This window comes from Pseudomonas rustica (assembly GCF_018336155.1).
GTDB classification, from domain to species: domain Bacteria; phylum Pseudomonadota; class Gammaproteobacteria; order Pseudomonadales; family Pseudomonadaceae; genus Aquipseudomonas; species Aquipseudomonas rustica.
This window is the reverse complement of the sequence record NZ_JAGYHF010000008.1, coordinates 57,672-173,014: the sequence shown is the minus strand read 5'-3', so window position 1 is coordinate 173,014 and position 115,343 is coordinate 57,672. Positions and strand designations below refer to the sequence as shown.

At 57.6% G+C, this 115,343-nt stretch carries 90 protein-coding genes and 2 pseudogenes (2 of these 92 cut by a window edge); 50 read left to right on the top strand and 42 right to left on the bottom strand.

From position 1 onward, the window contains the following. From KFS80_RS17215 to rloA3, 4 genes are all read left to right on the top strand, one after another. Window positions 1-1,657, top strand: the 3' portion of a protein-coding gene (locus KFS80_RS17215; protein ID WP_158830574.1) for a heavy metal translocating P-type ATPase. It extends 437 nt beyond the left edge of the window; 1,657 of the gene's 2,094 nt are visible here — the last part of the coding sequence; the start codon falls outside the window, past its left edge; its stop codon occupies window positions 1,655-1,657. A 177-nt stretch (window positions 1,658-1,834) separates the two neighbouring features. After that, a complete protein-coding gene (locus tag KFS80_RS17210; protein ID WP_208101337.1) occupies window positions 1,835-2,212 on the top strand; it encodes a TFIIB-type zinc ribbon-containing protein in 378 nt (125 codons plus the stop codon). A 136-nt stretch (window positions 2,213-2,348) separates the two neighbouring features. Further along, a complete protein-coding gene (locus KFS80_RS17205) occupies window positions 2,349-3,263 on the top strand; it encodes a cation diffusion facilitator family transporter (protein WP_042561907.1) in 915 nt (304 codons plus the stop codon). Window positions 3,264-3,324: 61 nt separating this feature from the next. Further along, the gene (gene rloA3 / locus KFS80_RS17200; RefSeq protein ID WP_155401179.1) at window positions 3,325-3,840 is read left to right on the top strand and encodes a retropepsin-like aspartic peptidase RloA3; all 516 of its coding nucleotides are present in this window, start codon (window positions 3,325-3,327) and stop codon (window positions 3,838-3,840) included. 239 nt (window positions 3,841-4,079) lie between these two features. Here the strand turns inward: rloA3 and KFS80_RS17195 are convergent, their stop codons facing one another. After that, window positions 4,080-5,765, bottom strand: coding sequence for a phosphoethanolamine transferase (locus KFS80_RS17195; protein ID WP_158830538.1), 1,686 nt, complete (start codon window positions 5,763-5,765; stop codon window positions 4,080-4,082). Between the two features lie 1,152 nt (window positions 5,766-6,917). Between KFS80_RS17195 and KFS80_RS17190 the strand changes: the two genes are divergently transcribed. After that, window positions 6,918-7,595, top strand: coding sequence for a heavy metal response regulator transcription factor (locus KFS80_RS17190; RefSeq protein ID WP_047297377.1), 678 nt, complete (start codon window positions 6,918-6,920; stop codon window positions 7,593-7,595). Between the two features lie 596 nt (window positions 7,596-8,191). Here the strand turns inward: KFS80_RS17190 and KFS80_RS17185 are convergent. After that, the gene (locus KFS80_RS17185) at window positions 8,192-9,631 is read right to left on the bottom strand and encodes a heavy metal sensor histidine kinase (RefSeq protein ID WP_042561904.1); all 1,440 of its coding nucleotides are present in this window, start codon (window positions 9,629-9,631) and stop codon (window positions 8,192-8,194) included. Continuing rightward, window positions 9,628-10,302, bottom strand: coding sequence for a heavy metal response regulator transcription factor (locus KFS80_RS17180; RefSeq protein ID WP_080896080.1), 675 nt, complete (start codon window positions 10,300-10,302; stop codon window positions 9,628-9,630). The genes KFS80_RS17185 and KFS80_RS17180 overlap by 4 nt, the downstream gene beginning before the upstream one ends. Before the next feature lie 352 nt (window positions 10,303-10,654). Between KFS80_RS17180 and KFS80_RS17175 the strand changes: the two genes are divergently transcribed. The 5 genes from KFS80_RS17175 to KFS80_RS17155 all read left to right on the top strand — a co-directional run bounded on the left by KFS80_RS17175 (window position 10,655) and on the right by KFS80_RS17155 (window position 17,271). Continuing rightward, window positions 10,655-11,941 carry a TolC family protein gene (locus KFS80_RS17175; protein WP_140396034.1) on the top strand — a complete coding sequence of 429 codons (1,287 nt, stop codon included), beginning with the start codon at window positions 10,655-10,657 and terminating at the stop codon, window positions 11,939-11,941. Between the two features lie 88 nt (window positions 11,942-12,029). Continuing rightward, a complete protein-coding gene (locus tag KFS80_RS17170) occupies window positions 12,030-13,253 on the top strand; it encodes an efflux RND transporter periplasmic adaptor subunit (protein WP_042561903.1) in 1,224 nt (407 codons plus the stop codon). A gap of 26 nt (window positions 13,254-13,279) precedes the next feature. After that, a complete protein-coding gene (locus KFS80_RS17165; protein WP_158830539.1) occupies window positions 13,280-16,447 on the top strand; it encodes a CusA/CzcA family heavy metal efflux RND transporter in 3,168 nt (1,055 codons plus the stop codon). Between the two features lie 142 nt (window positions 16,448-16,589). Next, the gene (locus KFS80_RS17160) at window positions 16,590-16,787 is read left to right on the top strand and encodes a co-regulatory protein PtrA N-terminal domain-containing protein (protein WP_042561901.1); all 198 of its coding nucleotides are present in this window, start codon (window positions 16,590-16,592) and stop codon (window positions 16,785-16,787) included. Window positions 16,788-16,938: 151 nt separating this feature from the next. After that, window positions 16,939-17,271 carry a DUF2790 domain-containing protein gene (locus KFS80_RS17155; protein WP_042561900.1) on the top strand — a complete coding sequence of 111 codons (333 nt, stop codon included), beginning with the start codon at window positions 16,939-16,941 and terminating at the stop codon, window positions 17,269-17,271. 373 nt (window positions 17,272-17,644) lie between these two features. On the opposite strand, the gene KFS80_RS17150 is transcribed toward KFS80_RS17155, so the two are convergent. Further along, entirely contained in the window at window positions 17,645-18,970 is a 1,326-nt protein-coding gene (locus KFS80_RS17150) for an OprD family porin (protein WP_042561899.1), read from the bottom strand. Between the two features lie 327 nt (window positions 18,971-19,297). Between KFS80_RS17150 and KFS80_RS17145 the strand changes: the two genes are divergently transcribed. From KFS80_RS17145 to KFS80_RS17120, 6 genes and pseudogenes are all read left to right on the top strand, one after another. Beyond that, window positions 19,298-19,471 carry a hypothetical protein gene (locus KFS80_RS17145; protein ID WP_230679402.1) on the top strand — a complete coding sequence of 58 codons (174 nt, stop codon included), beginning with the start codon at window positions 19,298-19,300 and terminating at the stop codon, window positions 19,469-19,471. Between the two features lie 141 nt (window positions 19,472-19,612). Further along, window positions 19,613-20,172 (top strand): annotated as a pseudogene (locus tag KFS80_RS17140) (arsinothricin resistance N-acetyltransferase ArsN1 family B). A 107-nt stretch (window positions 20,173-20,279) separates the two neighbouring features. Further along, window positions 20,280-20,672, top strand: a complete 393-nt coding sequence (locus tag KFS80_RS17135; protein ID WP_140396033.1) for a DUF6957 family protein — start codon at window positions 20,280-20,282, stop codon at window positions 20,670-20,672. A 304-nt stretch (window positions 20,673-20,976) separates the two neighbouring features. Continuing rightward, window positions 20,977-21,903 (top strand): LysR family transcriptional regulator, encoded by a 927-nt coding sequence (locus tag KFS80_RS17130; RefSeq protein WP_212545422.1) that lies wholly within the window; start codon window positions 20,977-20,979, stop codon window positions 21,901-21,903. Window positions 21,904-22,007: 104 nt separating this feature from the next. After that, window positions 22,008-22,634 carry a glutathione S-transferase family protein gene (locus KFS80_RS17125; RefSeq protein WP_212545421.1) on the top strand — a complete coding sequence of 209 codons (627 nt, stop codon included), beginning with the start codon at window positions 22,008-22,010 and terminating at the stop codon, window positions 22,632-22,634. A gap of 45 nt (window positions 22,635-22,679) precedes the next feature. After that, entirely contained in the window at window positions 22,680-24,710 is a 2,031-nt protein-coding gene (locus tag KFS80_RS17120) for a pyridoxamine 5'-phosphate oxidase family protein (protein ID WP_212545420.1), read from the top strand. 137 nt (window positions 24,711-24,847) lie between these two features. Here KFS80_RS17120 and KFS80_RS17115 read toward each other — a convergent pair whose 3' ends face one another. From KFS80_RS17115 to KFS80_RS17080, 8 genes are read right to left on the bottom strand one after another with little or no spacing between them, the layout of a single operon-like run. Then, the gene (locus KFS80_RS17115; protein WP_212545419.1) at window positions 24,848-25,978 is read right to left on the bottom strand and encodes a glycosyltransferase family 4 protein; all 1,131 of its coding nucleotides are present in this window, start codon (window positions 25,976-25,978) and stop codon (window positions 24,848-24,850) included. A 1-nt stretch (window position 25,979) separates the two neighbouring features. Further along, on the bottom strand, window positions 25,980-27,110 hold the full coding sequence (locus KFS80_RS17110; RefSeq protein ID WP_212545418.1) for a glycosyltransferase family 4 protein: 1,131 nt from the start codon (window positions 27,108-27,110) through the stop codon (window positions 25,980-25,982). Then, entirely contained in the window at window positions 27,094-28,470 is a 1,377-nt protein-coding gene (locus KFS80_RS17105) for a glycosyltransferase family 4 protein (RefSeq protein ID WP_212545417.1), read from the bottom strand. Before KFS80_RS17105 ends, KFS80_RS17110 begins: the two co-directional genes overlap by 17 nt. Then, a complete protein-coding gene (locus tag KFS80_RS17100; protein ID WP_053125265.1) occupies window positions 28,467-29,732 on the bottom strand; it encodes an ABC transporter ATP-binding protein in 1,266 nt (421 codons plus the stop codon). Before KFS80_RS17100 ends, KFS80_RS17105 begins: the two co-directional genes overlap by 4 nt. After that, window positions 29,732-30,529, bottom strand: coding sequence for an ABC transporter permease (locus tag KFS80_RS17095; protein ID WP_053125263.1), 798 nt, complete (start codon window positions 30,527-30,529; stop codon window positions 29,732-29,734). Before KFS80_RS17095 ends, KFS80_RS17100 begins: the two co-directional genes overlap by 1 nt. After that, window positions 30,530-31,972, bottom strand: a complete 1,443-nt coding sequence (locus KFS80_RS17090) for a mannose-1-phosphate guanylyltransferase/mannose-6-phosphate isomerase (RefSeq protein WP_212545416.1) — start codon at window positions 31,970-31,972, stop codon at window positions 30,530-30,532. It abuts the gene before it with no gap. Window positions 31,973-31,975: 3 nt separating this feature from the next. Then, window positions 31,976-32,947, bottom strand: a complete 972-nt coding sequence (gmd, locus tag KFS80_RS17085) for a GDP-mannose 4,6-dehydratase (RefSeq protein WP_011336673.1) — start codon at window positions 32,945-32,947, stop codon at window positions 31,976-31,978. Next, window positions 32,944-33,858, bottom strand: a complete 915-nt coding sequence (locus KFS80_RS17080; protein ID WP_212545415.1) for a GDP-mannose 4,6-dehydratase — start codon at window positions 33,856-33,858, stop codon at window positions 32,944-32,946. Before KFS80_RS17080 ends, gmd begins: the two co-directional genes overlap by 4 nt. Before the next feature lie 427 nt (window positions 33,859-34,285). Between KFS80_RS17080 and KFS80_RS17075 the strand changes: the two genes are divergently transcribed. The 6 genes from KFS80_RS17075 to KFS80_RS17050 all read left to right on the top strand — a co-directional run bounded on the left by KFS80_RS17075 (window position 34,286) and on the right by KFS80_RS17050 (window position 42,495). Then, a complete protein-coding gene (locus KFS80_RS17075; protein ID WP_212545414.1) occupies window positions 34,286-35,920 on the top strand; it encodes a glycosyltransferase in 1,635 nt (544 codons plus the stop codon). Further along, the gene (locus tag KFS80_RS17070) at window positions 35,914-37,218 is read left to right on the top strand and encodes a glycosyltransferase family protein (protein ID WP_212545413.1); all 1,305 of its coding nucleotides are present in this window, start codon (window positions 35,914-35,916) and stop codon (window positions 37,216-37,218) included. Before KFS80_RS17075 ends, KFS80_RS17070 begins: the two co-directional genes overlap by 7 nt. Then, window positions 37,215-38,090 carry a class I SAM-dependent methyltransferase gene (locus KFS80_RS17065; RefSeq protein WP_212545412.1) on the top strand — a complete coding sequence of 292 codons (876 nt, stop codon included), beginning with the start codon at window positions 37,215-37,217 and terminating at the stop codon, window positions 38,088-38,090. The genes KFS80_RS17070 and KFS80_RS17065 overlap by 4 nt, the downstream gene beginning before the upstream one ends. Window positions 38,091-38,208: 118 nt before the next feature. Further along, window positions 38,209-39,048 carry a class I SAM-dependent methyltransferase gene (locus KFS80_RS17060; RefSeq protein WP_053125253.1) on the top strand — a complete coding sequence of 280 codons (840 nt, stop codon included), beginning with the start codon at window positions 38,209-38,211 and terminating at the stop codon, window positions 39,046-39,048. A gap of 137 nt (window positions 39,049-39,185) precedes the next feature. After that, window positions 39,186-40,370, top strand: a complete 1,185-nt coding sequence (locus tag KFS80_RS17055) for a DUF3142 domain-containing protein (RefSeq protein ID WP_212545411.1) — start codon at window positions 39,186-39,188, stop codon at window positions 40,368-40,370. After that, window positions 40,357-42,495: a hypothetical protein gene (locus tag KFS80_RS17050; RefSeq protein WP_212545410.1), complete on the top strand. Its 2,139-nt coding sequence runs from the start codon at window positions 40,357-40,359 to the stop codon at window positions 42,493-42,495. The genes KFS80_RS17055 and KFS80_RS17050 overlap by 14 nt, the downstream gene beginning before the upstream one ends. Here the strand turns inward: KFS80_RS17050 and KFS80_RS17045 are convergent. Beyond that, a complete protein-coding gene (locus KFS80_RS17045; RefSeq protein ID WP_212545409.1) occupies window positions 42,492-43,121 on the bottom strand; it encodes a LysE family translocator in 630 nt (209 codons plus the stop codon). The two genes, KFS80_RS17050 and KFS80_RS17045, sit on opposite strands and share 4 nt — an antisense overlap. Before the next feature lie 144 nt (window positions 43,122-43,265). On the opposite strand from KFS80_RS17045, the gene KFS80_RS17040 reads away from it, so the two are divergent. Then, complete coding sequence (locus tag KFS80_RS17040) at window positions 43,266-43,739, top strand: Lrp/AsnC family transcriptional regulator (RefSeq protein ID WP_053125245.1); 474 nt, start codon at window positions 43,266-43,268, stop codon at window positions 43,737-43,739. Window positions 43,740-43,823: 84 nt separating this feature from the next. Here KFS80_RS17040 and lpdA read toward each other — a convergent pair whose 3' ends face one another. Then, a complete protein-coding gene (gene lpdA, locus KFS80_RS17035; RefSeq protein WP_212545408.1) occupies window positions 43,824-45,224 on the bottom strand; it encodes a dihydrolipoyl dehydrogenase in 1,401 nt (466 codons plus the stop codon). A gap of 211 nt (window positions 45,225-45,435) precedes the next feature. Between lpdA and hflK (KFS80_RS17030) the strand changes: the two genes are divergently transcribed. The 8 genes from hflK (KFS80_RS17030) to cfaB all read left to right on the top strand — a co-directional run bounded on the left by hflK (KFS80_RS17030) (window position 45,436) and on the right by cfaB (window position 54,704). Then, the gene (gene hflK, locus KFS80_RS17030; RefSeq protein WP_212545407.1) at window positions 45,436-47,397 is read left to right on the top strand and encodes a protease modulator HflK; all 1,962 of its coding nucleotides are present in this window, start codon (window positions 45,436-45,438) and stop codon (window positions 47,395-47,397) included. Further along, on the top strand, window positions 47,394-48,434 hold the full coding sequence (gene hflC / locus KFS80_RS17025; protein ID WP_212545406.1) for a protease modulator HflC: 1,041 nt from the start codon (window positions 47,394-47,396) through the stop codon (window positions 48,432-48,434). Before hflK (KFS80_RS17030) ends, hflC begins: the two co-directional genes overlap by 4 nt. After that, window positions 48,431-49,480, top strand: a complete 1,050-nt coding sequence (hflK, locus tag KFS80_RS17020; RefSeq protein ID WP_212545405.1) for a protease modulator HflK — start codon at window positions 48,431-48,433, stop codon at window positions 49,478-49,480. Before hflC ends, hflK (KFS80_RS17020) begins: the two co-directional genes overlap by 4 nt. After that, window positions 49,477-51,384 (top strand): heavy metal translocating P-type ATPase, encoded by a 1,908-nt coding sequence (locus KFS80_RS17015; protein ID WP_212545404.1) that lies wholly within the window; start codon window positions 49,477-49,479, stop codon window positions 51,382-51,384. The genes hflK (KFS80_RS17020) and KFS80_RS17015 overlap by 4 nt, the downstream gene beginning before the upstream one ends. Window positions 51,385-51,495: 111 nt before the next feature. Then, a complete protein-coding gene (gene bufA2, locus KFS80_RS17010; protein ID WP_053125233.1) occupies window positions 51,496-51,747 on the top strand; it encodes a BufA2 family periplasmic bufferin-type metallophore in 252 nt (83 codons plus the stop codon). Window positions 51,748-51,809: 62 nt separating this feature from the next. Continuing rightward, window positions 51,810-52,655, top strand: coding sequence for an MNIO family bufferin maturase (gene bufB, locus KFS80_RS17005; RefSeq protein WP_212545403.1), 846 nt, complete (start codon window positions 51,810-51,812; stop codon window positions 52,653-52,655). Continuing rightward, on the top strand, window positions 52,646-53,431 hold the full coding sequence (locus KFS80_RS17000) for an HvfC/BufC N-terminal domain-containing protein (RefSeq protein ID WP_212545402.1): 786 nt from the start codon (window positions 52,646-52,648) through the stop codon (window positions 53,429-53,431). The genes bufB and KFS80_RS17000 overlap by 10 nt, the downstream gene beginning before the upstream one ends. 85 nt (window positions 53,432-53,516) lie before the next feature. Continuing rightward, entirely contained in the window at window positions 53,517-54,704 is a 1,188-nt protein-coding gene (gene cfaB / locus KFS80_RS16995; RefSeq protein WP_159813225.1) for a C17 cyclopropane fatty acid synthase CfaB, read from the top strand. A 32-nt stretch (window positions 54,705-54,736) separates the two neighbouring features. On the opposite strand, the gene cls is transcribed toward cfaB, so the two are convergent. Next, entirely contained in the window at window positions 54,737-56,176 is a 1,440-nt protein-coding gene (cls, locus tag KFS80_RS16990) for a cardiolipin synthase (protein WP_053125224.1), read from the bottom strand. Window positions 56,177-56,307: 131 nt separating this feature from the next. On the opposite strand from cls, the gene KFS80_RS16985 reads away from it, so the two are divergent. Then, the gene (locus KFS80_RS16985) at window positions 56,308-56,826 is read left to right on the top strand and encodes a DUF3617 domain-containing protein (protein WP_034152149.1); all 519 of its coding nucleotides are present in this window, start codon (window positions 56,308-56,310) and stop codon (window positions 56,824-56,826) included. An 82-nt stretch (window positions 56,827-56,908) separates the two neighbouring features. Here the strand turns inward: KFS80_RS16985 and KFS80_RS16980 are convergent, their stop codons facing one another. From KFS80_RS16980 to folE2, 6 genes and pseudogenes are all read right to left on the bottom strand, one after another. Next, window positions 56,909-58,240 carry a dihydroorotase gene (locus KFS80_RS16980; protein ID WP_212545401.1) on the bottom strand — a complete coding sequence of 444 codons (1,332 nt, stop codon included), beginning with the start codon at window positions 58,238-58,240 and terminating at the stop codon, window positions 56,909-56,911. Window positions 58,241-58,243: 3 nt separating this feature from the next. Further along, window positions 58,244-58,804 carry a gamma carbonic anhydrase family protein gene (locus KFS80_RS16975; RefSeq protein WP_212545400.1) on the bottom strand — a complete coding sequence of 187 codons (561 nt, stop codon included), beginning with the start codon at window positions 58,802-58,804 and terminating at the stop codon, window positions 58,244-58,246. Next, window positions 58,801-59,676 carry a metal ABC transporter substrate-binding protein gene (locus KFS80_RS16970; RefSeq protein WP_212545399.1) on the bottom strand — a complete coding sequence of 292 codons (876 nt, stop codon included), beginning with the start codon at window positions 59,674-59,676 and terminating at the stop codon, window positions 58,801-58,803. Before KFS80_RS16970 ends, KFS80_RS16975 begins: the two co-directional genes overlap by 4 nt. Before the next feature lie 11 nt (window positions 59,677-59,687). Beyond that, on the bottom strand, window positions 59,688-60,554 hold the full coding sequence (locus KFS80_RS16965) for a metal ABC transporter permease (RefSeq protein ID WP_159813217.1): 867 nt from the start codon (window positions 60,552-60,554) through the stop codon (window positions 59,688-59,690). Further along, on the bottom strand, window positions 60,554-61,222 hold the full coding sequence (locus KFS80_RS16960; protein WP_212545398.1) for a metal ABC transporter ATP-binding protein: 669 nt from the start codon (window positions 61,220-61,222) through the stop codon (window positions 60,554-60,556). Before KFS80_RS16960 ends, KFS80_RS16965 begins: the two co-directional genes overlap by 1 nt. Continuing rightward, window positions 61,219-62,115, bottom strand: a pseudogene (gene folE2 / locus KFS80_RS16955) (GTP cyclohydrolase FolE2). Before folE2 ends, KFS80_RS16960 begins: the two are co-directional and overlap by 4 nt. Before the next feature lie 84 nt (window positions 62,116-62,199). On the opposite strand from folE2, the gene KFS80_RS16950 reads away from it, so the two are divergent. Next, the gene (locus KFS80_RS16950) at window positions 62,200-63,402 is read left to right on the top strand and encodes an N-acetylmuramoyl-L-alanine amidase (protein WP_212545397.1); all 1,203 of its coding nucleotides are present in this window, start codon (window positions 62,200-62,202) and stop codon (window positions 63,400-63,402) included. Here the strand turns inward: KFS80_RS16950 and KFS80_RS16945 are convergent. Continuing rightward, window positions 63,399-63,776 (bottom strand): glutamine synthetase, encoded by a 378-nt coding sequence (locus KFS80_RS16945; RefSeq protein ID WP_212545396.1) that lies wholly within the window; start codon window positions 63,774-63,776, stop codon window positions 63,399-63,401. The two genes, KFS80_RS16950 and KFS80_RS16945, sit on opposite strands and share 4 nt — an antisense overlap. A 222-nt stretch (window positions 63,777-63,998) precedes the next feature. On the opposite strand from KFS80_RS16945, the gene zigA reads away from it, so the two are divergent. Then, window positions 63,999-65,204 (top strand): zinc metallochaperone GTPase ZigA, encoded by a 1,206-nt coding sequence (zigA, locus tag KFS80_RS16940; RefSeq protein ID WP_212545395.1) that lies wholly within the window; start codon window positions 63,999-64,001, stop codon window positions 65,202-65,204. Continuing rightward, window positions 65,204-65,848, top strand: coding sequence for a DUF1826 domain-containing protein (locus KFS80_RS16935; RefSeq protein WP_212545394.1), 645 nt, complete (start codon window positions 65,204-65,206; stop codon window positions 65,846-65,848). The genes zigA and KFS80_RS16935 overlap by 1 nt, the downstream gene beginning before the upstream one ends. Here KFS80_RS16935 and KFS80_RS16930 read toward each other — a convergent pair. Next, window positions 65,845-66,201: an NADH:ubiquinone oxidoreductase gene (locus KFS80_RS16930; RefSeq protein ID WP_212545393.1), complete on the bottom strand. Its 357-nt coding sequence runs from the start codon at window positions 66,199-66,201 to the stop codon at window positions 65,845-65,847. The two genes, KFS80_RS16935 and KFS80_RS16930, sit on opposite strands and share 4 nt — an antisense overlap. A 29-nt stretch (window positions 66,202-66,230) precedes the next feature. Here KFS80_RS16930 and KFS80_RS16925 point away from each other — a divergent pair, with 29 nt between their 5' ends. Continuing rightward, complete coding sequence (locus tag KFS80_RS16925; protein WP_212545392.1) at window positions 66,231-67,196, top strand: CobW family GTP-binding protein; 966 nt, start codon at window positions 66,231-66,233, stop codon at window positions 67,194-67,196. 86 nt (window positions 67,197-67,282) lie between these two features. On the opposite strand, the gene KFS80_RS16920 is transcribed toward KFS80_RS16925, so the two are convergent. After that, window positions 67,283-67,696, bottom strand: coding sequence for a DUF3301 domain-containing protein (locus KFS80_RS16920; protein ID WP_159813311.1), 414 nt, complete (start codon window positions 67,694-67,696; stop codon window positions 67,283-67,285). Between the two features lie 117 nt (window positions 67,697-67,813). On the opposite strand from KFS80_RS16920, the gene pdxY reads away from it, so the two are divergent. Beyond that, window positions 67,814-68,686 (top strand): pyridoxal kinase PdxY, encoded by an 873-nt coding sequence (gene pdxY, locus KFS80_RS16915; RefSeq protein WP_053125194.1) that lies wholly within the window; start codon window positions 67,814-67,816, stop codon window positions 68,684-68,686. A gap of 126 nt (window positions 68,687-68,812) precedes the next feature. Here pdxY and KFS80_RS16910 read toward each other — a convergent pair whose 3' ends face one another. Further along, window positions 68,813-69,295, bottom strand: coding sequence for an acyl-CoA thioesterase (locus tag KFS80_RS16910; protein ID WP_003229693.1), 483 nt, complete (start codon window positions 69,293-69,295; stop codon window positions 68,813-68,815). Window positions 69,296-69,574: 279 nt separating this feature from the next. On the opposite strand from KFS80_RS16910, the gene KFS80_RS16905 reads away from it, so the two are divergent. Continuing rightward, on the top strand, window positions 69,575-71,338 hold the full coding sequence (locus tag KFS80_RS16905) for a cation:proton antiporter (RefSeq protein WP_053125192.1): 1,764 nt from the start codon (window positions 69,575-69,577) through the stop codon (window positions 71,336-71,338). A 21-nt stretch (window positions 71,339-71,359) separates the two neighbouring features. Here the strand turns inward: KFS80_RS16905 and KFS80_RS16900 are convergent, their stop codons facing one another. The 3 genes from KFS80_RS16900 to uvrD all read right to left on the bottom strand — a co-directional run bounded on the left by KFS80_RS16900 (window position 71,360) and on the right by uvrD (window position 75,275). Next, on the bottom strand, window positions 71,360-71,767 hold the full coding sequence (locus KFS80_RS16900) for an SMI1/KNR4 family protein (RefSeq protein ID WP_008078852.1): 408 nt from the start codon (window positions 71,765-71,767) through the stop codon (window positions 71,360-71,362). A gap of 139 nt (window positions 71,768-71,906) precedes the next feature. Further along, the gene (locus KFS80_RS16895) at window positions 71,907-72,782 is read right to left on the bottom strand and encodes a Tim44 domain-containing protein (RefSeq protein WP_159813197.1); all 876 of its coding nucleotides are present in this window, start codon (window positions 72,780-72,782) and stop codon (window positions 71,907-71,909) included. A 309-nt stretch (window positions 72,783-73,091) separates the two neighbouring features. Continuing rightward, window positions 73,092-75,275 carry a DNA helicase II gene (gene uvrD / locus KFS80_RS16890; RefSeq protein WP_053125187.1) on the bottom strand — a complete coding sequence of 728 codons (2,184 nt, stop codon included), beginning with the start codon at window positions 75,273-75,275 and terminating at the stop codon, window positions 73,092-73,094. A gap of 257 nt (window positions 75,276-75,532) precedes the next feature. Here uvrD and KFS80_RS16885 point away from each other — a divergent pair, with 257 nt between their 5' ends. From KFS80_RS16885 to KFS80_RS16875, 3 genes are all read left to right on the top strand, one after another. Continuing rightward, on the top strand, window positions 75,533-78,403 hold the full coding sequence (locus KFS80_RS16885) for a putative bifunctional diguanylate cyclase/phosphodiesterase (RefSeq protein ID WP_212545391.1): 2,871 nt from the start codon (window positions 75,533-75,535) through the stop codon (window positions 78,401-78,403). Window positions 78,404-78,530: 127 nt separating this feature from the next. Further along, entirely contained in the window at window positions 78,531-79,397 is an 867-nt protein-coding gene (gene hexR / locus KFS80_RS16880) for a transcriptional regulator HexR (protein WP_053125183.1), read from the top strand. A 153-nt stretch (window positions 79,398-79,550) separates the two neighbouring features. Next, window positions 79,551-79,754 carry a PA3496 family putative envelope integrity protein gene (locus KFS80_RS16875; protein ID WP_082341506.1) on the top strand — a complete coding sequence of 68 codons (204 nt, stop codon included), beginning with the start codon at window positions 79,551-79,553 and terminating at the stop codon, window positions 79,752-79,754. On the opposite strand, the gene KFS80_RS16870 is transcribed toward KFS80_RS16875, so the two are convergent. Further along, window positions 79,696-80,658: a LysR family transcriptional regulator gene (locus KFS80_RS16870; protein ID WP_159813193.1), complete on the bottom strand. Its 963-nt coding sequence runs from the start codon at window positions 80,656-80,658 to the stop codon at window positions 79,696-79,698. The genes KFS80_RS16875 and KFS80_RS16870 overlap by 59 nt on opposite strands. A 190-nt stretch (window positions 80,659-80,848) precedes the next feature. Here KFS80_RS16870 and KFS80_RS16865 point away from each other — a divergent pair, with 190 nt between their 5' ends. Together KFS80_RS16865 and oadA are read left to right on the top strand one after the other, a co-directional pair. Next, the gene (locus KFS80_RS16865) at window positions 80,849-82,264 is read left to right on the top strand and encodes an acetyl-CoA carboxylase biotin carboxylase subunit (RefSeq protein WP_053125176.1); all 1,416 of its coding nucleotides are present in this window, start codon (window positions 80,849-80,851) and stop codon (window positions 82,262-82,264) included. Window positions 82,265-82,275: 11 nt separating this feature from the next. Further along, entirely contained in the window at window positions 82,276-84,084 is a 1,809-nt protein-coding gene (gene oadA / locus KFS80_RS16860) for a sodium-extruding oxaloacetate decarboxylase subunit alpha (RefSeq protein WP_212545390.1), read from the top strand. Between the two features lie 316 nt (window positions 84,085-84,400). On the opposite strand, the gene KFS80_RS16855 is transcribed toward oadA, so the two are convergent. Together KFS80_RS16855 and KFS80_RS16850 are read right to left on the bottom strand one after the other, a co-directional pair. Beyond that, complete coding sequence (locus KFS80_RS16855; RefSeq protein ID WP_212545389.1) at window positions 84,401-86,866, bottom strand: autotransporter domain-containing protein; 2,466 nt, start codon at window positions 86,864-86,866, stop codon at window positions 84,401-84,403. 198 nt (window positions 86,867-87,064) lie between these two features. After that, complete coding sequence (locus tag KFS80_RS16850) at window positions 87,065-90,022, bottom strand: autotransporter outer membrane beta-barrel domain-containing protein (RefSeq protein WP_212545388.1); 2,958 nt, start codon at window positions 90,020-90,022, stop codon at window positions 87,065-87,067. A gap of 255 nt (window positions 90,023-90,277) precedes the next feature. On the opposite strand from KFS80_RS16850, the gene KFS80_RS16845 reads away from it, so the two are divergent. Beyond that, the gene (locus KFS80_RS16845; RefSeq protein WP_212545387.1) at window positions 90,278-90,556 is read left to right on the top strand and encodes a helix-turn-helix domain-containing protein; all 279 of its coding nucleotides are present in this window, start codon (window positions 90,278-90,280) and stop codon (window positions 90,554-90,556) included. Window positions 90,557-90,639: 83 nt separating this feature from the next. Here the strand turns inward: KFS80_RS16845 and KFS80_RS16840 are convergent, their stop codons facing one another. Genes KFS80_RS16840 through KFS80_RS16830 form a run of 3 tightly spaced genes read right to left on the bottom strand, consistent with a single transcriptional unit; the run spans window position 90,640 to window position 92,404 of the window. Beyond that, window positions 90,640-91,311, bottom strand: a complete 672-nt coding sequence (locus KFS80_RS16840; protein WP_212545386.1) for a GNAT family N-acetyltransferase — start codon at window positions 91,309-91,311, stop codon at window positions 90,640-90,642. Window positions 91,312-91,323: 12 nt separating this feature from the next. After that, window positions 91,324-91,770 (bottom strand): GNAT family N-acetyltransferase, encoded by a 447-nt coding sequence (locus KFS80_RS16835; RefSeq protein WP_212545385.1) that lies wholly within the window; start codon window positions 91,768-91,770, stop codon window positions 91,324-91,326. A gap of 10 nt (window positions 91,771-91,780) precedes the next feature. After that, window positions 91,781-92,404, bottom strand: coding sequence for an FMN-binding negative transcriptional regulator (locus KFS80_RS16830; RefSeq protein ID WP_212545384.1), 624 nt, complete (start codon window positions 92,402-92,404; stop codon window positions 91,781-91,783). Window positions 92,405-92,496: 92 nt separating this feature from the next. On the opposite strand from KFS80_RS16830, the gene pdxR reads away from it, so the two are divergent. Beyond that, the gene (gene pdxR / locus KFS80_RS16825) at window positions 92,497-94,050 is read left to right on the top strand and encodes a MocR-like pyridoxine biosynthesis transcription factor PdxR (protein WP_212545383.1); all 1,554 of its coding nucleotides are present in this window, start codon (window positions 92,497-92,499) and stop codon (window positions 94,048-94,050) included. A gap of 2 nt (window positions 94,051-94,052) precedes the next feature. Here pdxR and KFS80_RS16820 read toward each other — a convergent pair whose 3' ends face one another. The 7 genes from KFS80_RS16820 to KFS80_RS16790 all read right to left on the bottom strand — a co-directional run bounded on the left by KFS80_RS16820 (window position 94,053) and on the right by KFS80_RS16790 (window position 110,538). Then, a complete protein-coding gene (locus tag KFS80_RS16820; protein WP_212545382.1) occupies window positions 94,053-98,615 on the bottom strand; it encodes a dermonecrotic toxin domain-containing protein in 4,563 nt (1,520 codons plus the stop codon). Beyond that, entirely contained in the window at window positions 98,612-103,201 is a 4,590-nt protein-coding gene (locus KFS80_RS16815) for a coiled-coil domain-containing protein (protein WP_212545381.1), read from the bottom strand. Before KFS80_RS16815 ends, KFS80_RS16820 begins: the two co-directional genes overlap by 4 nt. A gap of 150 nt (window positions 103,202-103,351) precedes the next feature. After that, window positions 103,352-104,377, bottom strand: coding sequence for a histone deacetylase family protein (locus KFS80_RS16810; RefSeq protein ID WP_212545380.1), 1,026 nt, complete (start codon window positions 104,375-104,377; stop codon window positions 103,352-103,354). Window positions 104,378-104,634: 257 nt separating this feature from the next. After that, on the bottom strand, window positions 104,635-105,630 hold the full coding sequence (locus KFS80_RS16805) for an AraC family transcriptional regulator (RefSeq protein ID WP_159814484.1): 996 nt from the start codon (window positions 105,628-105,630) through the stop codon (window positions 104,635-104,637). A gap of 248 nt (window positions 105,631-105,878) precedes the next feature. Beyond that, the gene (locus KFS80_RS16800) at window positions 105,879-106,883 is read right to left on the bottom strand and encodes an asparaginase (RefSeq protein ID WP_212545379.1); all 1,005 of its coding nucleotides are present in this window, start codon (window positions 106,881-106,883) and stop codon (window positions 105,879-105,881) included. Between the two features lie 170 nt (window positions 106,884-107,053). Next, window positions 107,054-108,502, bottom strand: coding sequence for an alanine/glycine:cation symporter family protein (locus tag KFS80_RS16795; RefSeq protein WP_053125151.1), 1,449 nt, complete (start codon window positions 108,500-108,502; stop codon window positions 107,054-107,056). Between the two features lie 611 nt (window positions 108,503-109,113). Continuing rightward, a complete protein-coding gene (locus KFS80_RS16790; RefSeq protein ID WP_159814480.1) occupies window positions 109,114-110,538 on the bottom strand; it encodes an aspartate ammonia-lyase in 1,425 nt (474 codons plus the stop codon). 180 nt (window positions 110,539-110,718) lie between these two features. On the opposite strand from KFS80_RS16790, the gene KFS80_RS16785 reads away from it, so the two are divergent. Further along, entirely contained in the window at window positions 110,719-111,627 is a 909-nt protein-coding gene (locus tag KFS80_RS16785) for a LysR substrate-binding domain-containing protein (protein WP_159814478.1), read from the top strand. Between the two features lie 35 nt (window positions 111,628-111,662). On the opposite strand, the gene KFS80_RS16780 is transcribed toward KFS80_RS16785, so the two are convergent. Beyond that, window positions 111,663-112,313: a hypothetical protein gene (locus KFS80_RS16780; protein ID WP_212545378.1), complete on the bottom strand. Its 651-nt coding sequence runs from the start codon at window positions 112,311-112,313 to the stop codon at window positions 111,663-111,665. A 506-nt stretch (window positions 112,314-112,819) separates the two neighbouring features. Here KFS80_RS16780 and purE point away from each other — a divergent pair. From purE to KFS80_RS16760, 4 genes are all read left to right on the top strand, one after another. Next, window positions 112,820-113,311, top strand: a complete 492-nt coding sequence (gene purE / locus KFS80_RS16775) for a 5-(carboxyamino)imidazole ribonucleotide mutase (RefSeq protein ID WP_007920220.1) — start codon at window positions 112,820-112,822, stop codon at window positions 113,309-113,311. Window positions 113,312-113,321: 10 nt separating this feature from the next. Beyond that, window positions 113,322-114,404, top strand: coding sequence for a 5-(carboxyamino)imidazole ribonucleotide synthase (locus KFS80_RS16770; protein ID WP_212545377.1), 1,083 nt, complete (start codon window positions 113,322-113,324; stop codon window positions 114,402-114,404). Window positions 114,405-114,513: 109 nt separating this feature from the next. Continuing rightward, window positions 114,514-114,759, top strand: a complete 246-nt coding sequence (locus KFS80_RS16765) for a GlsB/YeaQ/YmgE family stress response membrane protein (RefSeq protein ID WP_016772475.1) — start codon at window positions 114,514-114,516, stop codon at window positions 114,757-114,759. Between the two features lie 93 nt (window positions 114,760-114,852). Further along, window positions 114,853-115,343, top strand: partial view of a DUF3299 domain-containing protein gene (locus tag KFS80_RS16760; RefSeq protein WP_007920225.1) — the 5' portion only. 46 nt of this gene lie beyond the right edge of the window; the window shows 491 of its 537 coding nt (coding positions 1-491); its start codon is at window positions 114,853-114,855; its stop codon lies beyond the right edge, outside the window.

Here is a 115,343-nt window from a genome sequence, read left to right as displayed (position 1 = left end):
CGCGGTTACCGGAGCGGTGTTGATCGGACAGTGGCCAGAAGCCGCGATGGTCATGTTTCTCTTCACCGTTGCGGAAATGGTCGAAGCGAAATCGCTGGATCGTGCGCGCAATGCGATCAAGGGGCTGATGGACTTGACCCCTGAACGAGCTACCGTGCGCCAACCCAACGGTAGTTGGCTGGAAGTCGATGTAAAAACGGTCGAGATTGGGGCCTTGGTTCGTGTCCGCCCCGGCGAACGAATTGGCCTGGATGGTAAAGTCTCTTCTGGTAACTCTACTGTTAACCAAGCGCCCATCACGGGCGAGAGCTTGCCCATCGAAAAAGATGTCGATGATCCTGTCTATGCCGGCTCCATTAACGAATCCGGCTCCTTCGAGTATCGAGTGACAGCTGAGGCCAACAATACGACCCTTGCTCGAATCATTCACGCGGTTGAAGAAGCCCAAAGTTCGCGAGCTCCAACCCAGCGGTTCGTTGATAAGTTTGCCAAAATTTATACGCCAGGGGTGTTCTTTTTCGCCGTCGCGATTGCGGTATTCCCACCACTGTTTATGGGCGGATTGTGGACTGACTGGATCTATCGTGCACTGGTGCTTCTGGTGGTTGCTTGCCCTTGTGCGCTGGTCATTTCCACTCCGGTGTCCATCGTCAGTGGTCTGGCGGCAGCGGCTCGCAAAGGCATTTTGGTTAAAGGCGGCATCTACCTGGAAATAGGCGCCAAGCTGAGTTTCGTCGCGCTCGATAAAACCGGCACCATTACCCATGGGAAACCGGTTCAGACAGACTACATTCCGGTAGCCGAAGACTCAGAGGTACATCCTCAGATTGTTGCCGCCAGCCTCAGTGCACGCTCGGATCACCCCGTATCACAGGCAATTGCCAAGTACGAAGGCTCGGACGCATCAACGTTCCTGCAAGTGGAGAGTTTTGAGGCCCTTCCCGGTCGCGGGGTAAAGGGGATGATTGAAGGCCAGCTCTTCTACCTGGGCAATCACCGACTGATCCAGGAGTTGGGGCTCGGTACTTCGCAGTTGGACGAATCTCTGACTAGCCTGGAGCGCCAAGGCAAAACAGTCGTAGCCTTGACCAGCGCCAGTCAGGTTTTTGCGTTGTTTGCTGTAGCCGATACCGTAAAGGACTCAAGCCAGACAGCGATCAAGGAGCTGCATGCATTGGGTATCAAGACCATGATGCTTACAGGCGACAATTCGTACACGGCTGATGCGATTGCCAAACGAGTTGGGATAGATGAGGCGCGGGGAAACTTGTTGCCCAGCGACAAGCTTTCAGTAATTGATCAATTGAAGGGCCGTAAGCACGTGGTGGGGATGGTCGGTGATGGGATAAACGATGCACCTGCATTGGCCAAGTCTCAGATCGGATTCGCCATGGCCGCGGCTGGCACGGGAACCGCTATTGAAACGGCTGACGTTGCTTTAATGGATGATGATCTGCGCAAGATTCCGGCCTTCGTCCGCCTGTCACGCGAGACAGCTGTGATTCTTAAGCAAAACATTTTGTTCGCCTTAGGTATTAAGGCCATTTTCCTTGTGTTCATCCTCATGGGTTTGGCCACCATGTGGATGGCTGTTTTTGCAGACGTTGGAGTGAGCATACTTGTCGTGCTCAATGGACTTCGATTGCTAAAGAAGTAGATCGCGAGGTGAGGATGAAAGATAAAAGCGTCTTCGCCCGGCCAAGCAACTTTGTGGATGGCTCTTTTCGCCGATATGGGGACGAGCCCGCTTGTGGTATTCAATGGACCACAACTATTGCGGTATTGATTCGAAAGCTACATTGTCAAAATTGATTACTCACATAAGGAATTAAATATGCAATGTCCTATCTGCAAAGATATAGCTTTAGTAATGACTGAGCGCCAGAGCATAGAAATTGACTATTGCCGCAATGCCGCGGTGTCTGGCTTGACCGAGGTGAACTCGACAAGATTATTGAGCGTAGTCAGCGACAAGAGACCGTTAGATTGCTTCCACAGAACCTCACATCACCTGTCCAAAGTTCGACGCCAGCAGAACAACCTGGTTACAACCAGTACGGGAATAAGCATGGTCATGGAGATCGAGGGAGCCACAGCGGTGGATGGAAAGAAGGTGGCCATCAAAGTCAAAGTGGGCATCAGGGACAACCGAGTCGCAAAAAATCGTTTTTGCAGGAACTATTTGATTAAGATGGCGATTTCTCGCTTATGATCTGAATACTACATCAAACCAGTATCCACCTTTGAATGATTGGTTTGATGATATGGAACGGTTTGGGTGCTAGTAGGTCTTTATATTCTACAGTCCACTCGTTGGATCTTCATTAGGCTACATTTGGGGAAAAATCATGAGTTCAGGGCACAGTCACGGTCAAGTACGTGCGGGTCATGAAAAGATGTTATGGATCGCACTCGCCCTGACGACAAGTTTTATGATTGCTGAGGTCATCGGAGCCTTTGTCACGGGCAGCCTAGCCTTACTGTCGGATGCTGCGCATATGCTGACAGACGTTGTGGCTTTGGCAATATCCTTGCTGGCTATTCATATTGCCAAACGCTCTGCTGACAGGAAGCGCACGTTCGGGTATGCACGATTCGAAATACTTGCAGCCACATTCAATGCTGTCTTGTTGTTTTTAGTCGCTATATACATTGTCTATGAAGCGTATCTTCGACTTAACGCCCCCGCAGAAATTCAGTCGACGGGCATGTTAGTAATTGCAGTGATGGGACTGATAGTTAACCTCATTTCAATGCGTCTGTTGAGTGCCGCTAGTGGGGAAAGTCTCAATGTGAAGGGCGCTTATTTAGAGGTTTGGAGCGATATGGTGGGGTCTATTGGCGTCATCATTGCAGCGCTTGTAATCCGCTTCACCGGTTGGAGTTGGGTTGATTCACTTGTTGCAGCAGGTATCGGATTCTGGGTGCTGCCTAGGACTTGGTCACTGCTCAAGGAAAGCATGAATATATTACTGCAGGGCGTTCCAGAGGGCATCGATATTCAAAAGGTGGAGGCGAAAATATACGGAATCGTAGGAGTAAAAAATGTGCACGATTTGCATATATGGGCTTTAACCAGTGGTAAGAGTGTAATGAGCGTTCACCTGGTCGCTGACTATACCTCCCGCAGTGAACAAGATATTTTAACTGAAGTCACGTCGCTTATGAGTGAAGAGTTTCAGATCAGTCATACTACTGTACAAATGGAAAAAGCAGATTTCCATAGCCAATTAGTTGACGATTATGAAGGCAAGGTCCACTAATTGAGTTCCATTTTTAAGACAAGTTGTTATTTCGGGGATCCACCCCAGAGGGCTAGTTAAAATGAAAAAAATTATTTTAAATTGTGCTCTGCTGATAATGCTTTTGTCTCTAACAGTAGAGCCGGTTTTGTCGAGCCCGGCTAGACCAGAAAAGGTATTCGGGTGGATTGAAGAAGGGATACTTTTACCAGAAAATATCGCCGTGAAAATAAAGTTGGATACTGGGGCTCTTACGTCATCCATGGATGCGAAGGACTTAAAAAGATTCCAAAAAGATGGAGAAGAATGGATTCGGTTTAACGTTAAAGTCAAAGACACCAAAACTAAGAAGGTGAGTAGCGCACTCTTCGAACGACGGATTGAACGAAATGTAAAAGTTAGAGGTGCCGGCGGCGCTGAACATCGTCCAGTCGTCATGATGACGATGTGCATAGGAGATAAAATTTATAAAGAGGAATTTTCTCTGAAAGATCGAGGCGAGATGAACTATCCCGTACTGATAGGACGCCGAACATTGGAAGCTTTGGGAGCGGTCGATGTTTCGCGCAAATTCACCGAGGAACCCCACTGCAGTTAATTTTAAATATATTTATATTATAGTTTTAGAGTTACTTTATTTGCAAAGCACCTGGAAGGCATACTCGTATTGAGTGTTGCAAAGGCCGACTGAATCGTCAAATAAAAAGACGGACAGTCGGTCGCAGTTTTTTTAGATGCTTGAAAACTTACCATTCTAATATGAATGGCTCTGAGTGGAGTGTGCGTTAATTTTAATGATGATCTTTAGACTTCATTCTTGCCACTAGTTGGCTGCTATTACTGCTGCTGGCCAGTCATTGAAGTAAGTTTTAATGAGGCCAAGGCTTTGGATTGACATGCGCTAAACAGATCAAGCTCAGGTCGATATGCCGAAGTTTGGATATTCATCAATCCTAATATCGAATGGAATAAGTTGTCATGGGATAGTGATGCGCCTCGCTGTTCCCTCAAGCATTGAACGTCTAGTTTTTGACGAGATTGCATGTTTTTGGAGATCCAGAGAACCATGGGAATGCTAGTCTGCTCTTTGGGCGCCATAGCATAAGGCAGTCCGTGCAAGTATATCCCGTTCTCGCCGAGAGACTCACCGTGATCAGAGACGTAAAGCATAGCCGTATCAAAGCGCTCAGCGTTGCGCTTTAGCAAGTCAATCGTTTGTCCAAGTACATAGTCTGTATAGACGATACTGTTATCATAGGCACTGACTATGCTCTCGCGCGTACATCGCTCTAGTTGGTTATTATCACAAACGGGACCAAATCGCTCGAATTCGCGTGGGTAGCGCTTGTAGTAGGATGGGCCGTGACTACCTTTCATGTGGAGAACCACGACTGAATCACCCTGTTGTTGATCCAAGTAAGCTTGCAGGTCTTGCAATAAGACTTCGTCGTAACACTCGCCTGCTCTGCATAATCCTGATGTTTTCTGATTGTTCAATTTCTCATTTTTTACTCGGTCACAAATACCTTTACAACCCGAATTGTTATCTCTCCAAAGTACCGATACTCCGGCCCGCTGCAACACGTCTAATAAGCCTTCTCTCCGTAACGCCATACCGTCTTTATAGCCTTGTTTACCCGCATCCAAGAACATGCAAGGTAAGGAGATTGCCGTAGCTGTTCCACATGAACTGACATTGGCAAAACTTAAGACACCACGCCGAGTCAATTCCGGATTGGTATCGCGTGTGTAGCCATTAAGCGAGAAGTTCGCGGACCTAGCGGTTTCACCCACAATTAACAACGTCAGGCGTGATTTTTTTACACTCGCAGTAGTTTCTCCTTGGCGGGCATCAGCACCAATGATTTTTAGTTCTGTGGGCTGTGCTAGCTGGCGACGCATATACCCATGGATTGCCGAAACCACATTCGAAGGAACTAACATCAATCTGAGTTCGCGATGGTTACGTACGAGCGATGCATAAGATTGGTAAAGCGTAAATACGATGATTGCCAAACAGGTAAGTGCTACCGCCAGCCCCATCAATCGATGAGCAAGCGCGCGGGTGCGCGATCGTTGTATCAAACGGACTCGGGTGATAAGCAGCACCGGTAGAACACCAAAACCCAGCATCCATCGCAGTAACTCCCAGTTCAGCAGGTCCGTGGTCTCAGAGATGTCTGTTTGAATAACATTCGTTAGCATGCTGTAGTCAATTACAATGCCGTAGCTATTCATAAAGTAACTCGCTGCTGCCGCAACCAACAGAACAATGGCTAGCACAGGCTTTATGAAGCGTCCCCAAGCCATCGCGCTGAGTAACACGTACAGCCACATCAACACGAACCAAGGCAGGCTAAGCACAAATAAGATGCTTCCGTCTTGTAGGCCTCCCACGCTTTTCCAAACAACTCGCCAAAATGGCCAGTTACTGAACAACAGAAGCCAAGTTGAAACTGCAATAATTAATTGATTGCTACTGAGTATAATTTTCGTACTCAGAATTGGTATTTTTTTATTCATGGGTATCTCGGAATATCTCGACATGATCGTGCGCGCAAACTGTCACTGGACTGCCGCTACGTTTTAGGGAAGAAAAAATCAGCAACAGAGCGATGTAATTCATGGATGCACCAGTGACCCTCAACGCTTTCCTCGGTTGGTTGAAGCTCCACGATTAGCCAAACCGCCAAAACGCCAAAACCGATGAGGATTTTTTTCATGAGATGCCCCCCAAGTAAGTGTTGTACTGATAGATCCGCTCGACTTGACTTAAAAAACAATTTTTTTTGGAGCGAAATGATGGTGGTTGGGTCGCGGGGGTATGGTTTTCTTGCTGACGTTGCGCATCTGTCTTAGTATCGAAGGCATAGGTGATGACGTTGTTTAGATCACTATTCTGATAGGCGCGACTAGTTGTCTAAAAAGGAATTCTAGTTGCGGATGAGAGACCAAAGCGGTCTTGATGCGCTTACCAAGTTCACCACTTTCGAATGCCGATAATCCTCATTGCGCGAAACATCGCCGTACTCGCATAACGCACACTCCTCGGAGTCAGGCGACGCCTTGCAGTTGATTTCAAATATTCGTTGAAAGCTTTGGCAGCCGTTTTTAGTACGGCATCGGGGTTCAAACTCTGTTAAAGCCTGGCTGCGCTATTCTGTATTTCCCGCTCGGCGTCTGCGAGTCTTGGCTCATTTGATAATACGGGTTGGTGACTGTTCCTCGTCTTACATTGGCTGGCTCATGCGCGGTCGTCATCAATGATTCCCGAGGCAGGGAATCAGCCGACCACAACATTTTTCTAATGCGAGATGGCATCACAAAATTTTCGCCCCCAAGGCGCGCCGTTTTCATCGTTTAACAGTAGGGACATCTGCAGCGTCTAGAGTGTTTAGATATATTGCATGCTCAATGTACTGCATAAGAGTTATCGCGAGGGTGACTGAAGAATTACAAATTTGTAATAAGACCATCTATCGTCATCAAGTAGTCTAAAATCTATTTGCCGTATGGTCGTGTGTCTCAATTCACTCATTTAACAGAAACTGAAAAAATGCGCGATATTCTGTAATGGCTTAACTCATCCAGTTGAGATGCTAAAGTGAACCGGTGAGTAAAGTTGCCTAAATGAGTGTGGTGGTATTTTCAATTAGTATCGAGACTTTATAATAAATGCGTATCTTGATAATAGAAGACGATCCGAAAACCGCTCATTATTTGCGCCAGGGTCTGACTGAAAGCGGCTTTATCGTTGATTGCATACAAAACGGAATCGATGGCATAAACTTAGTCTCCCAACAGGCTTATGACCTTGTAGTACTAGACGTAAACCCCCCGCAAAGTGACGACTGGGATCTACTTGTAAGTATTCGCGAGGTAATTATTACCCCGATCATGATGCTTACCGAGAAAGGTAGTGTTGAGGATAAAGTCTTGGGTTTTGATCTAGGCGCTGACGATTACATGGTCAAACCAATTGAGTTTCCTGAGTTGTTAGCTAGAGTCCGTACTTTAATGCGTCGAACTGGGTCGTCGGCATCGCTAAATGTGCTTCGCGTTGGCGATTTGGAGCTCGATCTGGGTAGGCACAGGACCTTTCGCGCTAACCAGCGAATTGACCTGACTAACAAGGAGTTCGCCTTGCTACACTTTTTGATGTGTCAATCAGGCACGACGCTATCGCGCACGCAGATTAAGTCTTCTGTCTGGGGTCTGAGTAGTGATTGCGACACGAACGTTGTTCAAGTAGCAATGAGGAGGCTTCGAGCTAAAATTGATGATCCTTTTGACGACAAGCTTATCCATACATTGCGAGGTGCTGGATATGTCCTTGAGTCGCGTGCCCATTAACCCCGTTTAGCCATTCTTATTTTGATATTGTGCGAAATAATTGGATTGCACTAAATTAAACGCGCTGAAAATATTGATTATAGAAAGGCAGTTATGTAATCTCTAAAATTGTCTCAGGAGGCGGAATGGTTCTGCAGTAGGGATTTAATTTTGCACCAAGCGCTTAAGATAACGTTAAAATCTAGATTGCACGAAAGTCTATACGATTTGCAGTTTAGAATAAACATGCTGAATTTAGCTTAATTCCGAAGTAGGGGGTTGCGACGCTATATCTGCAAGACCACACACTCTCGAGTGATTATCCATGAAGGCATGATCAACCTGCGTAATAGGTGGGTGTCACAAAGATCGGTACCAATAGATGTTCACGTTGGATTGCTCTTGGGCACTAGTAATGTATCTTGACGAAGGTTATATTTTGCACAGGGCTATTAAATCTTCACTATCCATTGGTGAGTCATCGGTTTCATCTCTGGCTGAGCAAAAAGAGTAATGTTGTCTTTGGATTTTTAAGCATCGATCCCCACTCATATATTACCTAGTGATCTGACTCGTGCAGCCAAGCTGTTTTATATTGCTTTTGATTAAATTAAATCCTAACTAAAAACCTCCCCTGGTCTTTGAGAGTTTAAGTTACTAGTTGAAATGTTCTTCGGGAATGTAATTCTGAAGGTTGTCGGATGCCCTGGTATACTAAAGACATCTGCTGTTCCATGATGGAGGCTCATGATAGATCGGACAATAGCCAATCCTAATCCAGTGCCACCTTCAGCTCGTGAGCGACTATTATCCACTCGATAGAAACGATCGAAGATATTAAGCAAGTGATGGCGTTCAATTCCCACTCCGGGATTGCTTATTGAAAGGGAGACTTCTTCGGTTCGCGTTTCAATGGAAATAACAACCGACTCTTCTATCGGGCAGTGACGAATGGCGTTTGATAAAAGATTCGAAATGGCGCGCTGAATCATGAGTCGATCGCCTGAAACTTTGCCCTGACCACTGACGGTTATGCCGACGCACTTTTCTTCAGCCGAAAGAGAAAAAAGATCAATTACTTTTAAAGCTTCGTCTTCCAGCAAAATGTTTTCGAATGGTACAAGTGCGGCTGGGTGACTTACTTGGGCTAAAAAAAGCATATCAGATATAATTCTAGTGACTCGCCCCAACTCTTCGGTGCAAGACTCTAGTACAGACTTATACTCCTTTACTGAGCGATCACGAGAAAGAGTTACCTGTGCTTTCCCCATAAGGTTCGTAATCGGTGACCGCAACTCATGCGCCAAATCATCTGAAAACTGAGTGAGTTGTTGGACTCCGCTATCAAGTCGGTGAAGCATGAAATTTATGCCATGAGCTAGCTCACTGATCTCTTGGGGCATATTGACAACGGAGAGTCGGTGACTGAGATCTTGGGTTGATACCATTCCCGCAACTTCACAGAATTCCCGGAGTGGGGACAATCCGCGTTGCACTATCGCCCAAGCACTGATACCAATAAGGATCAACAACAGCGGAACCGCTACGATGGTTGAACTCAAATAAGAGCTTAACAGTGATTCATCATTCGAGCGGTCCATAGTCAGCAAGACTGATACGAATTCACCATCTTTTAGCCTCATGAGTTTCGCTGCTGTGAGGATGTGATTTTCGCTTTCCTGTGCCGAGGAGTAGTAAGAAATCTTAGTGCTATCGGTTGCTCCGATTTTGCTCCTAGAAACTACGGTTATATCTGCTCCAAAACTCAGGACAGGGACACTCAGATTTTCATCATCAAAAATAGTGAGATTAAGATTGTCATGCCCTAGCACTTGATCTAATAGTGCGTGTGGCTTTAGGCTCATGTTGCTAGTACTGATATCCATCAGTAAACTGTGCTCAATTTGATTCATTTTCTTTTCTAAGCTGTTTTTTGCACGCAAATCAAGCTCGTGGGTAAGCGCTAAATAGGCCAGAATCGCTAAAGAAACTACTAGTACTGCTCCCATTATACTTACTGTCAAACCCAATCGCATTGACAGGCTGACTTGCTTCATTTTCTCTCCTCCAGTACATAACCTACGCCGCGGAGCGTATGGATTAATTTAGTTTCAAATGGGTCATCTATTTTAGCTCTGAGCCTACGTATCGAAACTTCGACAACATTGGTGTCGCAATCAAAATTCATGTCCCAAACCAATGAAATGATCTGAGTACGAGATAACACCTCTCCAGATTGACGCATTAATAGATGGAGCAGTGCGAATTCTTTCGTCGTCAAATCTATGCGTTGTTTTCCGCGAAATGCGCGATGCCTTCCTTGATCAAGTTCAAGATCAGCAACTTTTAACACTTCTTGAATTGGTATGTGTTCGCTACGACGCATTAGAGTGCGTACTCTTGCCAGCAACTCTGGAAATTCAAATGGCTTGACAAGATAGTCATCAGCCCCCAGATCCAATCCTCTAATTTTATCTTCTAAGCGTCCTCTTGCAGTAAGCATCATTACCCTAGTACTGCTAGACCGCCGAATATTTTCAAGAACGTCCCATCCGTGCATTTCAGGAAGATTTACGTCAAGTAATACCAGATCATAAGCTTGCTGCCGTGCCAGATGGAGTCCATCAGCTCCTGTCGATGCGCAATCTACAATATAGCCACTTTCAGTTAGACCCTGATGTAAGTATTCAGCAGTCTTTGGCTCGTCCTCTATCACAAGAATACGCATAGGAATTAACCCTTCTTAAAGTGGTTCGTAATGGCTCTTTTCGTTGAATCTGTTTAAAGTTAACCATCTGTTTAAATGTTGGATTCTGGTTGCATTTTTAATTTTCTGGGATCATAGAGTTTAAAACTAACAAGGTTTCGTGCGACCCTCGTCACCTTGTAGTACAAGAGCCGCCTCCCGTTTTTGTCTAGGGATGTCGCTTGGTGCGAGCACTTATTGCCCTAATCCTAATGCATTAAGTGAGGCTTATTCGTTAGATAACGTATTTGTAATTCTTCAGTCACCTTGTTGATAGGTGTGCGGAATTATATTTGCCTCATGGGAAATTCTTTTTGTATAAAGGTTTTGGGGAATGATGGAATTACTTCGGTTTAGAAAGTTTATTGCTCACCCAATCACGCATAAAACCATGCTACAAGCAGGTCTTATTTCGATCCTTGCTCTTTTGAATGCTCCTTTGTTAGCCGCAAACGCTCAAATGCTCACAATGGATCAAGCGCTTGAAACTGCATTTTCCAACAACCCAGACCTAGCGGCCGCTCAATGGGAGACAGGTATTGCTCAGGGAGAGCGACAGCAGGCTGGATTGATTCCAAACCCTGAGGTTTCCTGGGAGGCTGAAGATACTCGGCGAAACTCGCGCACCACGACGGTAATGATCAGCCAGCCGATAGAGCTTGGCGGTAAGCGTGGAGCTAGGATTGAAGTGGCCAATAGAGCTCAGGACGCAGCGGGGATTGAGTTGGAGCGCAAGCGTAACGTTCTGCGTGCCGATGTCATTCAGGCTTTTTATAGTTCCTCAACGGCTCAGCAAAGACTGCTGCTGTCACGTCAATCACTTGAGCTCGCCGAGCGCGGTTTGCGTGCAGCGCAAGGTCGCATCAAGAGTGGCAAATCCTCACCCGTTGAAGGTACGCGCGCAGAGGTTCAGCTATCAGAAGTGCGCCTAGAGTTGAGGCGGGCTGAGCGGGATGAGGCCAGTGCCTACCAGAGACTCGCTCAGGTCATGGGGGCGCCTTTGCCTGCATTTGTGTCCGTGGGTGATCCAAATCGGTCGATGCCAACCGTGCCCGATTCGTCGCTGCTGTTTAGCCGAATTGGTGAAACTGCAGAGCTACGATTAGCAAAACTGCAAATAGATCAGCGGGAAGCCTCTCTTGGTCTTGAGAAGGCTCGTCGAATTCCGGACCTGACCGTGAGTATCGGGAGTCAATACGACGAGCGTGAGCGCGAGCGGGTGAATGTCGTAGGGCTATCTATGCCCATCCCGTTGTTTAACCGTAACCAAGGCAACGTACTGGCCGCAGCCCGCCGTGCCGATCAATCTCGCGACCTTCGGAATGCCAGTGAGTTACGACTGCGCACAGAGATCCAAACCACCTTAGATCAGTGGCTGACTGCTAACACTGAAGTGGCGTCGTTCAATCAAACCATCCTGCCTGCAGCGCAAAGTGCCGTCGATACCGCTACCCGAGGTTTCGAAATGGGTAAGTTTAACTTTCTCGACGTGCTCGATGCTCAGCGCACATTGATTAGCGCTCGCACGCAATACATCCAAGCCATCGCCGAGGCGACAGACGCCTGGGTGCGTATCGAGCGAATTTTCGGTGATGTTGCCATTCTCACTCGTACCCCGTGAATTTCATATAACGCTTTTTTTACCGCTGCTCAGTATCGCAATACCACGTTAATCCGTGAATGCCGACTGGGTTGCGCAGGGAGTCTCCATGGATAAAAAACTAATCCTCGTCTCGGCACTAACCTTGGCAATAGGTATAGGCATCGGTTCGTTTTGGATGACAAGCCCATCGGTGCCTTCAGCTGAAGCTCAGACTCAGGAGGGCAAAGGCTATGACGATCACGGCGATGAAACTGCTGACGGAAAACCGGCCGAGGGCGAACACGCAGAAGGCGAAGCTGAAGAGGGTCATTTGACTCTGAGCGAAGAGCAGATCAGCTCTGCCGGCATCCAACTGGTTGAAGCGAAAGCGCAGAGCATCAGCCTTTCATTGCCCTTTCCTGGAGAAATCCGTTTTGATGAAGACCGCACTGCGCACGTGGTGCCCCGCGTACCTGGTGTCGTTGAGTCGGTTCATGCCAATCTTGGTCAACCAGTGAAAAAAGGTCAGTTGCTGGCCGTAATCGCTAGCCAACAAATTTCTGATCAGCGCAGTGAACAAGCCGCTGCGCAACGTCGTCTTGAGTTGGCGCGTACTACCTACGAGCGAGAGCGACAGTTATGGCAGGACAAAATCTCTGCAGAACAGGACTTCCTGCAAGCCCGCCAGGCTTTGCAAGAAGCTGAAATTGCTCTCAGCAATGCTCGGCAAAAAATTAGCGTACTGAGTGGTAGCTCGGTCGCCAGCGGGGGTAATCGATATGAATTGCGTGCGCCGTTTGACGGGGTTGTAGTCGAGAAACATTTGGCCCTCGGTGAAGTTGTCAGCGAAACCACCAATGCCTTTACGCTCTCCGACTTGTCGCGTGTGTGGGTGACCTTTGGAGTCTCACCAAAGGATTTGAACAAGGTACTCGTAGGCAAATCGGTCAAGGTCAGTGCGCCGGAGTTGAATGCTGAAGTCACTGGAACCGTGGCCTATGTCGGCAGTTTGTTGGGCGAGCAAACCCGTACAGCCACGGTCCGCGTGACATTGGAAAATCCACAAGGTGCATGGCGTCCGGGGCTATTTGTGACCGTGCAGGTTGACACCGGTACTCGGCAGACAAAGGTCGCTGTACCTGAGGCGGCTCTTCAGACGGTCGAGGACAAGCAAACTGTTTTCGTTCGAACGGAGGACGGGTTTAGAGCTCAGCCAGTGGAGACAGGTGGTCGTTCGGCGGGTCTGGTCGAGATCAAGGAAGGCCTGGAGCCCGGAGCTCAAATCGCCGCCGCCGGTAGTTTCATTTTGAAATCAGAATTGGGTAAAGCCTCGGCTGAACACGCCCACTGATCCGCCATTTCCACGAGAAGGTTCTCATGTTCGAACGCCTGATCCAATTTGCCATCGAGCAGCGCATTATCGTACTGCTCGCGGTTTTCCTCATGGCCGGCCTCGGTATAGCAAGCTATCAGAAGCTGCCGATCGACGCGGTTCCCGATATCACCAACGTCCAGGTGCAAATCAACACGGGGGCAGCAGGTTTTTCACCACTGGAAACCGAACAACGCATCACGTTCCCCATCGAAACAGCAATGGCTGGTTTACCGGCTCTAGAACAAACTCGTTCGCTGTCACGCTCGGGTTTGTCGCAAGTTACTGTTATTTTCAAAGAGGGCACGGACCTCTTCTTCGCTCGGCAATTGGTCAACGAACGATTACAGGTGGCCAAAGAGCAACTGCCAGAAGGTGTGGAAGCTGTCATGGGACCGATCTCAACCGGTCTTGGTGAGATTTTCCTGTGGACGGTCGAGGCTGAAGAGGGGGCTGTCAAGGAGGACGGCAGTCCCTATACGCCGACCGACCTGAGGGTGATTCAAGACTGGATCATCAAGCCTCAACTGCGCAATGTTCCTGGGGTCGCCGAAATCAATACCATTGGCGGGTTTGCCAAGGAGTATCAGATTGCGCCCGATCCAAAACGCTTGGCCGCTTACAAGCTCACGCTGACTGACCTTGTTACAGCGCTGGAGCGCAACAACGCTAACGTCGGTGCCGGTTACATCGAGCACAGCGGCGAACAGTTACTGATTCGTGCACCTGGTCAAGTAGCAACCACCGACGATATCGCCAATATCGTCATGGCCAATGTCGACGGTACGCCAATACGTGTGAAGAATGTTGCAACCGTGGATATCGGCCGTGAATTGCGCACGGGAGCAGCGACCGAAAACGGTCGTGAAGTGGTGCTCGGCACAGTGTTCATGCTAATCGGCGAGAACAGCCGCACCGTGGCGCAGGCCGTTGCCAACAAGCTTGAGCAAATCAACCGTTCACTGCCAAAAGGGGTTGTAGCAGTCACTGTCTATGACCGTACCAATCTTGTGGACAAGGCGATTGCCACGGTAAAAAAGAACCTGATCGAAGGTGCAATCCTAGTGATTGCGATTCTATTCCTGTTCTTGGGAAATATACGTGCAGCGCTGATCACTGCCATGGTTATCCCGCTCGCTATGTTGTTCACATTCACCGGCATGTTTACCAATAAAGTTAGCGCCAACCTGATGAGCCTTGGGGCTTTGGACTTTGGCATCATCGTCGACGGTGCGGTGGTAATTGTTGAAAACGCCATCAGGCGTTTGGCCCATGCGCAGCAACACCACGGGCGCATCCTCACTCGCTCTGAACGTTTTCACGAAGTATTCGCTGCTGCCAAGGAAGCACGCCGACCATTAATTTTCGGTCAGTTGATCATTATGGTCGTGTACCTACCGATTTTTGCGCTTACTGGCGTCGAAGGAAAAATGTTCCACCCGATGGCCTTCACCGTAGTGATCGCCTTACTGGGGGCGATGTTGTTGTCAGTAACTTTTGTCCCTGCTGCGATTGCGATGTTCGTGACCGGCAAGGTCAAGGAAGAAGAAAACGTCATCATGCGTGGCGCCCGCCGGATGTATGCTCCAGCTTTGGACTGGGTCATGGGCCATCGATCGTTGGCATTCGCCATGGCATTAGGCGTGATCACAATATGCGGTGTGGTCGCAAGTCGGATGGGTAGTGAGTTTGTGCCGAGTCTCAGCGAAGGCGATTTCGCGTTGCAAGCATTGCGTGTCCCAGGTACCAGCCTGACGCAATCGGTAGAGATGCAGCAACGCCTGGAAACCCTGGTATTGGCAAAAGTACCGGAGGTCAAACGGATGTTTGGTCGTACAGGTACTGCCGAAATTGCCTCCGATCCAATGCCTCCAAACATTTCTGACAGCTATGTGATGCTCAAGCCGAAGAGTCAATGGCCTGATCCGAATAAATCAAGGGAGGCATTGATAGACGATATTCAAAAAGCTGCAGCTGCGATGCCCGGAAGCAACTATGAGCTTTCTCAGCCTATTCAACTGCGTTTCAACGAGTTGATTTCAGGCGTACGTAGTGATGTGGCGGTCAAGGTATTCGGTGATGACATGGCGGTGCTCAACGGCACCGCTGCAAAAATCGCCGCATCAATGCAGAAGATCAATGGTGCCTCCGAGGTCAAAGTTGAGCAAACGTCGGGACTGCCGGTACTGACCATCAACATCGACCGCGACAAAGCCGCCCGTTACGGACTCAACGTAGGCGACGTGCAAGACACCATTGCGGTGGCAGTTGGCGGTCGACAAGCCGGTACGATGTATGAGGGAGACCGCCGATTTGACATGGTGGTGCGTTTATCCGACGCGATGCGTAAGGATCTCGAGGGATTGTCCACATTGCTAATCCCGGTACCGGCGTTGCTCAACACCAATGCTGACCAGATCGGATTCATAGCTCTTTCAGAGGTGGCGACCCTCGATCTAGTGTTGGGACCTAACCAGGTCAGCCGAGAAAACGGCAAGCGTCTGGTGATCGTCAGCGCCAACGTGCGTGGGCGTGATATCGGCTCTTTTGTACAGGAGGCCAGTAGCGCCATTGATAAGGAAGTGCAAATCCCATCCGGTTACTGGACCACTTGGGGAGGGCAGTTCGAGCAGCTCCAATCCGCTGCCAAGCGACTACAGATTGTAGTGCCGGTTGCCCTGCTTCTGGTGTTCGCACTCTTGTTCATGATGTTCAACAACCTCAAGGATGGCCTACTGGTGTTTACTGGTATTCCGTTCGCATTGACAGGGGGTGTCATGGCTTTATGGCTGAGAGACATCCCGCTATCGATCTCGGCAGGTGTTGGTTTCATCGCGTTGTCGGGAGTGGCGGTGCTAAACGGTCTGGTGATGATCGCTTTCATACGTAATCTACGCGAGGAAGGACATTCTTTAAGTTCCGCAATTAATGAAGGGGCTCTCACACGTTTACGTCCGGTGTTGATGACAGCTCTCGTGGCCTCTCTTGGGTTTATTCCGATGGCACTGGCAACCGGAACGGGGGCAGAGGTTCAAAGACCTCTAGCTACCGTAGTAATCGGGGGAATCCTATCCTCAACTGTGTTGACTCTGCTGATACTGCCTGCTCTTTATCAATGGGTGCACCGCCGAGACGAGGAAGAAACCAAAGACGACAAAATAGCATCCATATAATTTAGTTTTCTCAAAGCCTCCTATCGAGATTCGATGGGGGGCTTTTTTATGTGCGCAACATAACGAATCTGTAATCTAGGCGCCACCGTGTTGATAGGTTCGAATTGATACCCTAAGAGTGTCAACTAGATGAGGTGTCAGTATGAAAATTGCTCAAATTTTTGCTCTTGCGAGTGCTTTAGTCCTTTCTTCAGTTGCTTTAGCCGAAGGTGGCGGAGACAGAACCTTTGAGAAAATGATGGTCGCAAATGATCTAGCAATGGAGAAGTACGTGGCTAAAGAAGGAAAAATCGAGCCAGTAGTGTCAAGTGATGCTAAAGATGAGACTGATGAAATGTAAATGTAGCAGTACGCTGAATAAAAAAAACCGCTTCCGGTTTCCGGTTGCGGTTTTTTTTGGATGGCAGATTGGACATCGGTAATCCTGGCGCCACACCTACGCAATGTTCTAGTTGATATTCTGGTAACTGTTAATATATGAGGTACTCAATATGAAATTCATGAGCATTATTACTCTCGCTGGAACTCTGGCGTTATCCTCTCTTGTCTCTGCTGAAGGGGGAGGAGACAAAACCTTTGAGAAAATGATGGCGGCTAATGCTAAAGCTATGGAGCAGTATGCTATTAGCCAAGGGAAAAGCGCACCTGTAGCGAAACAATACGAGTACGGAATGAAGATGGATGTTGTGAAAGTGATCAGTGTGGTGCGGCCTGCAAAAGTCTGCGCGGTGGTGCCAGCCGCCATGACTTATGAAGATTCAAATGGGCAGCTAAATACGATTAGGTACACTGTGGCTGGAGAGTGTCGCAAACGTGGTGGCTAGTAGCTATCCTACTATCTGAACAATCTATAACGCTCGACTGATATGAAAAATAGGAATCGGGCGTTTTTTAGATTCGCTTCGAACAGGTATAAAAAAGACGTCCCGAGGGACGTCTTAAAAATTCACCCTTTTCCGAAGGAGCTTCTAAAGGTGAAATTGTAGCTTTAACTGAACAACAATGAGTTTCCAGATTTTCACAGGCTTGCTACTTGTCTGTAGAGATCTAACCAGATGCGCTAGCTAGATTCCTAATAACTCCCACTCACTATAAGCAATCCTAGTTAACGTGGAGATGATTGAAAAATTACAATTTTGAAATTTTCAATCAAAAATGGGACAATTTAGAAGAACCGAGAATTTTCCCGTTTAGGTATTACAGAATGGCGAGTGGGTACTCAACAATCACACGGACCTCATCCAGATCCGATTCAAAAGCGGTTGCGCGAGTATTCGCTTGCCGCAAGCGGAAAGACATATCTTTCAAGGAACCTGTCTGAACGACGTACTTCACCTCAATGTCGCGCTCCCAACGTTTCTGATCTGTCAACGGGTTCCCGTCTGCATCGCGCCTCATGTATGTTGCGTTAGCGTTGGAATAGTCAGCGTCGGTGCCGCGACCATAACGTGTCATAAACGACAGGCCTGGTACGCCGTACGAGCTCATGTCGAGGTCGTAGCGAACCATCCACGAACGTTCTTTTGGCGAGTTAAAATCGCTGTATTGGATCGAGTTGTCGAGAAAGATAGAGTCCGACTGACGCAGATAGTCGAAGTCGTCATTACCATTATTTCGCTGGTGAGAAAGTGCAAGTGAGTGCGCACCATACTTCACGCCAACTTTAGCGCTCCAAATATTGTTGTCGAATTCTCCCAGCAGTTTCTTTCCTTCATCAACGGCCTTGTAGTAATTCACGCCACCGAATACAGAAAGCTGATCAGACAGTGAGTAATTCAATCCCGTGCCCGCATAGTATTGATTCCAAGCGTCTTTGAGGCGACTGGAATAGAGACTAACGATGATATTTTTGTTAACGTTGTAGTCGCCGCCGAAATAGCCTACCCAAGGTGAATTAACAGGCCCTGCATAGAATGTCGCGAAGTTGTCGCGCATATTGCTGGAGACTGGTTGGCTCATGGCGTGCAGGCGACCACCTTGAACAGTCAGTCCTTCAATGCTGGTATTGGTCGCGGTTACACCGCGGAAACTTTCGGGTAGTAGTCTTGAGTCGCCAGAAGCCACGACGGGGTTCGCTGGAAAAACATCACCAACTTTCACTACTGTGTCAAAAGCGCGAACCTTTGCTGCCCCACCGACTTTTGTGTACTCATCTCGAGCCTCACCATCGCCATTGACAGGCAGTACATCGAACGAACTACGACCACCATTTCGACCGTCACCCGTATCAAGCTTCAACCCAATCATCGCGAAAGCATCGACGCCCACACCGACAGTGCCTTGAGTAAAACCGGATTCAAATTTACTGATGATCGCGTGCGACCAAGTCTCTGAATAACCATTGCCTGTGGGGCTTGATTGCCCGTTACGATGGTCACGATTGAAGTAGAAATTTCGATTTAGCACGGAAAGACTACTATCTTCGATAAATCCCCCAGTCTTTTCCTCTGCGAATGCCATGGAAGGCCCAGAACTGACAACCAACGCTAAAGCGGCCATTGAGAATTTTGTATTGTTATCCATTAATCACTCCTTAGGTTTGGCAGAACTAGTAAGTTCTTCGGCTGGAATTATTGTTTACGGAAAGCGCGTTGCGCTTTCGTATCGTCGCCGACTTGTATCGTTGCAATTTGAAGATAACAGGGAGATGATTGAAGAATTACAATTCTGTAATGTCTGTATTTTTTTTTCAAAAAAATATTTCTGCGGCACATACCCACCGATGAGTGGCTCCTATTTACAACGAATCTTCGCATGTGTCTCCTGACGGGCGGCATGATTTAAACTTGAAGCGCATGCGTAGGGTCCGACTGGTTTTTAAGTGCGAATCCGGCGGTGACGATTGCTCGCGTGTTCACCAATACATTCTCGGGGATACGGATGTCAGACGTAGCGCTGTTCATCATCGCGCAGTTTTTCGGTGGGTTAACGGCGCTGTTCCTGGCGAAGGTTCTCGGTGCTAAAGACGTTGTCGTGGATATCCCGCAGCCTAGTCCCCATGAGCAAAAGCTCACAATTCACTGAACGGTGCTCTCTACGGTTCGTGGATGCGGTAAGCCCGCTCAAGGCGTAGTTCACGTTCCTATCGCGACATCCTGAAGGGCTAGGCCTTAAGGTGGTTCAGCCTTTCAAACGCGATTTTTTAAAGGGGCAGTAAGGAAAGACATGAATTACAAAGTGAGGGTTGCTACACCATCTGATGCCCCTGCCATCCAGACTATCTATGCTCCAATGGTTTGAACTCAGTCATCTCGTTCGAGCTGATACCACCGACTGTTGATGAGATGGCATCAAGAATAACCGCAACACTACCGCCGCATCCCTATCTGGTAGCCGAGGTGGAGGGCAACGTCGTTGGATACGCTTACGCAAGCGAGCATCGAGCGAGAGAAGCCTATCGATGGTCGGCGGATGTCACCGTGTATGTTGATCCGGCTGTGCACCGAAAAGGGGTTGGTCGTGCGCTTTATCAGCAGCTTCTACCAGTTCTAGAGAAACAGGGGATTCATGCAGCCTATGCCGGCATTGCCTTACCCAACGCAGGAAGTATAGGTATCCATGAAGCACTCGGGTTCACCCACATCGGCACCTACCCAGAGGTTGGGTTCAAGCACGGCCAATGGCATAGCGTGGATTATTGGCGTAAACCGCTTTGTGCTGTGACGCCGCCAATAGAAATCATCCCGTTCAGTGAGATAAAGGGAGAGTTGAGAAACCAGGTGTGAGGCGACCTGGCTACTATTCGTCGCCATCGGTACCAGGCTGTTCGCTGAGAGCTATGCTTATGGATGATTCACGTTCGAGTCAGTTTACCGACCGGCTGGAGGGATGAATGAATTTGGCGGCGTTTACCTCGCTGCTTTCCGCAGGCGAAAACATAAACGGGTGCCCACTCCCCGATTTAGATGCAGTGACATTCGCAGGTCTGCATTTTCCTTCCCGTGCATATTGCCTTGTTGCTGATTGGGTAATCTTGGATCTCGAAGTTACAACACGTCAACGAATAGCCATCACCGATAGAGGGCTTATCCCTGCCTTGGTTTACGCATTGACGGTTATCCAAGATAGAAAAGGTCGTTTTGCGCCTGGTGATTGGGTCAGATCAACGTTGGGGGTTTCCTTCACTCACAACTGCTTGTTTGAGACGAAAAATACGGTTTATGTGCTTATGGGAGCCGGCCGTAGGTTGCGCACAGATTTAGACATCGCACTGAGCTTGTGCTGAAGACCGCAGATTATGCTGCTCCCCTCCTGACCGCTTACTTCAGTTGTTGGTGTCACACTATGTTGGGAGCAGCCCGGCCCTGTATTTGAAGCGCAGCCCATCTGTGTCAATCTATGTTGCTGTTGTCTTTATCGCGAATCATCCTACAGACCCCGATTTACGCGATGGGTTGTGTCAAACTATGTTGTTGGTACCCAACTGCAAAAGATCGCAGCCTGCGGCAGCTCCTACATGGGAATCGTATTTCACCTGTAGGAGCTGCCGCAGGCTGCGATCTTTTGATTTTGATGTGAGGGTCAAACCCATGGATCGCTTCCAGGAAATGCACATCTTCACCACCGTCGCCCAAGAGCAGGGCTTCTCCTCGGCCGCGCGGCGTTTGGGCCTTTCCGCGGCCAGTGTGACGCGGGCGGTGGCGGCGCTGGAGTTGCGCATTGGTACGCAGTTGTTGATTCGTACCACGCGCAGTGTGCATTTGAGCGAGGCGGGACAGCGTTATCTGGAGGATTGTCGGAGAATTCTTGCGGAGGTGCAGGAAGCCGAGGATTCGGCGGCGGGCAGTCATGCGCAGCCGCGTGGGCAATTGACGGTGACGGCGCCGGTGTTGTTCGGCGATCTGTTTGTGACGCCGGTGATGGCGGGTTATCTCGCGCAGTATCCGGAAGTCACGATCAACGCGGTGCTGGTCGACCGGATCGTCAACATGGTCGAAGAGGGTATCGATGTGGCGGTGCGCATCGGTGATCTGCCCGACAGCAGCCAGCATGCGATCCGGGTCGGTGAGGTGCGTCGGGTGATTTGTGGCTCTCCGGCTTATTTCGCGCAGCACGGTCGGCCGGTTCATCCACACGCGTTGGCGGGCGTGCCCGTCGTGGCGACTTCAGCAATTGGTCAGCAACGCACTTGGCCGTTTCTCGACGGCGGCGAACCATTCAGCGTGCGACCTGAGCCGCGTCTGATCGTGACCGCCAATCAGGCTGCGATTACGGCGGCGGCCATGGGCTTGGGGATGACGCGGGTTTTGTCTTATCAAGTGGCGAGCAAGGTGGCCGCCGGTGAATTGGAAATCGTCCTCGCCGAATTCGAACTGCTCGCATTGCCGATCCATGTGGTCTATCAGGGCGGGCGCAAGGCGCCGGCGCGGATCCGCAGTTTTGTCGATTTCGCGGTACAGGCTTTGCGCGAACATCCCGCGTTGAAAAATGCAGCGTTATTGCACGAGCTGAAATAATCGTTTGCAGTTACTGGTGATTCTGTTGTTTTCGCGATCAGCGGAAGATGGCCCCCTCGGCGCGCTCATCCCCGCAGCGGCGCCCCTGTTCAGCGGAGTCGACCATGCAAGCGATCAAACTCTACAACTTCCCGCGTTCTGGCCACGCTCATCGCGTCGAGTTGATGCTGTCCCTGCTGCAATTGCCGACCGAGCTGATTTTCGTCGATCTGGCCAAGGGTGAGCACAAGCAGCCCACGTATCTGGCCATCAACAGCTTCGGCCAAGTCCCGGCGATTGATGACGGCGGCGTGGTGCTCGCCGATTCCAACGCTATTCTGGTGTATCTGGCGCAGAAGTATGGCAACGGACGTTGGCTGCCTGCGGATCCGGTCGGTGCCGCGCATGTGCAGCGTTGGTTGTCGGCCGCCGCCGGGCCGATTGCTTTCGGCCCTGCTGCCGCACGCTTGGTCACGGTATTCGGCGCGCAACTGAATGCTGATGAAGCCATCACCCGTGCGCACAACCTGCTGAAAGTGATGGACGTCGAACTGGGCAAAACCCCGTATCTGGCCGGCGAAGAACCGACCATCGCCGACGTCTCGGCCTACAGTTACATCGCTCATGCGCCGGAAGGCAATGTGTCGCTGGATGAGTACGGCAACGTTCGCGCCTGGCTGGCCCGGGTCGAAGCCTTGCCCGGTTTTGTCGGCATGCCGCGCACCGTCGCCGGTCTGCAAACCGCAGTCTGATTCCCGCAATCCACACTGTGCCGACGGTGCAGGGGAGAGGTCGTGATGGAACGTTCACCGTGGCACGCTGGCGAGCAACAGTTGCAGGCGAAAGTCGGGGTTGCTGAACGCATGGAGGCGTTCGGGCGTAAGGTGATTCGCACGTGGATGCCGGATCAGCACCGTGAGTTCTATCAGCAATTGCCCTTCATGCTGTACGGCGCCGTCGATGCGCAGGGTCGGCCGTGGGCCAGTGTGCTTGAAGGTGCGCCGGGCTTCGCTCATTCGCCGGATCCCGAGCACCTGCATTTCGCCAGCCAAACCTCGGCCGATGACCCGGCGCAACTGCGCAATGGCGAGCCGATCGGTTTGCTCGGCATCGAACTGCACACCCGCCGGCGCAATCGCCTCAACGGCCATGTCGATAATCTGACCGCGCAGGGGTTCGACGTCAGCGTGGATCAGGCTTTCGGTAACTGCCCGCAATACATTCAACTGCGCCAGTTTCAGCGCGTGCCACTGACGGATCCGCAAACCCGCCCGGCTCAGCATCTGGACGCTCTCGATGAGACGGCCACGGCGTTGATCGAAGGCGCCGACACGTTCTTCGTCGCCAGTTATGTCGATGTTGATGGTCAGCGCGCGGTGGATGTTTCCCACCGAGGCGGCCAGCCAGGTTTCGTACGGGTGGAAGGGAATCGTCTGACCATCCCCGACTTTGCCGGCAATCTGCATTTCAATACCCTCGGCAATTTATTGCTCAACCCCAAGGCCGGCCTGCTGTTCATCGACTTTTCCACAGGCGATGTACTGCAACTCAGCGGGCGCACCGAGATCATTCTCGAAGGGCCGCAAATCGAGGCGTTTCAAGGCGCGGAACGCCTGTGGACATTTGATGTGGAAAACCTGGTGCGGCGCCCGGCGGCATTAGCCTTGCGCTGGCGCTTCGACGGCATGTCGCCGACCAGTCTGTTGACCGGTAACTGGGCCGAGGCGGACGCACGTTTGCAGGCGCAGGCACTCGGCAATCAATGGCGGCCTCTGCGGGTGGCGAAGATCGAAGCGGAGAGTCAGCACATTCGCTCGATCTATCTGGAGCCCGCCGATGGCGCCGGTTTGCCGGTGTTTCTTGCCGGTCAGCATTTGCCGCTGCGTTTCACCGTGGAGGGCGAGGTACACATTCGTACTTACAGCCTTTCGAGTGCGCCATCGGATGGTTTCTACCGGATCAGCGTCAAGCGAGAGGGCCTGATTTCGTCGCATCTGCATGAGCAGATTAATGTTGGCGATGTACTCGAAGCGCGTGCGCCGCAGGGGCATTTCACCGTCGCACCGCTGGAGCAGCGACCGTTGGTGTTGTTGGCTGCTGGTGTGGGAATTACGCCGTTGCTGTCGATGCTGCGCGAGGTGGTGTACCAAGGCTTACGGACGCGGAGGATTCGTCCGACGCTGTTGTTGCAGAGTTCACGCAGCCTGGCCGATCAACCCTTTCGCAAGGAACTGGATCGCTTGCTGGAAACGTCTGGCGATGCGGTGCGGGTGTTGCGTTTGCTCAGCCAGCCGGAAGCCGATGTGCAGGAAGGTGCGGACTTCGATTTGCCGGCGCGGATTGACGGCGAGGTATTGAGGAATGTGCTGGAGGTCGATGATTTCGACCAGATCGATTTTGTCCTGTGTGGCCCCGGTGGTTTTACCCAAGGGCTGTACGACACCCTGCGCGAACTGGATGTACGCGATGCGCAGATTTATGCGGAAACCTTTGGCCCTTCGACGCTGAAACGTCAGGCTGATCCGGATGCGATCGTGATTGAGCAACCGCCCGTAGCGACCACTTCGGTTCCGGTGGTGTTCGAGCGTTCGGCGAAAGAGGCGCGTTGGCAGCCGGATGGTGGCAGTTTGCTGGAACTGGCGGAGAGCCGTGGATTGCGTCCGGAGTTCAGTTGCCGAGGTGGTTCATGTGGAACCTGCAAGACGCGGCTGGTCAGCGGCGCGGTGAATTATCCACAGGTGCCGGCGGATATGCCGGAGGCGGGGCATGTGCTGATTTGTTGTGCGGTGCCGGCGCAAAGCAGCCAACCCTTGGTGCTCGACCTGTAATCCCGAACCCACCGCAAAACCCCTGTGGGAGCGGGCTTGCTCGCGAAGGCGGGTTGTCAGCAACGATGATGTCGACTGACCCGACGCTTTCGCGAGCAAGCCCGCTCCCACAATGGGGAATGTGTTTCAGGCCGAAATCAGGCGTAGGACAGGGATTTTTCTTCGAGCAATTCCTGATACAGCTCCGTCCACTTGCGGCCCATTTCGTCGGCTGTGAATAACTGCCGATACCGCGCCTCCGCTTTCACCCCCATCGCCGCCGCACGCACCGGATCATCCCAGAGCGTACGCATCGCCTCGCGAAATGCCTGTGGATGACTCGGCGGCACCACCAATCCGGTCTCGTTGTGAATATTGATGTAACTGGTGCCGGTGCCGATCTCGCTGGAGATCATCGGTTTGCCGTACATCGCGCCTTCCAGCAGCGAAATACCGAACGCTTCCGAACGCAGGTGCGACGGGAAGACGATCGCGTAGCTCAATTGCAGCAACGCGACTTTGTCTTCATCGCCCACGCGGCCGAGGAAATGAATGTTGCGCAGCCCCAACGCTGCAGCTTGCGCATGCAACTCTTGCTCAAGCGGGCCGGCGCCGACGATCACCACCGGGTAATCCACGTCTTTCAGCGCATCGAGCAGGATGTGCAGGCCTTTGTAATAACGCATGACCCCGACGAACAGGAAAAACTTATCCCCAAGCTGCTGGCGCCAGCGGTTCATGCGCTCGCTATCGGCCTGTGGATAACCGGCCTTGTTCAAACCGTAGGGGATGACTCGAGTCTTGTCCTGAAACTGCTGCAGCACATCGCTGGTGTGCAGGTAGTTTGGCGACGCCGCGACAATACGATCGGCGCTGGCGAGGAAGCGGTTCATCAGTGGCCGGTAAAGTTTCAGCAGGTGCTTCTGGCGAATGATGTCCGAGTGGTAGGTCACGACGCTGGGTTTTTGCATGCCGCTGGCGAAATGCACCAGATCCATAAACGGCCACGGGAAGTGATAGTTGACCACGTCGGCCTCGGCGGCCATTTCGCGAAACTGTTTGAACACGCTCCAGGAAAAACCGGTGGAGGCGAACTGAATGTCGAGTTTGGCGCGGTGCACTTCGTGGTGACCGAGTTTGACCACGGGCGGTGTCGGGTCGCTGCTGAGTGTCAGCACCTGACCGTCGATACCGTGCTGGGCGCCGCTTTCGCAGAGCTGGAAGATCACTTGTTCGATGCCGCCGACCGAGTCCGGCAGGTACGTTTTGAAAAAGTGAAGTACGCGCATATCAACCTCCCATGGCCTGGCGGTAGGCACCGGCCGTGGCCTGTGCACAACGCTCCCAGGAAAAAAGCCGTGCCTGCTGCAATCCGGCTTCTCGGCATGCCTGCCAATGCGCTTGATCGTCGATCAGAAGGCTCATTGCATCGCGCAAGCCTTGTGCATCGTCAGCTTGAATATAGTTGCCGGCCGGGCCTGCCACTTCCGGCATCGCCGAAGAACCGGTGACCACCACCGGCGTGCCGCTGGCCATCGCCTCCAGCACTGGCAGGCCGAAACCTTCGTACAGCGAAGGAAAAATCAGTGCCCGCGCGCCGGCGAGCAATTGCGCCACGTGTTCATCGGGCAAGTAACCGAGGAGGCACACATGCCCGCTGGCCAGGGCCTGACGCAATTCTTCACTGAACTGATCGCGCTGCCAGCCGGCCATGCCGACGATCAGCAGCGGAAAGCGCTCACGCACGGCTTCTGGCAACAAGGCGTGCGCGCGCAGGGCCAGCGTCAGGTTTTTGCGCGGTTCCAGCGTGCCGACACAGAGGAAATACTCACGCGCCGTTACCGCGTGCGTTTTGAGCACCGCGTCGATCGCCAATGGCTCACGCGGATGAAAGCGTGCCGCGACGCCCAACGGGGCGACCACAAAGCGCTCGGCCGGCAAGCCGAAATAATCCTGCGCTTCATCGGCGATGGCTTGCGAGTCAGTGAGAATCAGCTGCGCCTGCGCAACGCCGCTCGCCAGTCGCCGCTCGATTTCCTTGAGCCGCGCGGCGGGCTGTGTGTCGGGGAAATGCAGGTGCGTGAGGTCGTGCAACGTGATCACGGTCGGGCCGTCGAAGGCCAGCGGCCACAGGCTCGGCTCGTGATACAGATCGATGCCTTGCGCGCGACCCTGATCGAAACGCTTCTGCTCCAGCCAGCGCCGCGCCTGATAGGCTCCGGGGATTTGTCGCAGCAGTGGCGTCAATCGCGAGTAACCGGGCATGGCCGCTTCCGGCAACGCCGAACTCCAGCCCCAGCCGTGGAACAGCGTGACTTCGACATCAGGTTCGCTGCGCAAGGCGTTGACCAGTTCGGCGACGTAATGGCCGATGCCGGTGCGCGGCGCCTGCAGAATTCTGGCGTTAAGCGCTATGCGCATGCTGCTTCTCTTCGGTAGGCAGCGATGTGTTCAGGTTGCGCTCGATACGCTGAACCAATTGCGCGCTCGCTTCGCGCCAACTGAGCCAACGCCATTGTTCAAGGCTCAGGGCGGCCGGAAACTTGCCGGAGTGCTCCATACCGGTCACCAGATCGGTCAGACTTTGCGGGTCTGCCAGATCGAAATAGGCCATGTAGTCGCCGCCGATTTCGCGGAACACCGGAATATCGCTGGCCATTGCCGGTAAACCACGTTGCATGGCTTCCACCAGCGGCAAGCCGAAACCTTCGACGTAAGACGGGAACACCAACGCGGTGGCGTGGGAATAGGCATGTTCCAGACTTCTGTCCGACAGAGAGTTGTACATGAACAAACGGCGGTTCAGTTCTGGATGCTTGCGAATGCGCTCGACCAAGGCATCACACTTCCAGCCAATTTTCCCGACAATGCACAAGCGTGCCGTGGATCCCGTGGCCCAGGCGCGTTCGAAGGCATCCAGCAGATAAGCATGGTTTTTGCGCGGCTCAATGGTGCTGACCATGAGGAACACCGGCTCGGCCGTTTTGAACATCTGCAGCAAGGCTCGATCAACCTCGGCACCGGCATCGCTCAGATCCAGTTCCGAGCCCAGGTGGAAGTAATCAAACCAGCGTTGTTCGACTTGTTGCGCGCCAATCCGGCGCAGCATCTCCTCGCGCACTTGGTCGCGGATAGTCGTCGAAATCGCCACGTAGCCATCGGCCGTGCGGGCGATCCAGTCGAACCAGTCGTTGAAAACCTTGACCAGGCCGGCATCGCAAAACTGCGGATGGGTCAGGGGGATCAGGTCGTAAATCACCGAGATGATACCGACGCCGTCGCGCTTGAGTTGCTCGGCCAAGGGGAAAAAATTGGCGTGCCATGACGAGTCGAGCAACACCAATTGATCGCCCGCCCGGTGGGCTAACGGGACGCAACGTTCGGGAATGGTTTTACCTTTCAGGACTCGTTCGAGCACGCGCATAGGCAAACTGAAACAGGCAAATGCGCTGAGCCGGCAGCCGACGTAGAGCACTCGGCGGGCGAAATGCGACTGGCTGAACGGACGACGTCGCTCCAGTGCACGGTGGCGCAGCCAGAAGGTGTTGGCCCATTGCTCCAGCTTCACGCGCAGGCTCACCAGGTCGAGCTTGGGTGATTTCAGCGGGGCCAGACTTTTCACTTCATAAAGACCGCCATCAATCATCACCACCGGGATGCACTCGACAGTTTCATCGGTCGCCGGCAGTTGCTGGATGACGTTGCGCACCACGCGTTGAATGCCGGAGTTGGCGGTCGGGTGTTCGAAAACGTAAGTGCACTCCACCAACAGTCGCGTCATCGCAAGATCTCCATATCAGGCGTTTGTACAAGGGGTTCACTGGAGCGGGTGATGTCGGTTTGCGCTTGCAGCCACGAGCAGCCGACAAAGTCTTCCTGGCGATTGTTGATGACGTGGAAGACCAGGCCGTAATCGCGCCATTCGAAGTTGCGATCCAGGTGCGAGTCGAGACGTGACAGGCTCAACGCGACCGAATAACTGCCCTTGCCCAGACGCATGTCGAAGGCGAAGCGGAAGGTCACGCGCTCGCCGGCGCTCAGGTCGGTGACGGCTTTGTCGAGGCGATGGGTGTTGATCCCGTAGATGGCCTGACCCAGCCGATCCTTGATCATGAAACCGAGAATCAGCCGTTCGATGTCTTTACGAACTTCGGTCTGCACCTCCAGCACCACAGGCTGACCGACTTCTGCAACTTCCAGACTGCGCCCGCGTGCATCGAGCAGGCGCACGCTGATAATCCCCGCTTCACCGGTGCCGGAAATTGTTTGCACCTGACCGTTGGCAAGCATTTCCTGGCGTACCGTCTGCCCCTCGCGCTGAGCGAGCATGGCGTTGTAATAGTCCATGACTTCTTCGGGTTTGCCGCGCATGGCCAGACGCCCGTTTTCGAGAAGAATGGCGCTGTCGCAGATCGACTGAATGGCCGAGCGGTCATGGGAGACGATCAGCAGAGTGGTACCGGCCGCGCGGAAGCTGCGTATGCGTTCGAAGCTTTTGTGCTGGAAGTAGGCATCGCCGACCGACAAGGCTTCGTCGACGATCAGAATGTCCGGGCGTCGCGCGGTGGCGACACTGAACGCCAGACGCATCTGCATCCCGCTGGAATAGGTGCGCACGGGTTGATCGATGGCTTCGCCGATTTCGGCAAAGCTTTCGATTTGCGGCATCAGTTGTTCAATCTCTTCGACTTGCATGCCCAATAACTGACCCGACATGAAGGCGTTCTGTCGGCCGGTGAAGTCCGGGTGAAAACCCATGCCCAGTTCCAGCAGCGCGGCAACCCGGCCTTCCAGTTGAATGTGGCCACAGGTCGGCTGGGTGGTGCCGGTGATCATTTTCAGCAGGGTACTTTTACCCGCGCCGTTGACGCCGACGATGCCGACGGCCTCCCCGGGTTTGATCTCGAAGTCGACGTCTTGCAGGATCCAGTGCTGGTGGTGGCGGGTTCCGGAAAACGGCACCAGCCATTCAAACAGGCGGCTCCAGCGGTTCGGATACTGTTTGTAGGCCTTGCCCAGGCCGGTAACGCGTATATGTCCCATCAGAGCTCGTCCACCATTTCACCGACGCGATGACGAAACAGCCGCAACGCCATGGCGCAGAGCAACAGACCGATGATTAACAACGGAATCAGCGAAGACCAGTCCGGCCATTGGTTATAGAGAAACACATTCTGGTAACTGGTCATCAGGGGGGTCATCGGGTTCAGTCCGATAACGTGTTGAATGCCCGGCGGCAGAATCGACAGTGGGTAAACGATCGGTGTCAGCCAGAACCAGAATTGCAGGCAAATTCCGAACATCTGACCGACGTCGCGAAAGAACACGTTGAGAATGCCAAGCAACATCCCGAGCCCGGCGGCGAAGATCACTTGGAGGATCAGCAGCGGGATCAACGCCAGCAAAGCCATGCCAGGCAAGCGTCCGCTGATCAGCAGGAAGCCGAAGAACAATCCCAGAATGATCGCGAAGTTGATGCCGGCATTGAGGAGCGCAATCACCGGCAGACAGATACGCGGGAAGCTGATTTTTTTCAGCAGGTTGGCGTTTTCGAGGAACATGCCCTGGCTGCGCGAGGTAATTTCGGCGAACAGTCCCCAGGTCAGCAGGCCTGCACACAGGTAGACGCTGTAAGCCAGGCCGTCATCAACACCCGGCAGGCGCGCGCGCATGATCTGGGAAAAAATCACTGTGTAGACCACGATCATCGACAGCGGGTTGAGCACAGTCCACAGCGCACCGAACAGCGAGTTGCGATACCGCGATTGAAACTCCCGCTTGACGCTACCGAGGATGAATCCCCGATAGCTGTACAACGAGCGGTACAGGGAAAGCAGCATTTAAACCGTCCTGCCGTATTGGTCTTCGAAGCGGACGATGTCGTCCTCTCCCAGGTATTCGCCACTTTGCACTTCGATGATCACCAGATCGATCACCCCGGGGTTTTCCAGGCGATGTTTATGGCCGGCGGCAATAAAGGTCGATTCATTTTTCGCCACCAGCGTGGTGCCGGTGCCGTTGTTGGTGACCTTGGCCATGCCTTCGACGACCACCCAGTGTTCGTTGCGGTGATGGTGCATTTGCAGGGACAGCTTGCCACCGGGTTTGACCACGATGCGCTTGATCTTGAAACGCGGCCCTTCTTCGAGAACCGTGTAAGTACCCCACGGGCGGCTGACGGTACGATGCAGCCGATAGGCTTCGTGGGATTTGTCCTTGAGTTGCTTGGCCACCCGGCGCACGTCCTGCGCCCGGTCGGCGTGGGCCACCAGCACCGCGTCGGCGGTGTCGACGATGATCAGGTTATCCACACCCACCGTCGCCACCAGCCGGTCTTCGCTCTGCACGAAGTTATTGTGGCTGTCGATGAAGATCGCGTCGCCGCTGGCGCGGTTGTTGTCGGCATCGGCGGGCACCAGAGCTGCGACGGCGCCCCACGAACCGATGTCGCTCCAGTCAAAACCGGCCGGCACCACCACGACTTTTTCCGAGCGTTCCATCAGCGCGTAGTCGATGGAGATGTCGGTGATTTCCGCGAACAGCGCCGGTGACAGCTCCTGTTGCAGGCAACCGACGGTTTCGATCGGTGCGCTGGCAGCCATGCAGGCGCGGGTCTGTTCCAGCAGTTCAGGCGCGTGCAATTGCAGTTCGGCAATCACCGCCGCCGTGGTGAAGCAGAACATCCCCGAGTTCCACAGGAAGTTGCCGCTTTCCAGATAATGCGTGGCAGTTTGCAGATCGGGTTTCTCGACGAAACGCTGCACTTTCGCCGCGCCTTTGGCGTCCAGCGGCGCGCCGGTTTCGATGTAGCCGAAGCCGGTTTCCGGCGCGGTCGGGATCACACCGAAAGTCACCAAATAACCGTCCTTGGTCAGATTGACCGCGTGCTCGACGGCGGTCTTCAGCGCGTCCTGGTTGACGATCAAATGGTCGGCCGGCATCACCACCATGATCGCGTCATCACCGTGCAGCGCTTGCAGCGACAACGCTGCGGCAGCAATCGCCGGCGCGGTGTTGCGCCCGGTCGGCTCCAGCAGGAAGTGCCCGCGATGGCGCGAGACGTGAGCGGCGCAATAGTGATCCTTGCTCTGGAAGTAGTACTCGCGATTGGTCACCGTGACGATGTCGCCCCAGCCGTCGAGCAAAGCTGCGGCGCGCTGGTAGGTCTTGCCGAGCAGCGACTGGCCGTCGGGCAAATTCATGAACGGTTTCGGATGGCCCTCGCGGGACACCGGCCACAAACGAGTGCCGGCACCGCCGGACAAAATCACGGGGATCAGCATGGCCTACTCCTTGGCGACGCGTTTCATGTCCGCATCCATCATCATGCGGATCAAGGTATCCAGGTCGGTTTTCGGCTTCCAGCCCAGCACACGCTGAGCCTTGGCCGGATTGCCGAGCAGCACTTCAACTTCGGCCGGGCGGAAAAACGCCGGGTCGATCTTCACGTAATCGCGGTAGTTGAGGCCGACGTGATCGAAGGCGATGCGGCACATCTCGCGCACCGTGGTGGTGACGCCGGTAGCGACCACGAAATCGTCAGGCTTGTCCTGTTGCAGCATCAGCCACATGGCTTCGACGTAATCGCCGGCAAAACCCCAGTCGCGTTTCGCATCGATGTTGCCCAGCGCCAGCTCCTGCTGTTTGCCTTGCTTGATGCGAGCAGCGGCGTCGGTGACCTTGCGGGTGACGAACTCGATGCCGCGCAGGGGCGATTCATGGTTGAAGAGGATGCCGCTGCTGGCGTGCAGGTTGAAGCTTTCGCGGTAGTTGACGGTGATCCAGTGACCGTAGAGCTTGGCCACGCCGTAGGGGCTGCGCGGGTAGAACGGCGTGTTCTCGTCCTGCTGCTCAGCCTGAATCAGGCCGAACATTTCGCTGGTCGAGGCCTGATAGAAGCGCGTGTGCGGGCTGAACTGACGAATCGCTTCAAGCAAGTGCGTGACGCCCAGGCCATCGACGATGCCGGTGGTCACCGGTTGATCCCAGGAGGCGGCGACAAAACTTTGCGCGGCGAGGTTATAGACTTCGTCCGGCGCCGATTTGATGACCGCGCGCTGTACCGAGCAGGCATCGGCCATGTCGCCGTCGAGATAAACGATGTCGGCTTCGACACCCATCTCGCGCAGGCGCCAGCGCGAATCGCTGCTGCGTCGTGCCACCAGGCCATGAACCTTGTAGCCCTTGTCGAGCAACAGTTTCGCCAGATAAGCGCCGTCCTGGCCGGTGATCCCTGTGATCAGTGCACTTTTAGTCATTCTTGTTTTACTCGCTTCTCCCAGTCGGACAGGATCGCCCGCAGGGATTGTTGTGTGGTGATGTCAGGCGTCCATCCTGTGGTTTTGGTCAGCCGTTCATGGCTGCCGCAAACGCGACGCTGATCGGCGCGTCGCATACGTGCCGGATCCTGAACCAGTTGCATGGTTACTTCGGCCAGATCGGCCAGTTGTTCAATCAGACTGCGGATGCTCTGCTCCCGCCCCGAGCAGATGTTGTAAACCTGTCCTGCCTGGCCCTTTTCCAGCAACGCGAAATACGCCGAGACCACGTCGCCAACATCGAGAAAATCGCGGCTGACGTCAATATCGCCGACTTCCAGTTGTGGTGCTTGCAGACCTTGCTTGATGCGAATGATCTGTCGCGCCGCGCTGGCGATGACAAAACTGTCTTTCTGCCCGCTGCCGATGTGGTTGAACGGCCGCGCGACCAGTACCGGCCAGCCCTCACTCAAACCCCATTGCAGGCTGAGAAACTCGGCCGAGATTTTGCTCACCGCGTACGGGTTGCGCGGGCAGGGCGCTTGTTGTTCGGTGATCGGCAGATCGTTCTCGCTGACCTGACCGTAGACGTCGCCAGAGCTGACGTACAGAAAGGTGCCCTGAAAACCACGGGCCTTGAGGGCCTGCAACAGGTTGAGGGTGCCGAGCAGATTGATGTCGAAGGTGCGGGCCGGGTCGCGGAAGGCTTCGGGGACGAATGTCTGGCCAGCCAGATGAATGACCGCGTCAGGCATGTGCGGCCACAGGTCGATGAGGCTGTGCGGATCCGTCAGGTCGAAACGTGAGGCCGCAGGCAGCAGTTCCCACGCAGCGTCGGGCGAGGCCAGACGTGACTGAATATGTTGTCCAACGAATCCACTGAGACCCGTGACGAACAGACGCTTTTTCAAACAGCGACCCCTTGGTCTTGGTTTTCGCAGCACTTCCTACAGGCTTTAGAGAAGGGTCTGTCAGATCGGTTGGAAAATCCGCTAAGACGACAGGCGAAAACGTTGTTGTAGTTATTTGCTGTCAATCTGTGCCAATTGCCGAGCAATTTCAACTGGCCAAACCGTGACCGGTCAGTTCTCGTCAGCGTAGCCAAATTTATTCTCGCCGGGCGGTTCACGAATCCTTGATGGATGTGTTTAGAATGCCCCTCGCCGCCATTCTTCAAAGTTTGTCGCAAGGGTCGCGAGCCAGAGTGAAACCAACCACTAAAACAAGAACGAAGACGTTTCCCATGACGAAGGACGAAGGCCGGTAAAACCGATTCGATCCGACGCTTGGCCGTCATAGCATGAGACTGCCGGGATGGTGGTTTCATCGTGGAATGCCATGAATTTCATTCTTTACTCGGACGTCAACGACCGCTCCATCAGCCAGAGTCTTGGGCGTCCCGAATACAGCTATTACTTCGTGCTCAAGGCCTATCGCCCTGTGCTGGAAAGCCTTGGGCGGGTGCATGTCGTGGCATCGGCGGCTGAAGTCGATCCGCTGTATCGACACCTGCAAGAGGCCGGTGAAGAGTGTCTGTTTCTTTCGTTCTCGCCACCGCATAAAACCCCGACTGACCTGCAATGCCCGACGGTGTGCGTGATCGCGTGGGAGTACGACTCGATCCCTTCCGAGTGCCACCCCGATGATCCCCGCCAGGACTGGAGCCAGACGCTGGCGCGGCATGGCCGGGTGATCACGCTGTCCAGCCACACGGCCGAAGCGATCCGCCGCACCTTGGGTGAAGACTTTCCTGTACTGGTTCTGCCCACGCCATTGTGGGAAGGTTTTGCCGCTGTGCGTCAGCAATTTCCGCCCGCAGCGGTGAACGCCGGAGCGACGTTGCAGATCAAGGGTTGCATCATCGACAGCCGCGCTCTGGGGTTGTCTGCCGACGGTCTGATCGCGCCCATTCACAACGAGCAGGAACTGGAAACCCGTGGCCTGGCCGAGCCGGTCGAGGAGACGCCGGCAGAACCTCTGCCACCTCCCGAGCTGACCCCGCGCCGTCGGGCATTCATCACCAGGCATTATCTGCGTGAAGGCGTTCGAGCCTTCACCCGTCCTTCCGAGCATCGGCCGCTGTTTCTGCTCAAGCACAACCTGCTGATGTGGTATCGCGAAGCCGTCAGCGATTTATTGCCCGATGCGCTGCGCCAAAAGCTTTCCGGTCTGCGTACGCCGGCCCCCGAGCCCTTGCCTCTGGCGACGACGGTCGCGCAAGCCATAGAGCAAGTCGAACATCCTCAAGCGGTGCTGCCCGATACCAGCGAGTACGCACAGATCGACGTCAGTGGCGTGGTCTACGTGAGCGTGTTCAACCCTGATGACGGGCGCAAGAACTGGCATCACTTAATCACGGCATTCTGCTGGGCCATGCGGGATGTCGAAGACGCGACGCTGGTGCTGAAAATCACCCAGAACGACCTGTCGAGTTACTACGTTCATCTGATCACGTTGCTGTCGCAACTGTCGCCCTTTGCCTGCCGCGTGGTGGTCATGCATGGCTATCTGGAAGACGAGGAATTCGCCCGGTTGTATGGCGCGGCGAGTTTCTATGTCAACGCGTCACGCTGCGAAGGGTTGTGCCTGCCGTTGATGGAATTCATGTCGTGCGCCCGTCCGGTGATCGCGCCAAACCACACGGCCATGCGCGATTACATCGATGAAGAAGTCGGCTTCATCGTCAAGTCCAGCCGCGAGCCGACCATCTGGCCGGAGGACGTGCGGATTCTGTATCGCACGCTGCGCCATCGCCCGGACTGGGGCTCGCTGAAAACCGCTTACGAGGACAGCTACGCGATGGCTAAAAATCATCCGCAGGCTTACCAGACCATGGCCGCCGCCGCTGATCAGCGTATGCACGATTACTGCGGTTTCGCGCCTGTGCAGCAACGCCTGGCAGCGTTTCTCGGGCTGACACCTGTCCGTGACGTCGCTTCGCAGCCAATCGAAGCGGGGGCTGCCTCATGCTGATCATCATTCATTCGGAAACCAACAAGAGCAATATCCAGCAAAACCTCGGCCGGCCCGAGTACAGCTATTACTTCGTGCTCAAGGAATTCCGCCCGGTGCTGGAACGCATCGGTCAGGTCATCGAGGTAAGTAATCCCGACGAATTGGTCGATCGCCTGTATTTCGATTGCCTGAGCCGTGGCGAAGCATGTGTCTACCTGTCGTTCTCGCCGCCGCATCGCACGCCGATTCATTATGCGTGCCCGACCATTCCGGTATTTGCCTGGGAATTCAGCACCATTCCGACCGAGAGCTGGCAGGGTGAACCGCGCCATGACTGGCGTGTGGTGCTGGAGGCCTGCGGCAGGGCGATCACCCATTCGACGTTCACGGTCAATACCGTGCGCGATGTGATGGGGGCCGATTATCCGGTGTGTGCAATCCCTGCGCCGGTGTGGGATCGCTTCGCCGCGCGTGGTCAGCCATTGAGCAAAAGCTCAGTGGTGGAAAACGTGCAGTTGAACTTGCGAGGTCTGTTGATCGATAGCCGCACCGTCGACTTGCGGCCGTATGGCCCAAGCGAGCTGCAAGAGGGGACGCCGATGTCGTTCAGCGGTCCACCGCAGGATTGCACGGTGCAACTTGAGGGCGTGGTCTACACCTCGGTGTTCAATCCCTATGACGGGCGCAAGAATTGGCATGACATGATCAGTGCATTCTGCAGCACTTTTCGTGACGTGCCCGATGCAACGCTGGTGCTGAAACTCACCCACCATGACATCGCCAATGCGCTGTACGACATGGTGCATCATCTCTACAAGAATCAGACGTACCAATGCCGGATCGTGTTGATCCACGGCTATCTGGCTGATGTTGATTATGAAGCGCTGGTGCAGGCCACCAGTTATGTGGTCAACAGCTCCTACGGCGAAGGGCAGTGCCTGCCGTTGATGGAATTCATGTCGTGCGGCAAACCGGCGATTGCACCGCTGAACACGGCAATGGCCGATTACATCGACAGCGATTGTGCGTTCATCGTCGATTTCACTGAAGAGCTCACGGCCTGGCCGCACGATCCCCGCGCGGCGTATCGGACGATGCGCTACATGACCGACTGGGATTCGCTGTGTACGGCCTATCGCGCCAGCTATGACGTGGCGAAAACCGATGGTCAGCGCTACGCCAGAATGTCGGCCCACGCCGTCAGCAATCTGCAGCGTTTTTGCAGTCAGGACAACACCGAACAGCGTTTGCGGGCATTTTTTGAACAACGTCTGCAATCGGCTCAGACGCCTCCTGCACAAGTCTCGCGCGCATGATTCGGCGACTGCTCGCACGATGGTTACCCGCGCCCCCACCGATGCCCGAGCCTGCGCCGCTCCCCAGCGTTTCGCCTGCTGATGTCGGTTTGCATGACGCCGTGCTCGACGGCTGGTTTTTAGGCGCCTCGGGCGAATTGCTCAAAGGTTTTGCAATCACGGCGGATGACACGCTGCTCGACGTTGGTTGCGGCGAAGGCGTGGCAACGTTATTCGCCGTACGCCAGGGCGCCTCGGTGATTTTCACTGACAGTGAACACCACAAGGTGCGCGATCTTGCCCGGCAGGTCGACGCGCAAAGCCATCAACTGAACCTGGGCCTGGTCAGCAACAGCCTGCCGCTGCCATTGGCCGATGGCTGCGCCAGCAAAGTGGTGTGCATGGAAGTGCTGGAGCACATCGACCACCCGGAACCGTTCATGGCCGAACTGGTGCGCATGGGGCGCCCCGGTGCGCAATACCTGCTTAGCGTACCGGCACCGGTGGGTGAGCATTTGCAGAAGGGCATCGCCCCGGCCAGCTATTACCAATCGCCCAATCATGTGCAGATTTTTACCCCGGAGCGTTTCGCCGCATTGGTAGAGGACGCGGGTCTGGTAATCGAGCATCGCCAGGCCAATGGATTTTTCTGGGTGATGGGGATGATTTTTTTCTGGGCGAGCGAGCGCGCGGCCGGCAGAGATCCCGGCGGCGCGGTGCGTGATCGCATTCAGGCGCCGTATCCACCGTTGATGGAAAGCTGGGCCCGCACCTGGCAAGACCTGCTGGCCCAGCCCGATGGCCATGCGATCAAACAGACCCTCGATCAATTGATGCCGAAAAGTCAGGTCATCATCGCCCGCAAACCTCTGGATGCAGGGCGCACGTCATGACCGGCAAACGGATCATGGGCATCGAAAAATTGCGCGCCATCGCTGTGCCGGGCGTTTTGTTCCATCACTTGCCAGGCAACCGGTTCGCCGATGCCAGCCGATCCTCTGGAGCGTACTCATGCTGCAACTTTTGAAAAAATTATTGCCGACAGCACCGGCTCCAGTTGCCGAGCCGCCTGCCGCTGTGATCCCCGAGAAAAAAGATTCTTACATGGTCGGCCTGCACGATGCGGTGCTCAGCGGCTGGTACACAGAAGCGACCGGCGAGCTGTTCAAAGGTTTTGTGGTGAGCCCTGACGACGTATTGCTCGACGTCGGCTGCGGTGATGGCGGCAATGTGCATTTCTGCGGCATGCGCGGGGCGAAGATCATCATCGCCGACATCGACGCGGCCAAGGTCGAAGCGACCCGCCAGCGCCTGAGCGACACGCCGGCGCGCGATATCGAATGCCATGTCACGGACTGCAATCCGTTACCGATTGCCGACGCCACGGCAACGCGGGTGGTTTCCACCGAAGTCATCGAACACGTCGACGATCCGGCGCAATTTCTTTCTGAACTGGTACGGGTCGGCAAGCCGGGTGCCATGTACCTGCTGAGCGTGCCGCATTCAAGTTCCGAAAACCTGCAAATAGGCATCGCCGCCGATGAGTATTTCCAGAAGCCCAACCACATTCGGATCATCAGCGAAGAGCAGTTCAAGACGATGGTCAGCGATGCCGGGCTGGAGATCATCAGCCACAGCCAGCACGGGTTTTACTGGTCGGTGTGGATGCTGTTGTTCTGGGAAGCCAAGGTTGATTTGAACAACCCGGATCATCCGTTGCTCAATCACTGGGCGGATACCTGGCAGGCGTTGCTCAGCTCGCCACGTGGCGCGCAGATCAAACAGGCGCTGGACTCGGTGATTGCCAAAAGCCAGATCATCATTGCCCGTAAACCCGGAGTACCTCTGTAGGAGCTGCGGCACGCAGCGATCTTTTGATCTTGATTTTAAAAAACAGGATCAAAAGATCGCAGCCTCGTTTCACTCGACAGCTCCTACAGGGTTTTTGTGTAACCTTGCAGCCTTGTGGTGTTCGGGGGTTGGAAGGTATGCGGTTTATTGTCGGTCTGTTCTTGGGCATCTTGCTTGTGGGTTGCAAGCAACAAGATGCGCCACCCCTCGACCAACAACTCTACATCTGGCAACGCCAATGGACGCCGGCCCATGAGTCGGCGTTGCGCGACAGCCACAATGATTTCTCGACGCTGCGTGTGTTAGCCCTGCAAGCCTTCCCGAATGCCGGATGGAGCCGCGCGCGAATCGATGCGCCGTTGTTGAAAGCTGATGGCCGACCGTTGATCGCGGTGATTCGTCTCGATGGTCAGCTCAAGTCGCTGGATCAGGATCAAGTCACCGCGCAGATTCTCCAAGTGCTCGCCGATTGGCAGGCGCAAGGCTTGACGCTGAGCGGCGTCGAGATCGATCACGACGCCGGTAATGCGCGGTTACCGGCCTACGCTGAACTCCTCAAACAGCTGCGCTCGGCATTGCCGAAAGAAATCCCGCTGAGCATCACCGCACTGCCAGCCTGGCTCGACAGTGCGCAATTGCCGACACTTCTGCAAACCGTCGACAGCAGCGTGCTGCAAGTCCACGCGGTCAGCGATCCGCGTCGAGGTTTGTTTGATTCCGATCAGGCGTTGAAGTGGGCCAAGGCCTGGGCGCGAATCACCGACAAATCTTTTTATCTCGCGCTGCCGGCCTACGGTGTCGCGCTGTTGCCGGACGACGGTGGGGCGCCGCTGGTGGAAAGTGAGGTGCAACTCGAGCGCGGTGGCGAGCGTCAGGAACTGCTCGCCGATCCGCTGTCATTGAGCCAACTCGGCAAGACCCTGCGCGAAGACCCGCCGGCGCACCTGGCAGGGTTGATCTGGTTTCGTTTGCCGCTGGCCAACGATCGCCGCGCCTGGAGTCTGACTACCTTGCGCGCGGTTGCCCGTGGCGATCAACTCGTCAGCCAGCTCGGCGTGACGTTCAGCGAAAACGACGGTCTTTACGACATCAAACTCGACAACCCCGGCAACCTCGACAGTGCCTGGCCCGCGCAAATCACCTTGAAGGCGCAAAGCTGTGAAGGTGCCGATGCGCTCGCCGGTTATGCATTGCAACAAGGCCCGGATCTGCTTACCTTCACCCGCCTGCACGACGGCCGATTGCCGGCGGGCGGACAACGCGCCATCGGTTGGGCGCGTTGCGCACATATTGATCAAGGAGGTTCGCATGTTGACCCGTAACTGGCCCCGCCATCTGCTCTGCCTGAGCCTCTGCTTGCCATTGGGCTCGGCGCTGGCCTGCGGCCCGGACTTCCCGATGCGCCTGCTCGACAATCGCGGGCAAACCCTGGCGGATCTGCCGGAGGGCAACTTCAACTTCGAACTCAGCCGCCTCGGCAAAGCCATCGCCGGGCTGAAGAATGTCACGGCGGCGACGCACAATCCCAACGACCTGTACGGCGAAGAAAACGCAGCCGCCGAGGCGCGCGATAAGGCTGAACAGCTGGGTTTGAGCGCCGACCAGCAAACGCTGGTCAAGCAACTGCGCGGCCTGACCGATGCGCATCAGGTCGAGGTGCAGGGCGCCAGCCTGCCGGCGGAAATCCGTTTGTACGTGGCCGGCGCAGTCGCGTTTGCCACGGGCGATCATCAACTCGCCGTCGAATATTTCAACAAGCTGCTGGCGCTGCCGGCGTATCAGCGTCCATTGCGCAGCACCTGGGCTGCGTATTCTCTCGGGCGCACGTTGTTCGCCATGAGCAGCGAAGCCGGGGATAAGGTCGTCGCGCTGGAGCGATCGCGTGATGCGTTCCGTCAGGCCCGGCAACTGAGCATCGACGGTTTCAGCGATCCGTTGGAGCTGGGTGTCGCCAGCCTCGGCGAAGAGGCGCGGGTGGTGCGCGCGGCGGGCGACTGGAACGGCGCCATCGAATTGTATGAAGCGCAGAACCTGCACGGTTCCGCCGTGGGTTACACCTCGCTCAAGCAATTGATGAATGAGTTGGCGGAATTGCCCGAGGTCGAACTGGCCGAATTGCTTCAGCACACATCGGTGCAGCAACTGGTCACGGCTTCGTTGGTCAGCCGTCAGGGCTGGTCGTTTGGTGACGAACCGCCGAACGAGAAAAAACTGGTGAAGCTGCTGCAAAACAGCACCCGTGGCAGTCTCGAAAATGCTGATCGTCTGGCCGCGATGAGTTATCAACAGGGCGATTACGCCGGTGCCAAAGCTTTTCTCGAAAATGCCGGCGACGGCGGACTCGCGTGGTGGCTGCGCGCGAAACTGGCGGTGCGTGACGGCGACAAAAATGCCGCCGCCGCAGCCTATTCGAAAGCCGCACAAGCCTTCCCGCAGAAAGAAGATTGGGGTTATCGCCGCACCCCGGACTGGGCGTACGAAAGCCTGCAGCCGAAATGCCGGGTCGAAGGCGAAAGCGCGATTCTCGCCTTGCAGCGCGGCGAATACCTGCAAGCGTTCGTGCAGTTGTATCGCAGCAACAGCACCTATTGGTTCGACGCCGCGACCGTGGCCGAACGCGTGCTGACGGTCGAAGAGCTGAAAAAATACGTCGACGATAACGTCCCGGCACCGCCCGCATTGACCCAGCAAGAGCGCGATAACTACGTGCCGCTGCCGGTCGCCGCCAGCCTGCGCAATCTGCTCGGTCGGCGCTTGCTGCGCGAAGGGCATTACGCCGAGGCGGTCGCGTATTTTGACAATCCCGACCTGCAAAACAAGGCTCGCCTTTACAGTGAGCAACGCTTGAAAGCCGATTCCGCGTGGTGGCCGACCAAACGCGCGAGTGCGCTGTACAACGCCGCGTGGACGGCGCGCGAGTGGGGCATGGACATCCTCGGTTACGAGATGGCTCCGGATTACGCCACGTTCGGCGGCAACTACAGCCTGGAATCCACCGAGCTGAAAGTCGGCCCGCTGGTCAGCGAAGCCGAAGTGCAGCGCCAGAAGGCCAGCGAAGCGAAACCGGATCAGCGCTATCACTACCGTTTCGTCGCCACCGAATTGGCCAGCCGCGCCGCCGACAACCTGCCGCACACCAGTGAGGCGTTTGCTGCCGTGCTGTGCAACGCGGCGGGTTGGAACAGCAGCCTCGAAGAGCAGAGCGCGCTGTATCAGCGTTACATCAAGGAAGGCCCGTACGTGTTGTGGGCGGTGGATTTCGGCAATCAGTGCCCGTATCCGGATTTCGAAAACGCCGACAAGCGTTACGTCACCCAGGTCACGGACTCCGTACGCACGACGCTGCGACCATACAAGTGGCCGGTGCAGGTTGGCGCGATTGTCTTGGTCACGGCCGCCGCGTTGCTGTTGATCAGCCGTCGTCAGCGCAAGGCCCACAAAGGCTAAGCCTGCTGGACGAAGGTCAGGCGCACGGCGAAGCCGATCAACAGGCTGCCGAACAACCATTGCTGCACCCGTTGCGCCGTTGGACTGTGTTGCAGCCAACGGCCCAGCGCGGCGCCGGTCAGCGCATAGGCGCTGTCGAACAGCAGACCGACGCCGACCAGCAGCGCACCGAGCAGGGCGAACTGGCTCAGCACCGGCGCGCCGTCGGCGACGATGAACTGCGGCAACAGCACCGAGCAGAACAATAGGGCTTTGGGGTTGAGCAGGTTGGTCAGCAAACCGCGCCGGATCGCTTCGCGCCATTGGCCGTGGCTATCGGCAGTTTCACCTGTCGTCAGGTGCGGCAGGAGTGTGCTGCGCAGGCATTGAATACCGATCCACAGCAGATACGCCGCACCGGCGAGCCGCACCACTTCGAACGTCCACGGCGCTGCTTTGAACAACGCCGCCAATCCCAACGCTGCTAACGCCACATAACAACCTCGGGCAATCGTCAGACCTATCGCCGTGGCCAATGCGGCGCTGCGTCCCTGACGCGCGCCAGTTTGCAGGAGCAGGATCATGTCTGGGCCGGGCAGCAGAAAAACCACCGCCAATGCCAGGAAAAACAGCCAGAGACTCGCCACGGTTCAGTCCTTTCGTTGTCGATTCGGTAGCGCCAGTCTAGGGCTGAAGGGCGGGGCAGGTGCTTGCGTAGTCGGCTTCAAAAGCTTCTGCAATTGGCATAACCTGCTAGCTTTGCGCGTGATAACTATCGGGATCTGCCAAACATGAAACTGGATGCCTTCGACCGCAAAATCCTCGCCGCCCTGCAACGGGACGGGCGCCTGAGCAACGTCGAGCTGGCGGATGAAATCGGCTTGTCGGCTTCACCGTGTTTGCGCCGGGTGCGCATGCTGGAGGAGGCGGGGGTGATTCGCGGCTATCAGGCCAATCTCGATCGCGACGAAGTCGGGTTGGGGCTGACGGTGTTTGTCGGGGTCAAGGTCGAACGCCACAACGACGAACAGGCCGAGGCGTTTTATGCGGCGGTGACGGCATTGCCGGAGGTGATTTCAGCGTTTCTGGTGTCGGGGGAATCGGATTTTCTGCTGCAAGTGGTGGTGCCGGATCTGCGCGCGTACGACCGCTTTCTCAGCGGCTGCCTGTTGAAGTTGCCGGGGGTGAGTGACATCCGCAGCAACTTTGCGATTCACACGGTGAAGACACCGGGGGCTTTGCCTTTGGGGCATCTGCCGGCCTGACAAGCAAAGATCGCAGCCTTCGGCAGCTCCTACAGGGGGCGCATTTCATGTAGGAGCTGCCGAAGGCTGCGATCTTTTGATCTTCTACATCTGCGTCGCCATCCCCTCAACATTCATCGCCGCCTGGCGCAACGCTTCCGAGCGCGTCGGATGCGGATGACAGGTCAAGGCAATGTCCTCCGCCGACGCACTGAACTCCATCGCCACACAAAACTCGCCAATCATCTCACTCACGCTCGGCCCCACAAGATGCACGCCGAGCACTTCATCCGTGCGTTCATCGGCGAGGACTTTGGCAAAGCCCTCGGTCTCATGGTTTATCTTCGCCCGGCTGTTGGCGGTGAACGGGAATTTGCCGACCTTGTACGCGCGACCCTCAGCCTTGAGTTGCTCTTCAGTCTTGCCGACGCTGGCCAGTTCCGGCTTGGTGTAGATCACGTTGGGGATCAGGTCGTAATTGACCTCGCCTGCCTTGCCGTGGATCTGCTCGACGCAGGCCATCGCTTCATCCTCAGCCTTGTGCGCGAGCATCGGCCCGGACGTGACGTCGCCAATCACCCAGACGCCAGCGGCTTCGGTGCGATGCTGTTTATTGGCGAGCATGCCGCGCTTGTCGGTGCTCAGACCGACGTTTTCCAGGCCCAGGCCTTGGGTGTAAGGGCGACGACCAATCGCCACCAGCACGTAATCGGCTTCGAGCAGTTCCGCCGTGCCGCCCGCCGCCGGCTCAACGCTGAGCTGCACGCCGTTTTCCGACGTCGTCGCGCTGGTGACTTTAGAACTCAACTTGAAGGCGATGCCCTGTTTGCTCAGCGAGCGCTGCAGGGTTTTGCCGGCCTCGCCATCAACACCAGGGCAGATGCGGTCGAGGTATTCGACCACGGTCACCTGCGCGCCGAGTCGCCGCCACACCGAACCCAACTCCAGGCCAATCACGCCGGCCCCGATCACCACCAGATGTTTTGGCACTTCGCTCAGCGACAACGCGCCCGTTGAATCGAGGATGCGTTTGTTGTCGATCTCGACACCGGGCAGGGGAGTGGGCTCGGAGCCGGTGGCGATGATGATGTCCTTGGCAGTCAGCTCGACCTTATTGCCCTGATCGTCAGTCACCGTAACCTTGCCCGGCCCGTCGATGTGGCCCCAGCCCTTGATCCAGTCGACCTTGTTCTTGCGAAAGAGAAACTCGATGCCTTTGGTCAGGGCGGTCACGCTTTCGTCTTTCTGTTTCATCATTTGCGCGAGGTTCAGCGTCGGTTTGACTTCGATGCCGAGGTTGGCGAATTCCGCACCCATCGCCGCGTCGTACAGCTCCGAGGCGTGCAACAGGGCTTTGGACGGCATGCAACCGACGTTCAGGCAGGTGCCGCCGAGGGTCGCCCGACCTTCGACGCAAGCGGCCTTGAGGCCCAACTGGCCGGCGCGGATCGCCGCGTTATAACCACCGGGGCCGCCGCCCAGAATCACTACGTCATAGATGCTCATGCGCTTGCTCCTGATGAATGGATGCGGATCGCTAAAAGTAGCTGTCGATAAAAATTACGAACGTAATATGTGCGTTTCCAGACATTTCGGTCAAGGCTTCAGGCAAGCGACAGGTTGGGCGTCTTTGAATACGGGTAATTGTGTACGAATATTTCACGCTTTTCGTTATATCGTAACGATATGAACCGCGAGCCAATGATTTTGGGGTGATATGCAAGTTGATCTGGAGGTGGATGGCACGCAGGTGACCGGACTGCCGCGTTTTCAGCAGGCGACCATGCAGAGCAGGCGACTGCGGCGTTGGGCGTTGGGCCTTGGCGGATTGGCCGGGGCGGGCTGGGTGTCGGCGTTTTTCGTCGGGTTGTTTGCGCCGCAGTCATTGTGGCTGCCGCTGCTGGTCAATCAGAGCGCGGCGTTGCTGGTGCTGGTCGCAGGGCTGCAATCGGCGTGGTGGGTGACGCAATGGCGCGCGCGGGTGATCAATCCTGTTGTGCTGACGCCGACTGCTGACGATCAAGCGATTGCGCCAGAAGGTTGGTACGAACGCCTGCTGGATCGCCTCAGTCAGCGCGGTTTGCATGTGCTTGGCCAGATCGGTGCAGCGACGCTGTGGTTGGGCGGTTGGGCGTTGCTGGTGGCGCTGAGCATCGAACAGGTGTGGAACCTGACGTTGCCCGCCGCTGCCGTTGGAGTGTCCGCCTCCGTCGGTGCGGCGTTGGCGTTGCTGCTGGCGTTTGGTTTGCTGGTGCTGGAGCGGCAACTCGCTCAGGAGAATCCAGCGCAATGGCCAGAAGCAGGAGCGCTGGCGCAATTGACGCGCGTGGCGATCATCAGTCTGGTGCTCGGCGCGCTGTGTTTATTGTTCGCTGGCGAGAACGCGGTTTGGCCAGTTCGTGTGGCGGTACTCATCGGCATCTTGCCGGGATTGGTCGCGATCGAGCTGCTATTGCGCGCGGTACTCTCGGTCTTCAGCCCACGCCGCGAACAGCTCGAACCGACGCTGTTGGCGCGCAGTTTTGTCGCTGACATGCTGCGCTGGCCGCCGCAACCGTTGCTCGCGTTGCAGCATGAATTACACAACCGTTTTGGCATCGATCTACGTCAGATCTGGGCGTTCAGTTACATGCGCCGAGCGTTTCTGCCGGTGCTGGCGCTGGTCGCAGCGGTGGGTTGGTTGCTTACTGGCATCCATGAAATCCCTCTTCAGGGTCGCGGCATTTATGAGCGTTTCGGCAAACCGGTGCAGGTGTTTGACCCCGGTTTGCACACAGGTTTGCCGTGGCCGCTGGGTCGCGTGTTGATCGTCGAAAACGGCGTGGTGCATGAACTCGCTACCAGCGTCGGCGAGAACCCGGCACCGCCACAAGCCGATCCCGCTGAAGGCCCGGCACCGATGACGGCCAACCGTTTGTGGGATGCCAGTCACGTCAACGACAAGTCGCAAGTGATCGCCAGCAGCCATGGCGATCAGCAGAGCTTTCAGATCGTCAACATGGACGTGCGCTTCGTCTATCGCATCGGCCTGACGGATCAGGCGGCGCTGGCCGCGACGTACAACAGCGCTGATGTGCCCACACTGATCCGCAGCACCGCCAGCCGGATTCTGGTGCACGACTTTGCTTCGCGTACGCTCGACGGTTTGCTCGGTGAAGACCGGGTAGGGCTGGGCGAGGAGATCGGTCGCGCGGTGCAAAGCGATCTGCAACAACTCAACAGTGGCGTCGAGATTCTCGCCACGGTGGTCGAAGCCATTCACCCGCCGGCCGGTGCCGCCAATGCTTATCACGCGGTGCAAGCGGCGCAGATCGGCGCCCAGGCGTTGATCTCCCGGGAGCGTGGCGCGGCGGCCGAAGCGAGTAATCAGGCGCAATTGCAGGCCAGCCTCGCTTGCGATCAGGCCAGTGCCAATGCACGCGAAACCAGTGCCACGGCGCAAGCGGCGGATCTGAAATTCAGCGCCGAACAAAAAGCCTACGCCAGTGCCGGTCAGGCCTTTGTGCTGGAGCAATACCTCGCGCAGCTCAGCCAAGGCCTGAGCAAAGCCCAATTGCTGGTGCTCGATCATCGCCTCGGTGGCAGCAGCAATGCGCCGACCATCGACCTGCGTACCTTCACGCTGCCGGCTGACCCGACGCCCGCGCGCACCATCGCTCAACCAGGAGTCGCCCATTGAGCCAGTCGCACACGCACGAACCGCATGATCACAGCGGCCACGATCACGGCCACGGCGGACATCACCATCATCATGGGCATCATCACCACGGTGCGCCGGAAGAGGCGGGGCCTTTCCCGTGGCGGCGCATGGGCTGGGCGGTGTTGCTGGTGGCGTTCGCCATTGCCGCGGCGAGTCTGGTGCAAGTGCGCTCCGGTGAAGCCACGGTCATTACTCGCTTCGGTAATCCATCGCGGGTATTGCTTGAACCGGGTTTGAGCTGGCGCTGGCCGGCGCCATTCGAAGCGGCGATTCCGGTGGATTTGCGTCTGCGCACTACCTCCAGCGGCTTGCAGGATGTCGGTACCCGCGATGGTTTGCGCATCATCGTTCAGGCCTACGTGGCGTGGCAGGTGCAGGGCGATCCAAGCAACGTGCAGCGCTTCATGCGCGCAGTGCAAAACCAGCCCGATGAAGCGGCGCGGCAGATTCGTACCTTTGTTGGTTCGGCGCTGGAAACCACCGCCAGCAGTTTCGATCTGGCGAATCTGGTCAACACCGATGCCAGCCAAGTGCACATCGCTGAATTCGAAGCGCAGTTGCGTCAGCAGATTGATCAGCAATTGCTCGCGACCTATGGCGTGCGTGTCGTGCAAGTTGGCATCGAGCGTTTGACCTTGCCGTCGGTAACGCTCACCGCCACGGTCGATCGCATGCGCGCCGAGCGTGAAACAATTGCCACTGAACGCACGGCGATCGGCAAACGCGAAGCGGCGCAAATCCGTTCCGCTGCCGAACGCGATGCGCGAATTGTGCAAGCTGACGCCACCGTGAAAGCCGCAGAAATCGAAGCGCAATCTCGCGTCGAAGCCGCGCAGATTTACGGCCGTGCCTACGCCAGTTCTCCGCAGCTGTACAACTTGCTGCGCTCACTGGACACCCTCGGCACCATCGTCACGCCGGACACCAAACTGATTCTGCGCACCGACGCCGCGCCATTCCGCGTACTGGTTGACGGCCCGCCGACACTCGACAGCAAATCCGGATCGCAGCCATGAATGAAGAAGTTCCACGTGGAACACATTCGCTAAACAGCCCTTGGATTCAGGCCGGTCGTTTGGCATTTTTTGCCCTGTATGCGGTAACGGTGTTGGCCGCATTGGCGTGGGCATTCTCCAACGTGCGGCAGATCGACCCGCAGAATCGTGCGGTGGTTTTGCATTTTGGCGCACTGGATCGCGTGCAAAACGCCGGTCTGTTATTGGCTTGGCCGCAGCCGTTCGAACAGGTGGTTTTGCTGCCTGCAGCGGATCGGGTGATCGAACGCCGAGTGGAAAATCTGTTGCGCAGTGATGAGGCGTTGAAGGCTGATCGCGTCGCTTCGTTCGCCACACCGCTGAGCGATGCGCTGGCCGGGTCTGGTTATTTATTGACCGGTGATGCCGGCGTGGTGCAACTGGATGTGCGGGTCTTTTACAAAGTCACCGACCCTTACGACTTCGTCTTGCAGGCCGATCATGTGCTGCCGGCGCTGGATCGATTGGTCACCCGCAGCGCCGTCGCACTGACGGCCGCGCGAGATCTCGACACCATTCTTGTCGCTCGCCCGGAATTGATCGGCGCTGACAATCAAGCCGCCGAACGCCGTGAAAGGCTGCGCGGTGATCTGGTGCAAGGCATCAACAAACGCCTCGCCGAGTTGAAGGCGAGCGGGCAGGGCATCGGTATCGAAGTGGCGCGGGTTGATGTGCAATCGAGTCTGCCTGACCCTGCCGTAAGTGCGTTCAACGCCGTGCTGACTGCCAGTCAGCAAGCCGATAAAGCCGTGGCGAATGCGCGCACCGACGCCGAGAAACTCACCCAGACCGCCAACGAACAAGCCGATCGCACGCTGCAAGTGGCTCACGCACAGGCGGGTGAACGCCTGGCCAAAGCCTCGGCCGACACCGCCACGGTGTCGAGTCTGGCCAGCAGCACCGACCCGCAAATGCTCTTGCGCCTGTACCGCGAACGCATGCCGAAGATTCTCGGCCAGGCCGGATCGGTGACCACGGTCGATCCGAAAGACGATTCCCGCCTGATCATTCAGGGAGCCAGTAAATGACTGCGACGACCTCCGCACCGAGCCTGTTGTCCTCGGCCGAACAACGCCGCGCTGCTCGGCAATTGACCCTCGCGATGCTTGCGCTGGGCTTGCTCGGTCTCGGTTTGATCTGGCGTTGGCTGGTGCCGGAGCAGACCGGTGTCAGTCAGTTGCTGCTCGGATTTGCTTCTTTATTAGTCGCCGTGCCGGTGATGCGTTCGGCGTGGTACAGCCTGCGTTATCCAAGCCTGCACGGCATCACCGATCAACTGATTGCCTTGGCCATGCTCGGCGCGTGGGCGACTGGTGATCTGCTCACGGCGGCGCTGTTGCCGATCATCATGATTTTCGGCCACGTGCTGGAAGAGCGCAGTGTCATCGGTTCGCAAGAAGCGATCCATGCGCTCGGCCAACTGACGCGCAGTCACGCGCGCAAGGTTCAGGCCGATGGCTCGATCCTCGAAGTGGACAACGGCACGCTGAAATCTGGCGACACTGTTGAGGTGCGCGCCGGTGATCGGGTGCCGGCGGATGGTCGGGTACTGTCCGGCCAGGCCAGTCTCGATACCGCTTCGATTACCGGCGAGTCAGTGCCGGTCGAGGCGGCTGTCGGCATGACGGTGTTCGGCGGCGCGATCAACCTTGATGGACTGCTGCGTATTGAAGTGACTCGCACAGGTGATGAATCGACCCTCGGCAAAGTCATCGCCCTGATGCAAAACGCCGAGCGTTCGAAACCACCGATCACTCGTTTGCTCGAGCGTTATGCCGGCAGTTACATGGTGCTGGTGTTGTTGCTGGCGGCGGTGACTTGGTTCGTGACCAATGATGCGCAGGCGATGCTCGCGGTGTTGGTGGCTGCGTGTCCGTGTGCGTTGGTGTTGTCTGCGCCGGCGACGGCGATTGCCGGTGTCGCAGTGGCGGCGCGGCACGGGATTCTGATCCGCAGTTCAGCGTTTCTTGAAGAACTGGCTGACCTGACCTCGCTGGTCGTCGACAAGACCGGCACGCTGACTTACGGCACGTTGCGTTTGCAGTCGATCGACAGCTCACTCGCAGACACCTCCGCGATTACCGCACTGGCTGCCAGCCTCGGAGCGGCGAGCAGTCATCCGGTGAGTCGAGCGTTGGCGGGGTTGGTCAGTCAGGATAAGTCCGTCGCCCTGAGTGAGATACACGAACGTCAGGGCCTGGGTGTGGTTGCCATGACGGAGCAGGGCGAGGCGGCGCTGGGGCGGCCGGAGTTGTTCGCGCAACTGGGCATCAGCACCACGAGCGTTCCCGAGCACGACGGCCCGATTGCCGGGTTGTCCTTGAACGGGGAATTCCTCGCGTGGTTGTTGCTGGCCGACAGCGTCAAACCGGAGGCGCGTTTTGCCCTCAGCGAGTTGCGCGAATTGGGCTTGGGTCGGCAACTGTTGCTGACCGGCGATCGGCAGAGTGTCGCTCAGACTTTGGCGCGTGATGTTGGTTTGCAAGAGGTTCAAGCCCAGGCCTTACCTGAGGACAAACTCAATCGTGTGCTTAAGGAAATCGGCAACGGTTTCCGGCCGATGGTGGTGGGTGACGGCATCAACGATTCGCTGGCACTCAAGGCCGGCGTAGTTGGTGTTGCGATGGGCGCGGGCGGTGCGGATATCGCGTTGGCCTCGGCTGACATTGTGCTGATCGGCAGCGATCTGCGCAGGCTCGGAACCTGTGTACGCCTCAGTCGACAGTGTCGCCGAACGTTGCAGGTCAACGTGGTCATCGGTCTGGGCTGGACGCTGGCCATCGTTGTGTTCGCCGCATTCGGTTGGCTAGGTGCCGCCGGGGCGATGATCGCGGCGCTGTTGCATAACCTCAGTACGCTACTGGTGTTGGGCAATGCCGGACGATTGCTGCGCTTTCAAGAACCGCTGCTCAAGCTCAAGGAAGAGATCTGAAATTAATTTTGCTCGTGTTGTAACGCCATCCTGGTCGCTCTCTCTAGTGCTATGTCGGGACTGAACAAACCGTTCAGCCGACATCCCTGACGATGACCGAGGACAACAAAAATGACTATCAAGACCGCTGCTGCTGGTGCTGCTCTCGCTTTTGCCGCTGCTACGATGTTTGCTGGTGTTTCGACTACCGCTACGGCTGCTGATGCCAACGTTCACTGCTACGGCGTCAATGCCTGCAAAGGCCAGAACGACTGCAAGACCAAAGATCACGCCTGCAAAGGTCTGGGCACTTGCAAAGGCATGGGCTTCAAGGCCATGACTCAAGCGGCTTGCGAAAAAGCAGGTGGCAAGGTCGGCGAATAACTGACCGCAAGTGCCGCCGCAGTGGTTCACGCCACTGCGGCCACTTTTAGCAGGAGTCCGACATGTCCGCTTCGCTTCCTTTCCTGGGTTACGGCCTCGGTTTACGCAGCGCTTATTATCAGCAGATCCTCGAACAGTCGCCGGACGTCGACTGGTTTGAAGTGGTCTCCGAAAATTTCATGGTGCAGGGTGGCAAGGCTCTGTACTACCTGGACGCCATCGCCGAGCGCTATCCGCTGGTGATGCATGGTGTGTCCTTGTCCATCGGTGGGCCGCATGCCCTCGATCCGGACTATCTAAAAAAACTCAAGCAACTGGCTGAGCGGGTCAAACCGGCATGGGTCTCCGATCACCTGTGCTGGAGCCGTGGCAACGCCCATCAGTTGCACGACTTGTTGCCGCTGCCCTATACCGCAGAAAGCCTTGAATACATCGCCGGCCGTGTGGCGCAGGTGCAAGATGTTTTGCAGCGGCCGCTGGTGCTGGAGAACGTCTCCAGCTATGTGCGCGCCGCGTCGGACGAGTTCAGCGAATGGGAATTTCTCGCGGCCCTGAGCCGGGAGAGTGGCTGCGAGTTGTTGCTCGACGTTAATAATGTCTACGTCAGTTCGCGCAATCACGGCTTCGATCCGTGGACATTCATTCAAGGTTTGCCGGCAGAAAAAGTACGTCAACTGCATCTGGCCGGGCACAACGATTACGGTGATTACGTCATCGATACTCATGACCATCCGGTGAGCGATCCGGTCTGGGCGCTGTATCAACGCACGCTGGAACACATCGGCCCGGTGGCGACGTTGCTGGAACGCGACGATCATTTCCCGCCGTTCGAAGAACTGCTCGCCGAGCTGCACAAGGCCCGCGAGTTGGGTGATACGGTTCTGGCCGGGAGACAGCAATGCGCTTGAAGGAATGGCAACTGGCGTTCGAAGCGTTTCTGCTGGATGCCGCGCCGGCCGATCGCGCCTTGGCCGACAGCCTGATCGGCGGGCCGACGCTCGACGTCGGTACTGGCCTGGCGATTTATCACAACGCTTACGCGGCGCGTTTGCTGGAAGTGCTGACCCACGATTTCCCGGCCATTCATTATTGGATGGGCGATGAAGAATTCGATCTGCTCGCCACCGCGTACATTCGCCAATATCCGTCGGCGCATTACAGTCTGCGTTGGCTGGGTAAAGGTTTTGAAGCGTTTATCCGCGAGCATCTGGTGCCCGAGCAAAGTGCGCCGCTGGCGGAACTGGCCGCACTCGAATGGGCTTTCACCCTGGCGTTCGATTCCCCGGCCGGCGCGCCGCTGACGATTAATGCGATGGCGACACTGGCGCCGGAAGAGTGGCCGACCTTGCAGTTCAAACCGACGCCTTCGCTGCAATGGCTGGCGTGTGAATTCAACAGCGTCGCGATTTGGCGCTCGGTAAAGGATGAAGCGGATTTCCCGCACAGCGTTGCACTCGAAACACCCCAGGTCTGCGTGATCTGGCGTCACGACTTGGTCTGCAACTACCGCAGTCTGGACAGCGCTGAAGCGAATGCGCTGAATGGCTTGTTAAACGAAGGCTGGAGTTTCTCCGAACTGTGCGAAGCGTTAGCAGTCATCTATGGTGAGGGCGCGCCGCTGCAAGCAGTTACGTGGTTGAAACAGTGGGTTCAGGATGGCTTGCTGGAGCGTCTGCAACGATAGTTTTGGCTAATTAAATCGATAGCCTGCTATTTTTTCAGGATGGTCTACCCTCAGATCTGACGGTCTGAAACAAGGGGGATTTTCCATGCTCGCGCAACTTCCACCGGCCTTACAGAATCTGCAGCTACCGCTTCGCTTGCGACTCTGGGACGGCCATGAATTCAATCTGGGGCCGGCGCCCAGCGTCACCATCGTGGTCAAGGACCCGCAGATGGTCACCCAGTTCACCCATCCCAGCCTCGATGCGCTCGGAGCGGCATTCGTTGAAGGCAAGCTCGAACTGGAGGGCTCGATCAGCGAGGTCATCCGGGTTTGCGACGAATTGAGTAACGCGTTGCTCGGTGACGATGACGACAATCAGCCGGTGCGGGCCTTGCACGACAAGGAAACCGACGCCAAAGCCATTTCCTACCACTACGACCTGTCCAACGCGTTCTATCAGCTCTGGCTGGACAGCGACATGGCGTATTCCTGCGCGTATTTCGAAACGGGCAGCGAAACCCTGGAGCAGGCGCAGCAAGCCAAATTCCGCCATTTATGCCGCAAGCTGCGTTTGCAACCGGGCGAATACCTGTTGGATGTCGGTTGCGGTTGGGGTGGGCTGGCACGTTTTGCCGCACGCGAATTCGGCGCGAAAGTCTTCGGCATCACCTTGAGCAAGGAACAACTGGAACTGGCGCGCGAGCGAGTAAAAGCCGAGGGCCTCGAAGACCAGGTCGAACTGCAACTCCTCGACTATCGCGACCTGCCGCAGGATGGCCGTTTCGATAAGGTGGTCAGCGTCGGCATGTTCGAGCATGTCGGCCACGCCAATCTCGCCGAGTACTGCAAAACCTTGTTCGGCGCGGTGAAGGAGGGCGGTCTGGTGATGAACCACGGCATCACTGCCAAACACACGGATGGCCGTCCGGTGGGACGCGGCGCCGGCGACTTTATCGAGAAATACGTATTCCCCAACGGCGAGCTGCCGCACCTGTCGATGATCTCGGCGGAGATCAGCGAAGCGGGGCTGGAGATTGTCGACGTCGAAAGCCTGCGCCTGCACTACGCGCGCACACTGGATCACTGGAGCGAACGGCTCGAGGACAATCTCGAAGCTGCGGGCAAACTGGTACCGGATCAGGCGCTGCGCATCTGGCGTTTGTACCTGGCCGGTTGTGCTTACGCCTTCGCGCGCGGCTGGATCAATCTGCACCAGATTCTCGCGGTGAAAGCACATCCGGATGGCAGCCACGAACTGCCATGGACACGCGACGACATCTATAACCCCTAAACCTTTTCCTCTCCTTAGGGAGAGGGGGGGCTTTAGAGAATCGGTGAAATAAGCCGGGCGATCCGCATGCCAAGTTGTTGCAGGCGGTGGATCTCCCGGCTTTCTTCTTTGGCGACTTCATCAGACTGCGCGAAGTCGTCGTTAAGCATTTGTTCCACGTCGGCGGCGAACGCACTGTCGACCGTCAGCAACATCACTTCGAAATTCAGCCGGAACGAACGGTTGTCCAGATTGGCGCTGCCAATCGCGCTGATCTCGCTGTCGATCAACACCACTTTCTGATGCAGAAACCCTGGACGGTAACGGAACACCCGCACGCCGGCGCGCACCGCTTCGAAGGCATAAAGGCTGGAAGCGGCGTAGACGATGCGGTGGTCGGGGCGCGAAGGCAGTAGCAATCGCACATCGACACCGCGCAACACCGCCAGTCTTAACGCGGCGAAAACCGCTTCATCGGGGATGAAATACGGGCTGGTGATCCACACCCGTTCTGTCGCCGCATGGATCGCTTCGACGAAAAACAGCGAGCAGGTTTCATACGCATCGGCCGGGCCGCTGGCGAGCAATTGGCAGAGCACGCCGTCTTCGGGGTATTCATCCGGCAGGATCAGCGGCGGCAGGGTGCGTGCGGCCCAGAACCAGTCTTCGGCAAACGATTCCTGCATGCACGCCACCACCGGGCCGCGGACTTTGACGTGGGTATCGCGCCACGGTGCCAGCGGTGGTTTTTCGCCCATGTATTCATCGCCGACGTTGTGCCCGCCGACGAAACCGACCACGCCATCGACTACGACGATCTTGCGGTGGTTACGGAAGTTGACCTGAAAGCGGTTGAGCCAGCCGCTGCGCGTGGCGAAAGCTTTGACCTCGACACCGCCATCACGCAGCGCCTGCACATAACTGTGGGGCAGGGCGTGGCTGCCGATGCGGTCGTAGAGCAGGTGAATGGTCACGCCATCGGCAGCTTTCTTCAGCAGCAGATCACGCAGGCGCTGGCCGAGGCGGTCATCGTGGATGATGAAAAACTGGATCAGCACCGCTTCCTTCGCCTGCTCGATGGCGTGGAAAATCGACTCGAATGTCGCCGTGCCGTTGATCAGCAACTGCACTTCGTTGTTCGCCAGACACGGCATGCGCCCAAGCTTGGGCATCGCCCGCAGTGAGGCGTAGGCATTCGAGGCGCGTGCAGTCAGGGCTTCTTCCACCCAAGGGCGCCAGTTCAGCTCGGAAATGGCCTGACGCATTTGTTCGTTGGCCTGGCGCCGTGCCTTGATGTAACCATCAAACGTGCTGCGGCCGAACACCAGGTATGGAATTAGCGTGAGGTAGGGAATAAAGATCAGCGACAATGCCCAGGCGATCGAGCCTTGAGCCGTGCGCACGGTGAGCACCGCGTGAAGGGCGGCGATCAAGCCGAGGGTGTGTATCAGGGCGATCAGGTAACCGAAAATGTGCGGTCCAAAATAATCCATGGGGCAGCCTTGCTCCGGAAGATTCAATGCTTAACAGACCATGTTCTGTCGCGATTGTCGCTATTTAATTGGTGCATGAACCGAAGCAATCGGCCGACGTCTAACGGCCACTACTGATCAGGAGTTTTTCGATGAACGTTCGTCTGCTGGGTTTGGCGCTGGGTCTGGGTTTGGCTTTGCCGGTGGTTGCTCAGGCGCAGATGCTGCAGCCGGGTCTGTGGGAAATGACATCGAGCAACGTCAAGGTCGATGACCAGCCTATGGATGTGCAATCGATCCTCGGTCAACTGCAAGGGCAGATGACCCCGCAACAGCGCGCGGCGTTGGAGAAAAACGGCATCAATATCGGCGGCAAAGGCATCCGCGCCTGCCTGACGCCAGAGCAGGTGGCGACCAACGACATTCCATTGGCCGACCCGCAATCGGGCTGCAAACAGCAGATCACCGATCGCACCGGCAACCAGTGGAAATTCCGCTTCAGCTGCCCGAAAGCACAGGGCACCGGCGTGGCGACGTTCCTCAGTGATCGTGAATTCACCACGGTAGCGAACGGCACGTTCAATGCGATCGGGATCAACCAGAAGGGCAGTCTGGAAACCCGTGCGGTTTGGCTCGGCCAGGATTGCGGCGCTGTGAAACCCCGCGCCTAAAAAGCATCGCGAGCAAGCTTTGCTCCTACGGAATTGTGTGAATCTGTAGGAGCAAAGCTTGCTCGCGAAGGCGTCCCAACAGTCAGCGCATAAACCTCAGCGCCAACCCCCGACACCCCTCGTTCACCCGTCCCTCCCGCCACGCAATCTGCCCCGACACAATCGTCGCATTCACCCGATGCCGAAAGCTGCGCCCGGCAAACGGCGTCCATCCGCACTGCGACAGAATCGGCTGCCGATCGACCTCCAGCCTCTGCGCTTCAACCAACACCAGATCCGCCCAATACCCTTCACGCAAATAGCCACGATCCGGAATCGCAAACAGATCCGCGACGCGATGGCTGGTCTTCGCCACTAACGTCGTGACCGGCAAAACCCCATCTGCCACCAACTCCATCAGCGCCGGCAATGCATGCTGCACCAGTGGCAATCCCGACGGCGCCTGTGCGTAAGGCCGCTGCTTTTCTTCCCAGGTATGCGGCGCATGATCGCTGCCGATAACGTCCAACCGATTGCTGTTCAAAGCCTCCCGCAAAGCATCACGATCACTTTGACTCTTGATCGCCGGGTTGCACTTGATCAGGTTGCCGAGGCTTGGATAGTCGCGGTCATCGAACAACAAATGATGCAGACACACTTCAGCGGTGATGCGTTTTTGCGTCAACGGTTTGTCCTCGAACAAGGCCAGTTCACGCGCCGTGGTCAGGTGCAAAACATGCAGGCGTGTGCCGTGACGTTTCGCCAGTTCCACCGCGAGCGATGAGGATCGACAACACGCCTCGGCACTACGAATGAGCGGGTGAGCGGCGGTAGGAATACGATCGCCGAACAGCTCGCGCAGATTGGCCGCGTTAGCGTCGATGCTTGGTGTGTGTTCGCAATGCGCCAACAGGATGGTTGGCACTTCGGCGAACAGTTGCTCAAGGATCTGCGGATCATCCACCAGCATGTTGCCGGTCGACGCGCCCATGAATACTTTCACCCCGGCCACTTCACACGGATTGAGCGCAGCCACCGTATCGAGATTGTCCCGGCTCACGCCAAAGTGAAAGCCATAGTTAGCCACTGAGTTGATCGCCGCCCGACGCTTTTTATCCGCCAGTGCTTCGAGGGTGAGGGTGGCCGGGTTGGTGTTGGGCATGTCCATGAAGCTGGTGATGCCACCGGCGACCGCCGCGCGCGACTCGGTGTGAATGCTGCCCTTGGCCGGCGCACCCGGTTCACGGAAATGCACCTGATCATCGATCATCCCCGGCAGTAACCATTGGCCGTTGGCGTCGATTTCCACTGAGGCGTTTTCACCTTCAATGCTTCGCGCAATTTTGACGATGCGCCCGTTGCTGACCAACAGATCGCCGTCAAACTCGCGCCCCTCGTTGACCAGCCTGGCGTTGCGAATCAGCACGCTGCTCATGGTTCAGAACTCGTTCTGCAAGGCTTTGTAGCCGCGCACCAGGTCGACATTGGTGCGCGCCACGTCTTCGGAAAACTCCGAAGCGCTGACGCTCACCGGTGGGAATAACGAGAGGTCGGTGTTCGGGCCGATGCGGGTGGTGGAGGGCACGTAGAACGCGTGCGGCAAATCGCGACCATCGACCACCGAGTTGTGCCGTACCACGCAGCCGTTGCCGACGATGCAGTTGAACAGCACGCTGTTGAAACCGATGAACACGCGGTCGCCGACCACGCATGGGCCATGCACGATCGAGCGGTGGGCGATGGAACTGAACTCGCCGATGGTCACCGCCGCACCGGATTTTGAGTGGATCACCACACCGTCCTGGATGTTCGAATTCGCGCCGATGGTGATCGGCTCCATCTCGCCCGAGGCGTCCACTTCGTCGGCGCGGATCACCGCGTAGGGGCCGACGAAAACGTTCTCGCCAATCACCACTTTGCCGCAGATGATCGCGGTTTTATCGACGTAAGCCGACTCGGCGATTTGCGGCAAATCGCCTGAAGGATTCTTGCGGATCATGGTTTGCTCAGCGCGTCATAAAGGGTGTTGAGGTTGTATTCGAACAGGCCGGTGAAGGTGCTGGCCGGGCCGCTGGCGGCGAGGGCGTCGGAGTACAACGTGCCGCCGATGTGCGCGCCGCTTTCATCAGCGATCTGCTTGAGCAAGCGAGCGTCCTTGATGTTTTCCATGAACACCGCTTTGACCCTGGCCTGACGAATCTGGGTGATCAGCGCAGCGACTTCGGCGGCCGAAGGTTCACGCTCGGTGGACAAACCCTGTGGCGCCATAAAGTCGATGCCATAGGCCTGACCGAGATAACCGAAGGCATCGTGGCTGGTGACGATCTTGCGATTGCCCGGCGGCAGCGAACCAAGCTTGCTTTTGGCTTCAGCGAGCAGGGCGTAGATCTGCTTCAGATAGGCTTGGCTGTTGCGTTGGTAGTCGGCCTTGTTCGCCGGGTCGGCAGCGATCAGCGCTTTGGTAATGTTGGCGATGTACAACTCGGTGTTCGCCAGATTGTGCCAGGCGTGCGGGTCGGGAACGGTTTCGCCGTCCTCATCCAGCGAGCGTGGAATCACGCCATGGCTGGCACTGATGAGCGTGGCTTTGGTCTCGGTGCTGGTGACCAGTCGATCCAGCCACGGCTCGAAACCGAGGCCATTCTTGATGATCAGTTTGGCGCCGAGCAACGCTTTGGCGTCGTCCGGTGTCGGCTCGTAAGTGTGCGCATCGGCGTCCGGGCCGACCATGTTGGTGATCTGGATATGCTCACCGCCGACCTGATGCACCATGTCGGCGAGGATGCTGAAGCTGGTCACCACCGGTAATTTTTCCGCCGCCGACAGTGACATCGACAGCATCAGGCTGAACAACACGAGTAGAACGCGCATCGGGAAACACCTCATTGGGATGTGAGCAAGGGCGGGCGGCGCAGCAGACCGTGAACCGGCCCGAACACCACCGACAGCAGATAGCCGACGCCTGCGACCAGCACGATGGCCGGGCCGCTTGGCAGCGAGTAGTAGAACGACAGGAGCAAACCGAACCACACCGAGAGGCAACCGATGACGGCGGCGATGGCGATCAGGATCGGTAAGCGGCGGCTCCAGAATCGCGAGGCAGCGGCGGGGAGCATCATCAGTCCGACGACCATCAGCGCGCCGATGGCCTGGAAACCGATCACCAGATTGAGCACCACCAGCGTCAGGAACACGCCGTGGGCGAGTGGGCCGAGGCGGCTGACGGTTCTCAGGAACAGTGGGTCGAGGGTGTCGAGCAGCAGCGGTTTGTAGATCAACGCCATGGCGATCAGGCTGAATCCAGAGACCCACAACATGCCGGTGAGGGTCGGGCCGTCGACGGCCAATGCTGAGCCGAACAGCAGATGAAGCAGGTCGAGGCGTTTGCCGGCGATGCCGAGAATCAGCACACCGCTGGCGAGGGAGATCGGGTAGATCGCGGCGAGGCTGGCGTCTTCGCGCAGACCGGTGCGGCGGGTGATCCATGCGGCGAGTCCGGCCATGCTCAGGCCGGCGCCGAGGCCGCCGAGTGTCAGTGCGGGAAGGCTCAGGCCGGCGAACCAGAATCCCAGCGCGGCGCCGGGAAGGATGCCGTGGGCGACGGCGTCACCGATCAGACTCATCCGTCGCAGGATCAAAAACACACCGAGTGGTGCCGTACTGCACGCCAAGACCAGGCCGCCGAGCAGGGCGCGGCGCATGAACACGAACTCGTTGAACGGTTGCCATAAGTGGGCGACGGCGAGCATCAGGCCACCTGCGTGTGAGGGGTTTGCTGGATCAGTTCGACGCTGGCGCCGAATACGCATTCGCGGTTTTTGATCAGTAACGTTTGCGGAATATGTTGGCGTACGGCGGCGAGGTCGTGGCAGACCACGACGATGGTTCGACCTTGGTTATGCCAGGCATGGATGTGTTGCCAGAGCAATTGTTGACCGAGTTCATCGAGGGCGGCGTGGGGTTCGTCGAGGAGCAGAACCGGGGCATCGGTCAGGCTCAATCGGGCGAGAAGGGCACGCTGTAATTCGCCGCCGGAGAGGGCCATGAGTGGGCGGTTTTCCAGTCCGCTGAGGTGCCAGTTTTCCAGTGCGTCTTTCAGGCGTTGTGCGCGCAGTTGGGTGGAGAGTCGGCGTCCCCAGAAACCGGCGGCGATCAGTTCCTCGAGGCTGATGGGGAATTGGCGGTCAAGGTGCTGTTGTTGGGGCAGGAACGACAAGCCGCTTTGACGTGGAACACTCAGGCTGACTTTGCCTGCCAAAGGTTTTTGCAGGCCGGCGATGACTTTTAGAAGGCTGCTTTTGCCACAGCCGTTGGCACCGACGATTGCTGTGAGGCTACCGCTTTCCAGCTCTAGATTGAGGGGCGCGGTCAGCGGTTGACCGGGTGCGCCCCAGATCAGGGATTGGCAGCGGATCATGCTTGCTCACGCTGCCAGTGGCTTTCGGCGACGGCGTCGTGGGCGTGAAGGCTTTCTGCGTGGATCACTCGCAGATGGAATTGGTTAACCCCGGGTGTACGGCGAAGGGCGAGATTCAGTCGGCGGGCGGCGTCTTCGCAGAACATCAGGTTTTGCCCGTTGGCGAGGGCGAAGGCTTGTTCGTCGGCGCGTTTTACGGCGGTTTGTACGGCGGTGCCTAGGGCGGCTTCAGCGTCATTGATGATCGCGCTCAGCGGTAACTCGTCGATGAATTCGTCGAGGTGCACATGCAGTTGTGCGGTGCTGCGTTGGCTGTGAGGTGTGGCGATGATGCCCTGGGTCGAGCCGAGCCAGGCCAGAATGTCTGCATGCTGAAGGGCTTTATTGGCGAAGTCGTCGACAAATTATTGCTGGATTAACTGCCGAGCCAGGGCCGCTGAACAAGGGCAGGTTGAGGAGTAGGGCACTTCTATTTTGAGTTCCACGTGGAACATCTTGTTTTTCAGGCTGGCTGAAATGGTCGCTGGATAGGATTTCCAACCTGCCAATGGGCTGATTAATGCAGGCCTTTTCAGCAGCAAGTCGGTGTGAATATTCAGGTAGGCGCAGTTGGATAAACCTTCGTGGCTATCCAGAAAACGTTTGAGCACCTGGTGCAGCAGAGCAGGGGAAAGGCTCTGCTGTTCCAGCGCTTCCAGCGCCAGATAGAGGCGTGACATGTGAATCCCGCGAGCCTCGCCGTCATCCAGACTCACTCCCGCATCAGCCTTCGCACTCAAGCGTTGGCCTTCCAATAAAACAGGTAATGCGATGCCGTGCATGCCCACCCATTCGAGGGGCAAGGCTTGGCGAGCGGACTGCGCGGCGATATCCGGAAGTGTCAGCGAATTCATGTTCGGAACCATCGTGTTGAATGAATTGGATGTTACATTATAACAATGCGATCCACGATGCCTTTTTCATGAACAGGTTTTCATATGCACAGACGCCATCTGCTCAATTTGATTTTGGCCAGCGCGGCCTTCGCCCTACCATTCAGTGTTTCGGCCGCGCAAATTCGTAACGCGCGGCTTTGGCGTTCTGATGAGAAGTTGCGATTGGTCTTCGATTTGAGCGGGCCAGTGCGCTACAAGACCTTCACCCTCAGTGCTCCTGAACGGCTGATCATCGATGTGTCCGGCGCAAATCTGAGCGGGGATTTCAGCGAGTTGGCGTTGAATGGCACGGTAATCCGGTCGATTCGATCCGGGCCTTTTGGTCAGGGAGACACGCGGATTGTTCTCGATCTGAGTAATCCAGTGCTGCTGAACAGCTTCCTTTTGGCGCCGCAGGATGGCCAAAGTCATCGGTTGGTTTTGGATTTAGTCACTGCGAAAACGCCGCCAGTAAGCCCAATGGTTCCACGTGAAACACCCAAGATCGGCGCTCACCCCAAGCGCGACATCATCGTAGTCGTCGATCCAGGGCATGGCGGAAAGGATCCCGGTGCGGTCGGCGCGAAAGGTGAGCGGGAAAAAGATGTGGTGCTTTCCATTGCTCAGCTACTCGCCAAACGCCTGAAAAAGGAAAAAGGATTCGATGTAAAACTGGTGCGCAATGACGACTTCTTCGTGCCTTTACGTAAGCGCGTGGAGATTGCACGTCAGCATAAAGCCGACATATTTATCTCGGTGCATGCCGATGCGGCGCCACGGCTGACAGCCTCCGGCGCCTCTGTGTATTGCTTGTCTGAAGGTGGTGCGACATCGGCGACGGCGCGCTTTATGGCGCAGCGAGAGAACGGCGCAGATCTACTTGGCGCTACCAGTCTGCTCAATCTGAAAGACAAAGATCCAATGCTCGCCGGGGTGATTCTCGACTTGTCGATGAATGCGACCATTGCCGCCAGTCTACAACTGGGCAACACCGTGCTGGGCAGTTTGGCGGGTATCACCACGCTGCATCAGAAGCGCGTGGAACAGGCTGGATTTGCCGTGTTGAAGTCGCCCGATGTGCCGTCGATTCTGGTGGAAACCGGCTTCATTTCCAATGTTCGCGACAGTCAGCGACTGGTCACGGCGCGGCATCAACAGGCCGTGGCGGATGGTTTGTTTGAGGGATTGCAGCGCTATTTCGAGAAAAATCCACCGATGGACAGCTATCTCGCTTGGCGACAGGAGCAGCAGAAAGCGCAGGTTTAGCAGCCGACGATTCGGCTGCAGGTGAATTTCGCACTGCTGCCGCCCGAGCTGGAGAAGCGATTAATGGTCGTCCAGCCGACGCGGCGGGTGTAGCCAACCCACGCTTCGCCATCAGAGGCGACACCGGTGAAGAATGTCAGTTGGCCAAAGCGACTGTTGGTTTGCGCCCAATAACGCTGCCCAATCTTTTCAAATCCACGCAGGTAAAGCGTATTGCCGACAGTGTTGACGCTATACGCATTGCCCTCGGCATCGATGCACGCCAGCAGATTAGCGCTACGTGTGCAGCTGGCCAGCGTCGGCAACTGCGCCGACGCATTGCCAGCAATCAGCAATCCAAGGCTCAACAACGAGCATTTCAGCGCATTTTTCATTACCAATTCCGCGTGTGGGATGGGCTCAGCTTCCTGCTGTTTATCGCTCAGGACAAGAGCAGGGGTGGTTTATTAATGTTGTTATACTATAACATAAATAATAACTGAGCCTGAGCAGGCCGATTTCAAGCGTTTAGCTTCAACGAAACCCTCGTATGAAGCCTCAAAACGCCAAGCGCTAGTAAAAGCGTCAATCGGCTGCCTTCCTATGAGGATTATCCAATGTCAGCCGAATTGCCCGTCACCGTACTTTCAGGATTTTTGGGCGCCGGAAAAAGTACACTTTTGAATTACGTACTACGTAATCGAAAGGGCCTTCGCGTCGCAGTTATCGTCAATGATATGAGCGAGATCAATATCGATGGCAGCGAAGTCCAGCGTGATGTCAGCTTAAACCGCGCAGAAGAAAAAATAGTCGAAATGAGCAACGGCTGTATCTGCTGTACGTTACGCGAAGACTTGCTCGAAGAAGTCAGCAAACTCGCCCGGGAAGGGCGCTTCGATTATTTGCTGATTGAATCCACCGGTATCTCCGAGCCGTTACCGGTCGCTGAAACCTTCACCTTCCGCGATGAACACGGGCAAAGCCTCTCCGACATCGCCCGTCTCGACACCATGGTCACTGTAGTCGACGGTGTGAATTTCCTGCCGGACTACCAGGCGGCAGAAAGCCTCGCCTCCCGTGGCGAAATTCTCGGCGAGGAAGACGAGCGCTCGATCACCGACCTGTTGATCGAACAGATCGAGTTTGCCGACGTGCTGTTGATCAGCAAGATCGACCTGATCAGCCAGCCCGAGCGTGAGGAATTGATCGCCATCCTCAAACGCCTCAACGCCCAGGCCGAGATCATTCCGATGGTCATGGGCGAAGTGCCGTTGGAGAAGATCCTCAACACCGGTCGCTTCGATTTCGACAGAGCCGCGCAAGCACCGGGCTGGCTGCAGGAATTACGCGGTGAGCACGTTCCGGAAACCGATGAATACGGCATCGCTTCCACCGCCTATCGCGCGCGCAGACCCTTTCACCCGCAACGCTTCTTCAGCTTCATCGATCGCCCATGGCTGAACGGCAAACTGCTGCGCTCCAAAGGTTTCTTCTGGCTGGCGAGCAAACCCACAGACGCCGGTAGCTGGTCGCAGGCCGGCGGCTTGATGCGCCACGGTTTTGCCGGGCGCTGGTGGCGTTTCATAGCGAAAAACCAGTGGCCACAGGATCAGGAAAGCACCGCCGCGATCATGGAAAACTGGATACCGAGCGTAGGAGATTGCCGCCAGGAACTGGTGTTCATCGGTCAGAACATCGATTTCCTACAGCTCTCTGACGAACTGGATGACTGCCTGCTCACCGATGAAGAAATGGCCCTCGGCGTAGAGGGCTGGCGATTGTTGGCGGATCCGTTCGGCCCTTGGCATGAAGAGGCCGCCTGATGCTCGCCCTCAAACTCATGCAAAACCGTACGCGCCATCAGCACCAAGGGCCGACACCTGAAACGTTGACGAAGATCCTCCAGGACGACACCAACCTCGCCGTGTGGCAGCGGCAATTGCCGTTGCACATCAGCGATTTCGCTCAGTTACTGCTGTCGCTCAACGAACCCTTGGCGGAATCGTTATGCCTGGAGCTGGCGAACGAGGACGCCGAGGCTGACCTGACCGGGTTGGCCTCAGGCTTCCGTGATCTGGAAGGTTACGAAGGCTTTATCGCTGACCTGAAATGGCTGGTCAGCGCCTTCGCCTGTTTGCTGGGCGCCAAGCGCATCGGCCTGCGCCTGCGGGTGCTTGATAAAGCCATGTGCCCGCGATTTCATGTCGATCACGTGCCGGTGCGACTGATTACCACGTACGCCGGCGTCGGCAGCCAATGGCTGAAGGAGGGGACGATGGATCGCCAGCAACTAGGGCAGGCCAACGCCGAACCCCAAGCGCAAATCCAGCAACTCAATAGTGGCGACGTTGCGCTATTGAAAGGCGAGAAATGGCACGGCAATGAAGGCTTCGGTCTCATCCATCGCTCACCGCAACCGGCCGCTGGCGAGCGTCGTTTGATACTGACCCTCGACTGGCTCGGTTAAGGCTTGAGCCACGACCCTTGGCTCTGGTCTTCGCAATACGGCTTTAAATATGCGGCATCGGTGGCGACGCCGTAATAGTGGATGTCCTGGCGATAAGGCATATTGGCGACTTGCGCGTTGCTGCACACACCGAAGGCACCGCTCGGGCACTGATCGACGTACTGCACCTCGACTTTCTGCCCGGCCAGCGTCGGTTGGCAGAAGCCATCGTTGAACAGTTTCTGCGGAATGTTGCGGTTCTGCTGACAGACTTTGACGTCGAGCCGCTCGCCCTGACTGTGCACCACGCAGGCCTGAGCCCACGCTTCGCTCGACAGCAGCGCCAACAGCAACGACCATCCCATCCAACGCATCTTCGAATCTCCCAAGAAAACTCCCGGCCATGTTGCAGAACATTCCTACCCATGTCATTGCTGGCCCTTTGGGCGCCGGCAAGACCAGCCTGATTCGCCAGCTCATGGCCCAGCGGCCGGAGGGCGAACGCTGGGCAGTGTTGATCAATGAATTCGGCCAGATCGGCCTCGACGCCGCGCTGTTGACCAGCGATGCCGATGGTATCGCACTGGGCGAAGTGGCCGGAGGCTGCTTGTGTTGCGTCAATGGCGCGCCGTTTCAGATCGGCCTCGGACGTTTGTTGCGTAAGGCCAAACCCGATCGATTGTTTATCGAACCGTCTGGACTGGGGCACCCGGCGCAGTTACTCAAGCAATTGAATGAGGCGCCATGGCTGGGTGTGTTGGCGGTGCAGCCGTGTGTGTTGGTGCTGGATGCTCAGGCGCTTGAGGCGGGGAAAGCGTTGCCGGCGGCGCAGCGGGAAGCGTTGGAAAGCGCAGGCCTGTTGCTGTTGAACAAGGCTGAAAATCTCGATGAACCGGCTCGGGCAAAAATCGCCAGCCAGTTGCCGCCAGTCCGGTTGATCTGGACGCAACAGGCGCAACTATCGCTCAGCGAATTGCCGGGCCTGGCTGCACAAGCGGTCAGCGGTGTGGATAACTTGGTCGTACCCAAGGGATTAGGGCAGATGCCGGCCGTCTGGAGCGATCCGACGCTGCCGATTTGCCTGAGTCAGGCGCAGGAGGGAGGCTGGAGCATTGGCTGGCGTTGGCATCCGGGGCAGATATTCAACAAGCAGCGCATTGCTGAGTGGCTGGCCAGCCTCAATTGGCAGCGGGCGAAACTGGTTATCCACAGCGCGGAGGGCTGGGCGTCTGCGAATGCTTTGGATAATGCCGAGTTGAATTGGCAGGTCAGTGAGTGGCGGAGGGATTCGCGGATCGAGTTGATCTTCGGTGAGGCGCTGGATGTTGAGGTGTTGCAGCGGGGTTTGTCGGGGTGTCGGGAGGGGTAGATCAAAAGATCGCAGCCTTCGGCAGCTCCTACAGGGTGTACATAAGTCCCATGTAGGAGCTGCCGAAGGCTGCGATCTTTTGATCTTTAGGGTTTCCACTTGGTATGTTCCTGCCGCCACTGGCTCAGCTCGATAACTTCCGCTCGCGGCCGCTGTACCTCAACCACCGGCGGCGTATCGTCGAACGGTGCCGGGTAGGGCGCCAGTTCGATCTGCGCACTGTGCGCACCAAACTGGGTAATCGTGCCGTTATGCCGGGATTCGCCAGTCACGGTGAACTCGAAGTTGTAGACCCGTGCCAGTCGTCGGCGACCGTTGGCGTCCTTGATCAAACCGATCTTTTTCAGCGCAACATTCCCGTCCAGCAGCTCGACGCCGACGTTGATGCAATGCTGTTTGACCCGCGCCAGCGCGCGCTCGCGCAAGCCGTGGTTGTGCCACAGCCACGCGCCGGCCACGGCGAACAGCATCAGCACGAAGATGTTTTCGAGGGTCAGCATCAACATCAAACTCCAAAAGATAGCGTCAGCTTAACTGCGTCGCCGGTCTGTCGTACAGGCTGCGTTTCGTCGCATACTGCGCGGCTTGAATTTCAATCGTTTTACGGAATGCCCCGAATGAAACGTACGCCTCATCTGCTCGCCATTCAGTCCCACGTGGTGTTCGGCCACGCCGGCAACAGCGCTGCGGTTTTTCCGATGCAGCGGGTCGGCGTCAACGTCTGGCCGCTGAACACGGTGCAGTTTTCCAACCACACTCAGTATGGCCAGTGGACGGGTGAAGTGCTGGCGCCGCAGCAGATTCCCGAGCTGGTCGAAGGCATCGCCGCGATTGGCGAGTTGGGCAACTGCGATGCGGTGCTGTCCGGTTACCTCGGCAGCGCGGCGCAGGGCCGGGCGATTCTCAGCGGCGTTGAGCGCATCAAGTCGGTCAACCCGAAGGCTCTGTATCTGTGTGATCCAGTGATGGGCCATCCGGAGAAGGGTTGCAGCGTGCCGACCGAGGTCAGCGACTTCCTGTTGGAAGAAGCGGCAGCCGTGGCCGACATCATGTGCCCGAACCAGTTGGAGCTGGACAGCTTTTCCGGGCGTAAACCGCAGTCGCTGTTCGATTGCCTGGCGATGGCACGGGCACTGCTGGCACGTGGGCCGAAAGCGGTGCTGGTCAAACATCTGGATTATCCGGGCAAACCGGCGGATGGCTTTGAGATGTTGCTGGTGACGGCTGAAGGCAGCTGGCATCTGCGTCGCCCGCTGCTGGCGTTTCCGCGTCAGCCGGTGGGCGTGGGCGATCTGACGTCCGGCCTGTTTCTGGCGCGGGTGCTGTTGGGCGATAGCCTGGTGGCAGCGTTCGAGTTCACGGCGGCGGCGGTGCATGAAGTGTTGCTGGAGACACAGGCGTGCGCCAGTTATGAGCTGCAGCTGGTGCGGGCGCAGGATCGGATTGCGCATCCGCGGGTGAAGTTTGAGGCGACGGCGATCAGTTTGTAAGACCGCGTTGCCCCCATTCGCGAGCAAGCCCGCTCCCACATTGGATCTGTGGCGTACACAAAACCAATGTGGGAGCGGGCTTGCTCGCGAAAGCGACAGACCCAACAACATCAATCCAAAGGCTGATCAAGCGTCGCCCTTGATCTCCTGATAACGCTTCTCCAGCTCCTGACGAATCTGCCGACGCTGCTGCGCCTGCATATACCGACGCTTGTCTTCACTGTTCTGCGGTTGCAGCGGCGGCACGGCGGCCGGCTTGCGCTGGTCATCGACCGCGACCATGGTGAAGAAGCAGCTGTTGGTGTGACGCACCGAGCGCTCGCGGATGTTTTCGGTGACGACTTTGATGCCGACTTCCATCGAGGTATTGCCGGTGTAGTTGACCGAGGCGAGGAAGGTCACCAGTTCGCCGACATGGATCGGCTCGCGGAAAATCACCTGATCCACCGACAGCGTCACTACGTAACGGCCGGCATAACGGCTCGCGCAGGCATAAGCCACTTCGTCGAGGTATTTGAGCAGGGTGCCGCCGTGGACATTGCCAGAGAAGTTGGCCATGTCGGGGGTCATCAGTACCGTCATCGACAGCTGGGCGTTTCCGGGTTCCATAACGTTCTCACGGATCAAGGCTGAATTCTGGAAGCACCTCTGCGGGTGCCTGGTCGCTTTTCAAAAGCACCGTTATCGGGACGCCGGGCGACGGGCCGCCGTCACGCCGGGATCGATCTGTTTCCATATATTGCACCGCCTTCCAGCCGCAAGTCGCGGTGTTAACCTGCAAAAGCCCCTCTCAAGGGCAATTCCCACACGAAAAGCGGATTTTTACTTCGCTCGCTCAGACTTTTCTGACGTCTGACTGCGAGCCTCGTCCATCAAGGAGCCCACGCCATGCATGCCATCAGTTTTATTCAGGATCTGGCAGTGATCATGTTGGTCGCGGGTGTGGTGACCGTGTTGTTCCACCGCTTCAAGCAACCGGTGGTGCTCGGCTACATCGTCGCCGGTTTCATCATTGGCCCGCACACGCCGCCGTTCGGCCTTATCCATGATGAAGAAACCATCAAGACCCTCGCCGAGCTGGGGGTGATTTTCCTGATGTTCTGCCTCGGGCTGGAGTTCAGCCTGCGCAAGTTGTTCAAGGTCGGCGCCACCGCGTTTATTGCGGCGTTCCTCGAAATTGTCCTGATGATCTGGATCGGTTACGAAATCGGCCGCTGGTTCGACTGGAACACCATGGACTCGCTGTTCCTCGGCGCGATTCTGGCGATCTCCTCGACCACCATCATCGTCAAGGCGCTCAACGATCTGAAGATGAAAAACGAGCGTTTTGCGCAGTTGATCTTCGGCGTGCTGATCGTTGAAGACATCCTCGGCATTGGCATCATCGCGCTGCTGTCGAGCATCGCCGTCAGCGGCACAGTCAGCTCCGGCGAAGTGTTCTCCACGGTTGGCAAACTGTCGCTGTTCATGATCGTCGCGCTGGTCATCGGCATTCTGCTGGTGCCGCGGCTGCTGGCTTATGTGGCCAAATTCGAAAGCAACGAAATGCTGCTGATCACCGTGCTCGGCCTGTGTTTCGGCTTCTGCCTGCTGGTGGTCAAACTTGAATACAGCATGGTGCTCGGCGCCTTCCTGATCGGCGCGATCATGGCCGAGTCGCGTCAGTTGCTGAAAATCGAACGGTTGATCGAGCCGGTTCGCGACCTGTTCAGCGCAATCTTCTTCGTCGCCATCGGCCTGATGCTCGACCCGATGATCCTGCTGCAATACGCGTGGCCGATCGCGGTCATTACGGTCGCCGTGGTGCTCGGCAAGATGCTTTCCTGCGGCCTCGGTGCTTTTATCGCTGGCAATGACGGACGCACCTCACTACGCGTGGGCATGGGTCTTTCACAGATTGGCGAATTTTCCTTCATCATCGCTGCGCTGGGCATGACCTTGCAGGTCACCAGCAACTTCCTCTATCCAGTGGCCGTGGCCGTTTCGGTGATCACCACGCTGCTGACGCCATACCTGATTCGCGCTGCCGATCCGCTGTCGATCAAGCTGTCGAGCGCGATGCCCAAGCGTCTTGGGCGCGTACTGGGGATGTATGGCGAATGGCTGCGCAGCATTCAGCCGCAAGGCGAGGGCGCGATGCTGGCGTCGATTATTCGCAAGATCCTGCTGCAAGTCGGGGTCAATCTGGCGCTGGTGATCGCGATTTTCTTTACCGGCGCATTCTTCGCTGAACGTCTTTCAACCTGGCTGCAGGACTGGATCGCCGATCCTAGCTGGCAGAAGGCGTTGATCTGGGGCGGGGCGTTGCTGGTGTCGTTGCCGTTCTTGATCGCCGCGTATCGCAAGCTCAAGGCGCTGTCGATGCTGCTGGCGGAGATGGGCGTGAAACCCGAGATGGCCGGGCGTCACACACAGCGAGTGCGCCGGGTGATCGCCGAAGTGATCCCGATTCTCTCGCTGCTGGTGATTTTCCTGCTGTTGTCAGCCTTGTCGGCCAGTATTTTGCCGACCAACAAGTTGCTGATGCTCATCGCCGTGGTCGCGGCCGCCGTGGCGGCGCTGCTCTGGCGCTGGTTCATCCGCGTGCACACGCGGATGCAGGTGGCGCTGCTGGAAACCCTCGACAACCACAAAGAGTCGTCGGGGCATTGACCGGCCGGGGCGGCTGGCCGATCAGCTTTCCAGCCAGACGTCCCGCGCCCAGTGCCATACCGACTCCCAGGACTCTTCGGTGATCAACTCTTCTTCGCCCGACCACAGCACCACAGTGCCGTCTTCTTCGACGCAGTAGTAGTTCTCACCGTCCTGGCAGATCGGGATCAGGTCACGCGGTACGCCGATGTCCCACGCATTGGCCGCGACATCCGGCAAATAGGTGTGCGACTGCGGGTCGGTGACGGTTACCGGTTCCAGGCTGCCGTAGACCACATCGCTGACGGTCAGCAAAAATTCTTTGAAAACAAACGGGATGTTGATGAAGAGTTCTTCTTCGACTTCCACCAGTTGGTCTTCGTCAGGCAACTCCAATGGAACCGGTACGGGTTCGTTGGCTTCGCGCAGTTGTTCGATAATTTCTTCCACGTCCGGGATCCTCTTGCTTGAATGGCGCGGTTTATATGGGCCGGTTTATACAGTAGCTCGCTATAGATGCAACCGCGAAATAGAAAACCCCAGCCGAGGCTGGGGTTTTTTATTACAGCAAGTGAACCGCGCGAGGGGATCAGCCGTTCTGGCGGATACCGGCGACCAGCCAAGGCTGGTTCTCGCCCTGCGGACGTTCCATGTTCCAGCTTTCGCTGAACACTTCGCCCTGATCGAAGCGCGAGGACTTCGACACACCGTTGAAGGTCAGGGTGGCGATGGTCTTGTCGGCACGGTCATCCACGCCATCCAGTTGAACCTGGAGGTTGTCGATGTAGGTCGACTGGAACGCGTCGCCCAGATCCGCACGCTCACGCTTGAGGAACTCGAGCATTTGCGGGGTCACGAACTCGGCGATCTTGTCCATTTCGTTGGCGTCCCAGTGCTGCTGCAGCGACTGGAAGTGGCTGCGTGCGGCTTCAAGGAAGCTCTGCTCGTTGAACCAGGCTGGCGCGTTGATCACCGGACGGGCGGCAGCAGGTGCAGCCGAACCACCGAAGATCGAACCCATGCCGGCAGGCTTCTGCTCGAACACTTCACGCTGCATTGGCGCGCCGGCCGGAGCCAGGTGCTCCTGCTGCTTGCGTCGACGTGCGGCGATGAAGCGGAAGATCACGAACGCGATCACGGCCATGATCAGGATGTCGAAGATCTGCATGCCCTGGAAGCCGCCGCCCATGAACATGGAAGCGAGCAGACCACCGGCAGCGATACCGGCCAGTGGGCCGAGCCATTTCGAAGCACCGCCGGCCTTGGCCGCAGCGCCCGCGGCACCGGCAGCACCAGCGGTCGCAGCAGCGCCGCCCATGCCTGGAGAAGAAGGAGCCATCTGGCTGGTCTGGTGCGACGGCGCAGCGCCGGCGCTTTTGCCACCACCAAAGCGCTTGGCGTTGGCGTCGAGGCTCATCGTCAGGCCGATGCACAACGCCATGGCGATGCTAAGAAAACGTTTCATAAAGGGATTTCCCGTTTGTGGAGACACGCGCGCCATGTTGCACAGCTGAAGTGTTACTGGCTAGCGAGAGAGTGTTTCGGGCTTTTGCCTGACAGGTTGCGTTCAGCTTCGCGAGGCAATCAGCGGATGTACTTTTGGCTGTAGGAAAAGGGGACTGGTTCAGCCGGATTTTGGCTCAAAACATCAAACCCTGTAGGAGCCGAGCTTGCTCGCGAAGGCGGTCTGTCAGTCAACACAACAGTTGAATGTTCCGCCGCTTTCGCGAGCAAGCTCGGCTCCTACAAAGAGCAAAGAGCAATTGAATGGGGCTTAGATAGCTTCCAGCTTGGCGTAACCGAGCATCAGCCACTTGCTGCCTTCGCTGAAATTCACCTGCACCCGTGCCTGCGCACCCGCGCCTTCGAAGTTAAGGATCACGCCCTCACCAAAGATCGAATGGCGTACCGCCTGGCCCAGACTCAACCCGGTTTCCGGAATTTCACTGCCGGCGAACAGGTTGCTGCCGCTCATCGACTGATTGCCGCCGAACGGTCGGCTGACGCTGTTCGACAAACGGACTTCCTGAATCAGACCTTTCGGCACTTCGCGTACGAAACGCGAGACCTTGTTGTAGGTTTCGCTGCCGTACAGGCGTCGGGTTTCAGCGTAGGTCATCACCAGATTCTGCATCGCCCGGGTGATGCCGACGTAAGCCAGACGTCGTTCTTCCTCAAGACGTCCCGGCTCTTCCAGGCTCATCTTGTGCGGGAACAGGCCTTCTTCCATGCCCACGAGGAACACGTAAGGAAATTCCAGGCCTTTGGCGCTGTGCAGCGTCATTAACTGAATGCTGTCTTCGTGCTCGTCAGCCTGAGTGTCGCCGGCCTCCAGCGAAGCGTGGCCGAGGAATGCCGCCAGTGGCGTCAGCTCTTCGTCTTCTTCGTTGTTCTCGAAGTTGCGCGCGGCGCTGACCAGTTCCTCAAGGTTTTCTACCCGAGCCTGGCCTTTCTCGCCTTTTTCCGCTTCGTGATAAGCGATGAGGCCGGATTGCTCGATGACGGTTTGCGTCATCAAGTGCAGCGGCATCTCGGCGCACTTGGCGGCGAGGTTCTCGATCAGCTCGATAAACGCGCCCAAAGCACCCGCCGCACGACCGGTCAGGCCTTTGTTGGCGACCAGCAGGCGCATGGCTTCCCACATCGACACATCGCTGTGACGTGCGTGCTCGCGGATGGCTTCGACGGTTTTCTCGCCGATGCCACGGGCCGGAACGTTGATCACCCGTTCCAGCGCCGCGTCGTTACCGCGACCTTCGAGCAAACGCAGATACGCCATGGCGTTCTTGATTTCCGCACGCTCGAAGAAGCGCTGACCGCCATAGATGCGATACGGAATACGCTCGCGTAGCAAGGCTTCTTCCAAAACGCGCGATTGGGCGTTGGAGCGATAGAGAATCGCGATATCGCTACGGGCCAAGCCTGTTTTCAGCGCGCTTTCGATGGTTTCGACAACGTAGCGTGCTTCGTCGTGTTCGTTGAACGCGGCGTACAGATTGATCGCCTCGCCATCGCCGCCGTCCGTCCACAGCTCTTTGCCGAGGCGTCCTGTGTTGTTGGCGATCAAGGCGTTGGCAGCCTTGAGGATGCCGGCGGTGGAGCGGTAGTTCTGCTCAAGACGAATGGTCACCGAATCGGCGAAGTCGGACGAGTACTGATGAATGTTCTCGATCTTCGCGCCGCGCCAGCCGTAAATCGACTGGTCGTCGTCGCCGACAACCATCAGGCTATCGCCGCCCTTGCCGAGCAGGCGCAACCAGGCGTACTGCACGGCGTTGGTGTCCTGGAACTCGTCCACCAGAATATGGCGGAAGCGCTTTTGGTAGTGCGCCAACAGGCCCGGGTGATCGCGCCACAAATCGAGGGCGCGCAGCAGCAGTTCGGAGAAGTCGATTACACCCGCGCGCAGGCACGCCGCCTCGTAGGCTTCGTAAATGCTGCGCATGGTCGCCAGGTACAAATCGCCGCTGGCCTGAATATGTTGCGGCCGCAGACCTTCGTCTTTCTGGCCGTTGATGAACCACTGCGCCTGACGGGCCGGCCAGCGTTGCTCGTCGAGACCCAGCTCGCGGATCACCCGCTTGACCAGCCGTTGCTGGTCGTCGCTGTCGAGAATCTGAAACGTCTGGCTCAAGCCCGCTTCCTGCCAGTGCGCCCGCAACAAGCGGTGCGCGAGGCCGTGGAAGGTGCCGACCCACATGCCGGCCGGGTTGATCCCCAGCAACTGCTCGATGCGGTGACGCATCTCGGCAGCGGCCTTGTTGGTGAAGGTCACCGACAGAATGGAGTGGGGCGAGGCGTTTTCGACCTGGATCAACCAGGCGATACGGTGCACCAGCACTCGGGTTTTACCGGAGCCAGCACCGGCCAGGACCAACTGACGGCCAACGGAGGCTGCTACAGCCTGGCGTTGGGCATCGTTGAGGGAGTTCAGCAGAAGGGAGAGATCATCGCGCATCGGGGCATTCTAGGGTGCGCCGCAGGCCCGGGCAAACCGAGCTTTGCATTAGCCGATGAAAGTGCTGCCAATGACGACCGGTCGGTCACCGGCGACAGCCGTTGGCCCGCTTGGCTCTGCGGGTTTCAACGGTGCCTGAGGGGGGAAAAGTTTTGCGCAAATTATGATCTGGCGTGGTTTGGCAAGTTGATCGGCTTGTGTATGCTCCGTCCACGTTTCGGGCGCACGCCCTCCTTATAAGAACAAGAACGTTGCCCATGACCCTCAGCTCCGAACTGTCGGGCCCCTCTGTGGAACCCCGGGTTATCCGCAAGCACTACGCCACCGAGATGGCGGTCGAGCGCACGCGCCTGCTGTATCAGGGTTCTTTATTGCCCACGCTGTTCATGTTGATCAATGGTCTGGTCTGCGCCGGTTTGCTCTGGAGCCCGCAGCGCTACTTCGTGGTCAGTATTTGGCTGGTGTGGTTGCTGTCGCTGGTCGCGCTGCGGGTGATCCAAGTGGCCGCGTTCGATTCCGCCATTCCCAATCGACAGGCGCAGCCGATCTGGCGCCGAATGTTCCTGCTCGGCTCGACCATGACCGGCCTGACGCTCGCCGGCGCCGGCATCGCCCTGGTGCCCGCCGACAACTTTATGCAGCAAGCCTGGGTGTTCGGCCTGATTGGCGCCGCGACATTGTCGGCCAGTGTCGCGTACGCGGTGAGTCTGCCCGCGTTTTTGTCCTTCACCTTGCCGTGTCTGTTGCCAGCGATTGGCTATCTGTTTTGGGGCGGCGACGAGCAGGCGCGCGGTTGGGGCTGGCTCGGGTTGATCTTGCTCGGCTCGCTGAGTGTGGTGGCGTGGCAGGTCAATCGGCTGATCGATCGCGGCTTGCTGCGGCGCTTTCAGAATCAGCACCTCATTGAACACCTGCAACAGACCCAATCCCGTAGCGAGCAACTCAATCAGGAACTGGCCAAGGAGATCGACCACCGGCGCTGTGCCGAGGGCAAGTTGCGTGAAGCCCAGGTCGCCCTTGAGGATCGTGTTGCCCAGCGCAGCCGCGAACTGGACGCCGCCAATCAGGCTCTGAGCAAAAGCGAAGCGCGGCTGGCGCTGGCGTTGAAAGCCAGTGAGCTGGGGCTGTGGGACTGGAACCTGCAAACCGACGAAGTCCATCACACGCAGATTCAGGAACTGTTCGGCCTCGCCCCGGAATACGTCACGGCGTTGCTGCGCGATCTCAAACCGCGATTGCACCCCGAAGACGTGCCCAACCTCAAACTCGCGCTGACCGAGCATTTAAAGGGTCGCACCGAGGATTATCAGATTGAGTACCGCGTGCGTCATGGCGACGGTCATTGGGTGTGGATCGAAGACCGTGGCCGCGCGGTGGAGCGCAGTGACAGCGGACGCGTAATCCGCATGGTCGGCACCCGGCGCGACATCAGCGTCAGTAAAAGCCTCGAAGAACAGCAACGACTGGCGGCGACGGTTTTTGAAGCGGCCAGCGAAGGCATCGTCATTCTCGACCCGAACTACGCGCTGATCGCGATCAATCAGGCGTTCAGTCGTGTCACCGGTTACGACATCGACGACATGCTCGGGCGCAACGTCGTCGAACTGCCGTGCAGCCGCGATGCGCGCCGTCATTACGTGGCGATCCGTCATGCACTGGAGCAGCACGGCAGTTGGCAGGGTGAGTTGGTCGAGACGCGCAAGAACGGCGAGCTGTATCCGCAGTGGCTGCAATTGAATGCGGTGCGCGACAGTCGCGGCAATGTCAGCCATATCGTCGGCTTCTTCGCCGATCTCTCTGCGCGACGCGAATCCGAAGAGCGCATGCGTTACCTGACCCATTACGACGAACTCACCGGGTTGGCCAATCGCTCGCTGTTCCGCGAGCGTCTGCACGAAGCGCATCAACGTTCACGTCAGGGCCGGCGCAGTCTGGCGTTGCTGCACATCAATCTGGATCGCTTCAAATTGCTCAACGACAGTCTCGGTCATGAAGTCGCTGACCAGTTGTTGCAGAAGATGGCGCGGCGGCTGGTCAACGCGTTGCCGGAGGCCGACACCATTGCGCGTTTGTCCGGCGATGAATTTGCGGTGCTGTTCGATGCTTACGGCAACCTGTCGAGTCTGGCACGGGTCGCTACGCGATTGTCGGCCAAGCTGCGTTTGCCGCTGACGGTGGAAGGGCATGAACTGGTGGTCAGCGCCTCGATGGGCATCAGCATGTTGCCGGACAACGCGCGGGAAATTGCTGCGCTGGTCAGTCAATCGAACATGGCCATGCAACACGCCAAACACCTCGGCGGCAACAACTTCCAGTTCTACACCGAGAGCCTGCAGGCCAGCACCCTTGAGCGCTTGCAGCTGGAAAACCAGTTGCGCAAAGCCATCGAAGACAAGCAGCTCAAAGTGTTTTACCAGCCGAAGCTGTGCCTCGAATCGGGGCGCTTGAACGCGGCGGAAGCACTGGTGCGCTGGGATCATCCGACCATGGGCCGGGTGCCGCCGGGGGATTTTATCGGGCTGGCCGAGGAGACCGGGCTGATCGGCCCGATCGGCGAATTCGTCCTGCGTCAGGCTTGCTGGCAGGCGTGCGAATGGCAGCGGCAAGGGCTGGAGCCGATCCGCGTTTCGGTGAACCTCTCGGTGCATCAATTGCGTCAGGGCAAACTGGTCAGTCTGGTGCGTCAGGTGCTGGAGGAAACCGGTCTGGCGCCGCACTACCTCGAACTGGAACTGACCGAAAGCCAGTTGCTCGACAGCGTCGAACACATCATCGCGACCTTCCAGCAACTGCGCGATCTGGGCGTGAAACTGGCGATCGACGACTTCGGCACCGGCTATTCGTCACTGAGTTATCTCAAGCGTATTCCGGTGGATTACGTGAAGATCGATCAGGCGTTCATACGCGGATTGGGCGAGGGCAGTGAGGATGCGGCGATTACCCGCGCGATCATCGCCATGGCCCACGGGCTGTCGCTGAAAGTGGTCGCGGAGGGCGTTGAACGGCAGGATCAGCTGGAATTTTTACGCGCCGAACGTTGCGATGAGGTGCAGGGCTATCTGATCAGTCGTCCGGTGGAGGCTGCCGGTCTGGCCGGGCTTTTGCGCAATCAGGAAAAACCGCTTTAAGGGCTACATGCACCCCATCGCGCCTGATATGGGGACATGGAGTTACGCATTGAGCAGGCAAAAAGCCAATTCGTGTAGTATAACTACAAGCGTGCTACATCCTTGCCCATAAGAAGAGTCCAGCCCCTTGAATCTGCTGCAACACATCGCCCAGTCACGTCACCTGTTACGCAAGTCGGAGCTCAAGGTCGCCGACCACGTGCTGCTTGACCCTGCGGCCGTGATGCACAGTTCCATGGCCGACCTGGCCCACAACGTCGGCATCAGTGAGCCGACCATCGTGCGCTTCTGTCGCGCCATCGGTTGCTCCGGTTTTCAGGATCTCAAACTGAAGTTAGCGCAGAGCCTTGCGGCCGGTGCCAGCTTCGGGCAGTTCGCGATCCATGAAGACGACTCGGTTGCCGATTACAGCCTGAAGATTTTCGACACCACGTTGCACACGTTGATGGAGGTTCGCGAGAAGCTCGATCCGATTGAGTTGCAGCGTGCGGTGACGTTGATGTCGCAGGCGCAGCGTGTTGAGTTCTATGGGTTTGGCGCGTCGGGCGCGGTCGCGGCGGATGCGCAGCACAAGTTCTTCCGTTTATTGCTGACCGCAGCGGCGTACTCCGATCCGCACATGCAGGCGATGTCGGCGGTGACGTTGAAGCCGACCGATGTGGCGATCTGTATTTCCCAGTCCGGGCGCTCCAAGGATTTGCTGATCACCGCCAATCTGGTGCGTGAGAGCGGGGCGTCGTTGATTACCTTGTGCCCGAGCCAGACGCCGTTGGCCGAGTTGTCGACTGTTAATCTGGCGATCGATGTGCATGAAGACACCGAAATCTATACGCCGCTGACCTCGCGTATCGCGCACCTGGTGGTGATTGATGTGTTGGCGATGGGCGTGGCCATGGCGCGTGGGCCGAGCCTGGTTAACCACCTCAAGAGCGTGAAGCGCAGTCTGCGTAGTTTGCGTTTGTCGCCCAAGGCAGCCAAAGCTCTGGATGATTAAGATCAAAAGATCGCAGCCTTCGGCAGCTCCTACACGGTCAATGTAGGAGCTGCCGAAGGCTGCGATCTTTTGCTTTGTTGTCGGCAACTTTCATCAAACCGTCATCCCCGCCGCCTATCGTGAAACTCCCGTCATCGCCTTGGGAGACTCGAAATGGCTCAGCCCTACGAAGAACGCAACAGCGCCGCGAAAACCCGTCGTCAGCAGGAAGACCAGCGCCGCATGGAATTTCGCCGCGCTATCGAAGATCGCTTCGAACTCCGTCAGCTTCAAGCCGAAATCGGCGACTTTCCCGATATCACTCACTGGCAGGCGGCACCCGTAGCTTCCCGTCGAAGCGCTCAACCAGCGCGCTGATCTGCACGCGTTCGCTGCGGATAAACGCCAGGAAGGCGTGCGCCACCGGTGACAAGCGTTTGGCTTTCGCTTGCACCAGGCACCAGCTACGGAACAGCGGCAATTCCTCGACCGGCAGCTCGACGAGCCCGCCAGTCGCCAGCTCCAGGTTCAGGGCGTGGCGCGTCAACAGCGCCAGGCCCAGACCCGCTTGCACACATTCACGCTGCGCTTCGGCCGACGCCACTTCTTGAGTCTGAGTGAAGTGCACGCGTTTCTCTTTGAAATACTCTTCACACGCCAATCGCGTACCCGAGCCCGGCTCGCGGATCAGCAGCGTGTAAGGTTCCAGATCCTGTAAACGCAGCGGGCCCATGTGCGCCAACGGGTGATCCGGGCGCGCCACGGCAACAATCGGGTTGTTGAGGAATGGCAAAAATTCCAGGCCCATGTCCTGCGGCACCATCGACATGATCACCAGATCGTCACGGTTGTCCGACAGCCTGCGAATGACCTGGCCGCGGTTGACCACGGTCAGTTGCAGATTCACTTCCGGGTGCTGGCGTTTAAACGCGGCAAACAGGTGCGGGACGAAATATTTGGCGCTGGATTCCACCGCCAGTTTCAGCTGACCCTGCAGCGAGCCCTGCATGTCCGACAGCTGCATATCGAGGTTTTCCAGGCGCCCGAAGATGTCCCGGCTGGCGCGCTGAAGGGCTTCAGCGGCTTCGGTCATGTAGAGTTTTTTGCCGACATAATCGAATAATGGCTGGCCGATCAGCTCTTCCAGCTGCTTTATTTGCAGGCTAACCGCCGGTTGGGTGAGCGACATTTCATCCGCGGCGCGGCTGTAAGAGCGTAAATCACACACCTCGTTGAAGATCTGCAGCTGACGCAATGTCATACGCATCAAGGACTTACGCATTTTATTCGGGCTCGGCGCGCGGGTAGATGTTCGAACTATAAGTCTTTACTTATGGCTAACCCAATTATTATTCATTTTTGTTAATCCCTTATGAGCGCTAGTGTGGATCTGCGACTAAATTGAAACATTTGGTCACGCGTCGACCTGGGTCTAGCAGGTCGTGGTGCCACCGGCTCAAGGGAACCTCCAAGTGATAACAAAGATCCTGATCGCCAACCGTGGTGAGATTGCCGTACGAATCGTGCGAGCCTGCGCCGAAATGGGCATTCGCTCGGTTGCGATTTTTTCCGACGCCGACCGTCATGCGTTGCATGTGAAGCGTGCGGACGAGGCCCACAGCATCGGTGCCGAGCCACTCGCCGGTTACCTCAACCCGCGCAAACTGGTGAACCTCGCCGTGGAAACTGGTTGCGATGCCCTGCATCCCGGCTACGGTTTCCTCTCGGAAAACGCCGAACTGGCTGATATCTGTGCCGAACGCGGGATCAAGTTCATTGGCCCGTCGGCAGAGGTCATTCGCCGCATGGGCGACAAGACCGAAGCGCGCCGCAGCATGATCAAGGCCGGCGTACCGGTCACGCCGGGCACTGAAGGCAACGTCGCCGACATCGAAGAAGCTTTGGTCGAGGGCGACCGCATCGGTTATCCGGTGATGCTCAAGGCCACCTCCGGTGGTGGCGGTCGCGGTATCCGTCGCTGCAACAGCCGTGAAGAACTCGAACAGAATTTCCCTCGGGTGATTTCCGAAGCGACCAAGGCGTTCGGTTCTGCCGAGGTGTTCCTGGAAAAATGCATCGTCAATCCCAAGCACATCGAAGCGCAGATCCTCGGCGACAGCTTCGGCAACGTCGTGCACCTGTTCGAGCGTGATTGCTCGATCCAGCGCCGCAACCAGAAGCTCATCGAAATCGCCCCGAGCCCGCAACTGACCCCGGAGCAGCGCGCCTACATCGGCGACCTGTCGGTGCGTGCGGCCAAGGCAGTGGGTTACGAGAACGCCGGCACCGTGGAGTTCCTGCTCGCCGAGGGCGAGGTGTACTTCATGGAGATGAACACCCGGGTGCAGGTGGAACACACCATCACCGAAGAAATCACCGGGATCGACATCGTCCGCGAACAGATTCGCATCGCTTCCGGCCTGCCGCTGTCGGTGAAACAGGAAGACATTCAGCACCGTGGTTTCGCGTTGCAGTTCCGCATCAACGCCGAAGACCCGAAGAACAACTTCCTGCCGAGCTTCGGCAAGATCACCCGTTACTACGCCCCAGGCGGTCCGGGCGTGCGCACCGACACAGCGATCTACACCGGCTACACCATTCCGCCGTTCTACGACTCGATGTGCCTGAAACTGGTGGTCTGGGCACTGACCTGGGAAGAGGCGATGGACCGTGGTCTGCGGGCGCTGGACGACATGCGTCTGCAAGGCGTGAAGACCACCGCCGCGTACTACCAGGAAATCCTGCGCAACCCGGAATTCCGTAGCGGCCAGTTCAATACCAGCTTCGTTGAAAGCCACCCTGAACTGACCAACTACTCGATCAAGCGCAAACCCGAAGAGCTGGCCCTGGCCATCGCCGCCGCCATCGCCGCCCACGCAGGCCTGTGAGGAATACAACAATGTCCAAGAAGATCTTTGTCACTGACACCATCCTGCGCGACGCTCACCAATCGCTGCTCGCCACCCGCATGCGCACCGAAGACATGCTGCCGATCTGCGACAAGCTCGACAAAGTCGGCTACTGGTCGCTGGAATGCTGGGGCGGCGCGACGTTCGACGCCTGCGTACGCTTCCTCAAAGAAGATCCGTGGGAGCGTCTGCGCCAACTGCGCGCGGCGCTGCCTAACACCCGTCTGCAAATGCTGCTGCGCGGGCAGAACCTGCTGGGCTACCGCCACTACAGCGACGACGTGGTCAAAGCCTTCGTCGCCAAAGCTGCCGTCAATGGCATCGACGTGTTCCGCATCTTCGACGCGATGAACGACGTGCGTAACCTGCGCGTGGCCATTGAGGCGGTGAAAGCAGCCGGCAAACATGCCCAAGGCACCATCGCTTACACCACCAGCCCGGTGCACACCATCGACGCGTTCGTCACCCAGGCCAAGCAAATGGAAGCCATGGGTTGCGACTCGGTGGCGATCAAGGACATGGCCGGTCTGCTGACCCCGTACGCCACTGGCGAACTGGTTCGCGCACTGAAAGCCGAGCAGTCGCTGCCGGTGTTCATCCACTCGCACGACACGGCGGGTCTGGCGACGATGTGCCAGCTCAAGGCAATCGAAAACGGCGCCGACCACATCGACACCGCGATCTCCAGCTTCGCCTCGGGCACCAGCCACCCTGGCACCGAGTCGATGGTCGCTGCGCTCAAAGGCACCGAGTTCGACACCGGCCTGAACCTCGAACTGCTGCAAGAGATCGGTCTGTACTTCTACGCCGTGCGCAAGAAGTACCACCAGTTTGAAAGCGAATTCACCGCCGTCGACACCCGCGTACAAGTCAACCAGGTGCCGGGCGGGATGATCTCCAACCTCGCGAACCAGTTGAAAGAGCAGGGCGCCCTCAACCGCATGGGCGAAGTCCTCGCGGAAATCCCGCGCGTGCGTGAAGACCTCGGCTTCCCGCCGCTGGTGACACCGACTTCGCAGATCGTCGGCACCCAAGCGTTTTTCAACGTGCTGGCCGGCGAGCGCTACAAGACCATCACCAACGAAGTGAAGCTCTACCTGCAAGGCGGTTACGGTAAAGCGCCGGGCGTGGTCAACGAGAAGCTGCGTCGTCAGGCGATCGGCAGCGAAGAAGTCATCGACGTGCGTCCGGCCGATCTGCTCAAGCCGGAAATGACCAAGCTGCGTGCCGACATCGGCGCACTGGCCAAGTCCGAAGAAGACGTGCTGACCTTCGCCATGTTCCCGGACATCGGCCGCAAGTTCCTCGAAGAACGTGCCGCCGGCACCCTCACGCCAGAAGTGTTGCTGCCGATTCCTGAAGCGGGCGGTGTGACCAAGGCGGGCGGCGAAGGCGTACCGACCGAGTTCGTCATCGACGTCCACGGCGAAACCTACCGCGTCGACATCACCGGTGTCGGTGTGAAAGCCGAAGGCAAACGTCACTTCTACCTGTCCATCGACGGCATGCCGGAAGAAGTGGTGTTCGAACCGCTCAACGAATTCGTCGGCGGTGGCAGCAGCAAGCGCAAGCAAGCTTCGGCACCGGGCCACGTCAGCACGACCATGCCGGGCAACATCGTTGATGTACTGGTCAAGGAGGGCGACACCGTCAAGGCTGGCCAGGCTGTACTGATCACCGAAGCGATGAAGATGGAAACCGAAGTCCAGGCAGCGATTGCCGGCAAGGTCACCGCGATTCATGTGGCCAAGGGTGATCGGGTCAATCCGGGCGAAATCCTGATCGAGATCGAAGGCTGAAATAACCGCCGCGATCCAACGCTTTAAACCTCGGGGGGGCATGTGCTCCCCTTTTTTTGCCTGTGATTTGTAGGAGTGAGCCTGCTCGCGATGGCGGTGGATCAGTTGATGAAGATTTGACTGAAAAACCGCTTTCGCGAGCAGGCTCACTCCTACAGGGGATCTTCAGTTGTCAGTTGCATTTGCGGGTACCGCAGAACCGTGTGGGAGCGGGCTTGCTCGCGAAAGCGGTGGGTCATTCGAAGCAAATATCGACTGACACTCCCTCTTCGCGAGCAAGCCCGCTCCCACAACAGCCCATCAGCCCATCAGATCGTTAGAACGCCATGCGCCATTGGCCCATCACGCCGGTGTTGCGGCTGTCGGAGGCGATGTCGCCGGTGATACCCATGCCCAGCGTATGACTGGCTGATAGCGCCAGATCGAGGCCGGCATCCAGCGACAAACTGTTGCGATCCAGTTGCGCCCCAGCGATTTCGAAACCGATGCCACCGTTAAGCAACTCCTGGCGCGTGTGCATGTCGAGTTCGCCGTAGGTATGTTTCCAACCCGCACTCAGACGTGGCGTCAGTTGCATGCCGTTGTCGAGGTTGTTGGTTTTTGCCACGCGAAGGCCAAAGGTGCTGCTCAGGTTTTTCTGCGACTGACCGTGAACCTTCAACGCCGCGTCGCCACCTTTTTCGCTGTAACTGTCACGCTGGTAGCGCTGGTAACCGAGATTGGCGAAGGGCTCGAGTGTGAAATCGCCTTGGCCGAAGTCGTAACCCAGTTCGGCAAACGCTTGCTGGGTGCTCGCGTCGTAGCTGCCTATTAGGCGATCGCTAAAACCGTTGAACGCCACCCGACGTTTGCTGCTGCCGTCGTGACTGGCATAAGTGGCGCCAAGGCGCAGTGCCAGCGGGCCGTCCTGACGCACCGCGTAGGCACCGACATGCCAGCTGTCGAGATCGCCATCGGCATGGCGCGCATCGAGTTTGGTCTGCGAGTTACCGCCGATGATCCCGACATGCCATTGCTCATCGAGACGCCAGTCAGCACCTGCAACGAGACCTTGGGTGGAGTGTTTCAGGGTGCTGTCGGCGTCGCGATCGATTTTGCCGCCATTGCCCAATGCCTGAACCCAGACTCGACCGTTGCCGTCACCTGCTTTAGCCGATCTTGCATCGGTGTCGAGCTGACGCATGGCCGACAGCATGCTGTCGCTGACCGGTGACACGGCGCTTAGTGTGGCTTTGGCAAGGTTGGCGTTGCTGCCGGCGGCGAGTTGATCGAGCGCCAAAGCAGCGGTGTTTCTGTTACTGCCGAGCAGGGCGACGAGGGCTTGGTTCGCAGGTGCGATCGGTGCAGGAACACTGGCCGGGACGACGCTTGCAGTTGGTGCGGTTGGTGCAGTCGTTGCAGGCGCCGCAGGAACAGCTTGAGTCGCGGCCGACGCGGAAGCCAGGACAGAGGCCGCATTTTCAGCTGGCACGGTAACCGCAACGGCAACAGGTGTTTCAGCTGTCGGGGAAGTATCAACGGGATCAGCCGTTACAGCCGAAGTAACCGCCTCGGCGGAGACGACAGTTCCGATTGAAGCGGCGGCCTCACCAGAAACAACCGAAACAGCAGTGTCCGCTGGCTCCGTAACCACCTCAGAAACCGTCGCTATCGCTGGAGCAGAAGACTCCGAAATCGCCGTTTCCATCACTGGCGTTTCCACCTGCGCTCCCGTCGTCTCAGCCACCACCGGCACTACTTCTGACGGCGCGACCGGAGTGGTGGAAGCATCAAGCATCTGATCGATTTGTTTACCAATTTCGCCAGCATTTTCCGATGAGGCGGCGTTTTCAACCTTCTTTTCATTTCGGCTAAACGTCAGCCCGACCTGTTTCTCGTCGTATTTCAGCGTCGGTGTCATGAACGCCAGATCGTTTTCAATACGGCCAAATTCCCCGACGACTTTTCCCGCTGTCAGAATCGTGTGCTGGCTGCTTTTCGGGTAGTCGCCCGCCGTTGTGAGTTGCAACGTCGAATTACCCAGATCGGCCGTCCCGGCGACCACGATGGTCTTGCTAACTCCTTTCGCTTTGACCTCGTAAGCCAATGTCGCACTGGGCTTCAGGTTCAAATCGCCATTGACGGAAGCTGCGCCGAGCGCCTGGTTAACCTTCAGCAGTCCATGAACATTCAATGTGCCAGTTGCGCCTTCACCGGCGAATTGACCCTTTTCATAGACGTGGACGGCGCCGCCAATGATTCCTCGGTTGTTGAGGTTACCGCCGGCCGCTACAAAAGCGCCTTCCTCGATCCCTCCTTTATTGATCAGCGTGCCTTCGACCACGGCATGTCCAGCAATCGCACCTTCATTGGTGAAGGTCGCTTCAGGGCGCACCACAACCCCTGCGGTGAAGTCCGAGGGCGTATTTTTGACTCGAGTCCAGACACCTTGTTTGACCTCAAGGCCATGGAAGTTTCGCGTATCACCCAGCGAACCCTTGGCCGCATCAAGTTGCAGGACATTCACACCGCCGGCGCCATCCACCGTGCCTGCAAAGCTGCCTTTACCGGTGACGATGAGCAGATCATCGCGCTCACTAAAAGGCTCGGCATAACCCTTCTTGTCGATCGGTGTTTTAAGGGTGTCGGGATCGTTGATGAAGGTGTCGAGTAGCGCCGTCAGCGCGCCAGGGGTTGGCACGTTGGCAGGCACTTCTTCGGCCTGTGTGAATTGAGCGCAGCTCACCGCGAGGGTGATGGCCAGCGCCAGTTTTTTCGGTTGGTAAAAGTGTTGAACGGGCATCAAGTAAGGCCTCTTTTGACTGGAGACCAAACTCTAAGTTGAAGGCCTGTGGGGCCGATGTCAGCTGCTTCCCACAGGCTTGCGGCTTCCTTCAGTTTTCTCTGTGGAAAATCGCCGAGGCTGAGGAAACGGCCGGTTTTACCCAGCCATACCGGCGTGTTTTCCTACAATGTTTACAGATGTAACCCGCTGGCACTCTCAGAAACTCATCTGCCATTGGCCGATCAGCCCGTGATTGCGGCTGTTGCTGCCGATCTCGCCGCTGTACCCGACACCCAGCGTATGCCGCGCCGAGATGCCGACATCCAGACCCGCTTCCAACACCAGGCTGTCACGATCCAGCGAGCTGCCATCGACACTGAACGCGGTGCCACCGGTGACGAAGGCCTGACGCGTCGAATTGCTCACATCGCCATAGGTATGTTTCCAACCAGCCGTCATGCGCGGCGTCAGGCTCATACCGTTATCCAACGTATTCAGGTGGGCCAGACGCAAGCCGAAGGTGCTGCTGAAGTTGTCCTGGGTTTCGCTGTCGACTTGCAGCGCGGCGGCACCACCCTTTTCCTGATAGCTATCGCGGTGGTAGCGCTGGTAGCCGAGGCTGGCGAAGGGTTCGGCGCTGAGACGGCCGCTGCCCATCGCATAGCCGAGTTCGGCGAAGGCTTGCTGGCTGTCGGCGTCGTAATCGCCTTTCGGGCGATCGCTGAAACCGTTGAAGGCGACGGTGCGTTTGCTGTCCCCCTGATGGCCGCTGTACGCCGCGCCGAGACGTACCGAGACCGGGCCATTCTGATGCAGCGCATAAACGCCGGCGTGCCAGCTCTCGACGTTGCCGTCGACACCGCTGGCGTCGAGATCGGTTTTCGAATAACCGCCGAGCACACCCACGCGCCACGCCGAGTTCAACGACCAGTCGGCGCCGAGCACGCTGCCCTTGGTGCGTTGTTCCAGACCGCTGCTGCCATGTTCGCCGTCGAGCTTGCCGTAGCCGCCGATGCCTTGCAGCCACAGACGGCCACGGGCGTTCGGGTCATTCAGATTGCGCGCCTCGGACGGCACGCCGTTCGCCGCCAGCACCGGTGTATCGCGCTGATCGAGGCCAACGGCCAGACCCGGACTGCCACCGATTTGTTGCATCGCCGAGAGCATGCTGTTGCCGACCTGACTGCTGGCGGCGAGGGTGGCGCTGGTCAGGTTGGCGTTGCTTGAACCGGCGAGTTGTTCGATTGCGGCGCCCGCCGTGCTTTGCGAGGTATTCAGCAGCGCGTTGTACAACGCGTTGTTGCTGCCCATCGAAGCGATGCTGTTGGCGACGTTGCGGCCGTTGCCGGTGCTGGCGAACTCGTTGAACGCCACGTCGTTGCGGTTGTAACTCAGATCAACCTGCGTCGGCGTGTAGGCGAGGGTCGGCGTGAGGAACGCGTAGTCGCTGGTGACGCTGCCGAAGGTGCCGTTGACTTGCCCGGCCTGCAGCACGGTGTACTGGCTTTGCCACGGATACGTGCCGGGGCCGGGATTCACCGCCAGCGTCGCGCCGTTAAGGTTGGCGGTGCCGCCGACTTGCACCGGGGCGCTGCTGCCGTCGGCGTTGACACCATAGGCGAGGGTCGAGCCGCTGCCCATATTCAAATCATGCACGACGGTTGTGCGACCGAGGCTGGTGTCGGTGCGCAAGGTACCGTTGACGTCGAGACCGCCCACCGATCCGCCGCCGGCATATACACCGCCCGCATCGACGGTGAGGTCGCCAGCGATGCTGCCCTGGTTGATCAACGTCGCGCCATTGCGCACCGCGCCACCGTCGCTGAAATCGCCGTTGCCGGTCAGCGTCCACGCGCCTTGTTTCACTTCCAGCCATTCAAAGTTGCGACTGTCGCCGAAGCTGCCGCCCGCGGCGTCGTCCATCACCACTTGGTCATCACCGCTGCCGCCATCGACCACGCCGACAAAGCGGCTGCCGTTGCGCAAGGTCAGGCTGTCGTTGCCGCCACCGAGATCCAGCGCCAGGCCGTTGCTGCCGCTGATGGTGCCGCCGTTGACCACGTTGTCATCGAACTCGCCGACGAATTTAACGCCGAAACCGTTGAGGCCCTGAATGGTGCCGAAGTTCTCCAGCGTGGTCGCTGCCAGCCCTGAATTGCCGCTGCCGTCGTCGACCAGAATCGCGCTGTCGGCGCCGCTGATCAGTGCGTCTTTGCCGTTGAGAATATAGCCGCCACCCAGCGCGATCCCTTCGCTGCCGTTGGCGAAACCACCCTTGTCCACGCCGCCCGCGCCGACGCCTTGAATGGTGCCGTAGTTTTCGATGTGGGCGATGTTGTCGATGTCCACGCCGTCGCCGTCACCGTTCGCTTGCAACCCGGAGTAAGCGCCAGTGATGGTGCCGTGGTTGATCACCGTGCCGTCACCGTCGGAACCGAACCCGGAGCCGTTGCGCCCGGTGATCTCGCCGTAGTTGACCAGTGTCGCGCCTAGGTCGGTGGTGATGCCGTGACGACCACCGGAAATCACCCCGTAGTTGGTCACGCTGACGCCGCCAGCCGAGTCGATATCGATGCCGTCGAATTTCTCGTCGGCGTTGTGCGAATCGCCGGTAGAAATCTCGCCGTAGTTAGTGATCGTGGCGTTGGCGCCGGTCTTCATGCCGTCGCTGGCGTCGCCACGAATCAGCCCGCCCGCGCGATTGATGATGGTGGTTTTCACCCCCTCGCTGCGCAGCGCATCGAGATCCAGACCTTGGCCGGTGCTAGAGCGAATCACGCCACTGTTGTCGATCAACAGACTGCCGCTGACGAAATTGCTGTCGATGCGCAAAGCGTCGTTGGCACCAAGAATCTGCCCGCCGCTGCGGTTATAGATCGCGTAGTCGCGCGCCTTGCTTTCGTCGCCACTGCTATCAATCGCGCGGCCACCGGTGGAAATAATTTTGCCGGCGTTATCGATCACCACACCGGCGCCGCTGGTCTTTTCTTTCAGGCTGACGGTCTTGCCGCTATTGGAGATGCTGCCCGGCGCTGAAATCGTCAACGTGTCATTCCCGCCCAAGGTTTGCGCGGCGGTGGTGGCGGTGTCGATCTGAATGGTTTTGCCGTGGGCCGCCGTGGCGGAAATCAGCAAAGTGATGGCGAGGGAGAGACGCTGCGGCGGGAAGGACATGGGCGGAAGGCCTTTTTGTTATAAGCGGGCCGTCCTGTATAGCGAAGGGTTTTTACAGAATGATGTCGGTGGGTGATCTGCATTGTTTTGCAGCTTTATGGAAATAGCTGGGGAATATCTGCATTTTGTTGCAGTTTTCTTAGCGCCTTTGCCCTTTGAATCGCAATACATTGCAGATTGAGCGCTGATTAGTTCATCAGACTTACTCCAATATGGCTATGAAGCCTACTGCGTTAAAAAGGCGGAGGTAATGATGTGGGAATGACAGTTGCTGAGCGAATGGTGCTAATGGAAAGCATCCAAGGGGCAATCGCTGAGGGGACACTGGAAATCGGTGAAGCCGTTCGGCGTTTACGCGTGGAAGTGACTGGGTTGCATCAAAACCAGTTCGCAAGGATGTGCAAAATTTCAGTCCGTACATTAGTTCATATCGAGCACGGTGAAGGTAATCAGACGATGAAGTCGTTGAATGCAGTGTTCCGTTGTTTCGGGATGAAAATGAGCGTGGTGCGCATCCGTAGGGACGTGGGTTAAAGATCAAAAGATCGCAGCCTTCGGCAGCTCCTACACAGGTCAATGTAGGAGCTGCCGCAGGCTGCGATCTTTTGCTTAGTGCCTCAGCTACGGCACTCAACCAAGCCTTTCACTTGTCCATCCGGCGTCTGGTTTTCATCGCTCAACCAACGCTCGAACCCGGCGCCGATCGCCGGCCATTCCGAATCAACAATCGAGTACCACGCGGTGTCGCGGTTCTGGCCTTTGACCACCATGTGCTGGCGGAACACGCCCTCGAAGCTGAAGCCCAGGCGTTCGGCGGCGTATTTGGAGCGGGCGTTGCCGTTGTTGCATTTCCATTCGAGGCGGCGGTAGCCGAGGTCGAAGGAATGTTTGGCCAGCAGATATACCGCCTCGGTACTTTTCGGCGAACGCTGCATTGGCGCGCCGAAGGTGACGTGGCCGATTTCGATGCGGCCCTGCGCCGGGACGATCGACATCAGGCTGAGGATGCCTTGCACCTGGTTGTTCGCACGGTCGATGACCGCGAAGAAATACGGGTCGCTGGCGGCCGCATGGTTGTTAAGCCAGGCGTCGAAAACGCTGCGTTCCGGGAACGGGCCGTAGGGCAAATAATCCCAGAGTTTCGGGTCGGCGCTGGGGCCTTCGAGGGCGGCGAACAGTTGTTCGCCATGGCGCGCCGGGTCGAGGCGTTCGAGGCGAATAAAACGCCCTTCAAGCAATGTGGCGGTAGGGGCGGGGACGCCTTTCCAGTCAGCCGGTGAAATGATCATGGGTGCCTCTCCTTAAATGGCTTTGCGAAACTGGATGAAGCCCGGGCGCTCGGCGATGCGCTCGTAGAGCTGGATCGCGGTGGCGTTGGATTCGTGGGTCAGCCAGTGCACTTTGCAGCAACCGTCAGCCTTGGCGGTGGCGTAAACGTGTTCGATCAGCAGGCGGCCGACGCCGGTGCCGCGTGTTTCCTCGGTCACCAGCAAATCCTGCAGGTAGCAGGAATTTTCGATGCTCCAGTTCGAGCGATGATAGATGTAATGCACCATGCCGACCGCTTTGCCATCGGCCCAGGCCAACGCTGCATGGGTCGGTTCGCTCGGATCGAGGAAACGCTGCCATGTGCTGTCGGTGACGGCGTCCGGCAGTTCGGTGTTGTAGAAGCGCAGGTAGGCCTGCCACAGCGGCAGCCACGCGGCGCGGTCGGGGGCGCTGACCTGGCGAATGTCGATCTGACTCATGGTGATTTCCTTAGCGCATCAATTGGGCGAGGGTTTGATCGTTGACTTCGGGGCTGGCGGCCAGACCTTCACGCACGCCGGCAATGTCTTCGGCGCTGCGGTTCTGACTGAGCTTGCGCTTGCCCTCGAGACGGTCGATGGGAATGGCGAAACCGACAATTGCCTTGAGCATGCCGTCGATGTAATCGGCGGGCGCATCGGCGACGGACCACGGCTGGGCGCGGCCGGCTTCATAGCGATCGGTGAGGGTGCTGACGATGTCGAGCAGGCGTCCACCATCGCTGAAGGTTTCGGCGTGGCCATAGGCGTGCACGGCGATGTAGTTCCAGGTCGGCACGACTTTGCCGTGCTCGGCCTTGCTCGGGTAAAAACCGGGGCTGACGTAGGCGTCGGCACCGGCAAAAATCAGCATGGCTTCGGCGCCGTCACGCAGGTCTTTCCATTGTGGATTGGCGCGGGCCAGGTGCCCGTACAGCGTGCCGTACTCGCCTTGTTCACAATGCAGCAGCACCGGCACATGGCTGGCTTGCAGACCGTTTTCGCCGTGGGTCACCAGAATGGCGAGGCGGGTGGCGAGGATCAGTTCGTGCAGTTGGGACAGTTCTTCAATGGCAAAGGCGCGCGGCGTGTACATGGACAGATTTTCCTTGGCGAATGCCTGCATCCTAGGCAGGCTATTGGTCTGTTGTAAGAGCCATTGATGACCGATTTCATAGGTCCATTACCATGCCTGATTCGTCAACGCTGTCCATGCCCTTCAATCCCGCCGGTATCGAGCTTGATCGCCGGCAGGGCCTGAGCCGCCAGCTCTATCAGGCATTGCGTCTGCGCGTACTCGATGGGCGCTTGGCCAGTGGCACGCGGCTGCCGGCCAGCCGCGATTTGGCGGCGGCGTTGGCGATTTCGCGTAACAGCGTGGTGCGCGCCTACGATCAGTTGTATGCCGAAGGGTTTATCGAAGGGCGGGTCGGCGACGGCACTTACGTCGCACAATTGTCGGCACCACCGCCCTCAGCGAAAAAACTATCCACAAAAGTATCCACAGGGTTTTCAACAGGCTTACCCACAGCCTTATCCACAAATTGGCTGGATTTACCTGTGATTCCATCCAGTAAAGTTATCCACAGCGATACTTTTTCACGCATCGAAAACAACCATTTGGCCAAGCCGCCGAGTGGTCCACCGCGTGCTTTTCGTGTCGGTGTGCCGGCCTTCGATCTGTTCCCTTTTGAGGTCTGGGCCAAGCTGAACGCGGCTTTCTGGCGCAAGCCGGATTTGCAGCAGCTGTGTTACGGCGACCCGGCTGGTGATGCGCGTTTGCGCGCGATGATCGCCGCCTATCTGCGCAGTTCGCGCGGCATGCAGTGCAACGCTGAGCAAATTGTGATCACCAGTGGCGCGCAGCAGGGCATTAGCCTTTGTGCACAGTTGCTGGTGGAGCTTGGCGATGGCGTCGGAATCGAAAATCCGGGGTATCGCGCCGCTGGTCACGCGTTCGCCGTTGCGGGTGCGCGATTGCGTGGAATTGCGGTGGACGAGGAGGGGATTGATTGCGCGGCATTGGCAGCGGCAACGGATTGTCGCGTCGCCTACGTGACGCCATCTCATCAATACCCGACCGGCGTGGTGATGAGTCTGGCGCGACGTCTGGAATTGCTGGCGTGGGCCGAGCGCACGCAAGGCTGGATCGTCGAGGACGATTACGACGGCGAGTACCGTTACACCGGCGCACCGCTGGCGCCATTGGCCGCGCTCGATCGGCAGGGGCGGGTGTTGTACGTCGGCACCTTCGGCAAAGTCGCATTCCCGGCGCTGCGCCTGGGTTATCTGGTGTTGCCGCCAGCGCTGGTGGATGCCTTTTCCCAGCGCCGCGCGGTGGATGTGCGCCACTCGGAAGTGAGCACCCAAGCGGTGATGGCCGAGTTCATGGCGGCCGGGCATTTTCAGCGACACATTCGGCGGATGCGCCGTGCAGCATTGAGCCGGCGCAACACCTTGTTGGCCGGTTGGCCGAGTGATATTCCCGGCGTCGGCAGCCTGCCGAGTGTGGCGGCCGGTCTGCATTTGACCATTCCCGTGGACACACTGGCCCGCGAGCAACAGTTGATCGGTCTGGCCGCCAGCGCCGATGTCGAGATCAACGGTTTAAGCAGTTATTGGCTGCCGGATTCAACCTTGCCGGCGGATCAACGCGCCGGCCTGGTGCTGGGTTTTGCCGCCGTGCCCGAGGCCGCGATCACTGCGGCACTCGGGCGTTTACGAAAGGTTTGGCGGGGCTGAGATCAAGGGTTTTCTTCGACGGCAGGTTCCTCCAGCACAGGCAGATCGAGGAACAGTTTGCGCAGTGCCGGATCAGTCAGTTTGCGCAAAACACCGTTGACCCGATCGAACGCATTCAATGATTTTTGTTGATCCACGGTGAGCGTTTCCAGGTAGCCGTCGGCGACTTTCAGGTGAGCCGTCGTCGGTTGGTCGGACGGTGTCTGCAGCGTTTTGTAGTGGAAGTGGGCAACCCACAGCGGCCGATCGTGATTGGCTTTGTCCAGAATCCGGAATTCCTGAAAGTAATCGCCGAACTGTTTCGTTGCAATCCGTCCGCGCTCATCACGTACGAGACTGACCTGCGCTTGCTCGTACATCCAATTGAAGGCGGTTTGCGTCGGCTTGCGCAGTTTGTACAGGCTGGCGCGGATATTCACGCCTTCCTGCCTGACATGTCGGGCTGCTTCACGCAGTTCAGCACTCAGCTCTGCCACTGGAGGCTGCTCTTTTTTGGCTTCGCGCAAGTTTTTCAGCGCTTGTTCGACCTCGTCAGCACTGCGCTCCAGTTTCAGCGCGTACTGATCATGGATGTCCTGCATGTCGGCAGGAATACGTGAGGGCCGCAGCGCATCCTTGCGGGTACGCTTGAGAAAGTTGGGGTAATCGAGAGTGAGATCCAGGGCATTGTTTATGGTGTCGATATCGTCGCGAGCCGGCGTCGGTGTAGAAGTTGATTTTGGCAGTATTTTATTCACTGCTTCAGCGGGTTTTTGCGCTGGGGCTGCGGGGGCTGGATCGCGTGGTCGGGACTTGTGCACCTTGATCATCGCCCGCGATGGACCGGGGCGCTCGGATTGTGACGTCTCGGTGATCTGCAGGGATTCTTCATTGAGCAGCAGAGAGTCGAGACGGGTCTGCGCCACTTGCCGAAACTCTTCGATCACCGTGCGCAGATGCATCACCGGGGCGCGCTTGACCAGTCCCGGGTGAGTATCGGGCAGCTCGAGCAAGCGCTCGTCGGCATCGTTGAAGGTTTCGAGGAAGTGGTTCATCCGTTCCAGCTCCGCAGCGGGTGTCGCTGAGGGTGTTCCGGGATTGATCTGCACAGCCAGTTCATGCGCTGCTCTCGCCGCACTGATGATAATGCTACTGACATCTTCGCGAGCCTGACCCATGAGCGGGCCACCGCGGTCTTCCAGGCACAGCTCGTTGGACATGCCGATTTCATTGGCTTTGAAATCCAGCGCGGTAGCACGGGGCATCAGGATTTCAAGTTTTGTCGCTGTGATGATGCCGGTTTTACCAAGCGCCTTGAGCTGCTCAAGGGAGGTACGAGCCAGGGTCAGTTTCTCTTCCAGTTGCTGGCCCAGATGGATCGAACGGCTGATGGTGTCGACGTAGATCTGGCGGGGGATCGGTTGATCGGCGGGTACGTTGAAGGCCATTTCATGCGTGGCTGCATCGTAGGCATTCCTGTTGATTAAAAACCACGCCGAGATGTTTTTGTGCAGTTCTGTGGTCATGCGCACCATGTCGTACACATAACCGACCGTGCCGCCCTTGGTGCGCCATTCGCGCAGTTGATCCAGCGCCGTCGCGTACTCGTTGATGGCCGTTTCCACTTTTTGCCCGTAAGCGCGCGTGGCGGCTGCGCTTGCCGGTGGGGCTGCCCTGAGTTTTTCGTTGAACGTCGTGTTCAACTCGGCCTGGAGGATTTTTTCGCGCTCCTTGAACGCCTTCAATGCGTCTTCGAGTTGTTGTTTTCGGTGTTCGTTGGCGTGCTTGAAATGCTGCAGACGACTTTTGCGGCCACCCCCGCGCAGGCGCAAACGGGTGTCGATGTACCACAATCCCTGCAGACCGTGACTTAACAGCGGGCCACTGCGCGTCGGATCGCCCGGTACACACAGGGTGACTTGATCCTCGGGATCCAGACGCACTTCAAACCAGCGTTCGCGCACCTGCGCGTAGGTCTTGTCCCCGAGCTGGTAGAGGTGAGGCGGCTCTACGTTGAGCGTGATCAACGCTTCGTGCTTCAGGTCGGGCGGTGTCACTTTCAGCGAATCCAGATAGCGCCCCAGTTCGGCGGAGTTGCGTCGTGGCACTGAGCCGCCGACTTCAAGCGATGAACTGTGTTCAGGCGGCAGTTCATTGAGCAAAGGCATTGGCTGAAAACGTGAGCTCACCGGGGCGACCTCGATTTTGCGCGGGACTTCAATGACCGTTCGTGGGGTGCCTGCCGTGCCCGAAATCCGACGTCGTTGCCGCACGGCGTGGTGGGTCAGAATGATCCCCAGCGTCAACAGCACATTGCCCAGTGAAGTCCACTCGCCGAGGCGATTACCGCGTTCATGCGCGTCGAGCGCCTGCTGGATTTCCTCAATGCTTTGCCACACCCAAACGGCTGTCCCGAGCGCGCCGCTGAGAAAATTCGAAGCGACATTGAACAGGCTCCAGCTGCTTTCCTGCAGCAACAGCCAGCGCTGATCGGCGTTGGACAGCGATTGACGATCCGCCAGTTCCACGATGGCCCGTGCGTTGTTTTCGAACAGCGTCTGCAGCCGGTCACCGTTGATTTCGTCATGGCCGAAATTCACGTGACCGAGCCCGTCCAGACGCAGATTGGGGTCGGAGAGCTGTTGCGTGATCAGCCAAGGCGACGGCAATCCTACGGGGAACACGTACTGGGCATATTCGAAACTCAGGTTGCGATCGGGCAGCCAGGCCAGTACCGAATCCCTGAGTTCGCCCGGTTGATGCAAGGCGTACAGCAAATTCTGTCGTGACGGGAATTGCATCAGCGTCGGTTCAAACAGCGGGCGGTACAGGATGCATGGACCATTGTCCGGATCGCCCGGGCCGATGATGAACATGTTGGTGACGGTGTCCGCGGCGCTGACCAGTCGATGCTGCGGGATCAGCGTCAGCGGGCAGATGGAAATCCGCTGTGAAGACACAACGGGTTCGCCGACCAATTGGCGAATGTAGGCAAGACCGGTTTCATCAAACCCGTTCTGCGCGCGAACTTTGTTTTCCAGCGCAGCGAGCGGCAGCAGCATGCGCAATTGCTGGTGATACAGCGTCGCCTGACGCGCAGACTCCTGTGGGTCGTCGAGCAACCTGCGCTTGATCAGCTGTGGGTAGACCTGACCGATATCGACTTGCTTTGACAGCCGCACCAACAGATCGACTGTCAGCCAGGCCGGTACAGGCTCACCGTGTTTGAAACGAAGGCTGGCCTGATAAGGCGCGGTATTTTCCAGGGCGAACTCGCCGAGGTTGCGCGAATAGGTGTCGAGCACGTTGGGCAACGTCAGATCACCGGCGGTAAAGCTGTTGGTGATGCTGATCTCGAGATCATCCAGGGGCTGGGCGGCGGCGCCTTCGGCGTGTTTGTCGCGAATAATTGCTTCGTGCATCAGCCGCTGGGCAAAACGGTCGATGGGCTCGATCAGATCTTTGCTGATTTTGACCTGCGGGTCGCGGTACAGCTTGCCCAGGCCGGTGATGTATCGACTGTAAGCGGCGAGGTCTTTGGCGGAGGCGTTGTGCAGCCAGTCCGGAATTGCTGCGTCGAGTTGATCGAGTCGGGCCTGTTCGTCGACGGGTATCACCGATTCCGTCAGGGTGGCCGCAGCGGAGGGGTTGTCGCTGTCACTGGCGCTGATCGCGACAATGGCGTCGAGCTGCGAAGCCACCAATGCCCAGGCCATGTGATCAAAAATGTTGCCATCCGGCTCGAACAATCGCCACTGCATCGGTCGCCCGTCCAGCTGTTCGGAGAGGCGTGAGGGCAACGACGCCCCCAGCGCATCCATCGACGCAAACGACTCGTAGCCGCTCTCGATGGTGTACATCAACACCCGCTCGTGCCCTTCGTGACGAGCGCGAATGACCAGCGCGCCGCCCAGCAACAGGTGAGTTGCGCCAGCGCTTTCGAGAATGTCGATATCAATCAGGCCGGCCCGAATGTCGCTGAAATCACCCTGAGTTGCCAATCGAATGTTCTTGTCCGGCGTGGTGAAAATCAGCCGGGCCAAGGCACACTCTTCGGTGTTCCAGCCCTGCACCTGGTTGACGTCCAGGGCTGTGCGCAAAGAGTCGGCAAGTGCTTGCCAATGCGGTTCGGAGCGGCTGCTGCTGTTCCAGAAATCCAGTTGGCGTTCCTGATACTCGACAAACAGCAGCGGCGCGTACTCATTAAGCAGGCGGCCGATCTCCTCGATGTCGACGGCCAGATGCCTGGGCGTTGGCGCGTCGGGTTCCGTGGTCAGGAAGTGTTCACCGGCGAGAAAGTTGGCCGCGGCACCGTACAAATTCAGGCGTACCAACGCGTGGCTCAGGGATTCAAAACGAGTGGTGTCGGCAACGATCTGATGGTCTTCTTCACGCCATTGCGGTGTACCTATCATGCACTTGTCTGGATTCAGTGCCAGCTCGGGATATAACCCGTGTACGGCTTCGCTGAGCAATTGCGCAGCAACACCTGCCAGCGTCGGCCCATGGCTGGTCAGGTTGACCAGACGGCTTTTATCGAGCAAGGGCGTGGACGGGCTGGAAGCCAATGTGATGACTGGATTCATGCGTGTGCCTGCGATGTGGAAGGTGTGGTGACAGAAAAAAACAGATTTTTTGCCAGTTGCACGCCGATCTCGCTGCGGTAGATGGCGATCACATCCTGTGTGCTGGACGCACTGGTCAGGTTGTAGGCTCCGCCTAACAGGCGCTGGTCTCGAGTCTTGAGGTGGGCGGCGCTGAACAACTCGGCGACCGTGTCGGCGCGCTCGTAATGAAAGTGCGCGTACCACAGCACGGCGTTGGTTTTGCGGTCGCGAATTTCATATTCCTGCAGAAAGTCTTTCCTTGGGCCTTTGAGCCGACGCCGACCGGCAATCACTGCAATCGTCACCTCTTGCTGCGCCACCAGCCATTCGACGCGCGGCGCTGTGGGCAACTGGCGTTTGGTCATGCTCACGCGCAGTGAATGCCCCTCGCTCTTGAGCTGTTTCACCGCCGCGTCGAGTTTTTCTTTGAGCAGGGTCGCGGTGTTCGCCTGGGCATTTGAAGAGGGCGCAGAACGCAACGCCTGTTCGATGGCCTTGGCGGTATCGTGCAACTGATTGGCGTGGTGGTTCAGCGATTCTTCGACTTCGATCGGCAGCCGGTTCGCTTCATGAGCGAGACTTTTTTGCCGTTCGATAAAGCCCTGCAGCGCATCCAGCAAGGATTGCCCCGAGTTCATCAGGCTGCTCAAACTTTTCGGTGGCAGGATTTTCGGAGGTTTGCTGCGCAGGCGTTGCACCCAAACGCCCGGTTCCTTTTTGTGAAAGGTTGCCAATACCCTGCCGGTCAGGCTGGCTTTGACATCCGCCAATTGCACGTGACCCTCGGCTTCTTTGCGTGGCACCGCGAGCTGAGTGCCTTTGAAGCGCGTTTTGATGGCTTTCTTTACCGGCGCGCGTGACGGGCCGGGCTGTGGCTGCTGAGGTCCACGGTCACGCAACAGTTGAGTCAGTTGGTGGGTGCTTTGCTGGCTGAATTCGCTGATGTGTAATTGCAATTGCTCAAGCTGATCGGTTATCAGCTCTGCGGCTGACTGCAGCGCAAGATCGCGTAATCGCGAGTCGATGATGGCGAACTGATCGACCAATGCATTGAGCGGCTCGATACGTTGGTTATCGCTGAGGACATGATCCTCACGTTGCAGATCCAGCGAGTTCTGAATCGCCAGATCGGCCTCGTCGACCAGACGTTCGAGGTTTTCCCGAACAGCGTCCAGCCTGGCGCTGTTGCCTTCTTTGACGCAGAACGGACGCGTCAGCGTTACCCGTAGTGCTTTCATGTCCGGTACTTCGTACTCCGGCAGTTTTCTCTTGAAATCACTGGCAACTTGCGCGGCTTCTTTGCCGAGAATGTTCAGTTCGAGAAAACTCGCTTGAGCCATTTCTGTACGCTGGATCATCAGGGTGGTCAGTCTGAGCATCTCTTTGTAAGGGCCCAGATCAGCCGGCTTGATCCCTAGCTCCTCACCGGCCAGCAGCTTCAATGTCTCGTTCAGCGACGACTTGAATGCCGTTTCGATCTGATCGATCCACGACTGATTGAAAAACAGCTGGGTTCTGAGCATCTCGATCATTGAGGCGCGGTAACGCGGAACGGCATCGAAGCGGTTCAGCTCTTTGACCGAGCTGATGGCGCCGTCGTAGGCGCGGATCTGTGCTTCAAGCTTTTGCAGAAATACCGTTTCGTGGGCGGGATAGGTCGCATCCGGCGCACTGAGCATCGCCTTGCGCGCAGCGACCAACGCCGCCTTCGTCGGCCCCAGCTGGTTGTCGAATTGTTTAAGTTGCTGGCGCAGTTCGTCGACCCGCTGTGCATTCTTGCGCAGCACTTCGGCTCTGCGGCTTTTGAGCCCGCCACCGCGCAACCGCAGGCGCGTATCGATGAACCAGCGCCCCTGAAGGTTATGTACCAGCAGGGGCCCCGGGCGTGGTGGCTGGTGGCGGGAGTCGATGATCTGTACATCGTGCTGGTCGTTGAGTTGAACCTCGAACCAGCGCGATCCGACATTGGCGTAGAGCTTGTCGTCGCTGGCATAGAGGTGTTGCTGCGGGCCCTCATTGATGGGTTGTCCCAACTCGGGCGGCTTGTTGATGGCAAAGCGTTCCAGAGCCTGACCAAGGCTGACGGGCGTGCGATTGAGCGCGCCATCGCTATGGATTGCCAATTGATGGCTGGCCGGCAAGTCGACGGATGAAATGTCCGCGAGCTGTTTCATCTGGATTTTCGTCGGGTGCACAGGTGTTTCAACGACTGTGTTTTTGACCTGCGCTTCGGTTTCGCCGATCCGGCGCGTCGGCCTACCCCGCGTGGCCGCGCGATGGGCCAGCACCATGGCCAATTGCAGAAGCAGGTCAGTGAGGGCGTGGGCAGCCAGTTCGTGGTCGTCGTTTTGTGCAGCTTCAAGTGTTTGCTGCAGGTCATCGAAAATCTGCCAGATCCACACTGCCGCGCCGAAAGTCGGATTGAGAAATGGCAGCACCGCGTTAAACAGTTTCCACGCCCCCAGTTTCAGCGTCGCCCAATGACTTTCGGCGTTTGATACCGATTGCCGGTCGGCGAGATCGATCAGCGCGTGGGCATTGGCCTTGAACAAAGCAGGCAGGTAATCACCTGCCAGTACGTTGCCGCCCAGCCTCACCGGTCTATTGAGGTTGACGTTAAGCAGCGGATTGGTCAGCAGCTCGGCGAGCACCGCGAGGTCGGGCAAGTCGCCGTGGAAAATGTAGTTTGAATAAGTGGCGCGCACTCGATCCGGCAACCAGGCGAGTACCGATTCGCGGATCTTTTTCGAATGCTTGATGGCGTAGATCAGACTCGCCGGTGTCGGGTACTGAGTCAGTGCGTTATCCAGCAGGGGCCGGTAGAGCAGGCACGGGCCTCTAGTCGGGTCACGCGGGCCGATCACGAACATGTTGGTGACGGAATCAGCGCTGTCATCGGCCTGTTGGTCAAGGACGAACGACAGTGGCCGGATGACGATTTCCTGATCGTCGACGCGGCGACTTTCACCGTCGGTACTCATCACCGCGACGACGTAACGATAACCCTGCTCATCAATGCCGCCTTCGCCGCGGATCTTGTTTTGCAGCGCGAGCAGCGGCAGTTGCACTCGCAAGTGACGGCTGTACAGATCCTCTAGATAAGCCGACTTTACCGGGTCATCGATCAGTCGATCCTTGATCCGCGCCGGGTAGGTTTTACCGACATTAAGCGTGGTGACCAGCTCTTCGACATAGGCGGTCGTCAGCCAGTGGGGAACGCTTTGCGCGCCGAGGAAATACAGTTCTTTATCGCCCAACGGTTCCGCGATCAGGTTTTCCAGAGCCAGTTCGGCCAGGCTCAGGATCAGCGTCTCGCTGGTGCCGGTGGCCTGAGTACCCCAGACCACCGGACTGGTAATGCGGATACGCAGATCTTCAAGTTTCAGGTCTTTGGCTTCGGGGTGTTTTTTCTGCATCAGCAAGCTGATGTTGTTCAGAGCAAAACGCTGAATCGGCGGGATGTCATCTTCAAATGAAGTGGCACTGTTCTGCCGTACGGCGGCCAACTCCATGAGGTGGCGGCTGAACGCACTGAGGTCGTTGGAATTCGCTCGGCTCAGCCACTCTGGTAATAACGGGTTGATGCGATTGAAGCGCGCGTCGTTGTTGTGCGCGTGATGGGCGTTGGTGTCCGGGGCTGGTCTTGCCGGGTTGTCGCTGAAATCAAGCTCGCCCAGCGCCTGAGCCTGGAGGGCGATCAACGTGCAGGCCTGGGTGTCGAAAAAATTGCCTTCGGGTTCGACTAATCGCCACTCGACCGGACTCTCCGGTGGCTGATCGGCAAACTGGCTCAGGTATTCGCTCAGTTCTTCCAGTGAAGAATGGGCACGAAAGCCGATGACCACCGAGTGGCTGAGGATCAGCGTGCGTTCACCCTGCACGCCGATGACCACAGCGATGTCCATGATGTTGAGGTGCTGCGCGGCTGCGCCTCCGCGATCCAGATCAATCAGGCAGACCCGCGTCTGGTAAGGATCATGGGACTGGCGCAGGGCGCGGTCGGGATAATTGAATACCAGGCGCGCGAGGGCGAGTTGATCGGCGTCCCAGCCTTTGACCCGCTTGAGGTTCCAACGGGCGCGCAGGGCCAGCGACAGCTCCTGCCAGCGAGGCGTGTCGGGCTTGGTGAGCTGGTTCCAGTAATCGAGCTGCTGTTCCTGATAGGCGGTGAACAACACCGAGGCCAGCGTGTTGAGCTGCCGGCCGATGGCATCGATATTGACGGGTAACTGGATGGTCGGGTTGGCGCCCGGTTGTCGAGTCAGGAACTGTTCACCGTCGATGTACATCACCGGTTTGCTGGCGATCACGTGCCACAGCAGAGCGTCGGTCAGGGACTCGAAACGAGTATCCCCCGCAATGATCTGTTCACCGTCGCTGATCCAGGAAGGTGTGCCGACCATGACCAGATCCGGATCGAGTTCAAGGGCCGGGTAAAGCCCGGCCAGTGTCGAGCGAAGCACCGTTGAGGCGACTTCACGCAGGGAAGGGCCAGTGACCAGTTGTGTCAACAGGTCGCCGGGTGGAGTGGGCGTGGGTTGAGAATCGGGCTCGTTGTTGAGCATGTTCAGATCCTTCTGACGATGAGGCTGCAAAACGCAGCATCGGATTCGCGAAGGTAGCGGGGGTTCTTTGGCGTTTGGTGGTAACTATTTATCGCAGGCAAAAAAAGACCCGCGTAGTGGCGGGTCAGTTTGTGCGCCAGTCTGTCGGGTTTACTGCTCGAAACCTTCCAGTACGTTCACTGCGTTGATGCCGATTTCTTCGACCGCGTAACCGCCTTCCATGACGAACAGCGTTGGCTTGCCGAGGGCGGCGATGCGCTTGCCCATCGCCAGGTAATCCGGGCTGTCGAGTTTGAACTGCGAGATCGGATCGTCCTTGAACGTATCGACGCCGAGCGACACGACAATGACGTCGGCGCCGTAGCGGTCGATCTCGTCGCAGCACTGCTCCAGCGCTGCGCTCCAGACGTCGTAGCCGGAACCGGCCGGCAATGGATAGTTGAAGTTGAAGCCTTCACCGGCGCCTTCACCGCGCTCGTCGTCATAGCCAAGGAAGAACGGAAATTCCGCTTCCGGGTGGCCGTGGATCGAAGTGAACAGCACGTCGCTGCGCTCGTAGAAAATCGACTGCGTGCCGTTGCCGTGGTGGTAGTCGACGTCGAGGATCGCGACTTTCTTGTGGCCTGCATCGAGGAAGGCTTGCGCGGCGATGGCGGCGTTGTTGAGGTAGCAATAACCGCCCATCAAATCGCTGGCAGCGTGGTGTCCTGGTGGGCGGCACAGAGCGAAAGCAGCGCGTGCGCCACGCTGGATTTCTGCTTGTGCGGTGAGAGCAACCTGCGCCGCGCTGTAGGCCGCTTGCCAGGTACCGGCGGTGATCGGGGCGCCGCCGTCGAAGCTGTAATAACCGAGTTGGCCGTGCAGGCTGGTCGGTTTGATCGCGCGCAAGGTTCGCGCCGGCCAGGTATAGGGCAGCAAGTCGCCGTCGGTGTTGAACTCAGTCCAGCGATCCCAGGCGCCTTTGAAGAAATCGAGATAGTCGCGGCTGTGGATACGGGCGATCGGGTCGAGGCCGAAATCCTTCGGTGCTTCGACCGGGCCGAGGTTCTGTTTTTGTACGCGTTGCAACACATGGTCGGCGCGCGAGGGCATCTCGAAACACGGTTTTAGCTGGCCATCGATGAGTTCACAGCGGCCGTGGTGCAGGTGGTGATCGTCTGAGTAGATCGTCAGCATTTGTTGTTCTCCGCAAGGCTGGTTCGGTTGCGTCCAGTGTTGCGGCGCGAGGCGAATCGGAGAACGGCAGGAAAGGCCAAAAGGGGATTGATCTGGCCAAAACCTCTGACCGCAATTCGCCCCTTAATTACGCAGGGCTGGCCATGAAATACACATCCATTGTGGGAGCGGGCTTGCTCGCGAATGCGTCGTGTCAGTCGACATCAGCTTATCTGACACACCGCCTTCGCGAGCAAGCCCGCTCCCACATTTGATCTTCAGTGTGGGCGGAATTGGCTGGGGGCTACGCCGCTCCAGCGCACGAAGGCGTGGCGGAAGCTGGCGGTCTCGCTGAAGCCGAGGGTTTCGGCAATGCGGTAGATCGGTAACTGATCCTCACACAACATCTGCTTGGCCCGCTCGAAACGCAGTTCATCGAGCAGTTCCTGATAGCTGCTGCCCATGTCCTTCAGATGGCGGCGCAAGGTGCGTGGTGAACACTTCATCTGCTGCGCCAATCCTTCCAGCCCCGGCGCGGCATTCAATTGCGCACTGAGCAACTGGCGGATCCGCCCCAGCCACGCCTGACGCCCGGTGAATTCGAGGTTCTGCTTGCGGCAACGTTCGGCCATGGCTTGGTGGGTAATGGCATCCGCCAATGGCAACGGTTGATCGAGCCAGTGTCGGTCGAAGGCGAAGGCGTTGTCCTTGGCGGCGAAGTGCAGCGGCGCGTTGAAGTGTTCGGCATAGCTGTCGCGGTAATCCGGCGCGGCGTGTTCGAACCGCGTGGCGAGCAAGGGCAGAGGATGCCCGAGCAAGTCATCGCAAATCACCTTCAGCGAGACCAGGCAGAACTCGGCATTAAACACTGCCATTGCCGGACTTTCGCGATAGTCCGCCGCAACGAACCAGACGCGCTCGCCATCGTCTTCCAGGCTCAGTTCGAAAAGTGTTCCCAACAGCGCCGGATAACGGATCGCTAAACGCAAAGCGTCACCGAAGGTGGCACAGGTCAGCAGCGCATAACCGAGGATGCCGTAGCAGGAAACGTGCATGCGCCGGCCCAGTTCCAGACCGATATCGTGCTTGAGCGCGACCGCGTTGGCGCAGACCTGCATCTCTTGGTTGGTGGTGATGCGTGTGTCGGCACGGTTTAAATCCGCCGCACTGATGCCGCTGCCGTTGAGCAGCGCCTCGCTCGACAGGCCTTCGGCTTTGAAGGTGTTGAGGATCAGCGAGACCGCGTTGAGGGTAGTGAGGTGGGAGTGCAGCATGGGATCTTCCAGCCTTGAGATGGCTGGAATGCAGCAATTTATATGCCGTCACAGCCCCTCACCCCAGCCCTCTCCCAAAGGGAGAGGGGGCCGATTGGGGGATATTGGTGAGATGCACCGACGTGAGACATCTCTGCCGAATCCACAATCGACACGGTTTATCAGGTCGACGGACAGCGAAAAACAACTCGGTCAGTCCCCTCTCCCTCCGGGAGAGGGCTAGGGTGAGGGCCGATCCAGAGCCTTGCTCAGAGCAACTCACCACACAGATCCAGTTCAATCAGCCGGCGCACTTCTTCAGTTTCAAGCCCAGCACCGAGCAACCCGTGCAACTTGCCAAACGCCGCCTCACGGGTCATGCCGCCACCGGACAACACGCCAACCCCGCGCAAGCGGCTGCCGGCCTCATACACATCCAGCTCAACCCCACCTTCATGGCATTGCGTAACCGCCACCACCACCACGCCGTTGTCCCGCGCGCGACCAAGGCTCGCCAGAAACTCCGGGTTGTCGCTCGGCCCGGTGCCGCTGCCGTAACACTCCAGCACCAGACCCTGAATGCCGCTGTCGAGCAAACCATCAAGAACTCCAGCGCTAATGCCGGGGAACAATGGCAGCACGGCAACTTTGGCCAGTTGCTTCGGCTGGTTGTAGTTCAACAACGCCGGAATCGATGGGGCTTTCACGCCGCCGCCCTGACGCTCCAGACGCTTGAACGGATGACGGCCAAAGCTGCGCACTTTCGCGCAACGGGTCGGCGCCAGCAGTTCGCCGTGGAAGTACAGGTGCACGCCCGGTGCCAGGCCTTGGCCGAGAGCGACCAGTGCGCCGCCAAGGTTTTCCCAGGCATCGCTGTCGGTTACGCCCGCCGGCAGCATGGAACCGGTGAAGCACACACGCGCATGCAGGCCGAGCAACTGGAAGCTCATCGCCGCCGCGCTGTACGCCAGCGTGTCTGTGCCGTGCAGGATCAATACGCTGTCGCAGCCTTGCACGTCCACGGCATCGACCACCGCTTCACGCAGTTGCTGCCAATAGGTCGGGGTCATGTTGGCGCTGTCGATCAGCGGCGACATCTCGCGAAAGCGCCACTGCGGCACGACGAGTTCAGGCTGGCTGTGCAGGTAATCGCGCATCCGCGCTTCAAAACCGGACGCCGGGGCCAGGCCGTTGGCACTGGCTTGCATGCCGATGGTGCCACCGGTGTAGAGCACCATGACGTGTTGAGCGGCGGGATAAGTCGAAGGGTTCATAGGATTCTCCGAAACGATGAGTTCCTGTAGGAGTGAGCCTGCTCGCGATAGCGGTCTTTCAGCCAACATAAAGGTTGAATGATGAACCGCTATCGCGAGCAGGCTTACTCCTACAAGTTATTGCATCACAATAACTGACGGGCGCAGGGGATGCGCCCGTCATTCACCTGTCAGCGTTGCGCTGCAGGTACGCCTTGCGGCTCGGCTTCGGTCTTGCCCGCTGTTGCCGGCGGGTTGGTTGGCCAGGCTTTCAGGTCCAGATCCAGGTCAGTGAATTTGCTGGAATCGAACACCGGCTGTTTGACGCCGGCGCGACGCTGCTCGTCGTAGTCGCGCATTACGCGCATGCCGACCTTGAACAGCATGGCCAAAGCCACCAGGTTGACGAAGGCCAGGCAGGTCATGGTGATGTCGGCGAAGGCGAACACGGTCGACAGATCCTGCATCGAACCCCAGACCACCAGCGCCAGCACCAGGCCACGGAAAATCATCAGCGCAGCGCGGTTGCGGGTGAGGAACTGCAAGCTGTTCTCGCCCAGGTAGTAGTTGTAGAGGATGCAGGTGAAGACGAACAGCGACAGCGCAACGCTGACGAACATGCGGCCCCAGTCACCGACTACGGCGGCCAGCGAGTTCTGGGTCAGGACGATGCCGTCACCTTCGAAGCCCGGGGTGTAGAAGCCCGACAGCAGGATCAGCAGCGCGGTGCAGGTGCAGATCACGAAGGTGTCGAGGAACACGCTGAAAGCCTGAACCACGCCCTGCGCGCCTGGGTGTTTCACCGCAGCCACGGCGGCGACGTTCGGCGCACTGCCCAGACCCGCTTCGTTGGCGAACACGCCACGCTTCACGCCCATGACGATGGCGCTGCCGAGCAGACCACCAAAGGCCGGGTCGAGACCGAAGGCGCTCTTGATGATGGTTTCCAGCATGGCGGGCACGTGTTCGATCTGGGTGCCGATCACGTACAGGGTCACGCCGATATAGGCCAGGGTCTTGATCGGTACCAATAGGTCGGACACCGAAGCGATGCGTTTGATGCCGCCGAGGAAGGTGATGGCCAGCAGCACCGCCAGGACGATACCGGTGTGGCGCGGGTCGAATTCAAAGGCGTTCTGCAGCGAGTGAGTCACGGTGTAGGACTGCAGGCCGATGAAGGCGAAGCCGTAGGTGACCAGCAGCAGAACGGAGAACACCACTGCCATGCCTTTGAGCTTCAGGCCGTGCTGAATGTAGTATGCCGGGCCACCACGGTACAGACCGTCGCCATCGGCGCGTTTGTAGACTTGGGCCAGAGTACATTCGAAGAAGCTGCTGGACATGCCGACCAGTGCGGTCACCCACATCCAGAACACCGCACCCGGACCGCCGAGGGTCACGGCAATGCCGACACCGGCGATGTTGCCTGCACCCACTCGGCCGGCAAGGCTGAGCATCAGGGCCTGGAACGAGCTGAGTTGGCCGGCGCTGCCTTTGAGGCTGTCGCGGAACACCGCGAACATGTGGAAGAAGTGCCGCAGTTGAACGAAACGCGAGCGAATCGTGAAGTAGCTACCGAGCCCGACAATGAGCACGATCAGTACTTTGCCTGAGAGGAAGTCGTTGATGACTTCGAGCATGGATTTTTCCTCGCTGTTTTTTGTGTAAGCAAATGCTGGATGGGAGAAACATCGTGTTACACCGGTTTGCGCGCGGCACAACAGGTGAGGCGAAGGTTTCGTCCCGGTTCCAAATCGCGGGTTTGTTATTAGTTCGGGTTTCACATGGGTGATGGCCTCGTTACCGACGACCGCTCATGCGAAGAGGGGCGGCACTATACCGATCAGTGCGGCGCCCGTCTGCACAGTCGTGGTGCAAGCGACGAAACGAGGCTTTGAAACACCCGGCGTTACCGGCGCCGGGCTTGTACAGGAACTGCTCCTCTGCTGAAGCAAACCCTGTGGCGAGGGGATTTATCCCCGATGGGTCGCGAAGCGGCCCCAAAACCTGCACATGCGATGTGTCAGGCACACCGCGCGCAATGATTTTGCGACTGTTTCGCAGCCGATCGGGGATAAATCCCCTCACCACAACGGCTCATTTCCACATTAAGCAGCAGTCCCCAGACATACGGGTCTCAGGATCAAATAGTTAAAAAAAAGGGCCTGGGGACTAAATCCCCAAGCCCTCAAAAGGTGAGAGGTGTCTAGTCCCTCGACCTGGTGAGCGGTGCTACAAGTAACGCGTCGATTCAGCCTTTGAGCGGAACCAGACGCGGAGCAATCATGTTTTCCGGGCGCAGGATGTCGGCGAGCATGGCTTCGTCGAGCAAACCTTCTTCGCGCACCAGTTCCAGCACGCCGCGGCCGCTTTCAAGGGCGAGGCCGGCGATGCGGGTGGCGTTTTTGTAGCCGATGTACGGGTTCAATGCGGTAACCAGACCGATCGAGTGCTCGACCAGTTCACGGCAGCGCGCTTCGTTGGCGGTGATGCCGACGATGCAGTGCTCGCGCAGCATGTCCATGGCGCGTTGCAGCAGGCGGATCGAGTCGAAGATCTTGAACGCGATCAGCGGCTCCATCACGTTCAGCTGCAATTGGCCGCCTTCGGCTGCCATGGTCAGCGCCAGGTCGTTACCGATCACTTGGAACGCGACTTGGTTCACAGCTTCCGGGATCACCGGGTTGACCTTGCCAGGCATGATCGAGCTGCCTGGCTGACGCGCTGGCAGGTTGATTTCGTTGATGCCGGTGCGTGGGCCGCTGGACAGCAGACGCAAGTCGTTGCAGATTTTCGACAGCTTGACCGCGGTGCGCTTGAGCATGCCGGAGAACAGTACGAAGGCGCCCATGTCGGAAGTCGCTTCGATCAGGTCGGCGGCTGGAACCAGCGGTTGACCGCTGATCAGGGCCAGACGCTGAACCGCCAGCGCTTGGTAACGCGGGTCAGCGTTGATGCCGGTGCCGATCGCGGTGCCGCCCAGGTTCACTTCAGTCAGCAGTTCCGGGGCCAGCGTCTTCAGACGGGCCAGGTCTTCGCCCATGGTGGTGGCGAAAGCACGGAATTCCTGGCCGAGGGTCATCGGCACGGCGTCTTGCAGTTGAGTACGGCCCATTTTCAGGACGTGATCGAATTCTTTGCCCTTGGCCGCGAACGCCTGAATCAGGCTGTCGAGGCTGGCCAGCAGGGTGTCGTGACCGAGCAGCAGGCCCAGGCGGATCGCCGTTGGGTAGGCGTCGTTGGTCGACTGCGCCATGTTGACGTCGTCGTTCGGGTGCAGGAACTGGTACTCGCCTTTCTGGTGACCCATTGCTTCGAGCGCAATGTTGGCGATCACTTCGTTGGCGTTCATGTTGGTGGAAGTACCGGCGCCACCCTGAATCATGTCGACCACGAACTCTTCGTGGAAATCACCGCGGATCAATCGGGCACAGGCTTCGCTGATGGCAGCGTGCTTGGCTTCGCTCAGATGACCCAACTCGCGGTTGGCGTCAGCAGCGGCCTGTTTGACCATTGCCAGACCGACAACGAGTTTTGGGTAATGCGAAATCGGAACGCCGGAGAGACGGAAGTTATTCACAGCTCGCAGGGTCTGGATGCCGTAATACGCTTGAGCCGGTACTTCGAGGGCGCCAAGCAGGTCGTTTTCTGTGCGGAAAGATGCAGCGGAGGACATGATAGAAATCATCTCGATATGGACCCGGTCTGTGCCGGAACGCTGCGAATGCTAGGCTTGTGGGGAATTTTGGGCCAATGCTGTTAAGCACTGCCCTATGCACATTCGGCATAATGCCCATGTGACGCCGCGTGCGCGGCAGACGTGTGACCTGTTTTGGTGCGTGTCCGGGAGGACGTGATGAATCTGGAAAGCAAATGGCTCGAGGACTTCAGTGCTCTGGCCGCCACCCGCAGCTTCTCGCAAGCGGCCGAACGACGCTTCGTGACGCAGCCGGCATTCAGTCGGCGCATCCGCAGTCTGGAAGCTGCATTGGGGCTGACATTGGTCAACCGCTCGCGCACGCCGATCGAACTGACGGCGGCGGGGCAGTTGTTTCTGGTGACCGCGCGCACGGTGGTCGAACAACTCGGTGAAGTGCTGCGCCATCTGCATCATCTGGAGGGCGGGCAGGGCGAAGTGATGCAAGTCGCTGCCGCTCACTCGCTGGCACTGGGTTTCTTTCCGCGCTGGATCGCGCAACTGCGCAATGAAGGTTTGAACATTGCCACGCGACTGGTCGCGACCAACGTCGGCGACGCGGTGCATGCGCTGCGTGAGGGTGGCTGCGATCTGATGCTGGCGTTCTACGACCCGGACGCGGCGATGCAGATGGACCCGGAAATATTCCCCTCGCTGCATTTGGGCCAGACCGAGATGCTGCCGGTGTGCGCGGCGGATGCCGAGGGCAAGCCGCTGTTCGATCTGGAAGGCGAGGCGAGTGTGCCGTTGCTTGCTTACAGCGCCGGTGCTTTTCTCGGGCGCTCGGTGAATGGCTTGCTGCGTCAGCGCCAAGTGCGCTTTACCACTATTTATGAAACCGCGATGGCGGACAGTTTGAAGAGCATGGCGCTGGAAGGGTTGGGCATTGCCTGGGTGCCGCAACTCAGCGTGCGTGCGGAATTGGCACGAGGCGAACTGGTCGTGTGCGGCGGCCCGCAATGGCATGTGCCGCTGGAGATTCGCCTCTACCGCTGCGCCTTGGTGCGCAAAGCCAACGTGCGCCTGCTGTGGCGCAAGCTTGAAGGCGGTGCGGCTGGCGGTGCGTGATGTCCGTGCAGCCGCCGTGTCGCGGAAAAATGCGTTCAGGGAACATTGCTCAAAAAGTTACTGATCCTTGCCCGATTAGCTTCAGTGAAGGTGTGGCAGTTGCCGACCAACAATTTCGGGTTCGGGATCATGTAACTTTCACACCACCAGCCGCCTCGGTAGAACACTTCAGAATTTTCATGCAGGGCGTCTAGCGTGTGGCCAATTTCATGTCCGACATTGGCTGCTGACTTGAGAGATGCAATGGCCGCTTGTTGCCCAGTTCCGGCAAGGCCAGCGACACGATCATTTAGAGCGCTTTTGGTCAGTAGAATGAATTTTGTAGTTCGTGTGGACGGAAGATTTTTTTCGACTTTATAGTCGTGCGTGCGATCCCTCCACTTTTTCATAGTAACTAGCTCGTCTTCATTCATATACGCAAAGTCAGTATAAGTCGGCTGATTGCGTATGAATTGAACTGATACGCGGCGTCCCGTAACGCCCTCCAGTTCCTTGACCATAGGCAGGAAATGTTCGGCAAATATCTCCGACTGTGGCTGGGTTACATCGTCGTGGATGAAGGCGTGGATGAATATCGGTATTTTTCCGCCAAGCGGCGCAGCAAGCGACCTGGCTAGCGTCGTGTTTTGTTCAGCTGGCCATGGAGTGTCATCGATAGCGACTGTGGCTTGAGTCATCGTAGTCATGAACAGGCTGCCAAGCAGCGCACATGTGATTGTTAATATATTTGGCATTTTAGTTGTTTTCGAAGTGGAAAAGTTTGGATGAATTAGGTGTGTGCCTCGTTGTAAGGCAGGGTCGGATTATTAGCGTGTTAGTGTTTGTTTGTGCAGTCTTTATATGTGTCAGTTAATGTTCTGTTATCAAGTATTGCAGCATGGATAGTTGTTTTTATGTTGGGCGTTATTTGATGTTTGTAATGCTTAATATTCGCAGGCGGCCTTGCGCCGTTAATGCCGAGCTGAAACGGTTTGCAGAGGCTGGCGCGCTGACTTGAAAGTCAGCAAAAACAGAAAAAGAGCCGCTAAGACAGATGGTCGTCGAAGGGGCTGTTTATTGCTTTCTTTGCGGTATACTGCGCGGCCTTCGGCCGGCACGACCGGCCATTTTTCGTACAATCAAGCCACGCAACCTGCGTGGCTTGTTGTTTTATGACGCGCCTGCGGGCGCTCCAGAGAGAAGAGGCGCGACGATGAGTGCACTGGTTGGCGTGATCATGGGCTCCAAGTCCGATTGGTCCACCCTTAGCCACACCGCCGATATGCTGGAAAAGCTCGGCATCCCGTACGAGGTCAAAGTGGTCTCTGCCCACCGTACCCCGGATCTGCTGTTCCAGTACGCCGAAGAGGCTGAAAGCCGCGGCATCGAGGTGATTATCGCCGGTGCCGGTGGCGCAGCCCACTTGCCAGGCATGTGTGCGGCCAAGACCCACCTGCCGGTGCTCGGTGTGCCGGTGCAGTCGGCCATGCTCTCGGGCGTCGACTCGCTGCTGTCCATCGTGCAGATGCCAGCGGGCATTCCGGTCGCCACTCTGGCTATCGGCAAGGCCGGCGCGATCAACGCCGCGCTGCTCTCGGCGAGCATCCTCGGCGCCAAGCATCCGCAGTTCCACGCGGTACTGAAAACCTTCCGTGCCGAGCAGACAGACAGCGTCCTGGACAATCCAGACCCACGTATTGCCTGAGGTTGTTGAGATGAAGATCGGTGTAATCGGTGGCGGCCAGTTGGGTCGCATGTTGGCCCTGGCGGGCACTCCGCTGGGCATGAACTTCGCTTTCCTCGACCCTGCGCCGGACGCTTGCGCCGCGGCGTTGGGCGAACACCTGCGGGCCGATTACGGCGATCAGGATCATTTGCGCCAACTGGCCGATGAAGTCGATCTGGTGACCTTCGAGTTCGAAAGTGTTCCAGCGGAAACCGTGGCGTTCCTGTCGCAATTCGTTCCGGTTTATCCGAGCGCCGACGCCCTGCGCATCGCTCGCGATCGCTGGTTCGAAAAGAGCATGTTCAAGGATCTGGGCATCCCGACCCCGGCCTTCGCCGACATTCAATCGCAAGCCGATCTGGATGCCGCCGTGGCTTCGATCGGTCTGCCGGCCGTGCTGAAAACCCGCACTCTGGGTTATGACGGCAAGGGCCAGAAAGTCCTGCGTAAGCCGGAAGACGTGGTCGACACCTTCGCCGAACTGGGCAGCGTGTCCTGCCTGCTGGAAGGCTTCGTGCCGTTCACCGGTGAAGTTTCGCTGATCGCCGTACGCGCTCGTGATGGCGAAACCAAGTTCTATCCGCTGGTACACAACACCCACGACAGCGGCATCCTCAAGCTGTCCGTTGCCAGCACCGATCACCCGTTGCAGGCGTTGGCCGAAGACTACTCGAGCCGTGTGCTCAAGCAGCTCGACTACGTTGGCGTGATGGCGTTCGAGTTCTTTGAAGTCGACGGTGGCCTCAAGGCCAACGAGATCGCCCCGCGCGTGCACAACTCCGGGCACTGGACCACCGAAGGCGCCGAGTGCAGCCAGTTCGAAAACCACCTGCGCGCCGTTGCCGGCCTGCCGTTGGGTTCGACGGCCAAGGTTGGCGAGAGCGCAATGCTCAACTTCATCGGCGTTGTGCCGCCGGTTGAGAAGGTCATCGCCATCGAAGATTGCCATCTGCATCACTACGGCAAAGCCTTCAAGGCTGGGCGCAAGGTCGGTCACGCCAACCTGCGCTGCGCCGACATGGCCACGCTGCAGGCGCAGATCGTCAAGGTCGAAGCGCTGATCGCCGAGTAATTCAGTTTCATGTGTCTGCGGCGGAACCATTCAGGGGCCGCCGTTCTCTCATGGCAGGATGCCAAAGTCTGACTAGGCTTCGCATATCTACTACTGAGAGGGAATTGCCATGGGAATTATCGGAACCATCTTTATCGGCTTGATCGTCGGCCTGCTGGCTCGGTTCCTGAAACCGGGCGATGACAGCATGGGCTGGATCATGACCATCCTGCTCGGTATCGGCGGTTCGCTGGCGGCCACTTATGGCGGCCAGGCTCTGGGCATTTATCAGGCGGGCGAGGGCGCAGGCTTCCTCGGCGCACTGGTCGGTGCAGTCGTGTTGCTGGTGATCTACGGCCTGATCAAAAAGAACTGATCCAAAGCGACAAAGTCCTCTCTGCCAACGCGGCAGGGAGGGCTAGAATGCTCGGCGATTCAACGTTCCTTCCTTTCTATACCGAGCACCTTCATGCGCCGTCTTCTGTTGACTCTCCTTTTCCTGGGCAGCGGTTTGGCCCACGCCGGCGAACTGCCGGAAACCGACTGGCTCGAACTGATGCCAAAGTCGGATCAAAAGGCCCTCGAGGCCATGCCTGAAATCGACCACAACTCCCCGGAAGCCACCGGCACCTTCACCGAGAAGGGCGGGATGAAGCAGGCCAAAGGTCTGCCGGCGGTGATGTATTCGACCAAGACCGTGGCGTCGATGAACGACAAACACATCCGCATCGGTGGTTACCCGGTGCCGCTGGAGTCTGACGCCAAGGGCCGCAGCACGTTGTTCTTCCTCGTGCCGTATCCGGGCGCCTGCATCCACGTGCCGCCACCGCCACCGAATCAACTGGTGCTGGTGCGTTATCCGAAGGGTTTGAAGCTGGATGACATTTACACGCCGCTGTGGGTGACCGGCACGCTGAAAGTCGAGAAGGTCAGCAATGACCTGGCTGACGCAGCGTATGC

Excerpts from the sequence above, each read along its gene's own strand:
- KFS80_RS16885 (WP_212545391.1), top strand. The coding sequence starts at position 75,533 with ATGACCCTCAGCTCCGAACTGTCGGGCCCCTCTGTGGAACCCCGGGTT.
- KFS80_RS16820 (WP_212545382.1), bottom strand. The coding sequence starts at position 98,615 with ATGAATCCAGTCATCACATTGGCTTCCAGCCCGTCCACGCCCTTGCTC.
- KFS80_RS16785 (WP_159814478.1), top strand. The coding sequence starts at position 110,719 with ATGAATCTGGAAAGCAAATGGCTCGAGGACTTCAGTGCTCTGGCCGCC.
- KFS80_RS17185 (WP_042561904.1), bottom strand. The coding sequence starts at position 9,631 with ATGAAGCAAGTCAGCCTGTCAATGCGATTGGGTTTGACAGTAAGTATA.
- KFS80_RS17135 (WP_140396033.1), top strand. The coding sequence starts at position 20,280 with ATGAATTTGGCGGCGTTTACCTCGCTGCTTTCCGCAGGCGAAAACATA.
- KFS80_RS16985 (WP_034152149.1), top strand. The coding sequence starts at position 56,308 with ATGAACGTTCGTCTGCTGGGTTTGGCGCTGGGTCTGGGTTTGGCTTTG.
- KFS80_RS16795 (WP_053125151.1), bottom strand. The coding sequence starts at position 108,502 with ATGCTCGAAGTCATCAACGACTTCCTCTCAGGCAAAGTACTGATCGTG.
- KFS80_RS17100 (WP_053125265.1), bottom strand. The coding sequence starts at position 29,732 with ATGGGACATATACGCGTTACCGGCCTGGGCAAGGCCTACAAACAGTAT.
- KFS80_RS17175 (WP_140396034.1), top strand. The coding sequence starts at position 10,655 with ATGATGGAATTACTTCGGTTTAGAAAGTTTATTGCTCACCCAATCACG.
- KFS80_RS17170 (WP_042561903.1), top strand. The coding sequence starts at position 12,030 with ATGGATAAAAAACTAATCCTCGTCTCGGCACTAACCTTGGCAATAGGT.
- pdxY (WP_053125194.1), top strand. The coding sequence starts at position 67,814 with ATGAAACGTACGCCTCATCTGCTCGCCATTCAGTCCCACGTGGTGTTC.
- hflK (WP_212545405.1), top strand. The coding sequence starts at position 48,431 with ATGAATGAAGAAGTTCCACGTGGAACACATTCGCTAAACAGCCCTTGG.
- pdxR (WP_212545383.1), top strand. The coding sequence starts at position 92,497 with ATGCCTGATTCGTCAACGCTGTCCATGCCCTTCAATCCCGCCGGTATC.
- KFS80_RS16855 (WP_212545389.1), bottom strand. The coding sequence starts at position 86,866 with ATGCCCGTTCAACACTTTTACCAACCGAAAAAACTGGCGCTGGCCATC.
- KFS80_RS17120 (WP_212545420.1), top strand. The coding sequence starts at position 22,680 with ATGGAACGTTCACCGTGGCACGCTGGCGAGCAACAGTTGCAGGCGAAA.
- KFS80_RS17210 (WP_208101337.1), top strand. The coding sequence starts at position 1,835 with ATGCAATGTCCTATCTGCAAAGATATAGCTTTAGTAATGACTGAGCGC.
- lpdA (WP_212545408.1), bottom strand. The coding sequence starts at position 45,224 with ATGAGCATCTATGACGTAGTGATTCTGGGCGGCGGCCCCGGTGGTTAT.
- KFS80_RS17090 (WP_212545416.1), bottom strand. The coding sequence starts at position 31,972 with ATGCTGATCCCCGTGATTTTGTCCGGCGGTGCCGGCACTCGTTTGTGG.
- KFS80_RS17055 (WP_212545411.1), top strand. The coding sequence starts at position 39,186 with ATGCGGTTTATTGTCGGTCTGTTCTTGGGCATCTTGCTTGTGGGTTGC.
- KFS80_RS17000 (WP_212545402.1), top strand. The coding sequence starts at position 52,646 with ATGCGCTTGAAGGAATGGCAACTGGCGTTCGAAGCGTTTCTGCTGGAT.
- KFS80_RS17095 (WP_053125263.1), bottom strand. The coding sequence starts at position 30,529 with ATGCTGCTTTCCCTGTACCGCTCGTTGTACAGCTATCGGGGATTCATC.
- KFS80_RS16765 (WP_016772475.1), top strand. The coding sequence starts at position 114,514 with ATGGGAATTATCGGAACCATCTTTATCGGCTTGATCGTCGGCCTGCTG.
- KFS80_RS16815 (WP_212545381.1), bottom strand. The coding sequence starts at position 103,201 with ATGCTCAACAACGAGCCCGATTCTCAACCCACGCCCACTCCACCCGGC.
- KFS80_RS17050 (WP_212545410.1), top strand. The coding sequence starts at position 40,357 with ATGTTGACCCGTAACTGGCCCCGCCATCTGCTCTGCCTGAGCCTCTGC.
- KFS80_RS17075 (WP_212545414.1), top strand. The coding sequence starts at position 34,286 with ATGAATTTCATTCTTTACTCGGACGTCAACGACCGCTCCATCAGCCAG.
- KFS80_RS16830 (WP_212545384.1), bottom strand. The coding sequence starts at position 92,404 with ATGTACACGCCGCGCGCCTTTGCCATTGAAGAACTGTCCCAACTGCAC.
- KFS80_RS17160 (WP_042561901.1), top strand. The coding sequence starts at position 16,590 with ATGAAAATTGCTCAAATTTTTGCTCTTGCGAGTGCTTTAGTCCTTTCT.
- bufB (WP_212545403.1), top strand. The coding sequence starts at position 51,810 with ATGTCCGCTTCGCTTCCTTTCCTGGGTTACGGCCTCGGTTTACGCAGC.
- KFS80_RS17060 (WP_053125253.1), top strand. The coding sequence starts at position 38,209 with ATGCTGCAACTTTTGAAAAAATTATTGCCGACAGCACCGGCTCCAGTT.
- KFS80_RS16790 (WP_159814480.1), bottom strand. The coding sequence starts at position 110,538 with ATGTCCTCCGCTGCATCTTTCCGCACAGAAAACGACCTGCTTGGCGCC.
- KFS80_RS16810 (WP_212545380.1), bottom strand. The coding sequence starts at position 104,377 with ATGCTGACGATCTACTCAGACGATCACCACCTGCACCACGGCCGCTGT.
- KFS80_RS17040 (WP_053125245.1), top strand. The coding sequence starts at position 43,266 with ATGAAACTGGATGCCTTCGACCGCAAAATCCTCGCCGCCCTGCAACGG.
- KFS80_RS16970 (WP_212545399.1), bottom strand. The coding sequence starts at position 59,676 with ATGCGCGTTCTACTCGTGTTGTTCAGCCTGATGCTGTCGATGTCACTG.
- KFS80_RS16975 (WP_212545400.1), bottom strand. The coding sequence starts at position 58,804 with ATGATCCGCAAGAATCCTTCAGGCGATTTGCCGCAAATCGCCGAGTCG.
- KFS80_RS16895 (WP_159813197.1), bottom strand. The coding sequence starts at position 72,782 with ATGAAACGTTTTCTTAGCATCGCCATGGCGTTGTGCATCGGCCTGACG.
- KFS80_RS16910 (WP_003229693.1), bottom strand. The coding sequence starts at position 69,295 with ATGGAACCCGGAAACGCCCAGCTGTCGATGACGGTACTGATGACCCCC.
- KFS80_RS16980 (WP_212545401.1), bottom strand. The coding sequence starts at position 58,240 with ATGAGCAGCGTGCTGATTCGCAACGCCAGGCTGGTCAACGAGGGGCGC.
- rloA3 (WP_155401179.1), top strand. The coding sequence starts at position 3,325 with ATGAAAAAAATTATTTTAAATTGTGCTCTGCTGATAATGCTTTTGTCT.
- KFS80_RS16905 (WP_053125192.1), top strand. The coding sequence starts at position 69,575 with ATGCATGCCATCAGTTTTATTCAGGATCTGGCAGTGATCATGTTGGTC.
- KFS80_RS17015 (WP_212545404.1), top strand. The coding sequence starts at position 49,477 with ATGACTGCGACGACCTCCGCACCGAGCCTGTTGTCCTCGGCCGAACAA.
- KFS80_RS16960 (WP_212545398.1), bottom strand. The coding sequence starts at position 61,222 with ATGATCCGCTGCCAATCCCTGATCTGGGGCGCACCCGGTCAACCGCTG.
- KFS80_RS16950 (WP_212545397.1), top strand. The coding sequence starts at position 62,200 with ATGCACAGACGCCATCTGCTCAATTTGATTTTGGCCAGCGCGGCCTTC.
- KFS80_RS16840 (WP_212545386.1), bottom strand. The coding sequence starts at position 91,311 with ATGATCATTTCACCGGCTGACTGGAAAGGCGTCCCCGCCCCTACCGCC.
- KFS80_RS16930 (WP_212545393.1), bottom strand. The coding sequence starts at position 66,201 with ATGCGTTGGATGGGATGGTCGTTGCTGTTGGCGCTGCTGTCGAGCGAA.
- zigA (WP_212545395.1), top strand. The coding sequence starts at position 63,999 with ATGTCAGCCGAATTGCCCGTCACCGTACTTTCAGGATTTTTGGGCGCC.
- KFS80_RS16780 (WP_212545378.1), bottom strand. The coding sequence starts at position 112,313 with ATGACTACGATGACTCAAGCCACAGTCGCTATCGATGACACTCCATGG.
- KFS80_RS16920 (WP_159813311.1), bottom strand. The coding sequence starts at position 67,696 with ATGCTGACCCTCGAAAACATCTTCGTGCTGATGCTGTTCGCCGTGGCC.
- oadA (WP_212545390.1), top strand. The coding sequence starts at position 82,276 with ATGTCCAAGAAGATCTTTGTCACTGACACCATCCTGCGCGACGCTCAC.
- KFS80_RS17155 (WP_042561900.1), top strand. The coding sequence starts at position 16,939 with ATGAAATTCATGAGCATTATTACTCTCGCTGGAACTCTGGCGTTATCC.
- KFS80_RS17205 (WP_042561907.1), top strand. The coding sequence starts at position 2,349 with ATGAGTTCAGGGCACAGTCACGGTCAAGTACGTGCGGGTCATGAAAAG.
- KFS80_RS17110 (WP_212545418.1), bottom strand. The coding sequence starts at position 27,110 with ATGCGCATAGCGCTTAACGCCAGAATTCTGCAGGCGCCGCGCACCGGC.
- KFS80_RS16770 (WP_212545377.1), top strand. The coding sequence starts at position 113,322 with ATGAAGATCGGTGTAATCGGTGGCGGCCAGTTGGGTCGCATGTTGGCC.
- KFS80_RS16805 (WP_159814484.1), bottom strand. The coding sequence starts at position 105,630 with ATGCTGCACTCCCACCTCACTACCCTCAACGCGGTCTCGCTGATCCTC.
- KFS80_RS16835 (WP_212545385.1), bottom strand. The coding sequence starts at position 91,770 with ATGAGTCAGATCGACATTCGCCAGGTCAGCGCCCCCGACCGCGCCGCG.
- KFS80_RS17130 (WP_212545422.1), top strand. The coding sequence starts at position 20,977 with ATGGATCGCTTCCAGGAAATGCACATCTTCACCACCGTCGCCCAAGAG.
- bufA2 (WP_053125233.1), top strand. The coding sequence starts at position 51,496 with ATGACTATCAAGACCGCTGCTGCTGGTGCTGCTCTCGCTTTTGCCGCT.
- gmd (WP_011336673.1), bottom strand. The coding sequence starts at position 32,947 with ATGACTAAAAGTGCACTGATCACAGGGATCACCGGCCAGGACGGCGCT.
- KFS80_RS17165 (WP_158830539.1), top strand. The coding sequence starts at position 13,280 with ATGTTCGAACGCCTGATCCAATTTGCCATCGAGCAGCGCATTATCGTA.
- KFS80_RS16945 (WP_212545396.1), bottom strand. The coding sequence starts at position 63,776 with ATGAAAAATGCGCTGAAATGCTCGTTGTTGAGCCTTGGATTGCTGATT.
- KFS80_RS17195 (WP_158830538.1), bottom strand. The coding sequence starts at position 5,765 with ATGAATAAAAAAATACCAATTCTGAGTACGAAAATTATACTCAGTAGC.
- cls (WP_053125224.1), bottom strand. The coding sequence starts at position 56,176 with ATGGATTATTTTGGACCGCACATTTTCGGTTACCTGATCGCCCTGATA.
- uvrD (WP_053125187.1), bottom strand. The coding sequence starts at position 75,275 with ATGCGCGATGATCTCTCCCTTCTGCTGAACTCCCTCAACGATGCCCAA.
- KFS80_RS16925 (WP_212545392.1), top strand. The coding sequence starts at position 66,231 with ATGTTGCAGAACATTCCTACCCATGTCATTGCTGGCCCTTTGGGCGCC.
- KFS80_RS16800 (WP_212545379.1), bottom strand. The coding sequence starts at position 106,883 with ATGAACCCTTCGACTTATCCCGCCGCTCAACACGTCATGGTGCTCTAC.
- KFS80_RS17190 (WP_047297377.1), top strand. The coding sequence starts at position 6,918 with ATGCGTATCTTGATAATAGAAGACGATCCGAAAACCGCTCATTATTTG.
- KFS80_RS16935 (WP_212545394.1), top strand. The coding sequence starts at position 65,204 with ATGCTCGCCCTCAAACTCATGCAAAACCGTACGCGCCATCAGCACCAA.
- KFS80_RS17070 (WP_212545413.1), top strand. The coding sequence starts at position 35,914 with ATGCTGATCATCATTCATTCGGAAACCAACAAGAGCAATATCCAGCAA.
- hflK (WP_212545407.1), top strand. The coding sequence starts at position 45,436 with ATGCAAGTTGATCTGGAGGTGGATGGCACGCAGGTGACCGGACTGCCG.
- cfaB (WP_159813225.1), top strand. The coding sequence starts at position 53,517 with ATGCTCGCGCAACTTCCACCGGCCTTACAGAATCTGCAGCTACCGCTT.
- KFS80_RS16850 (WP_212545388.1), bottom strand. The coding sequence starts at position 90,022 with ATGTCCTTCCCGCCGCAGCGTCTCTCCCTCGCCATCACTTTGCTGATT.
- KFS80_RS16875 (WP_082341506.1), top strand. The coding sequence starts at position 79,551 with ATGGCTCAGCCCTACGAAGAACGCAACAGCGCCGCGAAAACCCGTCGT.
- purE (WP_007920220.1), top strand. The coding sequence starts at position 112,820 with ATGAGTGCACTGGTTGGCGTGATCATGGGCTCCAAGTCCGATTGGTCC.
- KFS80_RS17115 (WP_212545419.1), bottom strand. The coding sequence starts at position 25,978 with ATGCGCGTACTTCACTTTTTCAAAACGTACCTGCCGGACTCGGTCGGC.
- KFS80_RS17105 (WP_212545417.1), bottom strand. The coding sequence starts at position 28,470 with ATGACGCGACTGTTGGTGGAGTGCACTTACGTTTTCGAACACCCGACC.
- KFS80_RS17150 (WP_042561899.1), bottom strand. The coding sequence starts at position 18,970 with ATGGATAACAATACAAAATTCTCAATGGCCGCTTTAGCGTTGGTTGTC.
- KFS80_RS17065 (WP_212545412.1), top strand. The coding sequence starts at position 37,215 with ATGATTCGGCGACTGCTCGCACGATGGTTACCCGCGCCCCCACCGATG.
- KFS80_RS17180 (WP_080896080.1), bottom strand. The coding sequence starts at position 10,302 with ATGCGTATTCTTGTGATAGAGGACGAGCCAAAGACTGCTGAATACTTA.
- KFS80_RS16870 (WP_159813193.1), bottom strand. The coding sequence starts at position 80,658 with ATGCGTAAGTCCTTGATGCGTATGACATTGCGTCAGCTGCAGATCTTC.
- KFS80_RS16965 (WP_159813217.1), bottom strand. The coding sequence starts at position 60,554 with ATGCTCGCCGTCGCCCACTTATGGCAACCGTTCAACGAGTTCGTGTTC.
- KFS80_RS17125 (WP_212545421.1), top strand. The coding sequence starts at position 22,008 with ATGCAAGCGATCAAACTCTACAACTTCCCGCGTTCTGGCCACGCTCAT.